99 protein-coding genes and 2 pseudogenes (2 of these 101 only partly in view) are annotated in these 115343 nt (G+C 63.6%); 45 read left to right on the plus strand and 56 right to left on the minus strand.

Going from position 1 to position 115343, the window contains the following annotated elements; genetic code table 11:
• Window positions 1-2783, minus strand: partial view of a [protein-PII] uridylyltransferase gene (locus tag EJ076_RS07660; protein ID WP_109666040.1) — the 5' portion only. The gene continues 22 nt to the left of window position 1, outside the view; 2783 of the gene's 2805 nt are visible here — the first part of the coding sequence; its start codon is at window positions 2781-2783; its stop codon lies off the left edge, out of view.
• A 90-nt stretch (window positions 2784-2873) separates the two neighbouring features.
• Window positions 2874-3677: a glycosyltransferase family 25 protein gene (locus EJ076_RS07665; RefSeq protein WP_126067475.1), complete on the minus strand. Its 804-nt coding sequence runs from the start codon at window positions 3675-3677 to the stop codon at window positions 2874-2876.
• Between the two features lie 190 nt (window positions 3678-3867).
• Here EJ076_RS07665 and EJ076_RS07670 point away from each other — a divergent pair, with 190 nt between their 5' ends.
• The 4 genes from EJ076_RS07670 (at window position 3868) to EJ076_RS07685 (ending at window position 8598) form a co-directional block, all read left to right on the plus strand.
• Window positions 3868-6369 (plus strand): heavy metal translocating P-type ATPase, encoded by a 2502-nt coding sequence (locus EJ076_RS07670; protein ID WP_109666044.1) that lies wholly within the window; start codon window positions 3868-3870, stop codon window positions 6367-6369.
• A gap of 43 nt (window positions 6370-6412) precedes the next feature.
• A complete protein-coding gene (locus tag EJ076_RS07675) occupies window positions 6413-6805 on the plus strand; it encodes a DUF305 domain-containing protein (protein WP_126067476.1) in 393 nt (130 codons plus the stop codon).
• 86 nt (window positions 6806-6891) lie between these two features.
• Window positions 6892-7737, plus strand: a complete 846-nt coding sequence (locus EJ076_RS07680; protein WP_126067477.1) for an aldo/keto reductase — start codon at window positions 6892-6894, stop codon at window positions 7735-7737.
• Between the two features lie 102 nt (window positions 7738-7839).
• Window positions 7840-8598: an MBL fold metallo-hydrolase gene (locus tag EJ076_RS07685; protein WP_245462972.1), complete on the plus strand. Its 759-nt coding sequence runs from the start codon at window positions 7840-7842 to the stop codon at window positions 8596-8598.
• 22 nt (window positions 8599-8620) lie between these two features.
• Here the strand turns inward: EJ076_RS07685 and EJ076_RS07690 are convergent, their stop codons facing one another.
• From EJ076_RS07690 to mutS, 3 genes and pseudogenes are all read right to left on the minus strand, one after another.
• Window positions 8621-9175, minus strand: a complete 555-nt coding sequence (locus EJ076_RS07690) for a TetR/AcrR family transcriptional regulator (RefSeq protein ID WP_126067479.1) — start codon at window positions 9173-9175, stop codon at window positions 8621-8623.
• A 69-nt stretch (window positions 9176-9244) separates the two neighbouring features.
• Window positions 9245-9710: pseudogene (locus EJ076_RS07695) on the minus strand (nuclear transport factor 2 family protein).
• Window positions 9711-9793: 83 nt separating this feature from the next.
• Window positions 9794-12526, minus strand: a complete 2733-nt coding sequence (mutS, locus tag EJ076_RS07700) for a DNA mismatch repair protein MutS (protein ID WP_126067480.1) — start codon at window positions 12524-12526, stop codon at window positions 9794-9796.
• 213 nt (window positions 12527-12739) lie between these two features.
• Here mutS and EJ076_RS07705 point away from each other — a divergent pair, with 213 nt between their 5' ends.
• The gene (locus EJ076_RS07705; RefSeq protein ID WP_126067481.1) at window positions 12740-15019 is read left to right on the plus strand and encodes an NADP-dependent malic enzyme; all 2280 of its coding nucleotides are present in this window, start codon (window positions 12740-12742) and stop codon (window positions 15017-15019) included.
• A gap of 266 nt (window positions 15020-15285) precedes the next feature.
• On the plus strand, window positions 15286-16377 hold the full coding sequence (locus tag EJ076_RS07710) for a sensor domain-containing diguanylate cyclase (protein WP_126067482.1): 1092 nt from the start codon (window positions 15286-15288) through the stop codon (window positions 16375-16377).
• Window positions 16378-16408: 31 nt separating this feature from the next.
• Here the strand turns inward: EJ076_RS07710 and EJ076_RS07715 are convergent, their stop codons facing one another.
• Together EJ076_RS07715 and EJ076_RS07720 are read right to left on the minus strand one after the other, a co-directional pair.
• Window positions 16409-17110, minus strand: coding sequence for an antitoxin Xre/MbcA/ParS toxin-binding domain-containing protein (locus tag EJ076_RS07715; RefSeq protein ID WP_126067483.1), 702 nt, complete (start codon window positions 17108-17110; stop codon window positions 16409-16411).
• 411 nt (window positions 17111-17521) lie between these two features.
• Window positions 17522-18514 (minus strand): adenosine kinase, encoded by a 993-nt coding sequence (locus EJ076_RS07720; protein WP_126067484.1) that lies wholly within the window; start codon window positions 18512-18514, stop codon window positions 17522-17524.
• 281 nt (window positions 18515-18795) lie between these two features.
• Here EJ076_RS07720 and EJ076_RS07725 point away from each other — a divergent pair, with 281 nt between their 5' ends.
• Window positions 18796-19680 carry an EamA family transporter gene (locus tag EJ076_RS07725; RefSeq protein WP_164548566.1) on the plus strand — a complete coding sequence of 295 codons (885 nt, stop codon included), beginning with the start codon at window positions 18796-18798 and terminating at the stop codon, window positions 19678-19680.
• Between the two features lie 88 nt (window positions 19681-19768).
• Window positions 19769-20467, plus strand: a complete 699-nt coding sequence (locus EJ076_RS07730; protein WP_126067486.1) for a sulfate transporter family protein — start codon at window positions 19769-19771, stop codon at window positions 20465-20467.
• A gap of 9 nt (window positions 20468-20476) precedes the next feature.
• Here EJ076_RS07730 and EJ076_RS07735 read toward each other — a convergent pair whose 3' ends face one another.
• The 5 genes from EJ076_RS07735 to EJ076_RS07755 form a co-directional block, all read right to left on the minus strand.
• A complete protein-coding gene (locus EJ076_RS07735) occupies window positions 20477-21280 on the minus strand; it encodes an oxaloacetate decarboxylase (protein ID WP_126067487.1) in 804 nt (267 codons plus the stop codon).
• 80 nt (window positions 21281-21360) lie between these two features.
• The gene (locus EJ076_RS07740; RefSeq protein WP_126067488.1) at window positions 21361-22215 is read right to left on the minus strand and encodes a hypothetical protein; all 855 of its coding nucleotides are present in this window, start codon (window positions 22213-22215) and stop codon (window positions 21361-21363) included.
• Between the two features lie 72 nt (window positions 22216-22287).
• On the minus strand, window positions 22288-22950 hold the full coding sequence (locus tag EJ076_RS07745) for an HAD family phosphatase (RefSeq protein ID WP_126067489.1): 663 nt from the start codon (window positions 22948-22950) through the stop codon (window positions 22288-22290).
• Window positions 22950-23435: a dUTP diphosphatase gene (gene dut, locus EJ076_RS07750; RefSeq protein ID WP_056588233.1), complete on the minus strand. Its 486-nt coding sequence runs from the start codon at window positions 23433-23435 to the stop codon at window positions 22950-22952. The genes EJ076_RS07745 and dut overlap by 1 nt, the downstream gene beginning before the upstream one ends.
• Before the next feature lie 228 nt (window positions 23436-23663).
• Complete coding sequence (locus EJ076_RS07755) at window positions 23664-24134, minus strand: Lrp/AsnC family transcriptional regulator (protein ID WP_126067490.1); 471 nt, start codon at window positions 24132-24134, stop codon at window positions 23664-23666.
• Window positions 24135-24248: 114 nt separating this feature from the next.
• Between EJ076_RS07755 and EJ076_RS07760 the strand changes: the two genes are divergently transcribed.
• From EJ076_RS07760 to EJ076_RS07770, 3 genes are all read left to right on the plus strand, one after another.
• Window positions 24249-24497, plus strand: coding sequence for a DUF6356 family protein (locus EJ076_RS07760; RefSeq protein WP_109666078.1), 249 nt, complete (start codon window positions 24249-24251; stop codon window positions 24495-24497).
• Between the two features lie 15 nt (window positions 24498-24512).
• Window positions 24513-25313, plus strand: coding sequence for a class II glutamine amidotransferase (locus tag EJ076_RS07765; protein ID WP_126067491.1), 801 nt, complete (start codon window positions 24513-24515; stop codon window positions 25311-25313).
• Window positions 25314-25476: 163 nt separating this feature from the next.
• A complete protein-coding gene (locus tag EJ076_RS07770) occupies window positions 25477-26850 on the plus strand; it encodes an amidase (protein WP_126067492.1) in 1374 nt (457 codons plus the stop codon).
• Here EJ076_RS07770 and EJ076_RS07775 read toward each other — a convergent pair.
• Entirely contained in the window at window positions 26844-27917 is a 1074-nt protein-coding gene (locus tag EJ076_RS07775) for an FAD-binding oxidoreductase (RefSeq protein WP_126067493.1), read from the minus strand. The two genes, EJ076_RS07770 and EJ076_RS07775, sit on opposite strands and share 7 nt — an antisense overlap.
• A gap of 239 nt (window positions 27918-28156) precedes the next feature.
• On the opposite strand from EJ076_RS07775, the gene EJ076_RS07780 reads away from it, so the two are divergent.
• Window positions 28157-29749, plus strand: a complete 1593-nt coding sequence (locus EJ076_RS07780) for a peptide chain release factor 3 (RefSeq protein WP_126067494.1) — start codon at window positions 28157-28159, stop codon at window positions 29747-29749.
• Between the two features lie 130 nt (window positions 29750-29879).
• Here the strand turns inward: EJ076_RS07780 and EJ076_RS07785 are convergent, their stop codons facing one another.
• On the minus strand, window positions 29880-30350 hold the full coding sequence (locus tag EJ076_RS07785; protein WP_126067495.1) for a VOC family protein: 471 nt from the start codon (window positions 30348-30350) through the stop codon (window positions 29880-29882).
• Between the two features lie 273 nt (window positions 30351-30623).
• On the opposite strand from EJ076_RS07785, the gene ilvD reads away from it, so the two are divergent.
• Window positions 30624-32468 (plus strand): dihydroxy-acid dehydratase, encoded by a 1845-nt coding sequence (gene ilvD / locus EJ076_RS07790; RefSeq protein ID WP_126067496.1) that lies wholly within the window; start codon window positions 30624-30626, stop codon window positions 32466-32468.
• Between the two features lie 157 nt (window positions 32469-32625).
• Here the strand turns inward: ilvD and EJ076_RS07800 are convergent, their stop codons facing one another.
• Window positions 32626-34380 (minus strand): ABC transporter ATP-binding protein, encoded by a 1755-nt coding sequence (locus EJ076_RS07800; protein WP_126067498.1) that lies wholly within the window; start codon window positions 34378-34380, stop codon window positions 32626-32628.
• Between the two features lie 170 nt (window positions 34381-34550).
• On the opposite strand from EJ076_RS07800, the gene EJ076_RS07805 reads away from it, so the two are divergent.
• Both EJ076_RS07805 and EJ076_RS07810 read left to right on the plus strand, forming a co-directional pair.
• Complete coding sequence (locus EJ076_RS07805; RefSeq protein WP_109666097.1) at window positions 34551-35831, plus strand: amidohydrolase family protein; 1281 nt, start codon at window positions 34551-34553, stop codon at window positions 35829-35831.
• Window positions 35832-36066: 235 nt separating this feature from the next.
• Window positions 36067-36990, plus strand: coding sequence for a DMT family transporter (locus tag EJ076_RS07810; protein ID WP_126067499.1), 924 nt, complete (start codon window positions 36067-36069; stop codon window positions 36988-36990).
• A 7-nt stretch (window positions 36991-36997) separates the two neighbouring features.
• Here EJ076_RS07810 and EJ076_RS07815 read toward each other — a convergent pair whose 3' ends face one another.
• Window positions 36998-37900: a phosphotransferase family protein gene (locus EJ076_RS07815; RefSeq protein WP_126067500.1), complete on the minus strand. Its 903-nt coding sequence runs from the start codon at window positions 37898-37900 to the stop codon at window positions 36998-37000.
• A 103-nt stretch (window positions 37901-38003) separates the two neighbouring features.
• Here EJ076_RS07815 and EJ076_RS07820 point away from each other — a divergent pair, with 103 nt between their 5' ends.
• Entirely contained in the window at window positions 38004-38636 is a 633-nt protein-coding gene (locus tag EJ076_RS07820) for a class I SAM-dependent methyltransferase (RefSeq protein WP_164548567.1), read from the plus strand.
• Here the strand turns inward: EJ076_RS07820 and EJ076_RS07825 are convergent.
• Together EJ076_RS07825 and EJ076_RS07830 are read right to left on the minus strand one after the other, a co-directional pair.
• A complete protein-coding gene (locus EJ076_RS07825; RefSeq protein ID WP_126067502.1) occupies window positions 38633-41074 on the minus strand; it encodes an FAD-dependent oxidoreductase in 2442 nt (813 codons plus the stop codon). The genes EJ076_RS07820 and EJ076_RS07825 overlap by 4 nt on opposite strands.
• Complete coding sequence (locus EJ076_RS07830; protein ID WP_109666734.1) at window positions 41071-41958, minus strand: phosphotransferase family protein; 888 nt, start codon at window positions 41956-41958, stop codon at window positions 41071-41073. Before EJ076_RS07830 ends, EJ076_RS07825 begins: the two co-directional genes overlap by 4 nt.
• Window positions 41959-42369: 411 nt before the next feature.
• On the opposite strand from EJ076_RS07830, the gene EJ076_RS07835 reads away from it, so the two are divergent.
• Window positions 42370-43146: a DeoR/GlpR family DNA-binding transcription regulator gene (locus EJ076_RS07835; RefSeq protein WP_126067503.1), complete on the plus strand. Its 777-nt coding sequence runs from the start codon at window positions 42370-42372 to the stop codon at window positions 43144-43146.
• Here the strand turns inward: EJ076_RS07835 and EJ076_RS07840 are convergent.
• Genes EJ076_RS07840 through EJ076_RS07855 form a run of 4 tightly spaced genes read right to left on the minus strand, consistent with a single transcriptional unit; the run spans window position 43143 to window position 46538 of the window.
• Entirely contained in the window at window positions 43143-44042 is a 900-nt protein-coding gene (locus tag EJ076_RS07840) for an NAD(P)/FAD-dependent oxidoreductase (protein ID WP_126067504.1), read from the minus strand. The two genes, EJ076_RS07835 and EJ076_RS07840, sit on opposite strands and share 4 nt — an antisense overlap.
• A complete protein-coding gene (locus EJ076_RS07845; RefSeq protein WP_126067505.1) occupies window positions 44032-44481 on the minus strand; it encodes an Rrf2 family transcriptional regulator in 450 nt (149 codons plus the stop codon). The genes EJ076_RS07840 and EJ076_RS07845 overlap by 11 nt, the downstream gene beginning before the upstream one ends.
• A gap of 9 nt (window positions 44482-44490) precedes the next feature.
• On the minus strand, window positions 44491-45867 hold the full coding sequence (locus tag EJ076_RS07850; RefSeq protein WP_126067506.1) for a HAMP domain-containing sensor histidine kinase: 1377 nt from the start codon (window positions 45865-45867) through the stop codon (window positions 44491-44493).
• Entirely contained in the window at window positions 45864-46538 is a 675-nt protein-coding gene (locus EJ076_RS07855; protein WP_126067507.1) for a response regulator transcription factor, read from the minus strand. Before EJ076_RS07855 ends, EJ076_RS07850 begins: the two co-directional genes overlap by 4 nt.
• Before the next feature lie 202 nt (window positions 46539-46740).
• On the opposite strand from EJ076_RS07855, the gene EJ076_RS07860 reads away from it, so the two are divergent.
• From EJ076_RS07860 to EJ076_RS07895, 8 genes and pseudogenes are all read left to right on the plus strand, one after another.
• A complete protein-coding gene (locus tag EJ076_RS07860) occupies window positions 46741-47340 on the plus strand; it encodes a methyltransferase domain-containing protein (RefSeq protein WP_126070984.1) in 600 nt (199 codons plus the stop codon).
• Complete coding sequence (locus EJ076_RS07865; RefSeq protein ID WP_164548568.1) at window positions 47337-47954, plus strand: DedA family protein; 618 nt, start codon at window positions 47337-47339, stop codon at window positions 47952-47954. The genes EJ076_RS07860 and EJ076_RS07865 overlap by 4 nt, the downstream gene beginning before the upstream one ends.
• Before the next feature lie 82 nt (window positions 47955-48036).
• Complete coding sequence (locus EJ076_RS07870) at window positions 48037-48948, plus strand: LysR substrate-binding domain-containing protein (protein ID WP_056588166.1); 912 nt, start codon at window positions 48037-48039, stop codon at window positions 48946-48948.
• A 220-nt stretch (window positions 48949-49168) separates the two neighbouring features.
• Window positions 49169-50323: an ABC transporter substrate-binding protein gene (locus tag EJ076_RS07875; protein ID WP_126067509.1), complete on the plus strand. Its 1155-nt coding sequence runs from the start codon at window positions 49169-49171 to the stop codon at window positions 50321-50323.
• 213 nt (window positions 50324-50536) lie between these two features.
• Window positions 50537-51535 (plus strand): ABC transporter ATP-binding protein, encoded by a 999-nt coding sequence (locus EJ076_RS07880; protein ID WP_126067510.1) that lies wholly within the window; start codon window positions 50537-50539, stop codon window positions 51533-51535.
• Window positions 51536-51549: 14 nt separating this feature from the next.
• The gene (locus tag EJ076_RS07885; RefSeq protein WP_196815398.1) at window positions 51550-52500 is read left to right on the plus strand and encodes an ABC transporter permease; all 951 of its coding nucleotides are present in this window, start codon (window positions 51550-51552) and stop codon (window positions 52498-52500) included.
• The gene (locus EJ076_RS07890) at window positions 52490-53305 is read left to right on the plus strand and encodes an ABC transporter permease (RefSeq protein WP_126067511.1); all 816 of its coding nucleotides are present in this window, start codon (window positions 52490-52492) and stop codon (window positions 53303-53305) included. Before EJ076_RS07885 ends, EJ076_RS07890 begins: the two co-directional genes overlap by 11 nt.
• Before the next feature lie 29 nt (window positions 53306-53334).
• Window positions 53335-54761: pseudogene (locus tag EJ076_RS07895) on the plus strand (gamma-aminobutyraldehyde dehydrogenase).
• A gap of 143 nt (window positions 54762-54904) precedes the next feature.
• On the opposite strand, the gene EJ076_RS07900 reads toward EJ076_RS07895, so the two are convergent.
• From EJ076_RS07900 to EJ076_RS07950, 11 genes are all read right to left on the minus strand, one after another.
• Window positions 54905-55219, minus strand: a complete 315-nt coding sequence (locus EJ076_RS07900; protein ID WP_109666126.1) for a hypothetical protein — start codon at window positions 55217-55219, stop codon at window positions 54905-54907.
• A 196-nt stretch (window positions 55220-55415) separates the two neighbouring features.
• On the minus strand, window positions 55416-55778 hold the full coding sequence (locus EJ076_RS07905) for a nuclear transport factor 2 family protein (RefSeq protein ID WP_109666739.1): 363 nt from the start codon (window positions 55776-55778) through the stop codon (window positions 55416-55418).
• 81 nt (window positions 55779-55859) lie between these two features.
• Window positions 55860-56339 carry a carboxymuconolactone decarboxylase family protein gene (locus EJ076_RS07910; RefSeq protein WP_126067512.1) on the minus strand — a complete coding sequence of 160 codons (480 nt, stop codon included), beginning with the start codon at window positions 56337-56339 and terminating at the stop codon, window positions 55860-55862.
• 108 nt (window positions 56340-56447) lie between these two features.
• Complete coding sequence (locus tag EJ076_RS07915) at window positions 56448-58001, minus strand: alpha/beta fold hydrolase (protein WP_126067513.1); 1554 nt, start codon at window positions 57999-58001, stop codon at window positions 56448-56450.
• A 111-nt stretch (window positions 58002-58112) separates the two neighbouring features.
• Entirely contained in the window at window positions 58113-58424 is a 312-nt protein-coding gene (locus tag EJ076_RS07920) for a formate dehydrogenase subunit delta (protein ID WP_126067514.1), read from the minus strand.
• Window positions 58414-59244: a formate dehydrogenase accessory sulfurtransferase FdhD gene (gene fdhD / locus EJ076_RS07925; RefSeq protein ID WP_126067515.1), complete on the minus strand. Its 831-nt coding sequence runs from the start codon at window positions 59242-59244 to the stop codon at window positions 58414-58416. Before fdhD ends, EJ076_RS07920 begins: the two co-directional genes overlap by 11 nt.
• A gap of 2 nt (window positions 59245-59246) precedes the next feature.
• Window positions 59247-62159, minus strand: coding sequence for a formate dehydrogenase subunit alpha (fdhF, locus tag EJ076_RS07930; RefSeq protein ID WP_126067516.1), 2913 nt, complete (start codon window positions 62157-62159; stop codon window positions 59247-59249).
• Window positions 62160-62169: 10 nt separating this feature from the next.
• Complete coding sequence (locus EJ076_RS07935) at window positions 62170-63726, minus strand: NADH-quinone oxidoreductase subunit NuoF (RefSeq protein ID WP_126067517.1); 1557 nt, start codon at window positions 63724-63726, stop codon at window positions 62170-62172.
• The gene (locus EJ076_RS07940; protein ID WP_109666139.1) at window positions 63723-64202 is read right to left on the minus strand and encodes a formate dehydrogenase subunit gamma; all 480 of its coding nucleotides are present in this window, start codon (window positions 64200-64202) and stop codon (window positions 63723-63725) included. Before EJ076_RS07940 ends, EJ076_RS07935 begins: the two co-directional genes overlap by 4 nt.
• A gap of 192 nt (window positions 64203-64394) precedes the next feature.
• Window positions 64395-65294 (minus strand): LysR family transcriptional regulator, encoded by a 900-nt coding sequence (locus tag EJ076_RS07945; protein ID WP_109666141.1) that lies wholly within the window; start codon window positions 65292-65294, stop codon window positions 64395-64397.
• A 139-nt stretch (window positions 65295-65433) separates the two neighbouring features.
• Window positions 65434-65811 (minus strand): VOC family protein, encoded by a 378-nt coding sequence (locus tag EJ076_RS07950; RefSeq protein WP_126067518.1) that lies wholly within the window; start codon window positions 65809-65811, stop codon window positions 65434-65436.
• A 251-nt stretch (window positions 65812-66062) separates the two neighbouring features.
• Here EJ076_RS07950 and EJ076_RS07955 point away from each other — a divergent pair, with 251 nt between their 5' ends.
• Window positions 66063-67232: an Mrp/NBP35 family ATP-binding protein gene (locus EJ076_RS07955; RefSeq protein WP_109666142.1), complete on the plus strand. Its 1170-nt coding sequence runs from the start codon at window positions 66063-66065 to the stop codon at window positions 67230-67232.
• A 33-nt stretch (window positions 67233-67265) separates the two neighbouring features.
• Here the strand turns inward: EJ076_RS07955 and EJ076_RS07960 are convergent, their stop codons facing one another.
• Complete coding sequence (locus EJ076_RS07960) at window positions 67266-67718, minus strand: carbon monoxide dehydrogenase subunit G (RefSeq protein WP_109666144.1); 453 nt, start codon at window positions 67716-67718, stop codon at window positions 67266-67268.
• A gap of 146 nt (window positions 67719-67864) precedes the next feature.
• Here EJ076_RS07960 and EJ076_RS07965 point away from each other — a divergent pair, with 146 nt between their 5' ends.
• The 5 genes from EJ076_RS07965 to EJ076_RS07985 all read left to right on the plus strand — a co-directional run bounded on the left by EJ076_RS07965 (window position 67865) and on the right by EJ076_RS07985 (window position 72978).
• Window positions 67865-69670, plus strand: coding sequence for an IlvD/Edd family dehydratase (locus tag EJ076_RS07965; protein WP_126067519.1), 1806 nt, complete (start codon window positions 67865-67867; stop codon window positions 69668-69670).
• A 211-nt stretch (window positions 69671-69881) separates the two neighbouring features.
• Window positions 69882-70700, plus strand: a complete 819-nt coding sequence (locus EJ076_RS07970; RefSeq protein WP_126067520.1) for a chromate resistance protein ChrB domain-containing protein — start codon at window positions 69882-69884, stop codon at window positions 70698-70700.
• Entirely contained in the window at window positions 70697-72088 is a 1392-nt protein-coding gene (gene chrA, locus EJ076_RS07975; protein ID WP_126067521.1) for a chromate transporter, read from the plus strand. The genes EJ076_RS07970 and chrA overlap by 4 nt, the downstream gene beginning before the upstream one ends.
• Window positions 72089-72115: 27 nt before the next feature.
• Window positions 72116-72499, plus strand: coding sequence for a VOC family protein (locus EJ076_RS07980; protein ID WP_109666151.1), 384 nt, complete (start codon window positions 72116-72118; stop codon window positions 72497-72499).
• Window positions 72500-72579: 80 nt separating this feature from the next.
• Window positions 72580-72978 (plus strand): hypothetical protein, encoded by a 399-nt coding sequence (locus EJ076_RS07985; protein WP_126067522.1) that lies wholly within the window; start codon window positions 72580-72582, stop codon window positions 72976-72978.
• Between the two features lie 18 nt (window positions 72979-72996).
• Here the strand turns inward: EJ076_RS07985 and EJ076_RS07990 are convergent, their stop codons facing one another.
• Together EJ076_RS07990 and EJ076_RS07995 are read right to left on the minus strand one after the other, a co-directional pair.
• Window positions 72997-74583: a trimethylamine methyltransferase family protein gene (locus EJ076_RS07990; protein ID WP_109666155.1), complete on the minus strand. Its 1587-nt coding sequence runs from the start codon at window positions 74581-74583 to the stop codon at window positions 72997-72999.
• A 191-nt stretch (window positions 74584-74774) separates the two neighbouring features.
• Entirely contained in the window at window positions 74775-76268 is a 1494-nt protein-coding gene (locus EJ076_RS07995) for a PLP-dependent aminotransferase family protein (protein ID WP_109666156.1), read from the minus strand.
• A gap of 323 nt (window positions 76269-76591) precedes the next feature.
• On the opposite strand from EJ076_RS07995, the gene pgi reads away from it, so the two are divergent.
• Complete coding sequence (gene pgi, locus EJ076_RS08000; RefSeq protein ID WP_126067523.1) at window positions 76592-78235, plus strand: glucose-6-phosphate isomerase; 1644 nt, start codon at window positions 76592-76594, stop codon at window positions 78233-78235.
• Window positions 78236-78240: 5 nt separating this feature from the next.
• Window positions 78241-78963: an HAD family hydrolase gene (locus EJ076_RS08005; RefSeq protein ID WP_126067524.1), complete on the plus strand. Its 723-nt coding sequence runs from the start codon at window positions 78241-78243 to the stop codon at window positions 78961-78963.
• Between the two features lie 381 nt (window positions 78964-79344).
• Here the strand turns inward: EJ076_RS08005 and EJ076_RS08010 are convergent, their stop codons facing one another.
• Together EJ076_RS08010 and EJ076_RS08015 are read right to left on the minus strand one after the other, a co-directional pair.
• On the minus strand, window positions 79345-80055 hold the full coding sequence (locus EJ076_RS08010) for a methyltransferase (protein WP_245462973.1): 711 nt from the start codon (window positions 80053-80055) through the stop codon (window positions 79345-79347).
• Entirely contained in the window at window positions 80055-82055 is a 2001-nt protein-coding gene (locus EJ076_RS08015) for a long-chain fatty acid--CoA ligase (protein WP_126067525.1), read from the minus strand. Before EJ076_RS08015 ends, EJ076_RS08010 begins: the two co-directional genes overlap by 1 nt.
• A 467-nt stretch (window positions 82056-82522) precedes the next feature.
• Between EJ076_RS08015 and EJ076_RS08020 the strand changes: the two genes are divergently transcribed.
• The 5 genes from EJ076_RS08020 (at window position 82523) to EJ076_RS08040 (ending at window position 87785) form a co-directional block, all read left to right on the plus strand.
• On the plus strand, window positions 82523-84115 hold the full coding sequence (locus EJ076_RS08020) for an ABC transporter substrate-binding protein (protein ID WP_126067526.1): 1593 nt from the start codon (window positions 82523-82525) through the stop codon (window positions 84113-84115).
• Window positions 84116-84165: 50 nt separating this feature from the next.
• Window positions 84166-85173, plus strand: a complete 1008-nt coding sequence (locus EJ076_RS08025; RefSeq protein ID WP_109666178.1) for an ABC transporter permease subunit — start codon at window positions 84166-84168, stop codon at window positions 85171-85173.
• A gap of 70 nt (window positions 85174-85243) precedes the next feature.
• Entirely contained in the window at window positions 85244-86098 is an 855-nt protein-coding gene (locus EJ076_RS08030; protein ID WP_244482870.1) for an ABC transporter permease subunit, read from the plus strand.
• Between the two features lie 2 nt (window positions 86099-86100).
• The gene (locus tag EJ076_RS08035) at window positions 86101-86958 is read left to right on the plus strand and encodes an ABC transporter ATP-binding protein (RefSeq protein ID WP_126070986.1); all 858 of its coding nucleotides are present in this window, start codon (window positions 86101-86103) and stop codon (window positions 86956-86958) included.
• Window positions 86955-87785: a dipeptide ABC transporter ATP-binding protein gene (locus tag EJ076_RS08040; protein ID WP_126067527.1), complete on the plus strand. Its 831-nt coding sequence runs from the start codon at window positions 86955-86957 to the stop codon at window positions 87783-87785. Before EJ076_RS08035 ends, EJ076_RS08040 begins: the two co-directional genes overlap by 4 nt.
• A gap of 43 nt (window positions 87786-87828) precedes the next feature.
• Here the strand turns inward: EJ076_RS08040 and EJ076_RS08045 are convergent, their stop codons facing one another.
• The 5 genes from EJ076_RS08045 to EJ076_RS08065 all read right to left on the minus strand — a co-directional run bounded on the left by EJ076_RS08045 (window position 87829) and on the right by EJ076_RS08065 (window position 93007).
• Entirely contained in the window at window positions 87829-89109 is a 1281-nt protein-coding gene (locus EJ076_RS08045; protein WP_126067528.1) for a cysteine desulfurase-like protein, read from the minus strand.
• Between the two features lie 48 nt (window positions 89110-89157).
• Entirely contained in the window at window positions 89158-89832 is a 675-nt protein-coding gene (locus EJ076_RS08050) for an amino acid ABC transporter permease (protein ID WP_126067529.1), read from the minus strand.
• 152 nt (window positions 89833-89984) lie between these two features.
• Window positions 89985-90782: an ABC transporter substrate-binding protein gene (locus EJ076_RS08055; protein WP_109666189.1), complete on the minus strand. Its 798-nt coding sequence runs from the start codon at window positions 90780-90782 to the stop codon at window positions 89985-89987.
• Window positions 90783-90855: 73 nt separating this feature from the next.
• A complete protein-coding gene (locus EJ076_RS08060; RefSeq protein ID WP_164548569.1) occupies window positions 90856-92055 on the minus strand; it encodes a pyridoxal phosphate-dependent aminotransferase in 1200 nt (399 codons plus the stop codon).
• Between the two features lie 190 nt (window positions 92056-92245).
• Entirely contained in the window at window positions 92246-93007 is a 762-nt protein-coding gene (locus tag EJ076_RS08065) for an HpcH/HpaI aldolase/citrate lyase family protein (protein ID WP_126067531.1), read from the minus strand.
• A 122-nt stretch (window positions 93008-93129) separates the two neighbouring features.
• Between EJ076_RS08065 and EJ076_RS08070 the strand changes: the two genes are divergently transcribed.
• The gene (locus tag EJ076_RS08070) at window positions 93130-94221 is read left to right on the plus strand and encodes an LLM class flavin-dependent oxidoreductase (RefSeq protein WP_126067532.1); all 1092 of its coding nucleotides are present in this window, start codon (window positions 93130-93132) and stop codon (window positions 94219-94221) included.
• Between the two features lie 24 nt (window positions 94222-94245).
• Here EJ076_RS08070 and EJ076_RS08075 read toward each other — a convergent pair whose 3' ends face one another.
• From EJ076_RS08075 to EJ076_RS08135, 13 genes are all read right to left on the minus strand, one after another.
• A complete protein-coding gene (locus EJ076_RS08075) occupies window positions 94246-94641 on the minus strand; it encodes a RidA family protein (RefSeq protein WP_109666196.1) in 396 nt (131 codons plus the stop codon).
• Between the two features lie 52 nt (window positions 94642-94693).
• Complete coding sequence (locus EJ076_RS08080; RefSeq protein WP_126067533.1) at window positions 94694-95842, minus strand: acyl-CoA dehydrogenase family protein; 1149 nt, start codon at window positions 95840-95842, stop codon at window positions 94694-94696.
• Window positions 95842-96654 (minus strand): enoyl-CoA hydratase family protein, encoded by an 813-nt coding sequence (locus tag EJ076_RS08085; protein ID WP_126067534.1) that lies wholly within the window; start codon window positions 96652-96654, stop codon window positions 95842-95844. The genes EJ076_RS08080 and EJ076_RS08085 overlap by 1 nt, the downstream gene beginning before the upstream one ends.
• Window positions 96651-97121 carry a MarR family transcriptional regulator gene (locus EJ076_RS08090; protein WP_126067535.1) on the minus strand — a complete coding sequence of 157 codons (471 nt, stop codon included), beginning with the start codon at window positions 97119-97121 and terminating at the stop codon, window positions 96651-96653. The genes EJ076_RS08085 and EJ076_RS08090 overlap by 4 nt, the downstream gene beginning before the upstream one ends.
• The gene (locus EJ076_RS08095) at window positions 97115-97888 is read right to left on the minus strand and encodes an SDR family NAD(P)-dependent oxidoreductase (RefSeq protein WP_126067536.1); all 774 of its coding nucleotides are present in this window, start codon (window positions 97886-97888) and stop codon (window positions 97115-97117) included. The genes EJ076_RS08090 and EJ076_RS08095 overlap by 7 nt, the downstream gene beginning before the upstream one ends.
• Complete coding sequence (locus tag EJ076_RS08100) at window positions 97885-100179, minus strand: bifunctional salicylyl-CoA 5-hydroxylase/oxidoreductase (RefSeq protein ID WP_126067537.1); 2295 nt, start codon at window positions 100177-100179, stop codon at window positions 97885-97887. The genes EJ076_RS08095 and EJ076_RS08100 overlap by 4 nt, the downstream gene beginning before the upstream one ends.
• Window positions 100180-100320: 141 nt before the next feature.
• The gene (locus EJ076_RS08105; protein ID WP_126070987.1) at window positions 100321-100863 is read right to left on the minus strand and encodes a VOC family protein; all 543 of its coding nucleotides are present in this window, start codon (window positions 100861-100863) and stop codon (window positions 100321-100323) included.
• 136 nt (window positions 100864-100999) lie between these two features.
• Complete coding sequence (locus EJ076_RS08110; protein WP_126067538.1) at window positions 101000-101836, minus strand: ATP-binding cassette domain-containing protein; 837 nt, start codon at window positions 101834-101836, stop codon at window positions 101000-101002.
• Entirely contained in the window at window positions 101829-102710 is an 882-nt protein-coding gene (locus EJ076_RS08115) for an ABC transporter ATP-binding protein (protein ID WP_126067539.1), read from the minus strand. The genes EJ076_RS08110 and EJ076_RS08115 overlap by 8 nt, the downstream gene beginning before the upstream one ends.
• The gene (locus tag EJ076_RS08120) at window positions 102707-103555 is read right to left on the minus strand and encodes an ABC transporter permease (RefSeq protein ID WP_126067540.1); all 849 of its coding nucleotides are present in this window, start codon (window positions 103553-103555) and stop codon (window positions 102707-102709) included. The genes EJ076_RS08115 and EJ076_RS08120 overlap by 4 nt, the downstream gene beginning before the upstream one ends.
• The gene (locus EJ076_RS08125; protein WP_126067541.1) at window positions 103548-104555 is read right to left on the minus strand and encodes an ABC transporter permease; all 1008 of its coding nucleotides are present in this window, start codon (window positions 104553-104555) and stop codon (window positions 103548-103550) included. The genes EJ076_RS08120 and EJ076_RS08125 overlap by 8 nt, the downstream gene beginning before the upstream one ends.
• Before the next feature lie 221 nt (window positions 104556-104776).
• Window positions 104777-106306, minus strand: a complete 1530-nt coding sequence (locus EJ076_RS08130) for an ABC transporter substrate-binding protein (RefSeq protein ID WP_126067542.1) — start codon at window positions 106304-106306, stop codon at window positions 104777-104779.
• A 56-nt stretch (window positions 106307-106362) separates the two neighbouring features.
• On the minus strand, window positions 106363-107994 hold the full coding sequence (locus EJ076_RS08135; RefSeq protein WP_126067543.1) for an NAD(P)/FAD-dependent oxidoreductase: 1632 nt from the start codon (window positions 107992-107994) through the stop codon (window positions 106363-106365).
• Window positions 107995-108113: 119 nt separating this feature from the next.
• Between EJ076_RS08135 and EJ076_RS08140 the strand changes: the two genes are divergently transcribed.
• The 6 genes from EJ076_RS08140 to EJ076_RS08165 form a co-directional block, all read left to right on the plus strand.
• Complete coding sequence (locus EJ076_RS08140; protein WP_109666754.1) at window positions 108114-108905, plus strand: cyclase family protein; 792 nt, start codon at window positions 108114-108116, stop codon at window positions 108903-108905.
• Between the two features lie 15 nt (window positions 108906-108920).
• Window positions 108921-110492, plus strand: a complete 1572-nt coding sequence (locus EJ076_RS08145) for an NAD(P)/FAD-dependent oxidoreductase (protein ID WP_126067544.1) — start codon at window positions 108921-108923, stop codon at window positions 110490-110492.
• A complete protein-coding gene (locus tag EJ076_RS08150) occupies window positions 110492-110974 on the plus strand; it encodes a MarR family transcriptional regulator (protein WP_126067545.1) in 483 nt (160 codons plus the stop codon). Before EJ076_RS08145 ends, EJ076_RS08150 begins: the two co-directional genes overlap by 1 nt.
• Before the next feature lie 100 nt (window positions 110975-111074).
• Complete coding sequence (locus EJ076_RS08155) at window positions 111075-113228, plus strand: indolepyruvate ferredoxin oxidoreductase subunit alpha (RefSeq protein WP_126067546.1); 2154 nt, start codon at window positions 111075-111077, stop codon at window positions 113226-113228.
• The gene (locus tag EJ076_RS08160; RefSeq protein ID WP_126067547.1) at window positions 113221-114801 is read left to right on the plus strand and encodes an indolepyruvate oxidoreductase subunit beta family protein; all 1581 of its coding nucleotides are present in this window, start codon (window positions 113221-113223) and stop codon (window positions 114799-114801) included. Before EJ076_RS08155 ends, EJ076_RS08160 begins: the two co-directional genes overlap by 8 nt.
• Window positions 114802-114861: 60 nt before the next feature.
• Window positions 114862-115343 carry the 5' portion of a hypothetical protein gene (locus tag EJ076_RS08165; RefSeq protein ID WP_126067548.1) on the plus strand. 112 nt of this gene lie beyond the right edge of the window, so 482 of the gene's 594 nt are visible here — the first part of the coding sequence; the start codon lies at window positions 114862-114864; its stop codon lies off the right edge, out of view.

Genomic DNA, 115343 nt, shown 5'->3' on the forward strand with positions numbered 1-115343 from the left:
GCTTTGCCGCCGCGTTCGGGCACGATGCCTTCGAGCGTCGCCATCAGCCGGTTGCGAATGGTCGCGATGCGGGCCGGGCTGTCGATCTTCTGGCCGGTTAGATCGGTGACATAGAAGGTGTCGATGACCTTTTCGCCGAAGGTGGTGATGTGGGCCGATGCGATGTCGAGCGACAGGTCGGAAAGCGTTCCGGTGATCTCCGACAGCAGCCCCGGCCGGTCCAGGCCTTCGACCTCGACGACCGAAAAACGGTTGGACAGCGTGTTGCGGATTTCGGCGCGTGGCGGGATCTTGAACACCTTGGCGCCACGCCGCGGCTTGGTGCGCTTCTCGATCATCTCCGGCAGCCAGCTCTTGCCCGACAGCACGTCCTCGATCAACCGGCCGACACGCTCGGCGCGCCGGCGCTCGTCCTCGTCACGGTCGAATTCCCGCGAGATCAGGATGGTGTCGAGTGCGCGGCCGTCCGATGTCGTGAAGATCTGCGCGTCGACGATGTTGCCGCCGGCTCCGGCGCAAGCCCCGGCGATGACCGACAGCAGGCGGGGATGGTCCTGCGCCAGCACGGTGATTTCGGTCACCGCCTCGAACTGGTGGGTCTTGACCATGGTGGCGAGCTTGTTGCCCGCCACATCCGCCTCGCGGATGAACTCGGCATGGCGCAGCTGGTCGGCGAGATCGACGGTCAAAAGGTAATTCTCGTAGTGCTGGCCGACATAGCGCTTGCGGGCCTTGTCCGGCCAGTCGCCAAGCGCCTCGGCCAGACGCTCGCGCGCCGCCGCCGTGCGCTGGGCGCGCGACACTTCTGAAAAACCGCCGGTCAAAAGCAATTCGGTCTCGTAGTAGAGCGTGCGCAGCAACTGGCCCTTCCAGCCGTTCCAGACACCGGGTCCAACGCCCCTGATATCGCAGACGGTGAGGATCAAAAGCAGCTTCAGCCGCTCGACCGACTGCACGATCGCGGCGAAATCCTCGATGGTCTTGCGGTCGTTGAGGTCGCGGGTCTGCGCCGTCATCGACATCACAAGGTGGTTCTCGACCAGCCAGGCCACGGTTTCGGTGTCGGCCGGCGACAGCCCCATATGCGGGCAGATGCGACGTGCGATCCTGGCGCCGGCCTCGGAATGATCCTCCGGCCTGCCCTTGGCGATGTCATGCAGAAGCACGGCGACATAGAGCGCCTCGCGGCTCTTCTTCAGTCCCGGCATCAGCGTGTGCGAGAGGGGATGGATCTTTTCGCCGTCGCCGCGCTCGATCTCGGCCAGCACGCCGATGCAGCGGATCAGGTGCTCGTCCACCGTGTAGTGGTGGTACATCGAGAACTGCATCATGGCGACGATCTTGCCGAAATCGGGGATCAGCCTGCCGAGCAGCCCGGCCTCGTTCATGCGCCGCAGATTGAGTTCGGCATTGCGGTCTGACGTCAGGATGTCGAGGAACAGCCGATTGGCCTCCTCGTCGCGCCGCAGCGACTTGTTGACTAGGCTAAGCGAGCGGGTCAGCAGCTTCAGCGCGTCGGGATGGAATTCCAGGCCGTGCTTGTCGGCGAACCAGAACAATCTCAAAAGATTGACCGGATCGCGCTCGAACACCTGGTCGTCGGCGATGTTGATGCGGTGGTTGTCGACAATGAAGTCGGAGGTGCCGGCCAGCTTGCGCTTGCGCCTGGAGAAAGTCAGGAAGATGCGGTTGAAGCCCGGCACGTGCTTGGCCTGCTCTTCCTCGAGCGCGGCACAGAAGATGCGGGTCAGGTCCCCGACATCCTTGGCAACCAGGAAGTAGTGCTTCATGAAGCGCTCGACCGCCGACAGGCCGGGGTGCGTGGTGTAGCCCAGCCGTTCGGCGATCTCGCGCTGGATGTCGAAATGCAGCCGTTCTTCAGCTTTTCCGGTGAGGAAATGCATGTGGCAGCGTACCGCCCACAGGAAATCCTCGGCCTTCTGGAACTCCCGGTATTCGCCCTCGGTGAAGACGCCCTTGTCGACCAGCTCCTCACCGGTGCGCACCCGGTAGAAATATTTGCCGATCCAGAACAGCGTCTGCAGATCGCGCAGGCCGCCCTTGCCGTCCTTGACGTTGGGCTCGACGAGATAGCGGCTTTCGCCGGCCTTGGCATGGCGGTCGTCGCGCTCGGCAAGCTTGGCCTGGACGTATTCGGGGCCGGTCGTGCGCACCACCTCATGGTCGAAGCGCAGCATCAGTTCGTCATAGAGTTTTTCGTCGCCCCACAGGAAACGCGCTTCGAGGATCGAGGTGCGGATGGTGACATCGGTGCGCGACAGGCGCAGGCATTCGTCGATATTGCGGGTGGCGTGGCCAACCTTCAGCCCGAGATCCCACAGCATGTAGAGCATGTATTCGACGGTCTGTTCGCCCCACGGCGTCTGCTTGTAGGGCAGCAGGAACAGAAGATCGATGTCGGACCCGGGCGCCAGCGTGCCGCGGCCGTAGCCGCCGACAGCGACGACGGCCATGCGCTCCGCCGAAGACGGGTTCTTGACCCGGTAGACATGGGTGACGGCGAAATCGTAAAGCGCCCGGATGATCTCGTCCATGAGATGCGACAGCCGCGCCGCGCAGGCGCTGCCACCGCCATCGTCCCGCAGCATGCGCTCGGCAACGGTGCGCCCCTCGGCCAACCGTCCCTTGAGCAGCTGGAGCACACCGCTGCGCGCGGCCTGTCCGGAACCGTCGCCTGCCGTGGCCGCGGTCAGCGCGGTCATCTCGCGGCGCAAGGCTTCGCCGTCGATCAGTTCGTCGAGCTTCAGGGAGATTCTTGCCATATGTCCAAGTCGGCCTTGCCTTTTCGGCGGCGTCTATAGCGCGTTTTCGCGGCGCTGGGTATGGGGCGGGAGGCCAGCCCCGAAAGCGGCCTAGTCGTTTGCCTCGATCCGGTCGAGAGGGACGACAATATGTTGCCGAAATCTGCAGAAATCGATGATCCAGCGTAGAATTCGCCCGGCCTCTTTCCTGATTCTCTGGGCGGTCGGTTTCCTGCGTTTTACGGCAAGCCCGCTTGCGACCCGTGCGGCTTCCCGTTCCTGCTCAAGCAGGCTTGGCAGTCTGTCGCCGACGAACTGGTCCTGCGCGCACACAGCGGGAACGAGCTGGTAGATCGTCTTGCGCGCCGATCTCGGGAGAGCCAGATCGAAGATGAGTTCATCGACAGCCACGTTGACCTGTGCGGTTGCATCGAGAAGATGGCGCGCCATCTGCCTCGAGAGCAGGTAACCGCCAGCCCCGACATGGCTCTTGCTCAGCCTGAATACGGAAAAACCGCGGCCAACGGAGATCCTTCTGCGCTGGATCATGGTTTTGGCAAAGAAGGTCTCGAGCTTGACGACATCGGCATCGGCCGGAATCCAACTCGTATCGGCAAGCAGCGCGCCGGCCTTCGCGGAAAGCACCATGTCGTCCTCGAACACGGCGCCGTACGGGGCCTCGTCTTGCGCAATGATCGTCCAGCAGGTGCGATGGCTGTGCAAGCAGGCGATCTCGCTCCCCGACAGGGGGCGGATGGCATGCATGGCGTGCTGCGGTTGCAACACCAGGTCCGGGTGTTCCCTGGCATCGATTGCGGCCACCCGCTCGAACGCAACGCCAATGCGGGCAAACTCCGCCGTCATATGGGCAAGCCTCTCAGGAGACCGATCGAGATTGATGACCAGACGCTTCATTACCGACGAACTCTTCACCTTCCGGGACCACCGGGGCTCTCTAGCAGCGGCGATGTTGCCGCGTAAGGACTTTTTATGGGAGAATCGCGCGCACCGGGCCGGTGATGCAAAAAGTCGAAACAGGCCTTGACCTTCCAGTTACTGGAAGCACTACCTGACCCTCGAAGCAGAAACATCGAGGCATTTCGCAATGACACATTCAGACCACGGCCACCATGCGCATGGCAGCTGCTGCGCGGCGAAAGCTGCGGCCGAGGATCCGGCCCTGCTGCGCGACCCGGTCTGCGGCATGATCGTCGACCCGGCCGCCGGCAAACCGACGGCCGAGCATGATGGCCATCTCTATCATTTCTGCAGCCAGGGCTGCCGCACGAAATTCGTCGCCGAGCCGGAAAAATTCCTGACGGCCACTGATCCGGTCTGCGGCATGAGTGTCGATCGCGCGACAGCCAGGCACTTTGCCCGCCACGAAGGTCAGGGTTTCTATTTCTGCTCCGCCGCTTGCCAGGCGAAATTCGAGGCGGAGCCGCAAAAATATCTCGGCGACAAGCCGGCGCCGCAGCCGATGCCCAAGGGCACGCAATACACCTGCCCGATGCATCCCGAAATCATCCGCGACAAGCCTGGGTCCTGCCCGATCTGTGGCATGGCCCTGGAGCCGATGGGCGTGCCGACGGGCGATGAAGGGCCAAATCCCGAGCTGGTCGACTTCACCAGGCGGTTCTGGGTGAGCGCCGTCCTGTCGGTCCCCCTTCTGATCATCGCCATGGCGCCCATGATCGGCCTGACGTTTGAAGGCCTGGTCGAGGATCGGACAAAGGTCTGGATCGAGCTGGTCCTGGCAAGTCCGGTGGTGCTTTGGGCCGCCTTTCCCTTCTTCCACCGCGGCTGGGACTCGCTGGTCAACCGCAGCCCCAACATGTGGACGCTGATCTCGCTCGGCGTTGGTGCCGCCTATCTCTACAGCGTCGTCGCCACACTGTTTCCGGACATTTTTCCGCATCAGTTCCGCGGCCATGGCGGTGCCGTGCCGGTGTATTTCGAGGCTGCCGCCGTCATCGTCGCGCTGGTCTTCCTAGGCCAGGTGCTGGAGTTGCGCGCCCGTGAAAAGACCGGGTCGGCAATCCGCGCCTTGCTCGATCTCGCGCCGAAGACCGCGCGGCTGATCGCCGCCGACGGTTCCGAAAGCGATGTGCCGCTCGACGCGGTCAAGGCCGGCGATCGCCTGCGCCTCCGCCCCGGTGATGCCGTGCCGGTCGACGGCACGGTGCTGGAAGGCCGCTCCTCGATCGACGAATCGATGATCACGGGCGAACCGTTGCCGGTCGAGAAGACCGAGGGCGATGCGCTGACCGGCGGCACGCTCAACAGACAAGGTTCGCTGATCATGCGCGCCGAGCGGATCGGCGCCGAGACGACGCTGGCGCGCATTGTCGAGCTCGTCGCCAAGGCGCAGCGCTCCCGCGCCCCGATTCAAGGGTTGGCCGATCGCGTTTCTTTCTACTTTGTCCCGGCTGTCGTCCTTGTCGCGATTGCCGCTTTCATCGCCTGGGCCGTGTTTGGACCCGAGCCCAGCCTGATCTTTGCCATCGTCTCGGCGGTGTCGGTGCTCATCATCGCTTGCCCCTGTGCGCTCGGCCTCGCCACGCCGATGTCGATCATGACCGCCACCGGGCGCGGGGCGCATGCCGGCGTGCTGATCAAGGAGGCCGCGGCGCTCGAGCGCTTCGCCTCCGTCGACACGCTGATCGTCGACAAGACGGGTACGCTGACCGAAGGCCGGCCGAAACTGACCGATGTCGTTGCGGCAAACGGTTTTTCCGACGACGAATTGCTGGCGCTCGCCGCGGGTCTGGAGAAGGGCTCGGAGCATCCGTTGGCTGAGGCCATCGTTGACGGCGCTGGGACGCGCGGACTGAAGATCAATGAGGCCTCCGGCTTCGAGGCAGTCACCGGCAAGGGCGTTTCCGGTTCGATCTCGGGAAAGAAAATCGCGCTCGGCAATGCCGCCATGATGGCTGATCTCGGCATCGACACCACACCCATCTCAGCCAAGGCCGAGGCGCTGCAGGTCGAAGGCAAGACGGCGATGTTCGTCGTCGTGGACAAGAAACTGGCCGGCCTCGTCGCCGTCGCCGACCCGGTCAAGGCGACCACCGCCGAGGCGATTAGGGCGCTGCACGACAGCGGCTTGCGGATCATCATGGCGACCGGCGACAACGAACGCACGGCAAGGGCGATCGCCAGAAGCCTAGGCATCGACGAGGTTCGCGCCGGCCTGTTGCCGGAGCAGAAGGCCGCCCTCGTCGACGAGCTGCGCGCCACGGGCAAAGGCGTCGCCATGGCCGGCGACGGCGTCAACGATGCACCCGCCCTTGCCGCCGCCGATGTCGGCATCGCCATGGGCACCGGCGCCGATGTCGCCGTCGAAAGCGCCGGCATCACCTTGGTCAAGGGCGACCTCAACGGCATCGTGCGGGCGCGCACGCTGGCGCAGGCGACGATCCGCAACATCCGCCAGAACCTGTTCTTTGCCTTCCTCTACAACGTGCTTGGCGTGCCGGTCGCCGCCGGTGTGCTCTATCCGCTCACCGGCACGCTGTTGTCGCCGATGCTGGCGGCGGCGGCGATGAGCCTGTCCTCGGTGTCGGTGATCGCAAACGCATTGCGGCTGAGAACATTGAAACTCTGAGCCAAGCCCCCAGATACGAAACCCACCCAACAGGAGACCATGAATGACCTTGGCTAAAAAACTCGTGCTTTTGCTGATGGCGGCCGGAATGCTGCTTGCTGTCTTCCTCGAAAGCGTCCCGGCACAGAGCGAGGAGATGAAACACGACATGGGCGCCATGGCGACGGACGCGACCAGCCCTTCGACCGAAGGCTACAAAGCCGCGATGGACAAGATGCATGCCGACATGATGGCATCTGAATACACCGGCAATGCCGATGTCGATTTCGTCAAGGGCATGATCCCGCACCATCAGGGTGCCATCGACATGGCCAAGGTCGAGCTCGCCAATGGCAAGGACCCGGAAATCCGCAAGCTCGCCGAAGGCGTCATCGCCGCGCAGGAAGCCGAGATCAAGCAGATGCAGGCCTGGCTCGCCGCCCATCCGGTGAAGTAGACTTTCGGCAATCGCCTAGGCGGCGAGAACGCCTCTGGATTTCTCGCCCAGCCTGTGATGCGATCCGGCCCCAACTGGAGCCCGCCATGCCGTCGACCATCAGAACCACCAAACTGCCCTCTGGCGAAGCCGTTCAGGTGCTTGGTCAGGGGACATGGAAGATGGGCGAGGATATCAGCCGCCGTACCGATGAGGTGAATGCTCTCAAGCTCGGCCTCGACCTCGGCATCACACTGACCGACACCGCCGAAATGTATGCCAGCGGCGGCGCCGAGGAGGTGGTGGCCGAGGCCATTGCCGGGCGCCGCGACGAGACCTTCCTGGTCTCGAAAGTGCTGCCGTCAAACGCTTCGCGCGCGGGCGTGCAGCGCGCCTGCGAAAACAGCCTGAAACGCCTGCGCACCGACCGCATCGACCTCTATCTGCTGCATTGGCCCGGTAGCGTGCCTCTGACTGAGACGGTCGCGGCCTTCGAGGCCCTGAAAAAGGCCGGCAAGATCCGCTATTGGGGCGTCAGCAATTTCGACACCGACGAGATGGAAGAGCTGATCGGCTTGTCCGATGGCGGCAATGTCCAGACCAACCAGGTGCTCTACAATCTGGTCCGGCGTGGCCTCGAATTCGACCTGGCGCCGTGGAGCCGGCAGCGCGGCATCCCCTTGATGGCCTATTCGCCGGTCGAGCAGGGCGCGCTGGCGCGCAATGCCAGGCTCGACGCCGTCGCCGCCCGCCACAATGCGACCCCGGCACAGATCGCCCTGGCCTGGGTGATGCATCAGGAGGGCGTCATCGCCATCCCGAAGGCAAGCAGCCAGGAACATGTCCGCCAGAATGTCGCCGCGCTCGACATCAAGCTTACGCCACAGGACATCGCCGATCTCGACCGCGCCTTCCCGCCGCCGGCGCACAAACGTGGGTTGGAGATGATCTAGAGAGGCATGATCCCGAAGCGGGAACCAGTTTTCGGAAATAGTGAGCAAGCATTGGAACGAATTTCAGCCGGGCATCGGCACACGGCGTACAGAATCGGAGCCATGACGGTCACGTCGCTGCGCGACGGTTATGTCGACATGCCAATAAGGCGGCTGCGCCAGCCCGGAAACATTGTATTCGGCGATAAGCTGCCATCGCAGGTAGCGCTCGTTGACGGCGCGCTCAGGCTATCCGTCAACGCCTTTGCCATCGATGACGGCGACGACATCACGCTGATCGACACAGGGGCTTCGAACGCCTGGCACCCGACGATGGGGCATTTGCCCGAGGCGCTGCGCGAGGCGAAGATCGCCATCGACCGGGTACGCACAATTGCCTTCACCCACACCCATCTCGACCATATCCACGGGCTCATCCTTGCCGATGGTCGGGATGGCTTCCCGCAACTTACGCGCCTGCTTGTCCCGCGACTCGAGCTCGGCATGTTCCGGGCAGAGGCGAGGCTGGAACGCTTCCACAGCCGGGCCCAGCCTTTCGACGCCGGACAGCGCGTCAGCGCTCATATCGAGACGATCGCCGCCGCTGGCCATGAAGTCGGTCACACCTGCTTCCGCGTCATGAGCGAGAACGAAACGCTGTTGATCTGGGGCGACATCGTGCATGTGCCGTCGCTTCAATTCGATCGACCGGAGATCACGTGGGAATTCGACGCCGACCAGGAGCAGGCGAGGACAAGCCGGCTGCAGATACTGGGCCTTGCGGCTAGCAACGGCTGCTACGTCGCAGGTGCGCATCTCGATTCACCGGGTGTCGGTAGGGTTTCCCGTACCGAAACAGCCTTCCGCTTCGAGCCCTTGTAAATTCGAGCCCTCGTAAAAAACTTTAGCCGAGCGCCGCCCGCGCCCGTTGCAGCGCGCGCGAAAACACCGCTGTGTCGTCGAAAGCGCGCGCCAGCGTCAGTGCACCCTGGATGGCGCCGACCGTCTCTTCGGCGAGTTCGTCTGCCTTGGCCGGGCTGTGTCCGCTGCGGGTCAGTGCTTCGGCAAGATGCGCCACCCAGCGGCTGAAATAGCTTTTGATCGCCTTGGCAAAAAGGTCGCGGGACTCGTCGAGCGCGAAGGCGCCGATCAGGCAGACCCGGCGGCCGGAGCGAAAATAGCTGTCGGTTGCCTCCAGCATGCGCTCGATGCCGGCATGCGGGTCAGCTGTGTCCTGCAACGGCAGGAAGACGTTCTCTTCGAACCAGCCGTCTATATGGGCGATGACGGCCGCCGCCATCTCTTCCTTGCCGCCAGGAAAGAAATGATAAAGGCTGCCCTTGCCCAGCCCCGTCGCCGCGCCGATCAGCGCCAGGCTCGCCCCTTCATAGCCGTGCTCGCGGAAGACCTCGCCGACGATGGCCAGCAGATCGGCGCGATCGGGTGCGATCCTGCGCATGCGCGCTTAATCCTTACGCTTGAGCATGATCTTTTCCGAAAACCGCGACACACTTTTCGGGATCATGCTCTAGAGCCCGAGTTCGGTCAGGCCGGGGTGGTCGTCGGGCCGGCGGCCAAGCGGCCAGTGATATTTGCGCTCGCTTTCTTCTATCGGCAGGTCGTTGATGCTGGCGACGCGCCTGCGCATCAGGCCGGCCGCGTCGAATTCCCAGTTCTCGTTGCCGTAGGAGCGAAACCAGTGGCCGCTGTCGTCGCGCCATTCATAGGCAAAGCGCACCGCGATGCGGTTTTCGTTCCAGGTCCACACTTCCTTGATCAGGCGGTAATCGAGCTCGCGCGCCCATTTGCGCTTGAGGAAGCCGACAATCTCGCTTCTGCCGGCGACGAATTCGGCGCGGTTGCGCCAGGTGCTGTCCTCGGTATAGGCAAGCGAAACCCGTTCGGGTTCGCGGCATGTTCCATGCGTCCTCGGCCAGCCGCGCCTTTTGCGCGGCGGTCTCGGCGGTGAAGGGCGGCAGCGGCGGACGGCTCATCATATTCTCCCATCGGCGAGGCGATGGCATTGTACCGTTTGGTACAGTCGGGTCAAGACCAAAGGTCAAAGGCGAGAATTAGGCTAGGGCTTTCCCGCCAACCCTTTCAGCCGGTAGAGCGCTTCCAGCGCCTCCCGTGGCGTCATCTCGTCGGGATTGATATCGCCGAGTGCCGCGCCCAGCGCGTCGCTCTTGACCGGCTTCGGCGCTTCCCGCTTCACCGCCACCGAAAACAGCGGCAGGTCGTCCACCAGCCGGTTGGTCTTGCCGGAAACCTCGCCTTCCTCAAGCTGGTGCAGCACTTCCTTGGCCCGGTCGACCACCGCCTCCGGCAGGCCAGCCAGCCGTGCCACCTGCACGCCGTAGGAGCGGTCGGCGGCACCCTTGCCGACTTCGTGCAGGAAGACGACGTCGTTTTCCCATTCCTTGACCCGCATGGTCACATTGTGGAGCCGCGCCAGCTTGCCGGCCAGCGAGGTCATCTCGTGGAAATGGGTGGCGAAGATCGCCCGGCAGCGGTTCTTCTCATGCAGATATTCGACCGCCGCCCAGGCGATCGACAGGCCGTCGAAAGTGGCTGTGCCGCGGCCGATCTCGTCGAGGATCACCAGTGCGCGCTCACCGGCCTGGTTGAGGATCGCCGCCGTTTCGACCATCTCGACCATGAAGGTCGAGCGGCCGCGCGCCAGATCGTCCGAGGCGCCGACACGCGAGAACAGCCGGTCGACGACACCGATATGGGCCGATGTCGCCGGCACGAACGAGCCGGTCTGGGCCAGGATGGCGATCAGCGCGTTTTGCCGCAGGAACGTCGACTTACCGCCCATGTTGGGGCCGGTCAGAAGCCAGATCGCGCCGTTCTTGGCGCTGCCCTCCGGCGACAGGTCGCAATCATTGGCGACGAATGGGCCTTCGCCGGAGCGGCGCAACGCCTGTTCGACCACCGGATGCCGCCCGCCCGTAATCTCGAAGGCGAGGCTGGAATCCACCACTGGCCTGCACCAGGCCTCGCTTTCGGACAAAAGCGCGAGGGCGGCCGAGACATCGAGCACGGCCAGCGCATCCGCACCGGCGCGGATCTTCTCCGCTTCGCCGACCGCTTCCGCCGTCAACGCGTCGAAGGCGGCAAGCTCGATGCTGAGCGCCCGGTCGGCGGCATTGGCGATCTTGGTCTCGAGTTCGGCAAGCTCGGTCGTGGTGAAGCGCATGGCATTGGCCATGGTCTGGCGGTGGATGAAGCGCGCCTTGGCGCCATCGCTGCCGGTCATCGCCGCGTGGTGGTTGGCGGTCACCTCGATGTAGTAGCCGAGCACATTGTTGTGCCGGATCTTCAGCGAGCGGATGCCGGTCTCGTCGATCAGCGAGCGTTCCAGCCCGGCGATCACTTTTCGCGATTCGTCGCGCAGCGCCCGCATCTCGTCGAGATCGGCATGGTAACCGCCGCGCACGAAGCCGCCGTCGCGCTTGAGCAGCGGCAGTTCGTCGCCAAGCGCCTGCGTCAGATGCTGGGCCAGCGCCTGGGGCAGCGCATGGATGGCAGCGAGTGCGGCCGTCAATTCCTGGGGCAGGGCGGTCGCGGCAAAGATTTCAGCGATCGCGCCTGCCGCTTCGAAACCGGCGCGCAGCGCGCCGAGGTCGCGCGGACCGCCCCGGTTGAGCGCCAGCCTGGACAGCGCGCGCGGCATGTCGGCGACGCTCTTCAGGCTCGACCGCACCGCCTGGCAGAGCCGCGTCTCGGAGCGGAAGAACGACACCGAGTCCAGCCTGGCGCCGATCGCGGCCGGGTCGGTCAGCGGCGCCATCAGCCGGTCGGCGAGCAGTCTTGCGCCGCCGCCGGTCACCGTGCGGTCGATCGCCTTGAACAGCGAGCCTTCGCGGCTGCCCGACAGTGTGCGCAGCAGTTCGAGATTGCCGCGTGTTGCCGGGTCGATGAACAGGGTCGAGCCCTGCTCCTCGCGCTCCGGCCGCGACAGCGGCGGGCGCTCGGCCTTCTGCGTCTTCTCGACATAGGCGATGGCGCCCGAGATCGCCGACAGTTCTGCGCGCGAAAAGGCGCCAAAGCTATCCGGCGTCGCCACATCGAAGAAACGGGCGATGCGTCCGGTGGCCGAGGCCGAATCGAACAGTGACGGCGGCTGCGGGCTGGCGACGCGGCCGAGCACGTCGAACACTGGCTTTAGTTCGGGATCGTGGAACACCGGCTCGGCGACGATCAATTCGCGCGGATCGACACGGAAGATGTCGGCCAGCAGCCGGTCGGCGGTGGTGTCCGTGACGCGAAAGGCGCCGGTCGAGATGTCGATCCAGGCCAGCGCGAAACTCTGGTCAGCTCCGCCCTTCACCCGTCCCAGCGCCATCAGGAAACTCGATTCCGAGGGCGCCAGCAATTTGTCCTCGGTGATGGTGCCAGGGGTTACCAGCCGCACCACGTCGCGGCGCACCACCGATTTGCCGCCGCGTTTCTTCGCCTCTGCCGGGTCCTCGATCTGCTCGCAGACGGCGACGCGGAATCCCTGGCCGATCAGCTTCTGCAGATAATCGTCGGCCGCATGCACCGGCACGCCGCACATCGGAATGTCGAGCCCTTGGTACTTGCCGCGCTTGGTCAGCACGATGCCCAGCGCCCGGCTCGCCTTCTCGGCATCGTCGAAGAACAGCTCGTAGAAATCGCCCATGCGGTAGAACAGCAACGAATCCGGGTTCGCCGCCTTGATCTCGATGAACTGCTCTATCATCGGCGTGGCGCCAGCGTGGGCGCTGGGCACCGGCGTCATCGCCTCGGGGGCGTCTGGCTCGTTTGGAATGTGCATGTTCATGCGCGGCACGCTAGCAGATGTGATCGCGCGGTTTAATGCCGAGGCTTCGAAAAACGGGGGACGACCGACACGGCCGATTGCCCGCAATTGCCGATCCGATCCGCGATTCCCGCGCGCTGGCGGTTTACACGCGGCGGCGCGTGGTCTTAATTCGGACCGAAACAAAGCACCCGCTCAAGGAGGTGCTGTACCGGCGAGGAAATCAAAAGCATCATGGCCAGGAAAACCGAGAACACCGGTCCGTCCGTCAGCGCGCAGGAAGCGCTCGAATTCCACGCCATGGGCCGCCCCGGCAAGCTGGAGGTCGTCGCCACCAAGCCGATGGCAACGCAACGTGACCTCAGCCTCGCCTATTCGCCTGGTGTCGCGGTTCCGGTTCTGGCCATCGCCGAAGACCCCAGCCGCGCCTTCGACTACACGACGCGCGGCAACATGGTCGCCGTCATCTCCAACGGCACCGCCATCCTCGGCCTGGGCAACCTCGGCGCGCTGGCTTCGAAACCGGTGATGGAAGGCAAGGCGGTGCTGTTCAAGCGCTTCGCCGATGTCGATTCCATCGATCTCGAGGTCGACACCGAGGACGCCGACGAGTTCATCAACTGCGTGCGTTTCCTTGGGCCCTCCTTCGGCGGCATCAATCTCGAGGACATCAAGGCGCCGGAATGCTTCATCATCGAGCAGCGCCTGCGCGAGTTGATGGATATTCCGGTCTTCCATGACGACCAGCACGGCACCGCGATCATATCCTCTGCCGGCCTGATCAACGCGCTGGAGATCACCGGGCGCGACATGAAGACCACGAAAATGGTCTGCAACGGCGCCGGTGCCGCCGGCATCGCTTGCATCGAGCTGATGAAGGCGATGGGCTTTGCGCCCGAAAACATCACTTTGTGCGACACCAAGGGCGTGGTCTTCCAGGGCCGCACCGAAGGCATGAACCAGTGGAAGTCGGCGCATGCGGTGAAGACAGAGGCGCGCAGCCTCGCCGAGGCGCTCGAGGGCGCCGACGTCTTCCTCGGCCTTTCCGCCAAGGGCGCGCTGACCACCGCCATGGTGCAGTCGATGGCCAAGAACCCGATCATCTTCGCCATGGCCAATCCCGATCCGGAGATCACGCCGGAGGAAGTGGCCGAGATCCGCACCGACGCCATCATGGCAACAGGGCGTTCCGACTATCCGAACCAGGTCAACAATGTGCTCGGCTTTCCCTACATCTTCCGCGGCGCGCTGGATGTGCGGGCGACCACCATCAATGACGACATGAAGATCGCCGCCGCCCGCGCGCTGGCGGCACTTGCGCGCCAGGACGTGCCCGATGATGTCGCCGCCGCCTACCAGGGCAACCGGCCGAAATTCGGCCCCAACTACATCATCCCGGTGCCGTTCGACCCGCGCCTGATCTCGGCCATCCCGATCGCGGTGGCCAAGGCGGCTATGGACTCGGGCGTCGCCCGCAAGCCGATCCTCGACCTCGACCGCTATGCGCAGGAGCTGTCCGCCCGCCGCGACCCGATCGCCTCGACCCTGCAGCGCATCTACGACCGCGTGCGCCGCCAGCCCAAGCGCATCGTCTTCGCCGAGGGCGAGGAGGAACAGGTCATGCGCGCCGCCGTCTCTTATGTGAACCAGCGGCTCGGCACCGCCATCCTGCTTGGCCGCGACGACGTCATCAAGGAAAACGCCAAGCACGCCGGCATCGATCTCAACAAGCAAGGCATCGAGATCATCAATGCAAGGCTGTCGCGCCGCAACGGCATCTACACCGACTATCTCTACGAGCGCATGCAGCGCAAAGGCTTCCTGTTCCGCGACTGCCAGCGCCTGATCAACAACGACCGCAACCACTTCGCCGCCTGCATGGTGGCACTGGGCGACGCCGACGGCATCGTCACCGGCGTCACCCGCAACTATTCGACAGCGCTCGACGATATCCGCCGCGTCATCGACGCCAAGCCCGGCCACCGCGTCATCGGCGTCTCGATCGTGCTGGCGCGAGGCAAAACCGTGCTCGTCGCCGACACCGCCGTGCACGACATGCCGAACGCCGAGCAGATCGCCGACATCGCCGAGGAGGCCGCAGGCTTCGCCCGCCGCATGGGCTACGAGCCACGGCTCGCCATGCTCGCCTACTCGACCTTCGGCCATCCGCAGGGCGAACGCTCCGAACGCGTCCAGGAAGCCGTGCGTATCCTCGACAAGCGCCGCGTCGATTTCGAGTATGACGGCGAAATGGCCGCCGACGTCGCCCTCAACGCCCGCGCCATGGCGCAGTATCCTTTCATCCGGCTCACCGGCCCGGCCAATGTGCTGATCATGCCGGCGTTCCACTCAGCCTCGATCTCGACCAAGATGTTGCAGGAACTCGGCGGCTCGACCGTGATCGGCCCGCTGCTGGTCGGGCTGAACAAGCCGGTTCAGATCGTGTCGCTGAATGCCAAGGATTCAGACATCGTGAATATGGCGGCGATTGCGGCTTACACGGCGGGGACGTGACGAACGGTCCGCGTTGCGGGCGGCAAAGTCGCGAACGTTTTTCGAGCGAGGCAAGGCCTTGCGCGGCATGAACGGAATCGGCCGCGCCATTCCGCCTGAACATGTGCAATCGCAGGAATCCTGCGATTCAAGCCGAATTTGCGGGTAAATCACCGCGATCCATAAGAGATTGATAATATCCGGTTGTTATACCAGGGAGCTGTCGTCGATGTGCCAGAGCGGCATTTGGGACAGACTGGGGTGGTGACCGTCATGGATTTGCAGTCGTGAAGCACGATACGAGACCTGCATCCGTGGTCGGCCAGGGAGCCTATCACGACGAGCGCCTGGACGCGCTTCTCAGCATCACCGGCCGGATGGACGGCTACCTTTACCGCTGCCGCAACGATGCGTCCTACACCATGCTCTATATCAGCGACGGCGTTTTCACAGTCAGCGGCTATCCGCCCTCGGATTTCGTGCACAACGCCGTGCGCGACTATGTCTCGGCCATCCATCCGGATGACCTGCCCTCGGTCTATGCGGCCGTCGATGCCGCGCTCGAAGCGCGCTGCAACTGGAACGTCGACTACCGCATCGTGCCGCGGGTCGGCGAACCGCTCTGGGTCCGCGAGATCGGCGGCGGTGTCTGGGACGATGCCGGCGAACTCGAATTCCTCGAAGGCTTCGTCGTCGACATCAGCGACCGCAAGGTTGTCGAAGACCTCAACGCCCAGCTGCTGCTGGATCTGAAGACGGCCAACGAAGAGCTCTCGGCGCAAAAGCGCGAGATCGAACTGGCGAAGCAGCAGAGCGACCATTCGGCCAACCACGATGCATTGACCGACTTGCCCAACAGGCGCGCCTTCCACGACGAACTCAAATCGGTGGTGGCCCGCTGCGGCGCCACCGGCGAGGCGGCCGGCCTTCTGTTCATCGACCTCGACCGGTTCAAGGAAGTCAACGACACGCTCGGCCACGAGGCCGGCGATGCGCTGCTGCAGCGCGTCTCGAGCCAGCTTCGCTCGATCCTGCGCAGCGCCGATTTCGTCGCCCGGCTTGGTGGCGACGAGTTCGCCTTCCTGTTCTCGGGCGACGCCGATCTGGCACAGCAGAAGGCCGTGCGCGTCGCCGAACGCATCCTGGAAAGGTTGCGGATCAAGGTTCCCACGCCGACTGGCGCCATCCAGGTCGGCTGCACCGTTGGCGTGGCCATGTATCCGGCGGAGGCCGCCGATTCCGAAGCGCTGATCGCGCTCGCCGACCGGCTGATGTACATCGGAAAAAAGAGCGGCCGCAACCGGTTGGTCACCGCCAGGGAAATGGCGCCGCAACAGCCATCGTCCAGGCCCCGCCAGCCGATTCGCAAGACTGCTTAGGCGCGCCTATCAATGGTGTCACCAAAGCCCATCAAGCCGGCGCGAACACGCATGCGGCCTCGATGACCTCGTCGACCTGATCCTGCCTGAGCAGGTCGATGGGAACGCGGCCGTCGAGCTGCGCCGAGGGGCGCGTCAGCCACAGCCACGCCAGTCTGGGGTTGCTGATCAGGGACAGCACGTCGCGAATGCCCGTGACCGGCCTGCCGTCGACGAACTGCGCCAGCGGGAAGACATGTTTGCGGCCGCCCTTGCGCAAGGCGATGACCTCGCCCCGCCGTTGCCAGCGATGCAGCGTCGAGCGGGCGATACGCAAATTCTCTTCCAGATAGGTCGAGCCGGCGACGCGGCCCGCCCAGTCCTCGATCAGCATCGATTCGAGATCGTCGGACTTTGGCAGCGAAGAGGGCTCGACATCGGCCAACAGGGTCGTCGGCGGATTTGTCTCGCCAGCAATACCGGCTTCGCTGCGGCGCGCGGCCTCGGCCGCCAGTGCGCGCACGAATTTCGATGCCAGGCCGGGAAGGTCGGCATGGATGGTGTCGATGGCGCGCTGGTGCTTCGGCGACAGCAAGGTGACGGCGGACGCTATGCTGCCGGCGATCTTGCCGACCGAGACCATGGTGGGCTTGTTGATGGCCTCGTCATAATGGGCAAGCGCGCGTTCGACCTCCTCCGCGACCATATCCGCGAAGTCGTCCTGCTTGAGACCCTGGATCTGAAATCTGTTCATGCATCTGTCTTCCGGGCCGCGCGCTCCTCCCCGCGGCCGGTTGTTGAACTTCTAGAGCGGAAAGCGGAAATCGCAGCGGCAACAGATGCAGCGGCCCGACAGCTTGCTGTCTCGCATTTCTTGACACCCCAACCTGACTATCGGCGCCCCGAAAGGTCAGTCGCGGGGCGCCTAGATTGCGTGTAGGTGCGGTGTGTGACAGCCGCGCGACGGTGAGAAGCGGTCCGCGCAGCGGACGAAAAGCCAATTGCTTGGCTTTTCGAGCTTCGAACGGTGAGGGGCCGGTCCGCCTTCGGGCGGATTAAAAGGTCCAGTGGACCTTTTAAAGGAGCCGAACGCCCGAAGGGCTGGGAGCCTGCGAAGGGCTGGAGCGCGATCCTGCTACTACCCCAGCAAGCGCCCGCCTTTGAGCTAAAGCAACCCCGCCTGCTCAGCCTCGCGGCGTAAATTTTGCCGTGGCCTGGGGCCGATCTGCTGGATCACCAATCCGGCAGCCAGTGAGCCAAGGTCGCCGCAGGTCTGCAGGTCGCGGCCTTGCGTGTAGCCATGCAGGAAGCCGGCGGCATAGAGGTCGCCGGCGCCCGTCGTGTCGACCAGTTCCTTGATGGCGGTCGCCTTGATCACCACGGTCTCGTCGCCGCGCACGATCACCGAGCCTTTTTCCGAGCGGGTCACGGCGGCGATCCTGCAATCCTTGCGGATCTGCGCCAGCGCCTCGTCGAACGACGATGTCTGGTAGAGCGACTTGATCTCATGGCTGTTGGCAAAGACGATGTCGACCGTGCCCGAACGCATCAGGTCGAGGAATTCGTCGCGGTAGCGGTCGACGCAGAACGAATCCGACAGGGTCATCGACACTTCGCGGCCTGCCGCGTGCGCGAGCTTCGCCGTCTGGCGGATCGCTTCCTTGGCGCGTGGCGGGTCCCACAGATAGCCTTCGAAATAGGTGACTTTGGCGCCAGACGCCTTGTCGGCCTCGACATCCTCAGGGCCAAGCTCGACACAGGCGCCGAGATAGGTGTTCATCGAGCGCTCGCCATCAGGAGTGACGAAGATCATCGAGCGCGCCGTCGGCGGCTCGCCCTTGAGCGGCCTGGTGTCGAAGGCGACACCCTGCGCATGGATATCGTGGGCGTAGATTTCGCCCAGCGCATCGCTGGAGACCTTGCCGAAGAAGGCGGCACGGCCGCCGAAGCTGGCGACGCCGGCCGCCGTGTTGCCGGCGCTGCCGCCGGAGGCTTCGATCGCCGGGCCCATGCGGCTGTAGAGCAGTTCGGCGCGCTTTGTGTCGATGAGGTTCATCGCGCCCTTGATGATGCCGTTGGTCTCGAGGAATTCCTCGTCGCACTGGGCGATGATGTCGACAATGGCATTGCCGATGCAAAGCACGTCATATTTCGGCATCAATGTCTCCGCCAAAAACCCGAGCCGGCTTCTTGCCACGCCCGGGCGGGTCTACAGCATGACCCCCGAAAATTGGCAACCGATTTTCTGCCGCCGCCGGCGGGGGGCGGTGCGCCAGATGCTCATCCGCAACGAGGCGCTATGACAATTCGACCGTGGCCGAAGCATTTCATCGCCGCACCACCTACAAGCCTGGCTCAGACGATCCCGTTTCCAAAGCGAGCCAGCCCCCAATGTCTACAAAGAGCATGTCGACAAAGAACGAGCCTGCAAGAAACGACATGACCACCGACCTGGCGCTGCTCGTCGTGCTGGCGGTGCTCTGGGGCGCCTCCTACACCTTCATCAAGATCGGGGTCGAAACGATCCCGCCGGTCACCTTCATTGCCGCCCGCACTCTGATCGCCGGCGGCATCCTGTTCGCCATCATCCGCTGGCGTGGGCTTGCCATGCCGGGCGATGCGGCAAGCTGGCGCCGGTTCGCCTTTCAGGCCTGCCTCAACAGCGTCATACCGTTCACCCTGATCGCCGCCGCCGAACGTTCCGTCGACGCCGGCCTCGCCACCATCCTGAACGCGACCTCGCCGATCTTCACCTTCCTTTTGACCGCGCTCATCACCCGCCATGAGCCGGTCACGTTGCGCAAACTGATTGGCGTCGGCGCCGGCATTGCCGGCATCTGCCTCATCATCGGCACGCAGGCGCTGGGTGGTCTCGGTCACGAGTTGTGGGCGCAGTTGGCAATCGTCGCGGCAACAATTTGCTATGCCGGTGCGGCCATTTTCGGCCGTGGTTTCAAGGGCCTCGATCCGATGCTGCCGGCCGCCGGCTCGATGCTGTGCGGCGCCGTCATCCTCGTGCCGCTCAGCCTGGTGTTCGACCAGCCATGGACGCTGGCGCCGTCGACGGCATCGATCCTGGCTCTGCTCGGCCTGTCGGTGTTTTCCACCGCACTGGCCTTCGTCATCTATTTCCGCCTCATCCACACGCTGGGCTCGGTCGGCACCACCTCGCAAGCCTATCTGCGCGTGCCGATCGGCGTCGGCATCGGCGCGCTCTTCCTCGGCGAGAGCCTCGGCTCGACGGCATGGCTGGGCATGGCGTTTGTCGTGGCTGGGGTCGCGGCGATGACCATCCCGGTTCGCAAGCCGGCGTTTGCACCGTAGACGCCAACCCGCTTGTGCTCATGGCCTGCGCTGCCTATCTCGGAAGCGTCCGCCTTTTCGGCGGGGTCCGCTAACGGGGGGTGACAAGGTGATTTTCGACGCTGCCCGCACTGCGGCCCTTGAGCTGCTCTCACCTCCATTTCGGGCCGTGTTCATCAAGACGCTGGGCTTGACCGTGTTGGCGCTGGTCGCTCTGTGGTTCGGCCTGACCAGCCTCGTCGAGTGGCTGGCGCTGCCTTGGCTGCAGACGCTGTTGCCCGGCATGCCGTCCTGGGCCGGGTGGCTCGGCGGCATCATCGCGGCAATAGCGCTTGCCTTCGGCATGGCATTGCTCATCGCACCGGTGACAGCTGTCGTCGCGGGCCTGTTCCTCGACGATATCGCCGACGTGGTCGAGCGCACCGACTATCCCGGCGATCCATCCGGCCACGCCATGCCGGCGCTGCGCTCGCTGGTGCTGTCGATACGATTTCTCGGCGTCGTCATTCTTGGCAACATCGTCGCCCTGCTGCTTCTCTTGGTGCCGGGTGTCAACATCGCCGCCTTCTTCATCGTCAACGGCTATCTGCTTGGGCGCGAGTTCTTCGAATTCGCCGCCATGCGCTTTCGCGGCGAAGAAGAGGCCAGGGCCTTGCGCAGGCATTATGCCGGCACGGTGTTTCTCGCCGGGCTGCTCATCGCTGCCTTCCTTGCCGTGCCGCTGCTCAACCTGGTGACGCCGTTGTTCGCCGCCGCCATGATGGTGCATCTGCACAAGGCGATTTCGGTGCGGGAAAGACGCCGGTGACGGCACGTGTCAAGCTGAAGGTTTGGCGAACAGCGCCTGCAATTTGCCGAACGGCATGGCGGCGCGGGTGAAGCCGAACGTGCCGTCCTGCTGGATCTCGCGTGCCGCCGTTTCCAGCATGCCATAGGCGAAATTGGTCAGCCACGGCCCGAGCGAGATACGCTTGACGCCGGCCATGGCGAGATCCGCGATGGTGAAGCCGGGCCTCGCCATGACGTTGACCGGCTTGCTGACCGCCGAGCAGAGCGTGCGGATCATCTCGACGTCGCCGATGCCTGGCGCATAGAGCACGTCGGCGCCGGCCTTCTCGAAGGCCTGCAGCCGCTTGATGGTGTCGTCGAGGTCGGACTTGCCCCACAGAAAATTCTCGGCGCGCGCGGTGAAGACGAAATCGCGCTTCAGCGCCCGCGCCGCCTCTACTGCCGCCGCAACGCGTTCGACCGCGTGCGTAAAATCATAGATTGGCTTGTCCGGGTCGCCGGTGTGGTCTTCGATCGAGCAGCCGGCAAGGCCGGCCGCCTCCGCCGCGAAGATGGTTTCGGCGGCCTGCTCGGCGCTGTCGCCCTTGCCTTTCTCGAGATCGGCGGAGACCGGCAGGCTGGTCGCCGCCGTCACCTCGCGGCAATGGTGGATCATCGCCTCGAAGGTCACGGCGCCGTCCGGCAGGCCGCGCGAAAAGGCAAAGCCGGCGCTGGTCGTCGCCAGTGCCGTGAAGCCGAAGGAACCCAGCAGCTTCGTCGTGCCGATATCCCAGGGATTGGGCATGACGAAGGTCGAGGCATGCAGGTCGCGAAAGATCTTGCCCTTGTCCATGGTAATTCCCCCATCATGTGCTGTGTCGCTAAGCGGATTTTATCCTGCCCCCTTTGGTCGGGCAAATGAATGCGGTTGGTTCAGAAGCGTTTGGCGTTCTCTCCTGCCAATTTGTCCAGCGCGTCGGAATCCTTGGCGTAGCGCGATGTCTTGTTGTCCCAGCGATAGGTGACGGAAATCGCGTGGGACTCTGATCTGGGCGGGGTGTCGTCGCAGCTTTCGCCATTCAGCACGGTAGAGTCGGTCACCGTCACCTTGATGGCGGCATAGGGCTGGTCGTCGGCGATGGTCTCGAACGCCACGTCCTGCTTGCGGCTGTAGGCACACAGGTTTTCATCGAACGTATAGATCATGTCGATCGGTTCGAACTTGTCGTCGCGGATCATGATCAGCGGCGTGATCACATAGTTCTGGCTCGAATTGAAATGCGCGCTCATGGTGATGAGGATGTCGTCGCTGGCGCCGACGGAAAGCTTGCCCGGTTCACGGAAATAGGTACCGCGGTCGAGCGCAACATTGACGGCATCGAGCAATTTCGGCTTGGCCGTGATGTCGTAGAGCGCCAGCACCGCATAGCCTTCGGCGCTGTCGGGAGAATCGCCAAGGTCGAACAGCATGGTCAGCCGGTCCTTGCCGCCAGCCTTGATGGCAAGCACCGCCGCATTGGAAAAGCCCGACGTCTCGGGCGGCGAACCGCCGCTGTCCGGCCCCTCGATGTGACGCATCTCGATCGGCAACCCGCCTCGGTAGAAGCCGTCCTTGTCCGCGGTCAGATCGGGGATGACCTTCCTGGCCAGATCGAGATAGGTGATATCCGTGCGGCCGGGCAAAGCGCTGCCGAGTTCCGGGAAGCTGACGGCTTGCGCGCCAGCCGCGGTCCACAAAAATGGCAGCAGCATCAAAGCGAGGATGAAGCGGAGCAGCGCGGGTTTCATGCGTGGCCTCGAGTTGGCGGCGCCAAGCTAGCACGGACAATCGAGGCGTACAGCCACGGGCTGAAGATCAGGTCAGTGGATCGGAACCAGCCCGGCCAGTGCGCGCATGTCGTCGAACAGGATGCCGCCGGCCTGGATCAGGCCGTCGCGATCGGAATAGGGATCGGCATGGTAGGAAAACACCCGCATGCCGGCGGCGATGCCGGCCTGCGTGCCGGCGACGCTGTCCTCGATGACGATGCAGTCGGCGGGCGCGAAGCCCATGGTTTTCGCCGCATGCAGGAACAGGTCCGGGAACGGCTTGCCGCGCCCGACCATGGTCGAGCTGAACATCGCGTGCGCGAACAGTGGTAACAGCCCTGTCTGGCCAAGCGTGATGTGCATCTTCGACACCCTGGCCGAGGTGGCGACGCAATAGGCGATACCGGCTGAACGCACGGCTTCGACGAACTCGCGGACGTAAGGGATCGCCTCGACGCCATGGGCAAACAGATCCGGCAGGCCGGCATTCCAGCGATCGACGAAATCGGCGCCGAGCCTGACGCTGGTCTCTTCCTCGATCTCTTTCTGCACCGACGCCATGCTGCGGCCTGAGAAATTCTTGCGGCAATATTCGAAGTTTGTCGGATAGCCGGCAGCGGTCAGCCATTCAGCGAGGCGCCGATTGGCCAGATTCTCTGTATCGACCAGGATGCCGTCGCAGTCGAAGATGACAAGTTTAGGCAGTTCAGACATCAGGCGGTGCCGGTCGAGCCGAACCCGCCCGCGCCACGCGCCGTGCCGCCTGCCAATGTGCGCTCTTCCACGGCCGCCTGCGTCACCGCCGCGAAGACGATCTGGGCGATGCGCATGCCGCGCGTCACCGCGAAATCTTCGTCGCCCAGATTGATCAGCAACACCTTGACCTCGCCGCGATAGTCGCTGTCGATGGTGCCGGGCGTGTTGAGGACGGTAAGGCCATGTTTGAAAGCAAGGCCCGAGCGTGGCCGGACCTGACCCTCCATGCCCTCCGGAATTTCCAGGATCAGCCCGGTCGGCACCAAGGCGCGTTTTCCCGGCAGGATCAGCAGCGGCCGGTCGTCCGGCACCGCGGCGCGCAGATCCATGCCGGCCGCGCCAGTGCTTTCATAGGCGGGAAGGGGAAGTCCTTCACCGTGCGGCAACCTAACGAAGCCGACGGTCGGACCGATGACGGAGGGAGTTTGAAGGGCTGCGCGCATAAAATCGATCCTATCGGCGCGAACGGCGATTCGGTCAACTCGACTACACTGCTATCAACGGCTTTCTTTTGGGCGGCACTGTGACCTGAGGTGTGTTGAGACTCAGGTCAGGCCGAGCCGAAAACGATGGGTTTCGAGAACCGGAGCAGAGCGTACTTAAGTACGTGAGCACCGGAAGCGCAGAAACCCGTCGTTTGCAGGTCGGCATCACCTGCATATCAACATGCCTTAACGCAGTTCCATCGGAACGACGGTCGTTTCCTTGATCTCCTCCATCACGAAGGAGGCGGAGACGTCCGATAGCGCCACCTTGGCAATCAGCCGCTGGTAGAGCCGGTCATAGGCCTTCACGTCGGCGACGCGGGCGCGCAATACATAATCGAGGTCGCCGGACATGCGGTAGACGCCAGTGATCTCGGGAAAGCCGGTCACCGCCGCCCTGAATTTCTGCAGCCACTCCGGATCGTGGTTGGACGTGCGGATCAGGATGAAGACGGAAAGGCCAAGCCCGAGCTTCTCGGCATCGACCAGCGCCACCCGGCCGGTGATAATGCCATCCTCCTCCAGCCGCTTCACCCGGCGCCAGCATGCATTGCGCGACAAGGCCACCCGTTCCGACAGCTGGTCGACCGACAGGGTGCCGTCGCGTTGCAGCTCGGTGAGCAATTTTCGATCGATTTCATCGATATCTGACGCCATGTGGGATGTTTGTCCCAATAATGACCTGATTACAAGGACAATTTGAGACCGATGAACCGTCGAAGCGTGTCAGGATACTCATATCAGGAACTCAGACGCTGAAGGGGAACCAGCATGTCGGTCGCAAGGATTTTCACCTCTCATCCAGCCAAGGTTGGCGAGACCTATCTCAGTCATATGGCTTTTGCCGCCTGGTTCTCGTCGCGGCTGCTGCTGGCGGCGGGCGCCGCGCTCGTTCATGCTTTCTTGCCATTTCTGTTTGAGACTACCGCCAGCCGAATCGTTCGCGAGCTTTACGAGCGGACGCACAACAGAGGCACGCACGCGACCAAGGAGCCCGCGGCTCTTATGGATCGCGCCTAGAGGACGACAGAAGCGATGTGCCGATGGGCGGCCTATCTCGGTGAAGCGGTCTTTCTCGAAGACATCCTCACCGCGCCCTGTCACTCGCTGATTGCCCAGAGCCATTGCGCCCAGGAAGCGAAATCGCCGACCAATGGCGACGGCTTCGGCCTTGCCTGGTATGGCGACCGCCCGGAGCCGGGTCTCTACCGCGATATCCTGCCGGCCTGGTCCGATCCCAATCTGAAGAGCCTGTGCCGGCAGATCAAATCCGGCCTGTTCCTGGCCCATGTACGGGCCTCGACCGGCGGCGCCACCAGCCGCATGAACTGCCATCCATTCATCGCAGGTCCCTGGTCGTTCATGCACAATGGCCAGATCGGCGGCTTCGAAAAGATCCGCCGCGCGCTGGAGAACTCGCTGTCCGACGCGGTCTTCGACCAGCGCGAAGGCACCACTGATTCCGAATTGTTTTTCCTGCTGATGATCGACGAGGGATTGGCCACCGATCCGCAAGGCGCCGTCTCCCGCGCCACCAGCCGCGTGCTCGAAGCCTCGCGCCGCGCCGGCCTAGAACCGGCGCTGAAGCTCACCGCCGCCTTCTCGGACGGGCAGGCGCTGCATGCGGTGCGCTATGCCACCGACGCCCACGCTCCGACGCTCTACACTTCTGTCCTGCGCAAGGGTAGCGGCCGCTGCATCGTCTCTGAACCCTTCGACCGCGAGGGCGGCGACTGGCAGGCGATCCCGCCATCGAGTTTTGTCACCATCACCGGCGATGACATGGCCATTCGGCCATTTGCTCCGATTGCGGCGAAGCTGGCGCTGGTCGGGTAGGTTTCTTCGCCAACTGGTAGCGTCGCGGGCCAGCGCCGACCTCAACAGACTATCGGCACAATTCCGATCAAACGCGGCCAATCCTCGAATGCTCAACTCCGCTTGAAATCGCGCCGCTATCCGCCATTTGATCAGGCACGCGCCGCCAAGCCGGAGCATTCGCATGGACCTCGTCGTCTCCTCGACAACCGATCTCGCCGCCGCCATCGCCACGCGGAAAATCTCCGCCGTGGAAGCACTCGACGCGCATCTGGCGCAGATCGATGCGCACAACCAGGCCGTCAACGCCGTCATCTCGCTCGACAGGGAAGGCGCTCGCAGCCAAGCCAAAAAGGCCGACGCAGCCCTGGCGCGCGGCGAGGCCGTCGGACCTCTGCATGGCGTACCGTTCACGCTGAAGGACATGCACGAAACGGCAGGCATGAAGACCACGGTCGGCTTCCCGGCCTTTGCCGATTACGTCGCCAGACAGGACAGCCCGGTCGTTATCAGGTTGAGGGCAGCCGGCGGCGTGCTGATGGCCAAGACCAATGTCGCCACGATGCTGTCCGACTGGCAGTCGAACAATCCGCTGTTCGGCCGCACCAGCAATCCCTGGAATCTCCAGCGCACGGCAGGCGGTTCCAGCGGCGGCGCGGCGGCGGCACTTTGCTCGGGGATGACGCCGTTCGATGTCGGCACCGACATGCAGGATTCGATCCGGCTGCCGGCCGCCTTTTGCGGCGTCTATGGCCTCAAACCGACCGAGCATCGTGTCTCGCTGGCCGGCGCCTTCCCCGATCCTGAAGGTGCTGCGCGCAGCGTGCGGCTGATGTCCTGCCTCGGGCCGTTGGCGCGCAGCGTGGAAGATTTGGCGCTGATCCATCAAATCGTCGCCGGCCCGGACGGAAGCGACACCGATCTTGCGCCGGTGCCGGTCGAGGACATGCCGAAGCTCGACCTCAAGACATTGCGCATCGCCTTCGCGCCGTCCTTTCCTGGCTTCCCGGTGGCCGGCGACATAAGCACCGCGGTCGAAAACCTCGCAAGGCAGCTGCAAGACGCCGGCGCCGCCGTCGAAGAAGCAAAACTGCCGAAACTCGATCTGCACGACGATCTGGAACAGGGCGGCAGGCTGATCGGCATGATGATGGAGGCCGCGCAGCCGGAGCCGCCCGAGGAACCGACACCGGTGTCACGCTGGTTCGAGGCGCTCGCCCGGCGCGACAGGTCCATTCTCGTCTGGGACCGGTTTTTCGAAAACTGGGATGCGCTGCTCTGCCCGGTCGCCATGACCACCGCCTTCCCGCATTGCGAGCCGGGCACGCCGATCAAGGTCGACGGCAAGGAGCAGAGCTATTGGATGCTACCGGCCTATGGCGCCGTGTTCAACTACAGCGGCCATCCAGCGCTTTCCATACCGTGCGGACTGGACAGCGCCGGCCTGCCGATCGGCCTGCAGCTGGTCGGCAGACGCTGGTCGGAGGAGCGGCTGCTCGGCATAGCCAAGGCAATCGAATCTTTGGCCGGCGGGTTTCGCCGTCCGCGGGGCTATTGAGCGAAGCGCGACAATCCATAAGGCGCAAGCAGCGGGTCGCGCTCGCCGTCGAGGATTTCCCGGGCGGCGAACAGGCCGACGGCCGGCGCCAGCGTGATGCCGGAATGCATGACCGCGACATAGACACCGTCCACGCCCTCGGCGCGGCCGATGATCGGAAAGCCGTCGATCGGCGTTGGCCGGTAGCCGACCGTGTGGAAATCGAGTTCCAACCCGTCGCTGTCGCGCAGCATGGCTTTCATGGCCGCAAACAGCGCGTGGGCGGTGGCTTCGGCATTCATGCCCGGGTCGGCGCCGCCAAAATCCGAACCGGCGATGATGCGGCCCTCCGCAGTCTGGCGCATGTGCAGTCGCTCGGCCATCACCAGCCCATTGAGCAGCTTTTCTGTGGGTCGCGAATGGACGATCAGGCCGGGCGGCGTTTCGATCGGCAGGTTGATCCCGGCTGTCGCGGCGATCTCCGGCGAGCCGACGCCGGCCGCGATCACCACCTCGTCTGATGCAATCAGGCCATGCGATGTGTCGACACCGGTGATCTTGCCGTCGGTCTGGACCAGCGCCGTCACCGTGCTGGAGATAATACGTGCGCCAAGTCGCTCGGCGTCGGCCAGCAGCGCTTTCGTGGCTGCGACGGGCTCGGCTACCCCCTCTTCAGCCACATACAGGGCAAAATCCGGCAGCTCGGTGAGATTGGGTTCGATGCGCGCAGCACCGGCGCGGTCGATGCGCTCGATGCCGTAACCCCACGCAGAATGCTCGCTGGCATAGGTTTCCATGTCGGCCGCCGACAAATCCCAGCACAGGCCGCCGCACCAGCTGAGCGGAATTTCGGGCAGGTCCCGCGCCAGCCGCGTCCACTCGGCCATCGCGCGGGTGCGCAGCCGGAAATATGGCTCCGGATTGCCCCAGCTGGCGTTGATCCAGGCAAACGAGTTCGGCGTCGCCACCCCGCCGGCAGCGCTGTCGGCAATGACCGTCACTTGCGCGCCGGCCTTGCTCAGGTGCCAGGCGATGGAGGCGCCGATGATGCCGGCGCCGATGACGATCACTTGTTTTGCGGCGCTCATGTTCGCTCCTCTTCCCTAGCGACTTCTGACGGGCGTTCATCCAAGTGCCATCCTGGCAGCCGCTTGCCAACATCGCGCAGTGCGAAATATGCGGCAATGCGCTGGCCCGAGCCATAGCACGACTGAGCTGCGTGCTCTGACTGTGAGGCGGCAACCAGCAGCGTTCGAGCCGCCGGACCGGTCGACAGCCCGGCACTGCGCTGCTAGAAGCCCGGCCTGTCACACGGAAATCCCAGAGAATGCCCGAAGCAATAGAAGAAGAAGTGGCGCGCCGCCGCACCTTCGCGATCATCGCGCACCCGGACGCCGGCAAGACCACGCTCACCGAAAAGCTGCTGCTGTTCGGCGGCGCCATCCAGCTTGCCGGCGAGGTCAAGGCCAAGAAGGACAAGATCCAGACGCGGTCGGACTGGATGAAGATCGAGCGCGAGCGCGGCATTTCGGTCGTCACTTCGGTGATGACCTTCGAGTATGAGGACAATGTCTTCAACCTGCTCGACACGCCCGGGCACGAGGATTTCGCCGACGACACCTACCGCACGCTATCGGCGGTCGACTCGGCCGTCATGGTCATCGATGCCGCCAAGGGCATCGAGCCGCGCACGCTGAAACTGTTCGAGGTCTGCCGGCTGCGCGACATCCCGATCATCACCTTCGTCAACAAGATGGACCGCGAAAGTCGCGACCCATTCGAGATACTCGACGAAATCGAGCAGAAGCTGGCGCTGGACACCGCGCCGATCACCTGGCCGATCGGCCGCGGCAAGACGTTCTCTGGCACCTACCATCTGGCGCTGAACGCCGTGCGCAAGGGCGACGATGAGAAGGAACGCACGCCGGTCAACGGTCCCGATTCCAACCGCGTTGCCGGCCTGCTGCCGGAAAACGAGCGCGAGGCCTTCATCGAGGAACTGGAGCTCGCGCGAGAAGCGTGCAGACCCCTTGATATAGAGGCCTTCCGCGAAGGCCACCTGACGCCGGTCTATTTCGGCTCGGCGCTACGCAATTATGGCGTCCGCGACCTGATCGAGGCGCTCGGCGCCTTTGGCCCGCCGCCGCGTGCGCAAGAGGCCGATACCCGCAAGGTCGAGGCGACCGAGGAGAAGATGACGTCCTTCGTCTTCAAGATCCAGGCCAACATGGACCCCAACCACCGCGACCGTATCGCCTTCGTCCGTGTCTGCTCAGGCAAGCTCGAGCGCGGCATGAAGGCCAAGCTGGTGCGCACGGGAAAGCCGATGTCGCTGTCGGCGCCGCAGTTCTTCTTTGCCCGCACCCGCGTCACCGCCGACGAGGCCTTTGCCGGCGATGTCGTCGGGATCCCCAACCACGGCACGCTGCGCATCGGCGACACGCTGACCGAAGGCGAGGAGATACTGTTCCGCGGCGTGCCGAATTTCGCGCCGGAAATCCTGCGCCGCGTCCGCCTCGGCGACGCGATGAAGGCCAAGAAGCTCAAGGAAGCGCTGCACCAGATGGCCGAGGAGGGCGTCGTGCAGCTGTTCTCGCCCGAGGACGGCTCGCCGGCCATCGTCGGCGTCGTCGGCGCGCTGCAGCTCGACGTGTTGAAGGAGCGGCTGAACTTCGAATACACGCTGCCGGTCGAATTCGAGATGTCGCGCTTTTCCGTCTGCCGCTGGATATCGGCCGACGACAAGGCCGAGGTGCTGCGTTTCATCGAGGCGCATCGCGGCGACATCGCCCGCGATCTCGACAATGATCCTGTGTTCTTGGCGCAGCACGCCTTTTCGCTGAATTACGAAGCGGAACGCTGGAAGGCGATCAAGTTTGCCACCATCAAGGACTATCAGGTCCGCGACAAGGCGGCGTAAGTCGCGCTTTTTCCTTCTCCCCGTTCACAGGGAGGTGAGGAGTGGTCCGCGCAGCGGGCGAAAAGCCAATTGCTTGGCTTTTCGAACGAGGAACGCCCGAAGGGCGGATGAGGGGCGGCGCGACCCTCGACTATCCTCTAGCAGCCGCTTCGATCTTGGCGATGTCGATCTTGCTCATCTGCATCATCGCTGACATCACCCGGCCGGCCTTGGCCGGGTCCGGATCCAGAAGCAGGCGCGGCAGCTGCTCCGGCACGACTTGCCAGGAAACGCCGAATTTGTCCTTCAGCCAGCTGCATTGCGACGGTTCGCCGCCGCCTTCGATGAGCCTGTCCCAGAAATAATCGACCTCTTCCTGCGTCTTGCAGTCGATCGACTGCGACATCGCTTCGGTGTGCTTGAATTGCGGTCCGCCATTGAGCGCCTGGAACTGCACCCCGTCGAGTTCGAACGTGGTCACCAGCACTTTGCCTTCATCAGCGTGGCCTTTGGGCCAGCGCATCACGCTCAGCACCTTCGAATTCTTGAAGATGGAGACGTAGAAATTCATAGCCTCTTCGGCCTGGCCGTCGAACCACAGGCAGGTGGTGATCTTTTGCATGTCGTGCTCCTCGGGGCGTTCTGGTTGCAGTTGCGGATGAAACGGCTGACTGAGAAAATGGTGCCATTCCCTTGCCGTTGATCTAAGGACGGGCGTCCGGCAGGCGATCCGACACCGGCCCGCAGATTTTTTCGCACGCGCCGATTTTCTGCGAGACTCTGGCGCATTGCAAAAATGTGGCCAGACCATACTTGGCGGTCTATAAACCCTGCGATCCAAATTCAGCGCCGCCACGCTCCGCAATGGGCGCAGCCGGCTAGCTAAGGAATATCCATGCCTGCCTATCGCTCCCGCACCACCACCCATGGCCGCAACATGGCCGGCGCTCGCGGCCTCTGGCGCGCCACCGGCATGAAGGACAGCGATTTCGGCAAGCCGATCATCGCGGTGGTCAATTCCTTCACACAGTTCGTGCCGGGCCATGTCCATCTCAAGGATCTCGGCCAGCTGGTCGCGCGCGAGATCGAGAAGGCCGGCGGCGTTGCCAAGGAATTCAACACCATCGCCGTCGATGACGGCATCGCCATGGGTCATGACGGCATGCTGTATTCGCTGCCGTCGCGCGAGCTGATCGCCGATTCGGTCGAATACATGGTCAACGCGCACTGCGCCGACGCCATGGTCTGCATTTCCAATTGCGACAAGATCACGCCCGGCATGCTGATGGCATCGTTGCGCCTCAACATCCCGACCGTCTTTGTTTCCGGCGGTCCGATGGAAGCCGGCAAGGTGGTGCTTGCCGGCAAGACGCAGGCGCTCGACCTGGTCGACGCCATGGTCGCGGCCGCCGACGACAAGATCTCCGACGAGGACGTCAAGGTCATCGAGCGCTCGGCCTGCCCGACCTGCGGCTCCTGCTCGGGCATGTTCACCGCTAATTCGATGAATTGCCTGACCGAGGCGCTGGGGCTTTCGCTGCCCGGCAACGGCTCGACGCTGGCCACGCATGCCGACCGCAAGCGGCTGTTTGTCGAGGCCGGCCATCTGATCGTCGATCTCGCCCAGCGCTATTACGAGCAGGATGACGAGACGGCGCTGCCGCGCAACATCGCCTCGAAGGGCGCCTTCGAGAACGCCATGACACTCGACATCGCCATGGGCGGGTCGACCAACACCGTGCTGCATATTCTGGCCGCCGCGCATGAGGGCGAGATCGACTTCGATCAGGACGACATCGACGCGCTGTCGCGCAAGGTGCCGGTGCTGTGCAAGGTTGCTCCAGCCAAGTCCGACGTTCACATGGAAGACGTTCACCGCGCCGGCGGCATCATGGCGATCCTCGGCCAGCTCGACAATGCCGGCCTGATCAATCGCGATTTGCCGACCGTGCACACGCGAACGCTGGGTGACGCGCTCGACCATTGGGATATTTCCCGCTCGACCAGCCAGAGCGTGCGCGATTTCTTCCTGGCGGCTCCTGGCGGCGTGCCGACACAGGTCGCCTTCAGCCAGGACCGCCGCTGGGACGAACTCGATCTCGACCGCGAGAAAGGCGTTATCCGCTCGGCCGAACATCCCTTTTCCAAGGATGGCGGCCTTGCCGTGCTGAAAGGCAATCTGGCGCTCGACGGCTGCATCGTGAAGACGGCCGGCGTCGATGAATCGATCCTGAAGTTCACCGGCCCGGCCCGCGTATTCGAAAGCCAGGATTCGAGCGTCAAGGCGATCCTGTCGAACGAGATCAAGGCCGGTGATGTCGTGGTCATCCGCTATGAGGGGCCGCGCGGCGGCCCCGGCATGCAGGAAATGCTCTACCCGACCAGCTATCTGAAGTCGAAAGGCCTCGGCAAGGCCTGCGCGCTGGTCACCGACGGCCGCTTCTCCGGCGGCACGTCAGGCCTGTCGATCGGCCATGCGTCGCCGGAAGCCGCCGAGGGCGGCCTGATAGGATTGGTGCAAGAGGGCGACACGATCGAGATCGATATCCCGAACCGCAGTATCCGCCTTGCTGTCGATGACGCAGAACTCGCTGCCCGCCGGGCGGCGATGGAGGCAAAGGGCACCCTGGCCTGGAAGCCCGAGGAAAAGCGCAAGCGCAAGGTGACGACAGCCTTGCGCGCCTATGCCGCCATGGCGACCAGCGCGGCCAAGGGCGCGGTGAGGTTCGTACCGGAGTAGGGGTTGCGCAGAGGCTCCCTCATCTGGCTGCTTCGCGGCCACCTTCTCCCTGCTGGGGAGAAGAGGCAGGCGCCGGCGTTGACGATCTCTTCTCCCCTCGGGGAGAAGGTGGCCCGAAGGGCCGGATCAGGGCATGGCGCCCACATCCGGAACACCATCACGGCATCAACTGATACTCATAAAGCTTCTGATAGAGCCCGCCCTGCTTGAGCAAGCTCTTGTGCGGGCCGCTTTCCATCACCTTGCCGGCTTCGAGCACCACGATGGTGTCGGCCTGGTGCACGGTCGACAGACGGTGCGCGATGACGATCGTCGTGCGCCCTTCCGTCAATTGCTGCAGCGCATCGCGAAACAGCGCTTCCGATTCGGCGTCGAGTGCGCTGGTCGCTTCATCCAAGAGCAGGATCTCGGCATTGCGCAGCATGGCGCGTGCGATCGAGATCCGTTGGCGCTGTCCGCCGGACAGCAGCGCGCCGTTCTCACCCACTTCGGTGTCGTAGCCCTTCGCCTGCGCGCGGATGAAATCGTGCGCGTTGGCCGCCTTGGCGGCGGCGATCACTTCATCGTCGGTCGCGTCCTGACGCCCAAGCCGGATGTTGTGCATGATCGTGCCGGCAAACAGAAACGTGTCCTGGCTGACATAGGCGATCTTTTCCCGCAGCGACGCCAGCGTCGCATGGGAAATGTCCTGGCCGTCGAACAGCACCTTGCCGCTCTGCGGGTCGTACATGCGCATGATCAGGTTCAGAACAGTCGACTTGCCGCCGCCGGAAGGCCCGACCAGCGCCGTCATCTTGCCGGGCGCAAGAGTCAGGTCGAACCGGTTCAACACCGGCGGGCCATTCTGGTAGGCGAAGCTGACGGCGTCGAACCGGATCTCGCCCGGTCCGGCCAGAAGCGGCTTTGCATCCGGCTTCTCGGCCAGCGTCAGCGGCTCGTCGGCCAGCTGGAACATCATGCGCACGCCGACAATGCCGCTCTCCAGTGAGATGCGCACGCGGGCAAGGCGCTTTGCCGGTTCGTAGGCGAGCAGCAGCGCCGCGATGAAGGCCATGATGCCGCCCGGTGTCTGGCCGCCCTCCAGCACCAGAAGGCCGCTGACCAGCACGGCGCCCGCGATTGCCAGCCCGGCGAGCGTCTCCATCACCGGACTGGTGATCGCTTCCAGCGAAGCGATGTTGTTGGCCCTGTCCTCGACGTCCGACACGGCCTTGAACATGCGCTTGCGCATCATGCCTTCGAGGTTGAAGGATTTGACCACGCGCACGCCGATTGCGGTTTCCTGCATCACCTGCACGATCTGACCGACCGAGCGGAACTCCATTGCGGCGAACTTGCGAACACGCTTCAGGATGCGGTTGACCCCGTAGATAGCCAAGGGGCCGACGATGAAGCAAATCAGGGACAGCGACGGCTCCTGCACGATCATGACCAGCACCAGGGCAATCAAGGTCACCAGATCCCGCACATAGGAGGTGACGATGAGGTCGAGCACGTTGCGCGCCGCCTGGGCATTGTTGGTCATGCGGGTGATCAGGTCGGATGACGAGGTCGAATGATAGAACTCGATGCCTTGCGCCAGGACGCGATCGTAGATCTTGCGCTGCCGCTCGGCGATGATGGCGTTGCCAACCCGGCTCATGCAGTAGGCCTGGACGAAATTGGCGATGCCCTTGACGATGAAGATCACGGCGACCGCCACGGCAATCATGTTGACGCGTTCGATCCTTTTATCGATCACGAATTCATTGGTGATTTCGCGCAGGATCCAGGCGCTGGCAGCCGTCGTGCCGGCCACCACCAGCATCGACAGTATGGCGGCGCCGTATCCAAACATATGTTGGCGGAAGGATTCCCGAAGCAACCTCGCAACGAGGCGCTGGTTTTCCGTCGAGCGGAAGAAACGAAACAAACGGCGGATCCTTGAAACCGGGACAATGAAGGCGGCTTATAGAGGGAGTTGCGGCCGGATGGAACCATCCGCGGCCGCCGCGGACAAACCGCTGTTGCAAGCGGCATCGACGGGATGCGATTTTCAGCCTCGGCTACATCGGATGATTCTTTTGACGGGGATGACGACAGATGGATTTCGACCTTATCGTTCGCGGCGGCACACTGCCTGATGGCAGGGTTGCCGACATCGGCATCAGCGGCGAGACGATCGCGGCGATCGAGCCTGCTCTGCAAGGCTCTGCGCGGACCGAGGTTGACGTCCGTGGCAATCTGGTCTCGCCGCCCTTCGTCGATCCGCATTTCCACATGGACGCGACGCTCTCCTACGGCATTCCGCGCATCAACGCGTCGGGCACGCTGCTCGAAGGCATTTCGCTGTGGGGCGAATTGAAGCCGCTTTTGACGCATGAGGCGGTGCGCGACCGCGCGCTTGCCTACTGCGACTGGGCGGTGTCGATGGGCCTGCTCGCCATCCGCACCCATGTCGATGTCTGCGACGACCGCCTGCTGGCGGTCGAGGCGCTGCTCGAGGTCAAGAAGACGGTCGCCCCCTACATCGATCTGCAACTGGTCGCTTTCCCGCAGGACGGGTTTTATCGCTCGCCGACGGCACGGGAGAACACCATCCGCGCCTTGGACATGGGCGTCGATATTGTCGGCGGCATCCCGCATTTTGAGCGCACCATGGCCGACGGCACGCGCTCGGTAACGGAGTTGTGCGAGATCGCGGCCAGGCGTGGCCTGATGGTCGACCTGCATTGCGACGAGACCGATGATCCGCTGTCGCGTCACATCGAACAGCTTGCCTATGAGACGCAGCGCCTTGGTCTGCACGGCAAGGTCGCCGGCTCGCACCTCACTTCGATGCATTCGATGGACAATTACTATGTTTCGAAGCTGCTGCCGTTGATTGCCGAGGCGGGCGTCTCGGTCATTCCCAATCCGCTGATCAACATCATGCTGCAGGGCCGCCACGACACCTTCCCGAAGCGCCGCGGCCTGACCCGGGTCAAGGAGATGCTGGCGCTTGGCATTCGCGTCGGCTGGGGCCAGGATTGCGTGCTCGATCCCTGGTATTCGCTGGGCACCGCCGACATGCTCGACGTTGCCTTCATGGGCCTGCATGTAGCGCAAATGTCGAGCCCGGCCGACATGGCGCGCTGCTTCGACATGGTCACAAACGTCAATGCCGCGATCATGGGCCTCGATCATCTTGGCCTGGCGGTCGGCAAGCGCGCCAGCCTTGTCGTCCTCGACGCCGGCAATCCGATCGAGGCCTTGCGCCTGCGCGCCGAACGCCTGTGTGTCATCGCCAGTGGCAAGGTGGTGGCGGAGCGGACGAAGCAGGAGACCAGGCTGTCCATCGGTGGAAGGCCGGGAATGGTGAACCGGCGGCACGTATCCAGCTAGAGTGGTTCACCGTTTCGCGGAAACGGTGAACCACTCCTAGCTCTTTGTTTTGACGCAATTCCTAAGGGAAAGCGCTATGCGCTTTTCCCGGGAAAACCGTTTCACACTTTCCTGGTATTGCTCTAGATACAGCCGATTCCCGGCGCTGGTCTTACCCATTGCCCGAATTCTCCTCGTCAAAGCCGCCGCTTCCGTCTACGACGCGGCTTATATTGGGGGAGGAATCGGGATCGGCATGACGCAGCCCGTGGCGCAGAATTCGACGATCAGGAACGTGCTTTTGGCCGGCATTCTGCTGATGCTGGCCGGCGACTTCCTGTTTGCGCTGAATGACGCGATGGGCAAGTGGCTGGTCGCCAGTTTCTCCGTCGGCCAGGTCGTGCTGATCCGCTCCATCGGCGCCTTCTTCGTGCTTGGCCCGATGATCGCCCATCAGGGCACGGCCAAGCTGTTTCGCATGGAACGCCTGGAGCTGCAGCTGCTGCGCGTGGTGATGACCACTCTCGACACCGCGCTCTTCTATGCCGCCGTCGTCTATCTGCCGCTTGCCGATGTGATGAGTTTCTACATGGCCGGGCCGATCTACGTTGCGGCACTCTCGCATCTCTTGCTTGGCGAAAAGGTCGGTTGGCGCCGCTGGATGGCCATCCTGCTCGGCTTCTGCGGTGTGCTGATCATGCTGAAACCGTCCTCGGCGGCGTTCTCGCTGTCATCGGGCTTTGCGCTGGTGGGCAGCATCTCCTTCGCCTTCGCCATCATCCTCAACCGCCGGCTGCGCGGCACCAGCGACACAAATCTGGTGACATGGCAGACCATCGGCACGCTGCTGGTCGGCGGGGTGCTGACCATCGGCGCCTGGCAGACGCCATCGGCACTCGATCTCGGCGCCATGCTGCTGCTCGGCATCGTCTCCTGCGGCGCCCATCTGATGATCACCAGGGCGCTCAAGCTGGCGCCGGCCTCGACGCTGGCGCCGCTGCACTACACGCTGCTCCTGTGGGCGGTGGTCTTCGGGCTGGTGTTCTTCGGCGACGTTCCAGGCCCGCGCATCCTGATCGGCTCGGGCTTCATCGTTCTGGCCGGCATGTTCATCTTCCACCGCCAGAAAGTGGTCGAAACCGCGGTGCCGCCGGAGAACGTGCCGAAGGGCGTGAATTAGTCCAGGCTCAGCCCTGACGTATCGCCGCCAGGTGCCGTGAGAATTCAGGCGTCTCCATCAGCGCTTTGCAGCGCGCAAATCGCCCATCGGCATAGGCGCGGAAATCGTCGACCGGGTTGTTGTTGGCGAGCTGGATCAGCCCCCACAGCGTCCACAACAGATCGCACATCGCCTTGTGGATGACGATGCGGCCGCGCTCCGCCGGCCTGGCCTCGCCGCCGAAATAGGCGCGCATCATCTCTTCATCCTGCGTCGTGTCGAATTTGCCTTCTACGCTGAGGTCGCCAAGGTCCCAGAGCGGGTCATTCATGCCCGAATATTCCCAGTCGACGATCCACATCCGCTCACCCGTATCGAGAAAGTTTTCGCACAGCGGATCGCAGTGGCAGGCGACGAGCGGCAGCGGATGGGCGGCCAGCGCCGACCGCACTGTCTCGGCCTCGCGCACGACGTCGTGATAGCCGGCGGGCAGGGCGACATCCTTGGTCGACAGCACCTTGAGGTAGTCGTCGATCATCGCAAACAGTTCGAAGCGGAAGGGAAACACCGCGCCTGAAGCGTGCAGCTTGCGGAAGGCCTCGCCGGCGCGGGCCGGGCTGCCAGGCCGAACCTTGAATTTTTCCGGCGACATCGTCTCGGCGCCGGCGATGAAACGCGTCACCATGATGCCGGTGCCGGGGTCGACATGCAACACTTCGGGGCTGACCCCTGCTTTTGCCGCTTCGCGCGCGGCCACCGCTTCGTTGGCCCGGTTGATGTATTCTTCGGTGCCCTTGCCGGGAATGCGCAGGCAGAATTCGCCGGCCTTGAAAACCAGGTTGGTGAGGCCGCCGAGCCGTTCCAGCGGCCCGTTGTATCCGGCCAGCATCGGAATGGCGGCCAATGCCGCACGCGCCTCGTCTGTCACCATGCCTGCGCCCCCACGCTGTTATTTGTCGCAGCGACGGTTCCACAATTTTCGTGCTTTGGCTATCATCCGATTGAGGGTTCACAGATTGGCGGATAGGATAAAAGTGGCGGACAGCAAACATCAGGGCGCACTCGCCGAGGCCTACGCGGCGAAGCGGCCGGAGGAAGTCGCCGCACTCTACGACCGCTGGTCGCAAACCTATGATGCCGACATGTCGGCCGCCGGCTATCGCCATCCAACGATCTGCCTCGCGTTGCTGGCGCGCCATTTGCCGCGCGGTGCCGCACCGCTGCTCGATGCGGGAGCTGGCACCGGGCTGATCGGCGAATGGTTGAACATTGCCGGCTACCCCCAGGTCGAGGCACTCGACATTTCGGAAGGCATGCTGGCCCAGGCCGCACGCAAGGGCGTCTATTCGGCGCTTCATTGCCTGGCGCTGGGCGGACAACTGCCATTCCCGGACGACGCCTATGCCGGGATCATCTCGGCTGGTGTCTTCACCTCCGGCCATGTCGGCGTCGAGGGGCTGGACGAACTGATCCGCATTTGCCGGCCGGGCGGAGTGATCGTGCTGACGGTCAAGAACACACTGTGGGAAGTGGGCTTTGCCGCGCGCATCGCCGAGCTCGAGGCGCAAGGCCTCGTCACCCGTGTTGAGGAAACGCGTCCTTACGTCTCGATGCCGGGCGAGGCCGACACCGTGCCCAGCCGCGGTCTCGCGCTGCGCGTGAACTAGGCTTTCACTCTCTCCGCTGCCGGATCGTACATCGGCTCGAGATGGATCTTGGCCGGCGTCCGCTCCATTGCGACCACCAGTTCATAGTCGCCCGAGGCGAGAAAATCGTCGCTCACCCCATCGGCGTTGCGCACATAGCCGTAGCCGATGTTCATGCCCAGCGTGTAGCCATAGCCGCCGCTGGTGAGATAACCGACCGGCTCGCCATCGCGCAGGATCGTCTCGCGGCCGAGCAGCACGATCTCCGGATAATCGACCGTGAAGCCGGCAAAGCGCTTCTTCAACGCCGTGCCGCTGGCCGTCTCAAGCGCGCGCCGTCCGATGAAATCCGTGTTCTTGCGCAGCTTGACCGCCCAGCCGAGCCCGGCTTCCTGCGGCGTGTCGTTGGGCGTGATGTCGGAGCCCCAGGCGCGATAGCCCTTTTCCAGCCGCAGCGATTCCAAGGCACGATAGCCGACCGGGCGGATGTCGTGCTTTTTGCCTGCCGCCATAAGCGCGTCGAAGACTTCGCCGGTGGCCGCGATCGGCACATGCAGTTCCCAGCCGAGCTCGCCGACATAGGTGACGCGCAGCGCCCGAATGGTGTGGCCGGCGATGGCAATCTCACGCACGTGGCCGAATGGGAATGCGGCGTTCGACACGTCCGTGTCGGTCACTGCCGCAAGCACATCGCGTGCCCGAGGACCCATCAGCGACAGCGTGCCGAAGTCTTCGGTGACATCGACAAGCGTGGCCTTGAGCCCTTCGCCGATATGGTCGCCGATCCACGAGGAATCATGCGTGCGGAAGCCTGTGCCGGTGACGATGTAGAACGTCTCTTCGGCCAGCCGCGCCACTGTCAGATCAGCCTCGATGCCGCCGCGTGTGTTGAGAAGCTGGGTGTAGGTCAGTCGGCCGACCGGCCTGCTGACGTCGTTGGCGCAGATCCAGTCCAGCGCCTTCAGCGCGTCGGGCCCGCTCAGCTCGTATTTGGCGAAGGACGATTGATCGAAGATGCCGACCTTTTCGCGCACATGGCGGTGTTCGTCGCCGACCGCCGCGAACCAGTTCTGCCGCCCCATCGAATAGATGTCCTGCGGCTCGACGCCTTGCGGTGCGAACCAGTTCGGCCGCTCCCATCCGAGCTTCGAGCCGAACACGGCATTTTGCTGCTTCAGCCTGTCGTAGAGCGGCGAGACGATGCGGGGTCGCCCGCTGGCATACTCCTCATGCGGGAAGCCGATCGTATAGTGCTTGCCATAGGCCTCCAGCGTGCGATCGCAGACCCACTGCCGGTCGCGGTGCAGGTTGGAAAAGCGCCTGATGTCCACCACCCACAGGTCAAGCGGCGCCTCGCCATCGACCACCCATTGCGCCAGCACCCATCCGGCACCGCCGCCCGAAGCGATGCCGAAGGCGTTGAAGCCGGCGCCGACGAACATGTTGGTGCATTCGGGCGCTGTGCCGAGAATGAAATTGCCGTCCGGCGTAAAACTCTCCGGCCCGTTGATCATCTGTTTGACGCCGACGGTTTCCAGCGCCGGCACACGCGCGATCGCTTGCATCATATGTTGTTCGAAATGGTCGTAATCGTCGTCGAACAGCCGGAACTCCCAATCGTTGGGGACGTCCCCGGTCGTCCAGGCCTGCGGGTTCGGCTCATAGCCGCCCATCACCAGCCCGCCGACCTCCTCCTTGAAATAGGTGCGCCGGTCCGGGTCGCGGATGGTCGGCGCGTCGGTCGCCAGTCCGTCGATCTTCTCGGTGATGATGTACTGGTGCTTCACCGGTTGCAGCGGCACGTTGATGCCGGCCATTGCCCCCACTTGCCGCGCCCATTGTCCGGCGCAGTTGACCACCTTGTCACAGGCGATGTCGCCCTTGTTGGTCTTCACCACCGTGATGCGGCCGTCTTTCATCTCGAAGCCGGTGACGCGGACATCCTCGAACAGCTTGGCGCCATGCATGCGCGCGCCCTTGGCCAATGACTGCGTGATATCGGAGGGGCTCGCCTGACCATCGGTCGGCAGCCAGGAGGCGCCGACGAGATCGCCGGTTTCCATGAGCGGCCACATGGCCTTGACTTCCGCCGGTGACAGCAATTGCATGTCCATGCCGAAGCTTTTCGCTGTCGTCGCCAGCCTTTTGTACTCGGTCCAGCGGTCGGCATTGGTGGCGAGCCTGAGGCACCCGGTCATCTTCCAGCCGGTGGCAAGGCCGGTCTCGGCCTCCAGCCCCTTGTAGAGGTCGACGGAGTACTTCAGCACGCGGGTGATCGAAGCTGACGAGCGCAGCTGGCCGACAAGGCCGGCGGCATGCCAGGTCGAGCCCGAGGTCAGCTTGCCCTGCTCCAGCAGCACCACGTCGGCCTTGTGGTCGCGTGCCAGATGATAGGCCGTCGAACAGCCGATAATGCCGCCGCCGATGACGACGATGGCGGCCTGGCTCGGCAATGTCATGATTTCTGTATCCCATACTTCGTTCTGTAGTTTTCCAGCGCGCCTTCGAGCCGCGTCAGGTTTTCCTCGGTGTAGGCGACGTAGTCGATGCCGGGCGCGTCGAGATAGAGCTCGGACACCATGCTCCACATGGCCTCGCGCAGCAGCGAAGCGCATTGCATGGCCGCGTGCGAACGGCGGATCGCTTCGTCCGGTTCCTTCATGAAATAGGCGGTCAGGAAGGCGAAGGATTCCTCGTCGCTCATGCCGGCGTTGGAGGCCACGCCGGCGAGGTCGAACATCGCCGTGTTGAAGCCGGCATATTCGAAGTCGATCAGCCACAACCTGTTGCCGTCGTCGAGAATGTTGGCCGGCAAAAGATCATTGTGGCCAAAAACGATCGGCAGCAGTTTCTGCGCGCGCTCCAGTTCGTCGGCCAGCGTCAGCAGGCGCGGCAAGTCGCTGCGCTTGCGGCTGCCACCTTCTTCAAGCGTGCGCGCATAGTCGCGAATGACGTGGAACACCCAGAACATGAAGCCGGCGCCCGAGATGTGATTGGGCATCTCCCGGTGGAAGCCGCGCATCAGGGCCGCGACGCGGCCGAGATTGGCCCGCACGTCCTCGGCGAGATAGGTCTTGGCGCCGAGAAACTCCGTCACCAAGATGCCCGGTTCGGCATGGCGGACGGCTGGCGCGAAACCGGCGGCATGCGCCGCCCGCGCCGTCATCACCTCGCGCTCGCGAAAGACATGGTGGAACGGATAGTCCTTGCCGAAGCGCACGACATGTTTGCCCGCCGCGTCCGTGACGACATAATTGGCATTGCTCAGGCCGCCCGGCAGCGGCGCAATCTCAATGCTGCCGGTCCAGCAAGGCAGGGCGCGGATGCGGTCTTCGGCAATCACGGAATCATTCCTGGTTTGCTGGGCTTCGACAAGGCGCCACGGACAGCGCGACGGCAGCAGGGAGAAACACAAAAAATCTCGTCGGTGCGGGATGCCAGGATCGGTATCCCGCACCGCACCGACGAGCCCCTTGGCTAGGTTTTGAACCCCGCCATCCGCCCCCGCGGATCTGAAAATTCCTTGCACCAGACACGTTGCAGGCTGCCTGGTCAGTGAGTTGCGGCTCTGCCATCACCCTCCCGTCGCAGCTCCGAAACCCCTGTTGAGATTTGGATTTCACGCCAAGGTTGCCTTGCTGTCAATAAAAAGGTGTGACTTTTTTTGGGTATTTTGCCCGAAAGCGCAGGCATTTCCTTTAAAAGCACTTGAATTACCTTAGAATCGGTCAAAAGGCTAAGTCGGGGAAACCAAATGACCCATTCGAAACGGCATGGCGAGATCCTGCGGCTGCTGCAGGAAGAGGGCACCGTCACCATTGCCAGTCTGGCCGACCGGCTGGGCGTGTCGCTCGAGACCGTGCGCCGCGACGTCAAGCCGCTCACCGGTGACGGTTCCGTCCTTAAGATGCATGGCGCCATCGGCCTGCCGTCGATGATTGGCGAAGCGCCGTTCGAGCGGCGGATGCGCGAGAACGCCGACGCCAAGCGCGTCATTGCCCGCATGGTCGCCGCCACCATCCGCGACGGGGAATCGATCATGCTCGACACCGGCACGACGACTTCGTTCCTTGCCCGCGAACTGCTTGGCCACCGGCGCCTGACGGTCGTCACCAACTCGTCGGACATCGCCCGCACGCTGGCCACCATCAACGGCAACAAGGTCTACATGGCTGGCGGCGAACTGCGCAGCGATTCCGGCGCTGCCTTCGGCGCCTCGGCCATCGACTTCGTCAGCCGCTTCTCGGTCAGCCACGCCATCATTTCCACCGGCGCCATCGATGCGGTGATGGGCGTCATGGACTATGATCTGGAAGAGGCCGAGTTCGCCCGCATGGTGCTGTCGCGCGGCCAGCGTTCGCTCGTCATCACCGATCACTCGAAGTTCGGCCGCCTTGGTCTGGTCCAGGTCTGCGGCTTCGACAGCTTTTCCGAACTCGCCAGCGACCGCTCGCCGCCGCGCGACATAGCTGCCGCCCTGACGCAGGCCGGCGCGCGGCTCAGCATCGCTGGCGAGGAAGCCGGGTTTTAGCCGAAGACCAGCGACTGGTGGGCGCACACGCCCGCAAAGGTACCAGCGGATACCGCAAAGGCGATGTTGTGCATCGAGCGTGCCGCGTCGCCGGCGGCGTAGACGCCGGGCACGGTCGTCTGTTGCCTGTCATCGACTGATATCACCGGACCGAGAAGGCCTTCGGTGAAGCCGCAGCCGAGCTGTTCGGCCAGCGGGCTAGCCATGGTGTTGCGCGGTGCCGTGAACATCGCCCTGACGCCGGCCTTTCTGCCGTCGCCGAGGTGGACGCTCAAACCGCCCGAGCCGTCTTCCCGCAACTCGGCAACGCTGGTGGGCTCAAACCGCACCTTTCGGCTCTCCAGGGCACGCATCTGCTCGGAGTCGGGTTCGAACAGGCCGTTGCCGAACAAAGTGACATCGCCCCAGTCGGCAATCAGCTGTGCCTGATGCAGGGACATCGGACCGGTCGCGAGCACGCCGAGCGGCCCGCCGGAGACCTCATAGCCGTGGCAATAGGGGCAGTGCAGCACGCTCTTTCCCCAGAACTCGGCTAGCCCGGGAACCTCCGGCAAGATATCGCGCACCCCGGTGGCCAAAACCAGCCGTGCGGCGCCGAATGTCTCGCCGCCATCGATGGCGATTTCGAAATCGCTGCTGCCGGCGGCAACGGCCTTGTCCGCGCGCCCGTCGACAACCCTTGCTGTCGGATAGGCCAGCAGCTGCCGCCTTGCGTCACCCAGGATTGCGCCGGGCGGGCGCCCGTCCTGTCCGAGGAAGCCGTGCGAATGCTCGGCAAAGCGGTTGCGCGGCTGGCCGGCGTCGATCACCAGCACCTTGCGTCCTGCCCGCGCCATCTGGATGGCGGCGGACAGGCCGGCAAAGCTGCCGCCGACGACGGCAAGATCATACTGCATGGCTGGAGACTCCAATGAGATCAAAACGGCGGCGGAAATCGGCGGTCAGGTCGGCCAGCGTGATGCGGTTGAGCTTTTCCGCCAGCAGCCTTTCGGCCGCGACGCGAAAATCGTCGAGCACGGCGATCACCGCTTGCTCGACGAGGCAGCCGGGGCTTTCCGGCTCGGTGCTGAACGGCAGCAGCGTCTCGCCAAGGGCGACGCTGATCTCGGCCAGGGATATATTTTCGGGCGCCCGCCCGAGCAGCCAGCCGCCGCCGTGCCCGCGCGACGAGGTGACGATGCCGGCATCGCGCAAGCCTGCGATGGTGCGGCGGACCACCACTGGATTGGTGTGGATGAAGGTGGCAAGCTGCTCGGAGGTCAGCGCCTGTTCGGGCTTCTCGGCCATGTGGACGAGAATGTGCAGGGTCGAGGACAGTCTGCTGTTGCGTTTCATGTAACTTAATTAGTTACGATTCGCATCGATGTCAAACGCGCGAAAACTCATCCTGAAGCAGGCGCCATTCGGCTTGCCGTCGAGGATCTCGATACGCCCGCCATGCAATTGCATGATCTCCTGCACCAGGTTGAGGCCGAGCCCGGCGCCGTGATCCTGCGGGCGCAGCCGGTAGAACGGTTCGAACACGCGTTCCCGCTCGCTCAGTGGCACGCCGCCGCCTTCGTCACGCACCTCGATGACGGCGGGAGCTGCAATGCTGACGGTGATCTTGCCCGAGCGGCCGCCATGTTCGATGGCGTTCTGGACGAGATTGGTCACAGCGCGTTCGATCGCGGTGCGGTCACCGGAGGCGAAAACTGTTTCTCTTTCGGGTTCGAACGACATTTCGTATCCGGCCGAAAACGCCATCGGCGCGAGGTCGACAATGACGCTGCGCGCAATCGCCACAAGGTCGACCTTTTCAAAAGCCGCGGCCTGCCGGTCGAGACGCTGCAGGTCGAGCAGCTGGTCGGTCAGCGTCGAAAGCCGCGCCGCGTCCTGCAGCAGCCGCGCCCGTTCCGGTGTCGCCGGTAGCGAGGCGAGGCGTGTATTGAGGATGGCGACCGGTGTTCGCAGTTCATGCGCCGCGTCGGTCAGGAAACGCTTGTGGCGCTCATAGCCCTTGTCGAGGCGCGATAACGCCGCATTCACCGCCTTCACCAGCGGTGTCACCTCCAAGGGCACGTCCTTCAGCGGCAGCTGCACGCCGCGCTGGTCGACGTCGATGCGCCCGGCCTCGGCCGCCGCATGGCCAAGACCCGAAAGCGCGCCGCGCACCACCCAGGGCGTCGCGAACAGCGTGGCCAGCGCCATCAGCCCGGCGAGCGGCAATATCCCTTGCAGGAAAAATTGCGGCGCCTGCCCGAGCAGGCGCATGAGCGAAAGCCCGCCCTTGGTGCCGCTGAAGATCTGGACGTTGCCGGCTGCCGTATCGGTCCAGCGTATCTTTCCTCCAGGTGGCGCGGCTTGCCCGAGCGTCGGGTCGATACGGGCATCGCTGATGGTGTCCAGCAGTCCGACAAAGGGCTGGAAGACGGTCGGTACGGTTCCCTCCTGCAGCCGCTGCCCTTGCTTGTCGCGAATGATGAACCAGAGGTCCGGAACTCCAGATCGCAGCTTCGCCATATCCGGCGTCTCGTTGAGGGCCAGCTTGCCGCCGGCATCGCGTGCCACCGCATCCGCCAGCACGTCCATCGTGCCGTCCTCATAGTCGTGCGGAATGAGACCCGTGGCCAGCATGGCGCCGAGAATGCCGACGATGATCAGTGTCAGCATCGCGCATTGCAGCAACGCGATGCGCATCACCAGGCTCCATTTCAGCGAACGCGGGCGCTTGATCGTCATGTCGTCTCGCGCAGGAGATAGCCGACGCCGCGAATGCCGTTGATCGTCACGCCGCCGTCGGCGTCGGCGAGCTTGCGGCGCAGGCGCGAGACGTGGGTGTCGAGCGCGTTGGACTGAATCTCGTCGTCGAGGCCGAACACCGCTTCCATCAGCGCTTCGCGCTGCACCATGCGGCCGGTCCGCCGCATCAGCGTTTCCAGCACCAGGAGTTCGCGGCGCGGCAGGCTGAGCGGCTCGCCACGGATCGACACCTCGCGATGCCCGACATCGAGCACCAGATGGCCGGCGCGGATGAATTGCGACTGCATCGGCACAGGGCGCCTGAGCAGCGCGCGCAACCGGGCCAGCAATTCCTCGAAGGCGAACGGCTTCGCCAGATAATCGTCCGCACCCATGTTCAGCCCATCGACCTTGTCCGACGTGTCGCCCTTTGCCGTCAGCATCAGCACGGGCGTGGTGTTCTTCGCTGCGCGCAGTCTGGGAACCAGCGACAGCCCGTCGCCATCCGGCAATTGGCGGTCGAGCAGGATGGCGTCGTAGCTGTCGGCGGCAACGAAGCCCTCCGCTTCGAGCAGCGAGCCGGCGTGGTCGACCACCATGTCGTGGCGCTTCAGCGCGGCACGCAAGGCCGAGACCATTTCAGGCTCGTCTTCGACCAGCAAGATACGCATCCACCATCCTCTTACAAAGATCACTGCTGCGGGCGCTACAGCGCCAATATTGCGCAAGCATGGCGAGGTTGAAACCTGGCGGCGGACAGAGCCTTCTTTCGCAAAGCCCGGAATTTCGCAATGTCTATGCAATTCAGCCGCGGCAAACAGCGCCCATCGAATGCCGGCGAGCGATTCGCTGGCATCAGAATCGAGGTTGGATATGCCTGCAAGTGATGCTTTGTCCTTTCTCCTGGCATGGGTCGCTGCGCCGCTGCGCGTTGCGTCTGTCACACCGTCCAGCGCCAGCCTGGCGGCGCTAATGACGCGCGACATTGGCCCCGACACCGGTCCCGTGCTTGAGCTTGGCCCCGGCACCGGACCGTTCACTCGAGCGCTGCTGGCGCGTGGTGTCAAGGAAGAGGATTTGACGCTGATCGAGTTCGGTGCCGATTTTGCCGCCTTGCTCAAACGACGCTTTCCGAAGGCCCGCACGTTCGAAATGGATGCGACGGGCCTGCGCCACCTACGGCCTTTCGAGGACCCGGTCGTCGGCGCCGCGGTTAGCGGCCTGCCCTTCTTGTCGATGCCGCCGCGCAAGACCCAGGCTATTCTCGAAGGCGTCTTTGCCAATCTTCGGCCCGGCGGCGCGCTGTATCAGTTCACCTATGGCAGGCGCTGCCCGATCAACCAATCCCTGCTTGACAGGCTGGATTTGGAAGCCACGCGGGTCGGCCATACCCTTCGCAATCTTCCGCCTGCTACCGTCTATCGTATCGCCAGCATCAAGGCTGCCGAGAGCTACGACTGGCGCTTCGCGTGACGGGGCCGCTGGCCGCCATTCTCGGCTTCGGTCTGTTCGGCGTCTTCTGCCTCGCCTTCACCGAAAAGATCCTGCCAATCCCGCCGTCGCATGCGATGCTGCTGTTCCTCGGTATGACGGCGGCGCCTGATGGTTCGACGCTGGCGATCCTGCTGCTGGTGACGACGCTTGCCTCCACCTGCGGCTGCCTTGTCTGGTATGCGGTCGGCCGCCGGATCGGGCCTGATCGTGCCGACTGGCTGGTCGAGCGTTTCGGCAGATACGTCTTCCTGCGCCACGCAACCTACCGCAGGCTCGGCCAGGCCTATCGGCGCTATCACGTCCGGATCTCCCTGCTGGCGCAGTTCATCCCGACGGTGCGCAATTACCTGCCGATCGCGGCCGGCGCGCTCTGTCTGCCGGCCTTGCCCTTCGCAGCCGCGACGCTGCTCGGCGCCACGCTCTGGAACGCGGGCTTTCTCACCACCGGCTATCTGCTGCGCGGCAGCGGCCGGGATTCCTTCACGGTGGGTCTGCGCATCATTGTCATCGTCGTGGCACTGGAGACGGCATTCATGCTTGCGCTGCGCTATGGCCCCGCATGCCGGCGGCGCATCAAGTTGGCGCTCGGTTGACTACGCAGCGCCGGATCTCCGGTCACGGGATAAGCTCTGCCGTCGGCTTTCCTTCGCTCGGCTGCCGGTGTTTAGTCCGGCCATGGCTTTCACCATCCGTCAGCTGCAGTTCTTCATCGCCGTTGCCGAGCAAGGCACGGTCTCGGGCGCAGCACAAAACCTCTCGATCTCGCAATCGTCGGTCACCGAAGCGATCAAGGAGCTCGAAAGCGATCTCGGCGTCGAACTGTTCGAACGCCATCCGCGCGGCCTGAACATCACCCACAAGGGTCACCAGTTCCTGCGCCACGCCACCAAGATACTCGCCGACGTTTCCGACGCGCGCCGCTCTTTCTCCGGCGAGCAGGCGGTGGCGGGCGGTCGGCTGCAGCTCGGCGTCACCTCGCTGGTCGCCGGTTATGTGCTGTCGGATCTGCTCGCCCGCTACCGCCGCGCCTATCCCGGCGTCGAGGTCTCGGCCATCGAGGACAATGGCGACTACCTCGAGCATCTCTTGATCGGCGGCAAGCTCGACATTGCCGTCATGGTCACCTCCAATTTGCGCGACCGCACCGCGTTGCAGTCGGAAATCCTCGAAGTCTCGGCCTACCGGCTGTGGCTGCCGCTCGGCCATCCGCTTGCCAGCGCCGACATCATCAGCATCGGCGACATTGCCTCCGAAACGCTGATCATGCTGACCGTCGACGAGATCGAGGAAAACACCGGCAAGCTGCTGACGGCGATCGGCGCCAAGCCGCATGTCGCCTTCCGCACCCGTTCCGTGGAAGCCGTGCGCAGTCTCGTCGCCACCGGCGCCGGCGTGGCGCTGCTGCCCGACCTCGTCTACCGGCCCTGGTCGCTGGAAGGCGACCGCATCGAATCGCGCGATATTTCGGGCTCCTTGCCGGTGGTCCAGGTCGGCATGGTCTGGCGGCGTGGCTCCGGCTTGCCGCAGGCGGCGCGCGATTTCATCGGCCTTGCGCAATCGCAGCGAACGGTCCGTCAGCGTCCCTGAGGCATCGGCTGCCGACCTATCGGAAAAACCGATATCGCCTTTCTGATAAATGAATTTGCGAAACCGGAATTTTCAAAGCACCTTCGGTCCAGGGACCAAAGCCTCCATCAGAGCGGCATCAAGCCCAACGGACGAACTGACAGTTTTCAGTCCGCGCGTGACCCCTAGCGAAGACCGGAAGCGGCTTTTCGGGGTCAGGCGCCTAAATGGGAGATCGACAATGAATTCATTCCTGAAGTCATGCACTGCACTGACGGTTGCGCTGACCTTTTCCGGTCAGGCCGTCGCCCAGGTCAAGGAACTTGGCAAGGGCGAAGGCCAGGTCAACATCGTTGCCTGGCCGGGCTACATCGAGCGCGGCGAAACCGACAAGGGCTATGACTGGGTGACCTCCTTTGAGAAGGAGACCGGCTGCAAGGTCAACGTCAAGACGGCCAACACGTCAGACGAGATGGTCTCGCTGATGAATGAGGGCGGCTTCGACCTCGTCACCGCTTCGGGCGATGCCTCGCTGCGCCTCGTTGCCGGCAAGCGCGTGCAGCCGATCAACACCGATCTCATCCCGAGCTGGAAGACGGTCGACGAGCGCCTCAAGGACGCGCCGTGGTTCACCGTCGGCGGCGCCCACTACGGCGTTCCCTACCAGTGGGGCCCCAACGTCCTGATGTACAACACCGACGTGTTCAAGGAGGCCCCCAAGAGCTGGAATATCGTCTTCGAGGAAATGAAGCTGCCGGACGGCAAGTCCAACAAGGGCCGCGTCCAGGCCTATGACGGGCCGATCCACATTGCCGACGCCGCCAACTATCTGATGTTCCACAAGCCGGAACTCGGCATCAAGGATCCCTACGAACTGAACGAGGACCAGTACAAGGCGGCGCTCGGCCTGCTGCGCGTCCAGCGCACGCTGGTCGGCCGCTACTGGCATGACGCCGCCATCCAGGTCGACGATTTCCAGAACGAAGGCGTCGTCGCTTCCGGCTCGTGGCCGTATCAGGTCAACACGCTGGTCGCCGCCAAGAAGCCGATCGCGTCCACCATCCCGGAGGAGGGCGCGACCGGTTGGGCCGACACTACCATGATGGAAGCCGATTCGGCCAATCCCAACTGCGCCTATATGTGGATGGAGCATTCGCTGTCGCCCAAGGTGCAGGGCGATGTCTCGGCCTGGTTCGGTTCGCTGCCGGTCGTCCCCGCCGCCTGCAAGGGCAATGAGCTTTTGACCGACGAGGGCTGCAAGACCAACGGTTACGAGAATTTCGACAAGATCAAGTTCTGGAAGACGCCGGTGTCGAAATGCACCACCCAGAACGATCAGTGCGTGCCCTATTACCGCTGGGTGTCTGACTATATCGGTGTCATCGGCGGGCGGTAATTCCGCTTCGCTGAGAGCATAGCGCTGTCCCTCACCTCACCTCTCCCGTGAAGAACGGGGAGAGGGGCGTCAGCGCTGGAGCGCTTCCCTTCTCCCCGTCACTATACGGGGAGAAGGTGCTGGCAGGCGGATGATGGGCAGCGCAAACGCCCGAGCTAGAAGAACGCTGCACTGCAGCCCGAATTGATTTTGCCTGACAGATCAGGACAGCCCATGACCTCCGCCGTCTCTTTCCAGAAAGCCTCGCGCCATTTCGGCAGCGTGCGAGCCGTCGACGCGGTCGATCTCGACATCGCGCCGGGCGAATTCTTCGCCATGCTCGGGCCGTCCGGTTCCGGCAAGACCACCTGCCTGCGCCTCATCGCCGGCTTCGAGCAGCCGACATCGGGCTCGATCTCGATCTTTGGCGAACGCGCCGAGGGCGTTCCGCCCTATCGCCGCAACGTCAACACCGTGTTCCAGGACTATGCGCTGTTCCCGCATCTGAACGTGCTCGACAACGTCGCCTACGGGCTGATGGTCAAGGGCGTCGGCAAGGCTGAACGGCACAAGGCAGCGGAAGAGGCGCTGTCACTGGTGCGGTTGCCCGGCTATGGCGCCCGCCGCCCCGGCCAGCTTTCCGGCGGCCAGCGCCAGCGCGTGGCACTCGCCCGTGCGCTGGTGAACCAGCCAAAGGTGCTGTTGCTCGACGAGCCGCTCGGCGCGCTCGACCTCAAATTGCGTGAGAACATGCAGGAGGAGCTGAAGTCGCTGCAGAAGGCGCTTGGCATCACCTTCGTCTTCGTCACCCACGACCAGGGCGAAGCGCTGTCGATGGCCGACCGCGTCGCCGTCTTCAACGACGGCAAGATCATGCAGATCGGCACGCCGGAGGATATCTACCAGCGGCCGAGGACCCGCTTCGTTGCCGATTTCGTCGGCTCCTCCAACGTGCTGCCGCCGGATTTCGTCCAGCGCTATTCCGGCCAGCATCGCTGGGGGAGTCTCCGCCCTGAATCCATTCGCGTCGGCCGCGCGGCCAGTGGCGAAGGCGTATCCGCCCGCCTCGTCTCGACCAATTATCTCGGTGCCACGACAAAGCTGGCGCTCGATGCCGACGGGCTGCGGCTGCACGCCATCGTGCCGGCCGGCACGGCCTTGCCCGGGGAAGGCGAGGCGGTCGTGCTCACCTTCAACCGCGAGCACCTGCATCTGATGGAAGAACCGGCATGAGCCTCGACGCCGCCATGGTGCGTGCAACGGCGCCCGCCATCCTGCCGGGCAGCGGCGGTCTGCGCGGCGCGCTGTCGGACCTTTTCTGGCGCAAGCCGAAGGTCCTGCTGCTGCTCATGCTGCTGCCGCCCGTGCTTTGGCTCGGCATCGTCTATATCGGCTCGCTGTTTGCGCTGCTGGCGCAGAGCTTTTTCTCCATCGACGAGTTTTCCGGCCTCATCAACCGTGAGTTCACGCTCAAGACCTATGGCGACCTGTTCCAGGCCGCCAATCTCGACATCATCTTGCGCACGGTGACGATGGCGGCTCTGGTCACGCTGGCCTCGGCCGTCATCGCTTTCCCCATCGCCTACTACGCGGCGCGTTATGCGCGCGGCCGCTGGAAGGCGCTGTTCTACCTCGGCATCATGCTGCCGCTGTGGTCGAGCTATCTGGTCAAGATCTACGCCTGGAAGCTGATCCTGGCCAAGGAGGGCATCCTCACCTGGCTGCTCGCCAAGCTGCATCTTTTGTGGGTGCTCGACGCATGGCTGTCGCTGCCGATCGTCGGCGGTAACTCGCTGTCGGTGTCGTTTACCGGCACCTTCATCGTCTTCGTCTATGTCTGGTTGCCGTTCATGATCCTGCCGGTGCAGGCGGCGCTCGAGCGCGTGCCGGGCAATCTGGTCGAGGCCTCGTCCGATCTCGGCGCTTCGCCCGGCCAGACCTTTCGCAACGTGCTGTTCCCGCTGGCGCTACCGGGTATCGTCGCCGGTTCGATCTTCACCTTCTCGCTGACGCTCGGCGACTACATCATCCCGCAGATCATCGGTACTTCGCGGCTGTTCATCGGCCAGGCTGTCTATTCGCAGCAAGGCACCGCCGGCAACATCCCGCTCGCCGCCGCGTTCACCGTGGTGCCGATCGTCATCATGGGCTTCTACCTCTGGGGTGCCAAGCGCATGGGAGCCTTCGATGCGCTCTGATGGTTCCCAGTCGGCCCCGCTCGGCCTGAAGATCGCCGCCGCCTGCGGCCTGCTGTTCCTGCATCTGCCGATCCTGCTGATCTTCGTCTATGCCTTCACCACCGAGGAAAAAAGCTTCGTCTGGCCGCCGCCCGGCCTGACGACGCAGTGGTTCGCCGTCACCTGGAACCGGCCGGATGTCTGGCAGGCGCTATCGCTGTCGGTCAGGGTCGCGGCCATCTCGACGGCGATTGCGCTCGTCCTCGGTACGCTTTGTTCGGCGGCGGTGTCGCGGACCAAATTCTTCGGCCGCGAAACCATCTCGCTGCTGGTCATCCTGCCGATCGCGCTGCCCGGCATCATCACCGGCATCGCGCTGCGCTCGGCCTTTGCGCTGGCCGATATCCCGTTCTCGTTCTGGACGATCGTGCTTGGCCACGCCACCTTCTGCGTGGTGGTCGTCTACAACAACGCCGTCGCCCGCTTCCGCCGCACCTCCGGCTCGATGATCGAGGCGTCGATGGATCTCGGCGCCGACGGTTTTCAGACCTTCCGCCATGTCGTGCTGCCCAACATCGCGACGGCGCTGCTTGCCGGCGGCATGCTGGCCTTCGCGCTGTCGTTCGACGAGGTCATCGTCACAACCTTCACGGCCGGCCAGCAGCAGACGCTGCCGATCTGGATGCTGGAAGAGCTGATCCGTCCGCGCCAGCGCCCGGTCACCAATGTCGTGGCCATGGTCGTGGTGCTGGTGACGCTGCTGCCGATCCTTGCCGCCTATTACCTCACCCGCGACGGCGACCAGATCGCCGGTTCGGGCAAATAGATCAAAGAGTTCACAAGGGAGAGATGTCCATGGACACCCAGATGCTGATCGGCTCGAAATTCGAGAAGGGCACCGAGACCGAGGAACCGATCCTCAATCCAAAGACCGGGGCGACCATCCTCAACCTGCCCGAGGCCAGCCAGGTACAGATCGAGGCGGCGGTCACTGCCGCCGAAAAAGCGTTCGTCACGTGGTCGCGCACCACGCCGGCACAGCGCTCCGGCTATTTGCTGAAGATCGCCGACCGCATCGAGGCCGCGGCACAAGAGTTCGCCACGCTCGAGGCGCTCAACTGCGGCAAGCCGATCAACGCCGTGCTCAATGACGAGATCCCGGCCATCGTCGACTGCTACCGCTTCTTCGCTGGCGCCGTCCGTTCGATGCCGGGCGTCGTCGCAGGCGAATACATTCCCGGCCACCCTCGATGGTGCGCCGCGACGCCATCGGCATCGTCGCCTCCATCGCGCCGTGGAACTACCCGCTGATGATGATGGCCTGGAAGCTGGCGCCGGCCATCGCCGGCGGCAACACTGTCGTCTTCAAACCGTCTGAGCAGACACCGCTGACGGCGCTGAAGCTTGCCAGGATCCTTGCCGAAATCCTGCCCGAGGGCGTGGTCAATGTCGTGCTCGGCCGCGGCGACAGCGTTGGCAACACGCTGATCAACCATCCCAAGATCAACATGATCTCGATCACCGGCGATGTCGCCACCGGCAAGAAGGTGCTGCAGGCGGCCGCCAAGTCGGTCAAGCGCACGCATCTCGAGCTCGGCGGCAAGGCGCCGGTCATCGTCTTCGACGATGCCGATCTCAGCGCCGTGGTCAACGGCCTGCGCGCCTTCGGCTATTACAATGCCGGCCAGGACTGCACCGCCGCCTGCCGCATCTACGCCGGCAAGAAGATCTACGACAAGCTCGTCGCCGATCTGTCGTCGGCCGTCTCGACCATCAAGTACAACCGTCCCGACGACACCGAAAACGACATCGGCCCGCTGATTTCGCGCCGCCAGCGCGACCGCGTGTCGAGCTTCGTCGAGCGCGCCTCGGAACTAAAACACATCGAGATCACCACCGGCGGCAAGCCGGGCGAGGGCTCCGGCTTCTACTACCAGCCGACCGTCGTCGCCGGCGCGCTGCAGGAAGACGAGATCGTGCGCCGCGAAGTGTTCGGGCCGGTCGTCTCGGTCACCCGTTTTTCCGAGGTCGACGAGGCTGTGAACTGGGCCAACGACAGCGATTACGGCCTGGCGTCATCTGTGTGGACCAAGGACGTTTCGCGCGCCATGGCGACGGCCGCCCGCCTGCAATATGGCTGCACCTGGATCAACACGCATTTCATGCTGACCAACGAGATGCCGCATGGCGGGTTGAAGCAGTCCGGCTACGGCAAGGACATGTCGCTCTACGCGCTGGAAGACTACACCGCCGTCCGGCATGTGATGGTGGCGCACAGTTAGCGCCTTCCCTTCTCCCCGGTTTACGGGGAGAAGGTGGCCCGAAGGGCCGGATGAGGGGCAGCCGTCCCTGGCAAAGCCGGCTCAGCCCCTCATCTGCCTGCCGGCATCTCCTCCCCGTGAAACGGGGAGAAGAACGCAGACCACTACTCGACGATGCGATAGATGTTCCACAGGCTGGTGCCAGACACGACAAAGGGCTCCATTTCCTTGCCCCATTTGGCATGCGCGTCGATCTTGCCGATCTTGGCGAAGAACGCCTCCAACTGGGCCAGGCTTTCGACCTGGTGATGCGATTCGACCGTCGCCTCCCGCGCGCCGATCGAACCGGTCATGATCTGGAATTCCAACTCGTCGATGCCGACCTGCGAGCCGATCTCGCGTTCCCATTTCTTCAACAGGTCGAGCACGGTCTGCTTGTGCCCGAACTTGGCGTCGATCTGCCATCTGGCGCTGAACATTGTCTTCTCCTCCAGGGTTGCGGCCGGAGCATGATCCCGAAAAGTGGAATCCGGTTTTCGGAACAGATCATGCTCCAGCACTGAAACGGAGCATGATCCCGAAAAGTGGAATCCGGTTTTCGGAACAGATCATGCTCCAGCACTAAAAACAGAGTCCCATCCCTTACAATCGGGATGGACAGGCCCCGCGGTTGACCTACTCGTCCCAGGCCTGCACGACGGTCTGCCGTGCGATCCGCCCGTTCTTCAGCTCCAGCATCGCCGCGGCGAACACCTTGGTGCCGTCCGGATAGGCGCAGGCCTGGGTGAAGGCGAGGCTGTCGCCGTCGGCGATGGTGGTGTCGACCTTGTGGGTCATCGCGCGGCTGCAGATGTCGTCCCAGAATGTGCTGATCGCCGCGCGTCCGCGGATCTCGCGCGGCTTGCTCGGCGGGTTGTTGCGGTCGATCACTCGCACCAGCGCGTCGTCGGCATAGAAGCTTGACAGCATCTTGCCGTCACGGCCTTCGATAGCCTTCTTGATCGCCGCGCCATCCACTGTTTGGGTCTTGGTCAGCATTTCATCCTCCATTGGCCCGTCTTCCGACCGGGCGGTTGATGGTCGAAGTGCTGCCCGGCGCTCATCGCCGGGCAGTCGTTTTTACTGCGACTTCGCCTTGACGGCCGCGAACACGTCGTCGGTCTGCTTCTTGAAGGTCTTCAGATCGACCTGGCTGCCGTTGAGCATCGTCGACCAGTGGCGCACGATCGCGGCCATCGCCACTGCCTCCTTGATCTCCTCGTCGCTGGCGCCATTGAGCTTGGCCGCCTCGGTGTGGAAATAGATGCAGTACTGGCATGGGATCTGCGCCGCGACGGCGAGGCCCAACAGTTCCTTGGTCTTGCCGTCAAGCGCGGTCTTTGGATTGAGCTGCACGCCCTTGATCTCGGCCCAGGCGCCGGCGACGGCAACATCCGGCAGCGTCTTGAACATGTCCGGCACCGAGCCGAGCGTCGCCTCGATGTCCTTGTAGGCAGCCGCCGCAGACGCGTCCTCGGCCTTTGCGGGAGTGATGGCGAACAACGCTCCCACGCCTGCCGCCATCACCAGCGATTTGAGTGTCAGATTTGACTTCAGCATTTCCTCCTCCGTTCACAGCGCCTTTCCCGGCGACATCCGCCTGGCCTGCATGGGAGAATTGATAGCGCTTGCGTACCCTGGCCGCTTCGCCCGAAAGCGCCATGGCTCTCATGGCCCGTCCGGGCCAGTGTGCCTGGCCGAGAAAGCCGCCGCCGCCGCCCGCGACGGCAGGTCCAACTTGAGCAATATGTTGGCGACATGGCGCTTGACAGTGTGTTCGCTCAGCCTCAATTCGGCGGCAATCGCGGCATTGCTCTTACCGTCGGCAACGAGGCTAACCACCTCGCTTTCGCGCGCCGTCAATGCAGCCGGCTCGGTCGCCTTGGGCTTGGGCCGGCAGGCGGGTTCCAGATGCTGCTCGGACATCGCCAGGACCAGCGCCAGAGGCTCGTCCAGTTCGTCGATGCTGATACGGCCGGCATCGGCGAAATGAAGCCCTGAGCCGGCCGCAAGGTCTGCGACCAGCCGCGACGCCAGGATGTCGCCGCGCCCGGCATGCGCAGCGAGTTGCATCGTCACGCGACCTGTCATTCCTGCTGGCGGTCCCCGCAACTCGATCTCGCCAACATGCGCCCCCTGTGCGCTCGCCACGCCGATTTCCTGCGCCGCCTCGCGCAGCGCCGCCGCGCAGCGCAAAGCACGCCCTGGTCCGTCGAAACGCGAAATCATCACTTCGCCATGTGTATCCACGCAACGCCCGCCATGGCGTCCGACCAGCTGCCGCCAGGTTTCCTGGAAGCGCTGGCCGCGTTCGCTCCACATGCGGTCGCCAAGCCGCGCCGTGTCGTAGATGCGTGTCACCAAAAGTGCCGCCAGCACGCGCTCCGCTTCCGCCACGGCGCGCTCGCCGGTCAGGAATTCCTCGATCAGGTCGGCCACCCGGTCGACATCGCCGGTCCAGATCGGGTGGTCGCGTCCGGGGATCTCGATCAGTCGCGAATTGGGGATCTTCCGGACCAGGAAGCGGCTGGCGTCAGGATCGACCCGCACATCATTGCGGCGATGGATCAGCAGCGTTGGCGCGCTGATTGCAGCCAGCACGCCACGCACGTCGATTTCCGCGTTCATGCGCGCCAGTGCCGCCGCAGCGGTCGGGCTCGCCGACAAGCGCTCGAAGCGCGCCCACCACTGGGTGAAATGTGCGTCGTCGACCCGGCCCGGCGCGAAGTTGGGCAAGGTAGCACCCGTGCCCCATGACGTTTCCGCCGTCTCGATGAAGGCGTCGAGGCGTTCGGGCGACATCACCCATTTGTGGAAATGCGCATAGCCGCCATAGAGCGCCAGCGCCCGCGTCCGCTCCGGATAGGTGGCGGCGAACAGCATCGCCATCGGAGCGCCTTCCGAAGCGCCGAGCAGTGCCGCACGGCCGCTGCCGGCGGCGTCCATCACTGCACGCACATCGTCCATCCGGGTTTCGAGACTGGGCAGGTGGTGGGCGTCGACGCGGTCGGAAAGACCGGTACCGCGCTTGTCGAACAGGATCAGCCGCGAGAATGCCGAGAGCCGCTTCAGCAGCCTGGTATAGCCTTCGTCTTCCCAGTGTAGGTCGAGATTGGAAATGAAACCCGGCACGAAGACAAGATCGAACGACCCCTGGCCGACCACCTGATAGGCGATCCGCACATCGCCGCTATGGGCGTATCGGGTCTCGATCGGCCTCACGAGGTTTCCGCCCGGCCTGACGATTTCTGATCGTCGACCATAGCAGAACAGCGCCGATTGCGGCAGCTTAAACTTTAGCGGTATCGAATATAGGTCGGCGCGGTTTGGCGGCTATTTTTGCGAGGCGGCGACGTCGGCAGGGGAGGGCTTGAGTCCGAGTTTGAGGTCGGCCTCAGCCGGCGTGATCGGCCGTCTGATCCTGGCGGAGGCGGCCACCACCAACTCGTTGAAGTTCTCGGTGCCGTCATCCAGCATCTCGAACAGCTGCCGCCGCATCCTCGGTTCCCAGAACTTGTTGATGTGCTCGGCCACGCCGGTAATGCCTTCCTCGCGCGGCTTGGAATGGAAGAAATCAGCGATCTGGTTTGCCATGCGCACCAGCTTCTCGCCGGTGCTCATGATGTGTTCTTCGTCATGAGACATGCTTGGCAACTCCGCAAACCACCCGGTCGGGGTGGGTGAAAATATCAAAATCGTCGCCGCGCACCAGCGCCACCAGCGTCATGCCAGCCTCTTGCGCCGTTCGGATGGCAAGTGCGGTCGGCGCCGAGACGGCGATGATGAAGGCCGAGCCGATAGAAGCCGTCTTCTGCACCATCTCGACCGAAACCCTGGATGTCACCACGACAGCACCGGATGCGCCATCGATGCCGGCTTTTGCCAGCGCACCGGCCAGCTTATCGAGCGCATTGTGACGGCCGACATCTTCGCGCGCCATGACGATCCCCTTGCCAGGCACATAGAAGCCGGCGGCGTGGACGGCTCCGGTCTCGGTGTGCAGCGGCTGCACCTTGGAGAGGAGCTTGACCGAGCGGACGATGTTGTCGGCATCAAGCGTAAGTCTTGACGCACCAACCGCATCGACCGAGCGCATCGCTTCCTCGATCGATTCAATGCCGCAGAGCCCACAGCCGACCGGGCCGGCCAGTCGTCTACGCCGTGCTTCAAAGCGCGTGTTGGCCCGGTCCTTCAGCCGGATCTGGATGTCGATGCCGGCGCCATGATCTTCGACCTCGATGGCTTCGATCTCCTCCGGCGTAGCAATGATGCCCTCGGTCAGCGAGAAGCCAAGCGCGAAATCCTCGAAATCGGCCGGGCTTGCCATCATCACCGCATGCGTGGTGCCGGCAAAGGAGAACGCCACCGGCGTCTCTTCCGGCACCATGCGGTCGGCAGCCGTCGTCCCGCCCGCGCGGCGCGCCAGCCGCGATACCTGCGTCGTGGCTTTGCGGCGCGCGCTCAAGACTACTCCGCCGCTTCCAGCTTCGCGATACGACGGCTGTTGCGTGCCTGCTCGTCATAGTCGCGCTGCCATTCCGACGGCCCGTTGGAGGCGCCGACCTGCACCGCCGTCACCTTGTATTCCGGACAATTGGTCGCCCAGTCGGAGAAGTCGGTGGTGATCACGTTGGCCTGCGTGTCCGGATGGTGGAACGTCGTGTAGACCACGCCGGGCGACACCCGGTCGGTGATCAGCGCGCGCAGCGTCGTCTCGCCCGAGCGGCTGGTCAGCCGGACCCAGTCGCCGTCGCGCAAGCCCCGGTTCTCGGCATCGTGCGGATGGATCTCCAGCCGGTCCTCCGAGTGCCACATGCTGTTGTCGGTGCGCCTTGTCTGCGCGCCGACATTGTACTGGCTGAGGATGCGGCCGGTGGTGAGCAGCAGCGGGAAGCGCGGCCCCGTCCTTTCGTCGGTCGCCACATATTCGGTGCGGATGAACTTGCCCTTGCCGCGCACGAACCCATCGATGTGCATGATCGGGGTGCCGAGCGGCGCCTTCTCGTTGCAGGGCCATTGCACGGATCCGACACGGTCGAGCAACTCGAAGGAGACGCCAGCGAAGCTCGGCGTCGTCATCGCGATCTCGTCCATGATCTCAGAGGGGTGCTGGTAGTTCCAGTCCAGCCCGATCGCGCGGGCAAGCTCCTGCGTCGCCTCCCAATCGGCGTAGCGCGCCTTCGGCTCCAGGACCTTGCGCACCATGTTGATGCGGCGCTCGGCGTTGGTGAAGGTGCCGTCCTTTTCCAGGAACGTCGAGCCCGGCAGGAAGACATGCGCGTAGTTTGCCGTCTCGTTGAGGAAGAGGTCGTGCACGACGACGCATTCCATCGCGGCAAGGCCGGCGGCGACATGCTTGGTGTCGGGATCCGACTGCAGAATGTCCTCGCCCTGGATGTAGATGCCCTTGAAGCTGCCGTCGACGGCGGCGTCCAGCATGTTGGGGATGCGCAGGCCGGGTTCGTCGTCCAGCTTCACACCCCACAAGGTCTCATAGATGTCGCGCACGGCTTCGCCGGAGATGTGGCGATAGCCCGGCAGTTCATGCGGGAAGGAGCCCATGTCGCACGAGCCCTGCACATTGTTCTGGCCGCGCAGCGGGTTCACGCCGACGCCGGGCCGGCCGATATTGCCGGTGGCCATGGCGAGATTGGCGATCGCCATCACCGTGGTCGAGCCCTGGCTGTGTTCCGTCACGCCCAGGCCGTAATAGATCGCGCCGTTGCCGCCGGTGGCGTAGAGGCGGGCCGCGCCGCGGATCAGCTCGGGATCGACGCCGGACAATTTGCCGACAGTTTCCGGGCTGTTCTCAGGCAAGGCGACGAACGATGCCCAATCCTGGAACTCCGTCCAGTCGCAGCGCTCACGGATGAAGGCCTCGTTGAAAAGACCTTCGGTGACGATCACATGCGCCAGCGCCGTCAGCACAGCCACATTGGTGCCGGGCTTCAGCGGCAGGTGATAATCCGCTTCAACATGTGCCGACTTGACCATCTCGGTGCGACGCGGATCGAGCACGATCAGCTTGGCGCCCTGGCGCAGCCGCTTCTTCAGCCGCGAGGCGAACACAGGGTGGGCCGAAGCGGGATTGGCACCGATGATGACGGCGACGTCGGTGAAGTCGACGGAATCGAAATCCTGCGTACCGGCAGAGGTGCCATAGGTCTGGCCGAGCCCGTAGCCCGTCGGCGAGTGGCAGACGCGCGCACAGGTGTCGACATTGTTGTTGCGGAAGCCCTGCCGCACCATCTTCTGGACGAGGTAGGTTTCCTCATTGGTGCAGCGCGACGAGGTGATGCCGCCGATCGCGGTGCGTCCGTACTGGTACTGGATACGGCGGAATTCCTTGGCCGTGTGGGCGATAGCCTCTTCCCAGGTCACCTCGCGCCAGGGATCGGTGACTTTTTCCCGGATCATCGGCGACAGGATGCGGTCCTTGTGGGTGGCGTAGCCATAGGCGAAACGGCCCTTCACGCAGGAATGGCCATGGTTCGCCTTGCCCTCCTTGTAGGGCATCATGCGAATGACCTCGTCACCCTTCACTTCGGCCTTGAACGAGCAGCCGACACCGCAATAAGCGCAGGTAGTGACGGCCGAACGCTCCGGCAGGCCCTTGGCAAGCACTGTTTTCTCGCGCAGCGCATCGGTCGGACAGGCCTGTACGCAGGCGCCGCAGGACACGCATTCCGAATCGATGAACGCCTCGTGCATTCCCGCCGAAACCCGGGATTCGAAACCACGTCCCTCGATGGTCAGCGCGAAGGTGCCCTGAACCTCTTCGCAGGCTCTCACGCAGCGCGAGCAGACGATGCATTGCGATGCATCATAGGTGAAATAGGGGTTGGATTCGTCGCGGGCGATGTAATCGACCGCCAGCGAGCCATGGCCGGGCGCCACGCCACCTTCCGGCTTGACGTGGTTGCGGCCCTCAATGCCGTAGCGGTTTTCGGTCAAGCCGATCGACTTCGCCACCGCATCGAACTCGCTGGCCCCGGTTCCGGCCTGTTCGTTCCAGCCGGTCGGATGGTCGGAGACGTAGAGTTCCATGACGCCGCGGCGAATGGCGTCGAGCCGCTCGGTCTGCGTGCGCACGATCATGCCTTCGCCGACAGGCGTCGTGCAGGACGCCGGCGTGCCGCCGCGCCCTTCGATCTCGACAAGGCAGACACGGCACGAACCGAAGGAGTCCAGCATGTCGGTGGCGCAAAGCTTCGGGATTTCGACCCCGCCTTCCATCGCGGCGCGCATGATCGAGGTGCCTTCCGGCACGGTGATGCTGCGCCCGTCGACGTTCAGCGTGACCTGCTTCTGCGCCTTCGATTGCGGGGTTCCGTAGTCGATCTCTTCGACGAGGGATGGGAAGTCGGCCTTGATGTTCATCTGCCAGCTCCTATTCGGCAGCCACGCGCACGGGCGCTGGCTTGAAGTCGTCGGGGAAATGGGTGATCGAGCTCATGACAGGGTAGGGCGTGAAGCCGCCCAGCGCACAGAGCGAGCCGAATTTCATCGTGTTGCAGAGGTCGGTGACCAGAGCGAGGTTCTTCTCTGGCTCAATGCCAGCGGCTATTCTGTCGATGGTTTCGACACCGCGCGTCGAGCCGATGCGGCAGGGCGTGCACTTGCCGCAACTTTCGATGGCGCAGAATTCCATGGCGAAGCGTGCCTGTTTCAGCATGTCGGCGGTGTCGTCGAACACGACGATGCCGGCATGGCCGATCAGCCCGTCCTTGGCCGCGAAGGCTTCATAATCGAATGGCGTGTCGAACAGCGCGCGCGGGAAATAGGCGCCGAGCGGTCCACCGACCTGCACGGCCTTGACGGGACGCCCCGTTGCCGTGCCGCCGCCGATCTCGTCGACGATCTCGCCCAGCGTCATGCCGAAAGCGGCTTCGAACAGGCCGGCATATTTGACGTTGCCGGCGATCTGGATCGGGATCGTGCCGCGCGAGCGGCCCATGCCGAAATCCTTGTAGAAGGCCGCACCCTTGTCCATGATGACAGGCACCGAGGCCAGTGAGATGACGTTGTTGATCACCGTCGGCTTGCCGAACAGCCCCTTGTGCGCCGGCAGCGGCGGCTTTGCCCGGACCATGCCGCGCTTGCCTTCGAGCGAGTCGAGCAGCGCCGTCTCCTCGCCGCAGACATAGGCGCCTGCGCCAACCCGGATCTCCATGTCGAAAGCGTTGGGTGAACCCAGCACGCTGGCGCCAAGAACGCCGGCCTTGCGAGCGATCTCGACGGCCTTGTTCATCACCGCCACCGCATGCGGATATTCCGAGCGGATATAGACAAAGCCCTTGGTCGCACCCGTGGCGATACCGGCGATCGTCATGCCTTCGATCAGCACGAAGGGATCGCCCTCCATGATCATGCGGTCGGCGAAGGTGCCTGAATCGCCTTCGTCGGCGTTGCAGACGATGTATTTGCGATCGCCAACGGTATCGAGCACCGTTTTCCACTTGATGCCGGTCGGGAAGCCCGCGCCACCGCGCCCGCGCAGCCCGGATTCGGTCACCTGGGCGATAATGGCGGCGGGCGTCAGTCCCAACGCGTTCGTCAGGCCGTTCAACCCGCCATGTTTCTTGTAGGATTCGAGCGACAGCGGATCCGTGACGCCGCAGCGCGCGAAGGTCAGCCGCGTCTGCTTGGCCAGGAAGGGGATTTTGTCCGGCGCGCCCAGCCAGCGCTTGTGATGGCCGCCGGTGAGGAAGCCGCTGTCGAACAGGCTTTTGACGTCGGAGGTTTTCACCGGCCCGTAGGCGACGCGGCCGTTGGCTGTCGCAACTTCGACCATCGGTTCGAGGAAATAGGCGCCGCGCGAACCGTTGCGCACGATCTTGGCCTCGATGCCGCGCTCGGCGAGTTCACTGGCAATCGCCTTGGCGACCTTTTCGGCGCCAAGCGCCAGTGCGCCGGAATCGCCAGGAATGTAGATACGCGGGATCATGAGCGCACCTCGGCAACGATCTCATCGAGCTTTTCATCATCGAGCCGCCCGATCACTTGGCCATCGAGCATTGCGGCGGGCGAACAGGCGCACAGGCCGAGACAATAGACTGGCTCCAGCGTGACCGAACCGTCGCGGGTCGTCTCATGGAAGCCGATGCCCAGCAACTGTTTCAGTTTGGCGGCGACGGCGTCCGAACCCATCGACTGGCAGGATTCCGCCTGACAAAGCTTCAGCACATGCCGGCCTGCCGGATGGCTGCGGTAATCATGGTAGAAGGTGACGACGCCGTGCACCTCGGCCCTGGAAATGTTCAATGCTTCGGCGATGACAGGCAGCGCATCGTGCGGCACATGGCCGAACTCTTCCTGGATGCCGTGAAGGATCGGCAGCAGCGGGCCTTCAAGGCCCTTCAGCTCCTGGATGATCGCGGCCGTGCGCGACGTGATCTCGGTACTTGCAGGCTGCATTGGCATGCAGCGCCCTCCCTATCGTAGCGGTTCATGCGTATCGCCCAAAAACATTTAGTGGTTTTGGAGCAACGACATGCCTGTGCCGCTTTATCGCTAAGTGCTTAAGAAATCGAAGAAAACCTCCGAAATCAATAAAGCGGTTTCGTTGGACGATAGAAACCTTCTATCGACTGTCATCAGCCAACCTTGTCTAACTCAACGGTTGGCGTGGAAATCGTCCGCCAGCGCCATCGCCTCGTCTAGCAGCGCCGAGACCAGCGGCGTGTGCGGTTCGCGCGGTGTCGCCACCAGGCCGACCGTGTGGCTGGCGTCGGGTTCGACGATCGGAATGGCTCGTATCGGCTCGGAAAAACCGAATGTTTCCGCGAGGTTGAGCGGCATGATCGACGACCATTTGCCAGTGCGGATGTGGGAAAACAGCACGATCATCGAATTGGATTCCAGCGTTGGTCGCACCTGCACGCCGGCTTCGGCCAGATGCTGGTCGATGATGCGGCGGTTCTGCATGTCCGGCGTCAAAAGGCACAGCGGCAGGCTTGAGAGCTCCGCCCATGTCACTTTGTCGCGGTCGGAATAGGGATTTCCCATCGCGGTGATCAGTTGATAGCGCTCGTCATAGAGCGGCACGCTGGTCACCCGCCCCAGCGGCTCGTTGTCGAGATAGGTGATGCCGGCGTCGATGTCGAAATTGCCGAGCAGCGACAGCACCTCGATCGACGTGCGCGACAGCACCGAGAAGGTGACGCCCGGGTGTTTTGCCCGAAACGGTGTCGTCAGCCGTGCGACCATGGCCAGTGCGGTCGGAATGGCGGCGATGCGGATGCGTCCGGAAAGTCCGTGGCGCGCCGCCCGCATTTCCTCGCGCATCGTGCGGGTGTCGCCGACGATGCGGCGCGCCCACACCAGCACCTGTTTGCCCTCCGGCGTCAGTCCCTGGAAGCGCGAGCCGCGCAGAACCAGCATGACACCAAGCTGGCCCTCCAACTGCTTGATTCCGGCCGACAGCGTCGGCTGGGTGACGCCGCACACTTCCGCCGCCCGGCCGAAATGCTCTTCCCTGGCCAGCGCGATGAAGAATTCCAGCTTGTCGATCATGGGCGGAAGCTAGAGCATTTTGGCGCCCGCATAAATGCGGTAAAACAAACGGTTGGCGCGAGTCACCGGTTCCAGGAAAACAAGCGAGGAGTGCCCGCGCAGATCATGCGTGCACCGCCTCCCCGAAATACGAAACAACCTATTTGTCCACAAGGTTCAGGATGTTGCCGTCCGGATCCTTGAACCAGGCGACCTTCATGCCGTAGCCGACATGGACGTCGCCCTCCAGCGTCAGGCCGGGCATCTCATAGTGCTCGAAGGTGACGCCCTTCGACTTCAGTTCCTTGATAACGTTGCCGATCTCGTCGCCAACCATCCATGTCACCGCCGTTGCCTTGTTGGTTCCGGCAAATTGGGAATGATAGACGTTGAGGGTGGTATCGCCGCTTTTGTACACGATCAGTTCGCCGCCCTGATCGTGCACCTGTTTCAGGCCAAGTGTTCCCTCATAGAAAGCCTTGGCCCTTGCCAGGTCCTTTACCGCCAGATTGGCCGTTGCGTTGCTGTTTGCGAGCATGGTCGCCTCCTTCTCTTGATTGTCGGTCCCGTGCTGGTCGTTGAAATAGGTCTCTTCGACTGTTTGACGACTGTCGGCTGGCCTGATTGACGGCCGCACCGGCACTCGATCATCTGGAAGACGTTTGATGCTGATGAATCCGACGGACCCCATCGTTTTTCCGGGCACGCCAAGGCAGCCATTGCTCCACGGCTTGGTTCTGTCCGGAAACTGCATTATCTCAGGCGCAAGCTGCGTAAGGAAAAACTGCCATGTCCGTCACCAAGGAAATCGTCACCGAGCGTCTGAAGACGGTCAACGGGCCGGATTTCACCGGCAACATTGTCGACCTCGGCATGGTTTCGGAGATTTTCATCGCCGACGGGAAGGTCTTCTTCTCGATTACCGTTCCCGCCGCCCGTGCCCAGGAAATGGAACCGTTGCGTGCCGCCGCCGAACGCGTCGTCAAGGCGATCCCCGGCGTCGCCGGCGCCGTCGTCGCGCTGACGGCCGAGAAGAAGGGCGGCGGCATGGAGGCGCCGGTTCCGTCGCGCCCCGCTCCCAGGCCCGCTCCGCCCGCGGCCGCGCCACGTGCCGCTCCCCATGCTCCCGCTTCACACAGCTCGGGCAAACGTGGCGTGCCCGGCATCGAGGCAATCATCGCGGTCGCCTCCGGCAAGGGTGGCGTCGGCAAGTCGACCACCGCCGTCAACATCGCGCTTGGCCTCGTCGCCAATGGCCTGCGCGTGGGCGTGCTCGATGCCGATATTTACGGTCCGTCGATGCCACGGCTGCTCAACATCCACGGCCGGCCGCAGACCGTCGACGGCAAGATCCTGAAACCGATGGAGAATTACGGCCTGAAGGTGATGTCGATGGGCTTCCTCGTCGATGAGGAAACGCCGATGATCTGGCGCGGACCGATGGTGATGTCGGCGCTGACGCAGATGCTGCGCGAGGTCGAGTGGGGCCGGCTCGACGTGCTCGTCGTCGACATGCCGCCCGGCACCGGCGACGCGCAGCTGACCATGGCCCAGCAGGTGCCGCTGGCTGGCGCCGTCATCGTCTCGACGCCGCAGGATCTGGCCCTGATCGACGCGCGAAAAGGCCTCAACATGTTCAAGAAGGTCGACGTGCCGTTGCTCGGCATCGTCGAAAACATGAGCTATTTCATCGCCCCGGATACCGGCAAGCGCTACGATATCTTCGGTCATGGCGGCGCGCGCCGCGAGGCCGAGCGTCTCGGCGTCACCTTCCTTGGCGAAGTGCCGCTCGAGATGGGCATTCGCGAAAGCTCGGACGCCGGCACGCCGGTTGTCGTCTCGAAGCCCGACGGCGCCGAGGCGAAAATCTACCGCGACATCGCTTCGAAGGTCTGGGACCGGGTCAACGAAGAGCGTGGTGCGGCTGCCGCCGCCGTGCCGAGCATTGTGTTCGAATAGCTTTTTGTTCGGTAGGCACCGCCGCTCTGCAGCCTAGGCCGCGCCTACCTTCTCGCCGAAGCTGGAAAAAAACTGCCCGGCCAGTTTCTTCGAGGTCGATTCGATCAGCCGGCTGCCAAGCTGGGCGATCTTGCCGCCGACGTCGGCCTTGGCGGCGTATTTCAACACCGTGGTATCCGGTCCATCTTCGGTCAGCGTCACGTCGGCGCCGCCCTTGGCGAAGCCGGCAATGCCGCCCTTGCCTTCGCCCTGGATGGTGTAGGAGTGCGGCGGCTTCAGATTCTTCAGCGTCACCTCGCCATTGAACGTCGCCTTGATCGGCCCGATCTTCACCACCACGGTCGCCGCCATTTCGGTCGGCGACTTCATCTCAAGGCTCTGGCAGCCGGGAATGGTCGCCCTCAAGACCTCGGGATCGTTCAGCGCTTCCCACACTTTTTGCAGGGGTGCGGCAATGCGTTCCTCGCCTTCGATCACCAAAGCCATGAAAACCTCCCGGACAAGACTGCCTGAAGCCCTAGCGCACGGCAGGGTGCGTGTCTATCACACCAAAGTCCGGTTGCGACCGCACGCCCTCTTGCCTGCTTACGCGCGTTGCCATATCGATTTGTCTTACAAATACGGAGACCACGATGGCAGGCGCCCCCACCACCAAGAAAAAATTTCGCTCGCAGGAGTGGTTCGACAATCCCGACAATCCGGGCATGACGGCGCTCTATCTGGAGCGCTACCTGAATTACGGCCTGACGCGCGCTGAACTGATGTCCGGCAAGCCGCTGATCGGCATCGCCCAGACCGGCTCCGATCTTTCGCCGTGTAACCGCCACCATATCGAACTCGCCAAGCGCGTGCGCGAAGGCATCGTCTCGATGGGCGGCATTCCGTTCGAATTCCCCTGCCATCCGATCCAGGAGACCGGCAAGCGCCCGACCGCAGCACTCGACCGCAACCTTGCCTATCTCAGCCTGGTCGAGGTGCTCTACGGCTATCCGCTCGACGGCGTCGTGTTGACCATCGGTTGCGACAAGACCACGCCGGCGCTGCTGATGGCGGCGGCCACCGTCAACATTCCGGCCATCGCGCTGTCGGTCGGCCCGATGCTCAATGGTTGGCACAAGGGCAAGCGCACCGGCTCCGGCACCATCGTCTGGGAATCGCGCCAGCGACTTTCGGCCGGCGAGATCGGCTACGACGAGTTCATGGACATCGTCGCGTCCTCGGCGCCGTCCACCGGCTATTGCAACACCATGGGCACCGCCACCACGATGAACTCGCTGGCCGAGGCGCTTGGCATGCAGTTGCCGGGCTCGGCCGCCATTCCCGCCCCCTACCGCGAGCGCGGCCAGATTTCCTATGAGACCGGAAAACGCATCGTCGAGATGGTGCATGAGGATCTGAAGCCGTCCGATATCATGACGAGAGAGGCTTTCGAGAACGCCATCGTCGTCAATTCGGCCATTGGCGGCTCGACCAACGCGCCTATCCATCTCAACGCCATCGCCCGACACCTTGGAGTCAAGCTCGACAATGACGACTGGCAGACGGTCGGCCTCAATGTGCCGCTGCTGGTCAATTTGCAGCCGACGGGCGAATACCTCGGCGAGGACTACCATCATGCCGGCGGCGTGCCGGCGGTCATCGCCGAACTGATGAAGGGCGGGCTGTTGCCGCATCCCGGCGCACGCACCGTCAACGGCAAGTCGATCGGTGAGAATAGCGAGGGCGTCGCCAACGAAAACCCCGACGTCATCCGCTCTGTCGCCAAGCCGCTGAAGGCCAATGCCGGCTTCATCAACCTCAGGGGCAATCTGTTCGATTCGGCGATCATGAAGACCAGCGGCATATCGCCGGAATTCCGCGAACGCTATTTGTCCAATCCCAAGGATCCAGAGGCTTTCGAAGGCAACGCCATGGTTTTCGATGGGCCGGAGGATTACCACGCTCGCATCGACGACCCGGCGCAAGGCATCGACGAGCATACGATCCTGTTTATGCGCGGCGCTGGCCCGGTCGGCTATCCCGGCGGTGCCGAGGTCGTCAACATGCAGCCGCCGGCCTACCTCATCAAGAAAGGTATCCACGCGCTTGCCTGCATCGGTGACGGCCGCCAGTCGGGCACGTCGGGCTCGCCGTCGATCCTCAACGCCTCGCCGGAAGCCGCGATCGGCGGCGGACTGGCGCTGCTCAAGACGGGCGACCGCGTCCGCATCGACCTGCGCAAGGGCACTGCCGATATCCTCGTCACCGACGACGAGATCACCCGGCGCCGCGCCGAACTGCAGAACAATGGCGGCTATCACTATCCCAAGCACCAGACGCCCTGGCAGGAGATCCAGCGCGGCATGGTCGCGCAGTTCTCAGAAGGAATGGTGCTGAAACCGGCGGTGAAATACCAGGATGTCGCGCACACCAGCGGTGTCCCCAGGGATAATCACTGATTCTGGATCGATGGCTGGCGGCTTGATCAATCAGGCCGCCAGCCGTTTTTCCGTTCAGCGCGGCGCGTCCGGTCGCAGGTCGAGAACGCTCGTCATCCTTGACAAGCGCGCCCAACAAATCCACGATCATGACAGGGGGTGCATCGCGACGACCCCGTGAGGCGTCAGCCCAACGTTCGCGTCCAAGCTTCTCTTCCAGGAGGTGGACGCCATGCCGTCAACAACCGCTATCACTGTATCGCAACTGTCCCGGCTCATCGGTCTGCCGGGCGCGCCTGTCATTATCGATGTTCGCATCGATGACGATTTCGACGCCGACCCGCGCCTGTTGCCGGCCTCGTGCCGGCGCGATTTCAAAACCGTTTCGACCTGGGCCGCCGCATTCGCCGGCAAGCCGGTGGCCGTCGTCTGCCAGAGGGGGCAAAAGCTCTCGCAAGGCGTCGTCGCATGGATGCGCCATGAGGGGATTGCCGCCGAATCCCTTGAAGGCGGGTTTGAGGCCTGGCGCGATGCCGGGGGCCTTTTGATCCGCACCGCCAAGGTGCCGCCACGCAATGAAAAGGGCGCCACCGTCTGGGTGACGCGATCACGCCCAAAGGTCGACCGCATCGCTTGCCCATGGCTGATCCGGCGTTTCCTCGACCCCGACGCGGTGTTCCTGTTTGTCGAGCCCGCTGAAGTATTGGCTGTTGCCGACCGCTTTCAGGCCGTGCCGTTCGACATCGACAATGTGTTTTGGAGCCATCGCGGCGAACGCTGCACCTTCGACACGATGGTCGAGGAGTTCGGGCTGGAATCCGAGGCGCTCGATCGCCTTGCCGCAATCGTGCGCGCGGCCGACACCGCAAGCCTCGACCTCGTGCCCCAGGCGGCCGGCTTTCTGGCTGCCTCGCTTGGTCTGTCGCGTATGTTCCGTGACGATCTGGAACAACTGGAAGCAGGCATGCTGCTCTACGACGCATTCTTCCGCTGGTGTCGCGACGCCACGGAAGAAACGCACAATTGGCCGGCAGCGGGTAAACCGACATGAGCGCTCTTGCCCCGGCAGATAAGGTGACGAGCGTCGAGGTGCCGGCTGTACCGACCTTCACCGAAGCCATGAAGGTCTGGGCGAAGATCGGACTGCTCAGCTTCGGCGGGCCGGCCGGGCAGATCGCATTGATGCACAAGGAACTGGTAGAGGAGCGGCGCTGGATCGGTGAGCAGCGTTTCCTGCATGCACTGAACTACTGCATGCTGCTGCCTGGCCCGGAAGCCCAGCAACTCGCCATCTACATCGGTTGGCTGCTGCACAGGACGATCGGCGGCCTTGTCGCCGGCATCCTGTTCGTCGTGCCGGGCGCGCTCGTCATGCTCGCCTTGAGCAGCTTCTACGTCCTCTATGGCGACATGCCCCTCGTCGCGGCGCTGTTTTTCGGGGTGAAGGCGGCGGTGCTTGCCATTGTCATCGAGGCGGTGATCCGGATCGGACGGCGCGCCCTCAAGAACCGGGTCATGGTGTCGATCGCGGTCGGAGCGTTCATCGCCATCTATGCGTTGAATGTGCCGTTCCCGCTCATCGTCCTGCTCGCCGGCCTGACCGGATGGCTGGGGGACCGCGTTGCTCCCGGCCTGTTTTCCGGCTCGGCACATGGCAAGGACGATGTTGCCGGTATCAAGGGAGCGGTCGACCTGATGTTCGAGCGCGGCGAGCTCGCCCATGTCAAACCGACGAAATGGCATGCACCGCGCACCGTCGCCATCTGGCTGCCGCTCTGGCTCGGGCCTGTGCTCGCGATCTGGTGGTTCACCGGTTCTGCAAGCGTCTGGACCGAGATAGGGCGGTTCTTCAGTCTCATGGCGGTCGTCACTTTCGGTGGCGCCTATGCGGTCCTCGCCTATGTCGCACAGGCGGCCGTCCAGTCCTTCGGCTGGCTGGCGCCTGGCGAAATGGTCGATGGTCTTGGGCTTGCCGAAACGACGCCAGGTCCGCTCATCCTGGTGCTGCAGTTCGTCGGCTTCATCGCCGCGTTCCGCCACGCCGGGTCGCTGGACCCGTTGCTTGCCGGATCGCTGGGGGCGTTGCTCACTCTGTGGGTGACCTTCACGCCCTGCTTTTTCTGGATATTCCTCGGCGCGCCCTATATCGAGGCCCTGCGCGGCAACAAGGCATTGTCGGCCGCACTGGGCGCGATCACCGCCGCCGTTGTCGGCGTCATCATGAATCTCGCTTTGTGGTTCGCCTTGCATGTCATTTTCCACGAGGTCCGCAACCTAGGCCTCGGCATGAACGTGCCGGTGTTTTCGTCGATCGACTGGCGCGCGGCGTTGCTTTCCGGCGCCGCCATGATCGCCATCCTGAAGCTGAAAATCGGCATGCTGCCGACGCTTGCCGCATCTGCCCTGGCCGGTGTCTTGCTGTTGGCGGTAAGTTGGTAGTGGCGTGGGACAGTATGGGAGGAGACAATGGAAACTGTAAGTGTCCGCTACATCGTGAATGACGTCGACGAGGCCATAGCTTTCTACGGCGAACATCTCGGCTTTGCCGTCGCGCTGCATCCGGCGCCGTCCTTTGCCATGCTGGCGAAGGGCAATCTGCGGCTTTTGCTCAACGCGGCGGGGGGGCCGGGCGGCGCATCGCAACCCATGCCCGATGGGAGCCTGCCTGAGCCCGGCGGCTGGAACCGCATCCAGATCGAGGTCGAGGATCTGGAAGCTCTCGTTGCCGCCCTGAGGCATGCGGGTCAAAGTTTCAGGAACGATATCGTCAAGGGCATGGGCGGCAGCCAGATCCTGTTGCAGGATCCTTCCGGCAATCTGGTGGAGTTGTTCGAGCCGGCGCGCAGGTAGGTCTTATTGCATGTCGTGGCCCCGAAACCGGTGCCGCTTTTGAGCGATATGCACCAATTGGGTCGAACGCAAGGAACATCATGGCGGGACGGCGCTCTTCCCTCGGCTTCCTCGGAATGTTCGGCCGTTCGGGCGACTTGAGACAGCTTGATGCCGCATTGCGTGGCGCCGACCTTCATCCCGCCCTCGTGCCGGAGGGGGTAAAACTCACCATCGTCAATTTGATGAAGGATCACTGGCCCGACGAGCCGCCCAGCCAGGCCTATCCAGAAGTGGCGCGGCTGTTCAGCTATTGCGTTGCCGGGCCTGAAACCTTCGAAAGCTCACATGGCTTGCAGCAGCGGCAAGAGGTGGAACGTCGGGTCGAGGCCGCAGTGCAGGCCGGCGACAGCTTCGATGCGCAAATCGTGCTGATGGCGCTGCACGCCAAACTGATCAATGCCGAGGTCGTGGAGCGCTACGGGCTGAGCGCCGACTAACTGTTCCGGCGTGCGTTCTTACCCGCCCATGCTGCCGCGCGGCAGCTTGATCATCTCGCCAAAGCGGGCGCGCAGTTTGTCGTCGATCAGCTTCGGCACATGGCGCGGAAAGCGCTCGGCAAGCACGCGTTTCTTCTCGATGATCGCTCGCTGCAAGATGTCGGGCCGGCCCTTTTCGTTCCATTCCTTGGGCGAAAAGCGGTCGCCGACGGCCGGATAGAAATACTCGGTCTGCATCAGCCGCAGCGTCTGTTCGTTACCGAGATAGTGACCCGGACCTTTCAGGCAGACGTCGGCGATCGTGTCGATCGACAGCGCCTCGTCCGTCACCTCGATGCCGCGCACGCAGCGCAGGCAGTGGCCGATCATGTCATTGTCGATGATCAGGCTTTCCAGGCAGAAGCCAAGCAGCGAGGCGTGCATGCCGGCCGACTCATAGACCAGGTTGAGCCCGGCAAGGCCGGCCATCACATCGGTGATGCCCTTTTCATAGCCGGACTGGATGTCGGGCAGTTTCGAATCCGTCATGCCCGCGGCCGAGCCGCCCGGCAGGTCGTAGAATTGCGCCATCTGCGCGCAGGCTGCTGTCAGCACCGCCTGCTCGGCCGAACCGCCGGACATGGCGCCGGTGCGCAGATCCGAAACGAAAGGCCAGGTGCCGAAGATCGCCGGATGCCCCGGCTTGATGGCGTTGACGTAGACGAGACCGGCCAGCACTTCGGCCACCGCTTGAACCACGGCACCGGCAATCGCCGCCGGCGCCGTGGCGCCTGCCTGACCAGCCGAGAGCAGGAGGATCGGAATACCGCCCTCGACACAGGCCTCGAGCACGCCGCAGGCGTCCTCGGCGAACTTCATCGGCGGCACGACGAAGCAGTTGGAATTCGACACGAACGGCCGGGCGCGGAAATTCTCCTCGCCGCCGGCAATGGCATAGAGCATTTCGAGGGCCGGCTGCACGTTCTCGCGTACCGTAAACGAGGTGCCGACATGCTTGGACGTGCCCATCACGCAGGCATAGAGCGTGTTGAAGTCCATTTCGAGCGGATCGGGAATGTCGCGCGGCACCATCGGCCGCTGGAAGAAATGGATGTTGTCGAGCCCTTCGACGAGGCGGGCGGCGTCATAGATGTCCTGCAGCAGCGATTCGCGGTATTCGCGCTTCTCGACATCGACCAGATGCACGGCGGCGCCCGCCGTGCCGTAATGCACGCGCTTGCCCTTGATCAGCATGTCGTGCTTGGGGTCCTGGCCATGCAGGGTGAAATGCCGTGCCGCTTTCTTGATCGTGTCGAGCACGAGCGCGCGGGGGAAACGGATGCGGCCATCGTCGCCATAGCTGGCACCGGCCTCGGTCAAGGCTTCGATGCAGGAGGGAATGGCATTGGCGAAACCAACCGTTTCCAAGAGCGTCAGCACCGCTTCGTGGATGCGTTCCTGGTCGTTCCGGGTCAGCGGTCCATAGCTGCCGCCTTCGAGGCCGGCGCGCACCGGCTTGATGTCGTCGGCCAACGGAGCTGCCCGCATAGCGCGACGCGCTTCGCGCCCGCCGGAGCGGCGCGAACGTTGATCCGCCGCCGCTTCCTGCTTTTCAAGAACTGACATGGAGACACTCCACCTTTCTGAGAAGCAGGGCGCGGCGGTTGGTCCACCATCGGCTGCTTCTTCCCCTTATGCTCCCGACTATGCCGCCGGCATTGGCACAGCCTATGGGCCAGCCGGTCCGGTTACATATGCCAGAGGGCTAAAGGACGGAGCCACGCTTGCGCGGCTCCGTCCAAGGGTCAGGTGATGGATCAGGCGGCCGCGGGCCTGCGTCCGGCGGCGGTGGCCAGTTCGCGGATGCCTGGCTCGATGTGCTGCAGCGCGATCGACGAGATGCCCAGCCGCATGAAACGCGAAGGTTTTTCAGTGCGATCGAAGAAACGGTCACCCGGTTCGATGATGACGCTGCGCGAGGCTGCTGCCTCGGCCAACCCGCGCGCATCGGTGCCGCGCGGTCCCTCGAGCCACAGCGATGTGCCGCCGGCCGAATCGGTCGAACGCCACTCCGGCAGAAAGGCGGAAATCGCATGGACCAGCCGCTTGCGCCGCTCGTCGAAGGCCGACGACAGCCGCCGCACCAGTGCCTCGTGATGGCCAAGCGACAGGAACAGCGCGACGGCGCGCTGGTTGTTGGCCGGCGGATGACGCAGCATGAAGCGGCGCAGTGCCCTGAGTTCGGAGATCAGGCCAGCCGAAGCGACGATATAGCCGAGCCGCAGGCCGGGAGCCAGCGTCTTCGACATCGAGCCGACATAGACGACGCGGCCGGAACGATCGAGGCTCTTCAACGCCTGCTGCGGTGCTTCGTCGAGAAGCTGGCTGTCATAGCCGTCCTCGATGATGATCTGGTTGTAGCGGTTGGCTCGCGCCAGAAGATCCTGCCGCCGTTCCGCCGACAGTGGCACCATGGTTGGGCAATGGTGGCTGGGCGTGACGAAGACGAAACCGGAATCATTGGCAATAGAAGCGGTTACGATGCCGGACTGGTCGACCGGCACCGGCTGTATCTCGGCCCCCGCAAGGCGGAAGATCGAACGGGCGTCGGGGTAGCCGGGGTCCTCCATCGCCACCTTCGAGCCCTTGGCCATCAGCAGCGTCGCCAGCATATAGAGCGCGTTCTGGGCGCCCAGCGTGACGATGATCTCGTCGGGATTGGCGAAGATGCCGCGCCGCGGCAGGAGCCGCGCCTGGATCTGCTCGATCAGCAGCGGATCGTCGCGGTCGACCATGTCGGACGCCCAGTTGCGGATCTCGAGCACGGCAAGCGCCATGCGGTTGCACTCGCGCCACTCGGCAGTCGGGAACAGCGCCGGATCGAACTGGCCGTAGACGAAGGGGTAGGACGACTTGATCCAGTTCTCATGCTTTGCCGGCGGCGGCATGTCGCTGGCGGCGATCTTGCGGCGTGCCTTCCAGTCGATCTCATTGGCCTGGTCGGGTGCCTTCTGGTGCGGCTTGGCCGGCGTCGCCAGCACATCGGGATTGACGAAATGGCCACGCCGCTCGCGTGCCACCAGGAAGCCCTGGTCGACGAGCTGCTGGAAGGCCAGCACGACGGTTCCGCGCGCAACGCCGAGTTTTTCGGCCAGGATCCGGCAGGAAGGAAGCGGCATCGAAGCGGCGATCTGGCGGTCGAGAATGGCGGCCACGATGGCTTGGCGGATTTGCGCCTGCAGGGTCTGGCCGGATTCAGCCGAAATCCGGAACAGGCCGGACCATATCGCCGTATCGTTTCGCTGTGGCATGGAAGATGTTCCTCGATGGCCAGCCTTTTTTGCTTGGCTGGACCAGCCGAACGTAACCGTGGCACAAGGGGTTGCGCCAATCAATTTTTCTGATCGTTGGGATTTATGCCAGTGATCCTTCACGCCATTTTGATGCTGCGCTGCGGCATGCCAGGGTGACGCGGCGCGTCATCCCGGCGATGACTCCGTGCGTCATCGCTGCGTGACGTCTGCGTCATCGCTGCGCATTGAAACGAGTGGAATTCGGCTCAATAGATTGTCGCGACGACACGCGCCGGAAACATCCGGTCCGTAATGATGGCTCGAGGTTTCGGAGTTTGGCAGTGGATCAATCGTCCTTTCAAAAACAGCTCGCTGCGTTGCGCGATCATCGCGCCGCGGCGCCCGCCAGCATGCGCCAGGCTTTCGCCGTCGATCCCAAGCGCTTCGAGACCTTCTCCGCCACCGATGGCGACCTTCTGCTCGACTGGTCGAAATGCGCGGTCGACGTAACCACCATGGACCTGCTGGAAAAGCTCGCCAAGGCGGCCGATCTCGAAGGCCGCCGCGCCGCGATGTTTGCCGGCAAGAAGATCAATGTCACCGAGGACCGCGCCGTGCTGCACACGGCGCTGCGCAACCTGACCGGCAAGGGCGTCATTGTCGATGGCCAGGACGTCAAGGCGGATGTCATCGCCGTGCTCGACGCCATGGGCGCCTTTGCCGATGCCGTGCGTTCGGGCAAGGCGGCCGGCGCCACTGGCAAGAAGATCACGGACATCGTCAACATCGGCATCGGCGGCTCCGATCTCGGCCCGGCCATGGCGACGCTGGCGCTGGCGCCCTATCACGACGGGCCGCGCGCGCATTACGTCTCCAACATCGACGGCGCCCATATCCACGACACGCTGAAGGGGCTGTCCGCCGAAACCACGCTTTTCATCATCGCCTCCAAGACCTTCACCACCGTCGAGACGATGACCAATGCCCAGACGGCGCGCGACTGGGTGCAGAAGGCGCTCGGCAAGGAAGCGGTCGGCAAGCATTTCGCCGCTGTCTCGACCGCGCTCGACCTGGTGGCCAAGTTCGGCATCGCGCCGGATCGCGTCTTCGGCTTCTGGGACTGGGTCGGCGGCCGCTATTCGCTCTGGGGCGCCATCGGCCTGCCGGTGATGATCGCTATCGGCCCGAGGAATTTTCGTGCCTTTCTCGATGGCGCGCATGAGATGGACGAGCATTTCCGCACCGCGCCCGTGCAGGAGAACCTGCCGGCGCTGCTGGGGCTGGTCGGCTGGTGGCATCGCGTGATCTGCGGCTACCCGGCTCGCGCCGTCATCCCTTATGACCAGCGCCTGTCCAGGCTGCCTGCCTATCTGCAGCAGCTCGACATGGAATCGAACGGCAAGAGCGTCACCCTCGAAGGCACGGCTGCGGCGACGCCGACCGGACCGCTGGTCTGGGGCGAGCCCGGCACCAACGGCCAGCATGCCTTCTTCCAGCTGCTGCACCAGGGCACCGATTTCATTCCGGTCGAATTCCTCGCCGCGGCCATCGGTCACGAGCCCGATCTCAAGCATCAGCATGATCTGCTGCTCGCCAACTGCCTGGCGCAGTCGGAAGCGCTGATGAAGGGCCGCACGCTTGAGGAGGCCCGCGCCCAGATGCTGGCCAAGGGCATGAAGCCGGCCGAGGTCGACAAGATAGCCCCGCACCGCGTCTTCTCCGGCAACCGGCCCTCGGTGACCATCCTCTACCGCAAACTCGACCCGCGCACCTTCGGCCGGCTGATCGCGCTCTACGAGCACCGCGTCTTCGTCGAGGGTACGCTGTTCAACATCAACTCCTTCGACCAGTGGGGCGTCGAGCTTGGCAAGGAACTGGCCACCGGCCTTTTGCCTGTCGTGGAGGGCAAGGAAAGTGCCGCGAAGCGAGACGCATCGACCGCTGGCCTTGTGGGATTCATCCACCATTTGCGTGGCTCGGAGTGAAAAGTTTGGCAGACATCAAGGGAATATTGTTCGACAAGGACGGGACACTTGTCGACTTCAATGCGACCTGGCTCAGCGTCGCCGACTTCATGGCCATGGATGCGTCGGAAGGCGATCGCTGGAAAGCCGACAGGCTGCTGGCCGCCGCCGGCTTCGATTTCGCCAACAAGCGTTTCAAACCGGACTCGATCTTTGCGTCCGGCACCAATCTCGACGTCGTCGAATTGTGGTTCCCGCGCCTGTCCAACGAGGACCAGATGCTTGCGGTCGCCCGCTTCAACGAGATCACCTCGGTGCAGGGCTCGGCAATGGCTGTGGCGCTGCCCGGCATCGTCGACACGCTGACGGCACTGCACAGGAAGTCCTACCGGCTTGGCGTTGCCACCAACGATTCGACCAGCGGTGCGGAAAAGACGCTGGTCACGCTTGGCGTCGCCCAATTGTTCGACGCGGCCTATGGCTACGACGCGGTGGCCAATCCGAAGCCGGCGCCCGACACCATCCTGGCCTTCAGCGATCTCACCGGCCTAAGGCCGGCGGAGATCGCCATGGTCGGCGATAACAGGCATGACCTCGAAATGGCGCGTGCCGGCGGCTGCGGGCTGGCGGTTGGCGTGCTCTCCGGCACCGGCACCCGCGAATCGCTGTCCGGCATTGCCGACGTTGTTCTTGATTCGGTTGCCGATCTGCCGGATTTCCTTTCGGCACGGGTCAAGGAGACGATCTGACGGCCCAAGGCCGCGGTCAAAACTCAATTCAACTCGGGATTTCCCGCCAATGGCCGAGATGGGGGAAGCAGTCCATGGAAACTATGGAGCTTCTGGTTTGTTTTCGGACACAGTGGGCCACTCATCAGCAGAGCAAACGTATCCGCATTTGCCGCACCTGATCTTGGCGCTTGCGTTATCGATGTCTTCGCCCGGCTGAAGGTCGAAGCCGCGATTTTCGCACTTTGGGCAAACTGTGAAACCGATACGTTGAACAACTTTAATCCACGCCATTCGACTTCTCCGATCAACGGCTAATCGAATCTATCTTCTGCCCCTTGAGGTTTGTCCACAATGAGTAGAATCCGGCCATTCAGAGCGATTGGGCCTTGTCCCGTCGCGCTAGCAATCTTCCTGCTCGAAGGAAAAGACACCGCTCGGCTTGGTCGCGGCACCCTTCGCATCGCCGAAATCCGGCACCCGGTATTCGGCGAGTAACCGTAGCCGCGACAGCGGCAGGTCGGTGCGGCGGGGATCGCCGACCAGCACTTCGATGCCGGCTGCCAGGCAGCGATCGAGGAACGGGATGACGCGCAGAGCGACCTCGCGGCCGTAGAACACGTCCCCTGCAAGCACGAGGTCGACGGCCGGCGGACGACCCGTGGTGATGTCCTTGTCGACAATGGTGATCTCGACGCCGTTGGCTGCGGCATTGAGGCCGATCGCGGCTACGCCGTTGCGGTCGATCTCGGCGGCGATTACTTCGCGTGCCCCAGCTTTCGCGGCGGCGATGCCGACAAGGCCGGAACCGGCACCGAGGTCGAGCACGCGGCGACCCGCCACGGTCATCGGATGGTCGAGGACATAGCGCGCGAGCACGGCGCCGCCGGCCCATATATAGGCCCAGTAGGGCGGTTGTGGCTCCGGCACGTCTTCCGCATCGTCTTCGGGCTCGACGAGCCGCCTCAATCCGCTGCCGGGGTGAGCCGTGTAAAACTGGATTTCTGGGAGCGCAGGCACAGGGACAAGGCGCATGTTCGCCTTGATGAACGTCGCCGGGTCGAGGCGCGAGCACCGATCCGGTGCGTCGTTGTCGGCAAGATCGTCATCCACTATTCACGCAGCGCTCGCCGCAGGATCTTGCCGACCGGTGTCTTCGGCAGTTCGGTGCGGAATTCGATGTATTTGGGCCGCTTGTAGCCAGTCAGGTTCTCGCGGCAAAAAGCGGTGAGCGCCTCTGCGGTGAGCGCGGGATCCTTCTTGACGACGAACAGTTTCGGCACCTCGCCCGAGTGCTCATCCGGCACGCCGATCGCCGCCACTTCGAGCACGCCCGGATGCATCGCCACGACTTCCTCGAGCTCGTTCGGATAGACGTTGAAGCCCGAGACCAGGATCATGTCCTTCTTGCGGTCGACGATCTTGGTGTAGCCGCGCTCGTCCATGAAGCCCATGTCGCCGGATTTGAAGTAGCCGTCCTTGGTCATCACCTTAGCGGTCTCATCCGGCCGGTTCCAGTAGCCCGCCATCACTTGCGGTCCCCGGATGCAGATTTCGCCGACCTCGCCGAGCGGCAGGTTGTTGCCGTCATCGTCGCGGATGGCGATCTCCGTCGAGGGCAGCGGCAGGCCGATCGTGCCGGTGAAGTCGCCGGCGCTGAATTTGTTGGCGGTGGCCACCGGCGAGGTTTCCGAGAGGCCATAGCCTTCGGTGACCGGACAGCCGGTCAGCGCCTTCCAACGTTCGGCGACGCCTCTCTGCACTGCCATGCCGCCGCCCAGCGTCAGCACCAGCGGCTTGAAGTCGAGCTTGCGGAAATCCTCATTGTTGAGCAACGCGTTGAACAGCGTGTTGAGGCCCGGAAAGATGTGCACCGGATATTTCTGCAGTTCCTTGACGAAGCCGGGAATGTCGCGCGGGTTGGGAATGAGCACATTGCGGGCGCCCTGCTGCATGCCCATCAGCGCGTTCACCGTCAGCGCGAAGATATGATAGAGCGGCAGTGCGCAGATGAAGTTGGGGTGCGCCGGTTTCGGCTTGATCGTATAGGCGTCCTCCATCCACTGCGCGTTCTGCGCGACATTGGCGAGAACGTTGCTGTGCAACAGCGTGGCACCCTTCGAGACGCCCGTCGTGCCGCCCGTATATTGCAGGAAGGCGACATCGCCGGCTGCCGTTTTGGCCGGCTTGAAAGTCGCGCCGGCGCCGGCCTTCAAGGCCGCGTTGAACTTGACATGGCCGGGCAGAGACCAGGCCGGCACCATCTTCTTCACGCGGCGCACGACGAAATTGACGATGGTGCCTTTCAGGCCGCCGAGCATGTCGCCCATCGCGGCGACCACCACATGCTTGACCGCCGTCCTGGCGATCACCGCCTGCAAGGTATTGGCAAAGTTCTCCAGGATGACGATGGCTTGCGCACCGGAGTCCTTCAACTGATGTTCGAGCTCGCGCGGCGTGTAGAGCGGATTGATGTTCACCACGACATAACCGGCGCGCAGGACGGCCATCATGGCTACCGGATATTGCAGCACATTCGGCATCATCAGCGCGACGCGCGCACCGTTCTGAAGGCCTTTCGATTGCAGGTAGGCGCCGAAGGCCGCCGACAGCCGCTCGACATCGGTGTAGCTGATGGACTTGTCCATGCAGGTAAAGGCCGGTTGCGCGGAAAATTGCTTGCAGGCGCCAACCAGGAAATCGCCGATCGAACTGTAGGGCAAGGGACCAATTTCGGCCGCTACGTTTTTCGGATAGCTCTTGAGCCACGGCTTTTCCGGCAGTCCCGCGGCCAGCGCCGTCAGTGCTTTCGGCAATCGCTTCGCGGCAGCCTCGGCAGGCTTGGCTGCCGGTGGAGCCTTTGTCGCCGCTGCCGCCTTCGCCGCCGGCTTGACGGCGGCGGGCTTTGCCGCGGACGCTGTCTTTCCAGCAGCAGTCTTGGCCGGGGCTTTGGCCGCCGGCTTTGCGCTTGCCTTTGCTGGCACGCTGGCCGCCTTCAGCTTGGTCGCGGCAGCTTCGGCAACTGGCGCTTTCGGCTTGACCTTGCCGGCTGCCTTTGGAGCCGCCTTGGCCCCCGCTTTCGCCGGCGCCGTCGTCCTTGATGCTTTTGCCACCCGTTACCTCCCTCGACAATTCTTGTTCGTCTGCGTTGCGCTCGCCCCTGAATTGACAGAGACGTCCTCCGCTGCTGCCGCTATATCATCTATGTATTGCCTCCATTGGTGACCGTGCAAGTCTTGCCCTTGCGGCAAGGCGGCGAAAGATTTGCCGTCCAAAATCTTTCCAGCTGCCGACACTCTCCCCTATGTCCCGGCCTGTGTCCCGGTGCATCCTCGGCTGCTCGGAAGAGCGCGCGGCATCGATATCGTCAAATCGGCGATCAATAAAAAAATGCGGTCGTTAATAATAGCGTGAATGGAAAAAACTGCTAATTTTTTCTGCCATTTAGCAAAATCGCGGATTTTTTTCCTGCTTCCCGCGGGGTAAGCAAACGGGGTGTTCCAAAGCCGGAAAAACGGTGCTTATATGCGCGCTTCGCGAGCCTGATAGAGGGGCTTGGAAGAACATCAGGGAGTGCTCAATGAAGAAGAAACTGACTTTTGCAGCCGCGTTGCTGGCTGCAAGCGTCCTGGGCGGCGTGGCCAACGCGAAAACTCTGGTCTATTGCGCGGAAGCTTCGCCTGAGGGTTTCGACCCGGCGCCGTATACCGCAGGCCAGACATTCGACGCGTCGTCGCGCACCGTCTTCAACCGCCTTGTCGAATTCGATCACGGCAAAACAACGACCTCGCCGGGCCTGGCTGAAAGCTGGACGATCTCCGACGATGGCAAGGAATACGTCTTCAAGCTGCGCAAGGGCGTCAAGTTCGCCGCCACCGACTATTTCACCCCGACGCGCGACTTCAACGCCGACGACGTGGTGTTCTCTTTCGAGCGTCAGGTCGACAAGGCTGGCCCGTGGTTCCAGTACATCCCGGGCATTGCCTACCAGTACTACAATGACCAGTTCGGCGACAACATCACCAAGGTTGAGAAGGTCGATGACCTGACGGTGAAGTTCACCCTCAAGGAGCCGGCAATCACCTTCATTCCGACGCTGGGCATGGACTTCGCCTCGGTCGTCTCCAAGGAATATGCCGACAAGCTGCAAGCCGACAAGACACCTGAACTCTTCAACCAGAAGCCGATCGGCACCGGCCCGTTCATCTTCGTCGACTACCAGACCGACGCGGCCATCCGCTACAAGGCCAACCCGGACTATTGGGGCGGCAAGCAGAAGATCGACGATCTGGTCTTCGCCATCACCACCGATCCGGCGGTGCGTGCGCAGAAGCTCAAGGCTGGCGAATGCAACATCATGTCATACCCGGCACCGGCCGACATCGCCGGCCTGCAGGCTGAAGCCAGCCTGAAGGTCGACGAGCAGGAAGGCCTCAATGTCGGTGCGCTGATGTACAACACCCAGCAGAAGCCGTTCGACGACGTGCGCGTCCGCAAGGCGCTCAACATGGCCATCAACAAGAAGGCTATCATCGACGCCGTCTTCCAGGGTGCCGGCCAGGTGGCGGTCAATCCGATCCCGCCGACCATGTGGTCCTACAACAAGGAAGTGAAGGACGATCCGTACGATCCGGATGCATCCAAGAAGCTGCTCGAAGAAGCCGGCGTCAAGGACCTCAAGATGAACGTCTGGGCCATGCCGGTGTCGCGCCCGTACATGCCGAACGCGCGCCGCACCGCCGAACTGATCCAGTCGGACTTCGCCAAGGTCGGCGTCACCGTCAACATCGTCAGCTACGATTGGGGTGAATACCTCAAGCGCGCTTCCGCGGTCGATCACGATGGCGCCGTCATCGTCGGCTGGACCGGCGACAATGGCGATCCGGACAACTTCCTCGGCGTGCTCCTGAGCTGCGCTTCCGTCGGTTCGAACAACCGCGCGGAATGGTGCAACAAGGACTTCGACGCGCTCATCAATAAGGCCAAGACCGTTTCGGATCAGGCCGAGCGCACCAAGCTCTATGAACAGGCGCAGGTCATCTTCAAGGAACAGGCACCCTGGGCGACGCTCGCTCACTCCAAGGTGTTCATGCCGATGCAGAAGACCGTCACCGGCTTTGCGATGGATCCGCTCGGTATCCATCGCTTCGACGGCGTCGATATCGCCGAATAAGGTTGCGAAACGGGGGCGTCGCCATGTGGTGACGTCCCCACTCGCCCGCCATGCTGCGCTATATCCTCGGCAAGCTCGCCCTCATCATCCCGACCTTCATCGGGATAACCATCCTCGCCTTTGGCTTCGTGCGCATCCTGCCCGGTGATCCGGTGCTGGTGCTTGCGGGCGAACGCGGCCTGTCGCCCGAACGTCACACGGCGCTGATGCACCAGTTCGGTTTCGACCTGCCGATATGGCAACAATACCTGACCTATCTGACGAACATCCTCAGCGGTGATTTCGGCACCTCGTTTTCCACCAAGACGCCGGTGCTCAAGGACTTCCTGGTGCGCTTCCCGGCAACGGTCGAGCTCGCCATCTTTGCCATGATCTTTGCCGTCCTCCTGGGTGTCGCCGCCGGCATCTTCGCCGCCATTCGCCGCGGCTCCTGGTTCGATCAGCTGACCATGGGCACGGCGCTGGCAGGCTATTCCATGCCGATCTTCTGGTGGGGTCTGCTGCTGATCATCGTGTTCTCCGGCACGCTGCACTGGACACCGGTTTCCGGCCGCATCGACCTTCTCTACTTCTTCAAGCCGGTGACCGGCTTCATGACCATCGATTCCCTGATCTCCGGACAGAAGGGCGCCTTCCGTTCGGCACTGTCGCACCTTGTTCTTCCAACCATCGTGCTCGGCACCATCCCGCTCGCGGTCATCGCCAGGCAGACGCGATCGGCCATGCTCGAGGTGCTTGGCGAAGACTATGTGCGCACCGCGCGCGCCAAGGGCCTGACCCCGTTCCGGGTCGTCGGCCTGCATGCCTTCCGCAACGCGCTGATCCCGGTCGTCACCACCATTGGCCTGCAGGTCGGCACGCTTTTGACCGGCGCCATCCTGACCGAGAGCATCTTCTCCTGGCCCGGTATCGGCAAATGGATGATCGACGCCATTTCCAAGCGCGACTATTTCACCGTGCAGGGCGGGTTGCTTTTGATCGCATTGATCGTCATGTCGGTGAACCTGATCGTCGACGTGCTCTACGCCGTCATCAACCCACGCATCCGGGCCAACTGACATGAGCAACGAAGGCCCAGCCACCATCGAAGCCGCGACCGTCGTCAAGCAGCAGGACGCAAGGCTGCAGATGTTCGGCGAGTTCTGGCACTACTTCTCCGTCAACAAGGGCGCGGTGATCGGGCTCTTCGTCTTTGCGCTGCTGATCCTGATCGCCATCTTCGCGCCGTTGCTGGCGCCGCATTCACCGGACGATCAGTTCCGCGACTTCTTCCTGACGCCGCCGGCCTGGCAGGAGGGCGGCAACGCGCAGTTCCTGCTCGGCACCGACGCCGTCGGTCGCGATATGCTGTCGCGGCTGATCTACGGCTCGCGTTTCTCGCTCGCCATCGGCTTCGTCGTCGTTACCACCGCGCTGATCTCCGGCGTTATCCTCGGCCTGCTCGCCGGCTACTGCCGCGGCTGGGTCGACACGCTGATCATGCGCATCATGGACATCATCCTGGCGTTCCCGTCGCTGCTCTTGGCCTTGGTGCTGGTGGCGGTGCTTGGCCCCGGCCTCGTCAACGCCATGATCGCCATCGCCTTCGTGCTGCAGCCGCATTTCGCCCGGCTCACCCGCGCCGCCGTAATGGCCGAGAAGACCCGCGAATACGTCGTCTCCGCCAAGGTCGCCGGCGCCAGCCATCTCAGGCTGATGCTGGTCACCATCCTGCCCAACTGCATCGCGCCGCTGATCGTGCAGGCGACGCTGTCCTTCTCCAACGCCATTCTCGAGGCCGCCGCCCTTGGCTTCCTCGGCATGGGCGCGCAGCCGCCGACGCCGGAATGGGGCACCATGCTGGCCGAAGCGCGCGAGTTCATCCTGCGCGCCTGGTGGGTCGTGACCTTCCCCGGCCTCGCCATCCTGATCACCGTCTTCGCCATCAACCTGATCGGCGACGGCCTGCGCGACGCGCTCGACCCCAAACTGAAGAGGTCGTGAGCATGCCTCTGCTCGAGATCAAGAACCTCACCGTCTCCTTCGACACCGCGGCCGGACCGTTCATGGCCGTGCAAGGCATCGACCTGTCGATCGAGCCGCGCGAAGTGCTGGCGATCGTCGGCGAGTCCGGTTCCGGCAAGTCGGTGGCGATGCTGGCGGTGATGGGCCTGTTGCCCAACACGGCAACGGTCAAGGCAGACCGCATGGCCTTCGACGGCGTCGATCTCCTGGAGCTCAGCCCGTCCGAACGGCGCAAGATCGTCGGCAAGGACATCTCGATGATCTTCCAGGAGCCGGTCGCCAGCCTCAACCCATGCTTCAACGTCGGCTTCCAGATCGAGGAGGTGCTGCGCTTCCATATGGGCATGGATCGCGCCCAGCGCCGGGCGCGGGCCATCGAATTGATGAAGCTGGTCGGCATCGCCGATCCGGAAGAACGCTTGAGCTCGTTTCCGCACCAGATGTCGGGCGGCCAGTGCCAGCGCGTCATGATCGCCATCGCCATCGCCTGCAATCCGAAACTGCTGATCGCCGACGAGCCGACGACGGCGCTCGACGTCACCATCCAGAAGCAGATCCTCGATCTCCTGGTTTCGCTGCAGGCCAAATACGGCATGGGCCTGATCATGATCACCCACAATATGGGCGTGGTGGCCGAGACCGCCGACCGCGTCATCGTCCAGTACAAGGGCCGCAAGATGGAAGAGGCCGACGTGCTGTCGCTGTTTGAATCGCCGAAGAGCAACTATACGCGCGCGCTTTTGTCGGCGCTGCCGGAGAACGCCATCGGCGACCGGTTGCCGACCGTGTCCGACATGATGTTCGAGCCGGCCCCTTCGGCTGCTGGAGCCGCCTCATGAGCACCACGGTTCTCGAAGGCAAGAACATCGTCCGCGACTACCACATCGGCGGCGGCCTGTTCACGGGACCGCGCACCGTGCATGCGGTCAAGGGCGTCTCCTTCAAGGTCGACAAGGGCAAGACGCTGGCCATCGTCGGCGAAAGCGGCTGCGGCAAGTCAACGCTTGCCCGCATCATCACGCTGATCGATCCGGCGACGGCGGGTGACCTGTTCATCGACGGCAACAAGGTCGACATCGCCAGGAATCCCTTGACGAAGGAGATGCGCCGCAAGGTGCAGATCGTCTTCCAGAATCCCTATGGGTCGCTCAATCCGCGCCAGAAGATCGGCGACGTGCTGGGCGAGCCGCTTTTGATCAACACCGACAAGTCGGCCGCCGAGCGGCGTGACCTGGCGATGAAGATGCTGAAGAAGGTCGGCCTCGGTCACGAGCACTACAATCGCTATCCGCACATGTTCTCTGGCGGCCAGCGTCAGCGCATCGCCATTGCCCGCGCACTGATGCTCAATCCAAGCCTGCTGGTGTTGGACGAGCCGGTCTCGGCGCTCGATCTGTCGGTGCAGGCGCAGGTGCTCAACCTGCTCGCCGACCTGCAGGACGAGTTCCAGCTGACCTACGTCTTCATCAGCCACGATTTGTCCGTGGTGCGCTACATCGCCGACGACGTGATGGTGATGTATTTCGGCGAAGCGGTCGAATACGGCTCGCGCGACGAGGTCTTTGCCGACCCCAAGCACAGCTACACCAGGACGCTGTTCGCCGCGACGCCGCGTGCCGACGTCGCCTCGATCAAGGCCAGACTGGCGAAGAAGAAGGCGGCTTAACGTCTCTTCGTCATCCTAGGGCGGAGCTCCGCGAAGCGTCGTTTCACGACAACTTCGCGATGATGGCGCGCAACGCCTCGCCGAAGCGCCGGACTTCCTCGACCGTGTTGTAGTGGACCAGCGAGGCGCGGATGGCGCCGCTGTCCATCGAGAGGTTGAGACGCTTCATCAGCCGCGGCGCGTACATGTGGCCGTCGCGGATGCCGATCTGCATCTCGGCCATTTCCTCGACGATCCGCTGCGGCGAGAGCTTGCCGATGTTGAAGCAGAAGGTCGGCACGCGCTCGGTGATGCGGGCCTCGTCGGCAACGCCGTAGATGGTCGCGCCACAGTCCTTGAGCACGGCGAGCATTTCGCGCGCCAGCACCAGCTCATAGTCGCGGATGGCGCCCATGCCGGCGACGATGTTGTCGCGCCGAGAGCGGTTGTTGGAGGGCGCCAGATTGCGGCCGATCAGTTCCAGATACTGCACGGCGGCATCCATGCCGGAGACGTTCTCGTAGATGAAGGTGCCGGCCTCGACCTTGTAGGGCGGTTCGTCGGGGATGAAATCCTCGCGGAAGGTCGGCAGCCGCTTCAGCGTTTCAAAGCGGCCCCACAGGAAGCCCATATGCGGCGAGAAATTCTTGTAGCCGGAGCAGACGAGATAGTCGCAATCCCAGGCCTGCACGTCGATCAGTCCATGCGGCCCGTAGTGGACGCAGTCGAGGAAGACTTCGGCGCCGGCCGCGTGTGCGATCCCAGCCACCGATGCGACATCGACGATCGAGCCGATCGAATGCGCCGTCACAGTGCAGGCGACGAGGCGGGTGCGGTCGGAAACCAGCGGGCGCAGATCGTCGACATGCAGATTGCCGTCCTCGCGCATGCGCCACCATTTGAACTTTGCGCCGGCGGACTCCAGCGCCAGCCATGTCGCGATGTTGGCGTCGTGGTCCATGTCGGTGACGACGATCTCGTCACGCTCTTGCAGCATCTGGCCGATGCCGAGGCTGACCAGGCGAATGAACGAGGTGGCGTTCATGCCGAAGCAGATTTCCGCCGGGCTGTAGGCATTGATCAGCAGCGCGACGCTTGTCCGAGCGTCGGCGACCGACTGGTCGACGGTGACGCTGCGGCCATAACGGCCGCCACGCTGCACATTGTGCGAAACCAGATGATTGGTAACCGCGTCGAGCACGCTTTGCGGGATCTGCGCGCCGGCGGCATTGTCCAAAAAGATGAAGTCGCCGGCCCGCTGCAAGGCTGGAAACATGGCGCGGATGGTGTCGACGGGGAACGCGCCGGAGGCGCTGTTCGCGTTGTCGGTTTGATGCTTGTTCACGGGCAGGCTCCTGCGAAGGACTTGGGCGGGGTGGATCAGGTGGCGAGGTCAGCGCTTCTTTTCGGTCTTGAAGCGCTCTTCAAGCAGGCTGACGAGGCGGACCATCGGCCAGAGGAAGATGAGATAGACGAGTGCTGCGCCGATCAGCGGCGAGGGGTTGGCGTAGAGCGACTGCGCGTTGGTCGCTTCCTTCAAGAGTTCCGGCAGCGCCACGGTGGAGGCGAGTGAGGTGTCCTTGAACATCGAGACGCAGTTGCTGGTCATCGGCGGAATGACGACGCGGATCGCTTGCGGCAGCACCACCTTGCGCAAGGTCAGGAGGAACGGCAGGCCGAGCGCCTGCGACGCCTCGAACTGGCCGCGCGGAATGCTTTCGATGCCGGAGCGGAACACCTCGGCCGAGTAGGCCGACATGATGAAGGCGAAGGCAGTCACCGCTGATGCCCAGGACGACAGGCGGATGCCGAGGAAGGGCAGCGCGTAGTAGATCAGGATCAGCACGACCAGCACCGGCAGGGCACGGAAGATGTCGGTGTAGCCGACCGCCAGCCACCGCAGCGGCTTCGGCGCATAGAGCCGCACCAGGCTGATCACCAGGCCGATGGGGATGCCGATGCCGATGCTCAAAATGCCGAGCAGCAGCGTGTTCAGGAAGCCGCGCAGCAGCGCCGGCAGGCTGGACATGATGACATCGGGGTTGAAGAAGGTATCCAGCAGCGACATGGGAGCGTTCCCGAACCCGAGAGCAAGGATGCTCAGGTTAAAACCAATCGATCTCGCCAATGGCGAGACGGTCTGCGCGGAAGCCGGCGCTGGAGCATGAAATGAATCGTGCCGGCCTGGAAAGCCGGCACGATGTCAGCGCAGCTTTCAGCTCAGGCCTTCGGCAGCGGCATTTCCTTCATGGTCGAAGAGTCGGCAGGCGCGTCGCTGCCGAACCACTTCTTATGGATGGCGGCCAGCGTGCCGTCCTTCTTCATCGCGCTCAGCGCGTCGTTCAGCTTGCCGAGCAGCGGGTGGTCCTTGGTCATCATCAGGCCGTATTGTTCGCCGGTCTTGATGCGTTCCTTGACGACCAGATCCTTCATCTTGGTGAAGGAATATTCCATGCCCGGAATGTCGCTGACGGCGGCATCGACGCGGCCGGCGCTGAGGTCGAGCAGCAGGTTCTGCTGCGTGTCATAACCCTTCACGTCGCTGAAGCCGTCGGCTTCCTGATGCGCCTTGACCCAGGTCTCGCCGGTCGAGCCGGACAGCACGCCGACGATCTTGCCCTTGAGGTCGGCTTCGGCCTTGATCGGGCTGTCGGTCTTGGTGGCGATGCCCATGTCGGAATCATAATAGGGCTGCGTGAACGACTGCGACTTCAGCCGCTCCGCCGTGATGGTGATCGACGAGATGGCGACATCGATGCGCTTCGACGTGGTGGCGGCGAACAGCGCCTGGAAGCCGAGATCGGCGATGTCGGTGGTCATGCCGATGCGTTTGGCTGCTTCGTTGACGATGTCGACTTCGAAGCCCTCGAAGGTGCCGCTCTCGTTCTTGTATTCGAACGGCGGATTGGTCGGGTACGCGCCGACATTGAGCACGTCCGCGGCATAGGCGGTGGCGGGGCCGGCGGCGATGCCGATGGCGGCGGCGAGAAGTAGCAGTTTGCGGCGAGTGAAGCTCATTTGTGTTCCCTCTGTTGTTGATCGGGCGGGTTGCTCCCGCACGGTTTTTTGCCGCCCCGCTTCAGGCAGGGCGTCAATTCATGGCAGCGACCATGCGGTCGAGCGCGGTAGCTATGTCCTTGCGTTCACGGCACACGCACATGCGCAGGAAGGCCGTTGCCGAACTTCCGAAGAGATGGCCGGGCGCCAGGCCGACGCGCGCCGTCTCAAGGATTTTGGCGCAGGCAAGACGTGCGTCGCTTTCGCCTTCCATGGCAAAGAAGGCATACATGCCGCCGCGCGGTTTCGCAGGCAGGATGATGCCTGGAATCTCCGCCAGCCGGTCATAGGCAAGGTCGAGGCCGGTCTGGATACGTTGCCGGATCTCTTCGACCAGCGGCTCGCCCTGGCGGATGGCTGCAACCGCACCAGCCTGGATGGGGGCAGCGGTGCCGCTGTTGATATATTGTGTCATGGCGCCGAGCTGGTCGGCCACCCCTGATGGATGCGTCAGCCAGCCGATGCGCCAGCCGGTCATCGCCCAGGCTTTGGAGAAGCTGTTGACCGACAGCACCCGGTCCCCGTCCTCGGCGATCTGCAGGATGGAGGGGGCAACATCGCCGTCGAAATAGAGCCGGCCATAGACCTCGTCGGAGATGATCCAGATGCCGGTGCGCCGGCTGAAATCGAGCAGCGCCTGCATCTCCTCGCGCGATGCGGTCCAGCCGGTCGGGTTGGATGGCGTCGACAGGAAGATCGCCCGCGTGCGTGCGTCGCAGGTGGCGAACAGCCGGTCGAGATCCAGATGCCAGTCGCCTCTGAAATCGAGCGAAAACGGCCGTGGCTCACCGCCGATCAAATGGATGGCGTTGTGGATGTTGGGCCATTGCGGCGCGACATAGACGACGTTGCTGCCGGTATCGACCAGCAGTTCCAGCGCCAGGTACAGCGCCTGCATGCCGCCAGGCGTGACGGTGGTGCGCGCGATCGGGATCGGCCGGCCATGGATGCGCGTCTGGTACTCCGACAGCGCCTCGTTCAACGGGGCGTGGCCGCGCATGTTGGGAACGTAGAAGGTCAGGCCTTCATCGAAGGCGGCCTTGGCGGCGTCGCGGATGAAAGCCGGCGTCACCATGTCGCCTTCGCCGTACCACAGCGCGATCACATCGCCCAGTTCACGCGCCCGCACGGCAAGGTTGGCGATGTTTTCTGTGTGAAGATCGCGAATCTGGGCGCGCACGCCGTCAAAGGCATAGCGCGCGCTGGACGATGACTGGGGCAGTACGAACGACAAGGACTGAAACCCCTCCCACCCGGAGCACAACGATGGACTGGCCGGGAAGCCCGTCCGGTACGGCCGTCGCCATCGATCCTGGAATGCTTATCCAAAGTGCGGCACTTTTCAAGGCGAAAGTTTTAAGCTTAAAAAGTTTGACCGTCCTGTTGCCGTGCCGATACGCCTTTTTGCGCCAGCTGCGCCCGTCTCATGCCAATTCGTCGCGTGTGGCGGCACAGTTGGCCGCAGCGCCGGCGCCGAGAAACATGGTGTCGCTGGCCAGGATGAAGAAGCTGGCGCCGATGGCTGCCCATTGCCCGACAGGTTGTGGGCTGGCGCAAAATATGCCGGCGGCCTTGCCGTGCGCGATCGTCGCGCCGACGATCGTCCGGATCGCCGCATTGAGCCTGTCTACGCCTTGCGGTCCCAGCGCATCGATCGACACCGAAAGATCGCCGGGGCCGACGAAGATCACGTCGATGCCGTCGACGGCCGCGATCGCTTCGATGTTGGCCAGCCCTTCTGATGTCTCGACCTGGATCGCGACGACGATCCTGTCATTGGCGCCGGCCAGATATTCCGGAATGCGATAGCCATAGCCGGCGGCCCGGCCGGGACCGACACCGCGCTCCCCTTTTGGCGGATAGCGCGAGGCTTTGACGGCCATCGCGGCCTGGGCAGCGGTCGATATGCGCGGCACCAGCACGCCTTGGGCGCCGCTATCCAAGGCCGCCTGGATGGCTTCGGGTGCATGGCCGGGAACGCGCACCATGGCCGGCACGCGATGCACGTCGGCCGCGCGCACCATGGTCTCGATCATGTCGCGCGAGATCTGGGCATGTTCCCAGTCGATGCAGAGGAAATCGAGACCGGACTGCGCCATCACTTCGACCGCGACGGGATGGGGAATGGCTGCAAAGGAGCCGACAAGGTTCGTCTTGCCGATGCATTTCTGGCGGAACTCGCTCATGCCGATCCCCTTTTTCGTCCTGCCCAAATCCATATCCGCAAACCATCGCCAGGCGAAGCTATTTCATGCTTGAAATATTTTTGCGGAGCCGTAGCGTGCGATCTTCGCCGGGAGGTCGCGACATGAACAAACCACACCCCTTGCACGGCCCGAACAGACTGAAGCTCGGTGTCTTTTCGACCAATGCCGATGGCGGCCTTGCCATCACCGACGTTCCGGAACGCTGGACAGCGAGCTGGCAGGACAATCTGACCGCGGCGCAGATCGCCGACCGGGCAGGGCTGGAGTTCATGCTGCCGATCGCGCGCTGGCGCGGCTTTGGCGGCCGCAACAAGGTGCGCGAATGGTCGTTCGAGACCTTCACCTGGGCGGCAGCACTTGCCATGGCCACCGAGCAGATCGGCCTGTTCATGACCGTGCATGTGCCGCTGGTGCATCCGCTCTACGCAGCCAAGGCGCTGGCGACGGTCGACCACATCAGCCAGGGCCGCGCCGGCCTCAACATCGTCTGCGGCTGGAACCCGAAGGAATTCGGCATGTTCGGCACGCCCCTGGTCGAGAAGGGCTACGACCAGGCAGCGGAATGGATCGAAATCCTCGAAAAGCTTTATGCCTCGCCCGAGCCGCTCGACTATGAGGGCACCTACTATCGCCTCAAGGAAGCCGTCAGCCGGCCGGCTAGCCTGCAGGTTCCGCGCCCCGTGACAATGAACGCTGCTTTCGGCGGGCCGGGTCGCGATTTCGCCGCCGCCAGATGCGATTATCTGTTCACGACCTTTTCCGAGATGAGCGATGCCGGCAAGCACGTCGCCGACATCAGCGAGCGCGCCGACAAGGCAGGCCGCGACGTCGGCGTCTACACGGTGGCGCATGTCGTCTGCCGCCCGACGATGGAAGAGGCGCAGGCCTACTACACCCGCTACGCCGTCGATATGGCCGACCACGACGCGGTCGATGCCCATATGGCGGGCAAGAAGGAATTCTCGCAATCGCACGACCCGCATGCCTATGACCGCTACCGGCAGCGTTTCGCCGGCGGCGCCGGCACCTACCCGCTGATCGGAACGCCGGAAACGATTGCCGCCGACATGGCCGCCATTGCCGGGCACGGCTATCAGGGCATCGCGCTGTCCTTCGTCAACTACACGCAGGAACTGCCCTATTTCTGCGATCACGTGCTGCCGATTTTGCGGAAGGCGGGACTGCGCGAATAATTTATTCCTGGGACAATCGATAGTTTATTCCGGGATGACGGCGGTAGCTTGGATCTCCACCTTGGCCCGGTCCTCGACCAGCGCCACCACCTGCATGGCGGCCATCGCCGGAAAGTGCCGGCCGATCACCTCGCGATAGGCCTCGCCGATGCCCCTGAGGTTGGCGAGGTATTCGGCCTTGTCGGTGAAATACCAGGTCATCGAGGTGATGTGCTGCGGCCCCGCACCGGCCTCGGCCAGCACCGCGACGATGTTCTCGAGCGTCTGCCGCACCTGGCCAACAAAATCGTCGGTCTCGAACTGGCATTGACCGTTCCAGCCGACCTGTCCGCCAACGAAGACGAGCTGCCCGCGTGCCGCGACGCCATTGGCGTAGCCGACAGGTTTTGCCCAGCCTTCCGGCTGCAGAATCGTGTGCATTCAAAACCTCCCGGTATTCCAAAGTCTCAAAATCGCCGTCAATTTCTCGCCGTCAGGCCGCGCCCAGCACTTGTCGCGCAATCACCACTTTCTGCACGTCGGAGGCACCCTCATAGATGCGCAGCGCACGGATCTCGCGATACAGGCTTTCGACGATATGGCCTTTGCGGACACCGTCGCCGCCATGCAGCTGCACGGCCTTGTCGATCACCTCTTGCGCCCTGTCGGTGGCAAACAGCTTGGCCATCGCCGCCTCGCGGGTGACGCGGGGCGCGCCCATGTCCTTGGTCCAGGCGGCGCGGTAGACCAGCAGCGCCGCCGCGTCGACGTCGAGTGCCATGTCGGCGATATGCCCCTGCACCATCTGCAGCTCCGCCATCGGCGCGCCGAACAGTTTGCGCTCGGCCACCCGTTTGATGCTCTCGTCCAGCGCGCGGCGGGCAAAGCCAAGTGCCGCCGCGCCGACAGTCGAGCGGAACACATCGAGCACCGACATGGCGATGCGGAAGCCATCGCCTGGTTTGCCGATCAGTGCCGAGGCTGGCAGGCGGACCTGGTCGAAAGACAGCCGCGCCAGCGGATGCGGCGCGATCACTTCGAGCCGCTCGGCGATGCCGAGGCCCTTGGTGTTATCAGGCACGAGGAAGGCCGAGAGCCCCTTGGCGCCGGGCGCCTCACCGGTGCGGGCAAAGACGACATAGAGGTCGGCGATGCCGCCATTGGAGATCCACGTCTTCTCGCCGGACAGGACATAGCTATCGCCGTCGCGGATCGCCGTCATTTCCGTGTTGGCGACATCCGATCCCGAGCGCGGCTCCGACAGAGCAAAGGCAGAAATCGCCTTGCCGGCGCGCGTCTTTGCCAGCCATTGCTGCTGCGACGGCGTGCCGAACAGGCTGAGCGCACCGGTGCCGAGCCCCTGCATGGCGAAGGCAAAATCGGCCAGCCCGTCATGGCGGGCAAGCGTCTCGCGTGTGATGCACAGGGTGCGGACGTCGAGTGGTCCCGGATTGTCCGTGTCGAGCGCCGTCGGCTTCAACCAGCCATCCCGGCCAAGCTTGCCCACCAGCTCGCGGCAGGCGGCATCGACATCATGATGATCGACCGGCAGGTTTTTCGCGCACCACGCCTCCAGCCGCTCGGCCAGTTCGCGATGGTGATCCTCGAAAAACGGCCAGTTGAGAAAACTCTTGTCAGCCATCAATTGCCCTCGAACACCGGCTTTTCCTTGGCCACGAACGCCTTGTAGGCGCGCTCGAAGTCGCGGGTCTGCATGCAGATTGCTTGCGCCTGTGCTTCCGCTTCGATCGCCTGGTCGAGACCCATCGACCATTCCTGGTTGAGCTGCGTCTTGGTGATGCCGTGGGCGAAGGTCGGGCCGGAGACGATGCGCGCGGCCATGTCGAGCGCATCGGCCTCCAGCGATGCGGCATCGACCAGCCTGTTGTAGAACCCCCAGCGCTCGCCTTCTGCCGCCGTCATGGTACGGCCGGTGTAGAGCAGTTCGGCGGCGCGGCCCTGGCCGATGATGCGCGGCAGGATCGCGCAGGCGCCCATGTCGCAACCGGCGAGACCGACTCGGGTGAACAGGAATGCGGTCTTTGCTTCCGGCGTGGCGATCCGGATATCGGAGCTCATGGCAATGATGGCGCCGGCGCCGACCGCGACGCCATCGACCGCCGCAATAATCGGCTTGCCGCAATTCAGCATCGCCTTGACGAAATCGCCGGTCATCCGGGTGAAGGCGAGAAGCTGCTTCATGTCCATCTTGACCAGCGGGCCGATGATGTCGTGGACATCGCCGCCGGAGCAGAAATTGCCGCCATTGGAGAGAAACACCACGGCGTCGACGTCGTCGGCATAGACGAGGTCGCGGAACGTGTCGCGCAGCTCGGCATAGCTGTCGAAGGTCAGCGGGTTCTTGCGCTCCGGCCGGTCGAGCCGGACCTTCGCGATCCCGCCCTCGACCTCCCACAGGAAATGCTTCGGCTTGCGTCCGGCCATCCCGGTCATTCGCGTCCCTCCCAGTTGCTGCGGAACGAGGTCAGCATGCCTGTCAGCCGGCGCGCATCGTCCTCGCTGACCTTGCCCAGCAATTCACCGATCCAGCCTTCATGCGCGGCGGCGATGGTGGCAAAGGCCTGCGTGCCTTCCTCGGTCAGCCGCACCATCGAGGTGCGGCGGTCGCCATTGCGCCTCGCGCGGGCGACAAGTCCTTCCGAAACCAGCCGGTCGACGATCCCCGTGACATTGCCGTTCGACACCAAGAGGAAGCGCGACAGGTCGCTCATCAGCATGCCTTCCGGCACCCGATAAAGGGCTGCCATCACATCGAAGCGCGGCAGCGTCGTGTTGAAGTCCTTCTTCAGGCGCTCGCGCAGCTCGGCCTCGACCGTGCGCGAGGCACGCAGCAGCCTGATCCACAGACGCAAGCGATCCTTGCCGGGTCCCGACGGCGCGGGCAGGGGGCCGGCTACCATGTTTCGCCTCCTGAGATGGAAATCGCCTGTCCGGTGATCGATTGGGCGGCGTCGCCACACAGCCACAGCACGGCTGCGGCAACCTCTTGCGGCTGGATGAATCGGCCTTGCGGATTGGTCGAGGCAAGGCTCGACCGTGCCTGCTCGACCGAGCGGCCGGTCTTCTCGATGATGCGCTGGATGGACTCTTCCAGCATTTCGGTTTCGACAAAGCCCGGGCATACGGCGTTGACGGTGACGCCCGATTTGACCGTTTCGGCGGCAAGAGCCCGCATCAGGCCAACGACGCCATGCTTGGCGGCGACGTAAGGCGCGACATAGGCGTAGCCTTTCAGCCCTGCCGTCGAAGCGATGAAGACGATCCGCCCCGTCTTGCGAACGGCCATGCCGGCCAACGCCGGCTTCACCGTCAGGAAAGCTCCGGTCAAATTGACGTCGAGCGTCCGCTGCCAGTCGCTGAGCGCGGTTTTGTGCGTGGGCGCGCTGCCGGACATGCCGGCATTGGCGACGACGATGTCGAAGGGTCCGCGCGCGGCTTGCGCCCTTTCGTAAAGCGACGCCATCGCCGCCTCATCGGTGACGTCGGCGGCGATGCCGAAAATGCCTTTGCTTTCGCCGGCCACTTTGACGAGTTCTGCTTCTCGGCGGCCGCAGATGGTGACGTCGATGCCGGCACCCGCCAGCGCCAGCGCGATGGCCCGGCCGACACCGGAGCCACCGCCTGTGACCAGCGCATGCTTGCCGGGGATCGTCGAGCCGGCACTCATACTTTCAGCCCCGCTGCCGCGTCGCGCTCGGCCAGCCGGTAGAGCTGGTCGCGTCCGGGCAGATAGGGATCCGGCCATTTGACACCACGGTCGCCGAGCGTCACCGCCGCATGCAGCGTCCAGTAGGGGTCGGCGAGATGCGGCCGTGCCAGCGCCACCAGATCGGCGCGGCCGGCCATCAGGATCGAATTAACATGGTCCGGCTCGTAGATGTTGCCGACCGCCATCGTCGCCATGCCGACCTCGTTGCGGATGCGGTCGGAAAACGGCGTCTGGAACATGCGGCCATAGACCGGCTTTGCCAATGCCGAGGTCTGGCCGGCCGAGACGTCGCAGATATCGACACCTGCCTCGTGCAGCAGCCGTGCGATCTCGACCGCATCAGCCGGCGTTACACCTTCGATGCCGACCCAGTCATTGGCCGAAATGCGCATCGAGATCGGCTTCTCCGCCGGCCAGGCGGCGCGCACCGCACGGAAGATTTCCAGGGGATAGCGCATGCGGTTTTCCAGCGAACCGCCATAGGCATCGGTGCGCCGGTTGGTGACCGGCGTGATGAAGGACGACAGCAGATAGCCGTGCGCGGCGTGGATCTCGAGCATGTCGAAGCCGCAACGATCTGCCATCTCGGCCGAAGCCACGAATTCGTCGCGCACCTTGTCCATGTCGGTGCGGTTCATCGCCTTCGGCACCTGATTCTGCGTCGACCACGCGACGGCCGAGGCTGCCATGACCGGCCAGTTGCCTGAGACCAACGGCACGTCGGTGCCCTCCCAGCCGAGCCGGGTCGAACCCTTGGCGCCTGAATGGCCGATCTGGGCGCAGATCTTCGCCTCGGTCTCGGTGTGGACGAAGTCGACCAGCCGCTTCCACGCCACCGCATGTTCGGGCGCGTAGAACCCCGGACAGCCGGGCGTGATGCGCCCTTCGGGGCTGACGCAGGTCATTTCGATATAGAGGAGGCCGGCGCCGCCCTTGGCGCGCTCGGCATAGTGGGTGAAATGCCAGTCGGTCGGGCAGCCGTCGACGGCCTTGTACTGCGCCATCGGCGAGACGACGACGCGGTTCTGCAGCTTCATGTCGCGCAGCTTGAATGGCGCGAACATCGGCGCGCGGCGCAGGCTGTTGCCGCCGGCGCCCGCCTGGCGCTGGAACCATTCTTCGGCGCCGCCCAGCCATTCGGCGTCGCGCAGCCGCAAGTTCTCGTGGCTGATGCGCTGCGAGCGGGTCAAAAGCGAATAATTGAACTGCACCGGATCGAGACCGAGATAGCGCTCGACCTCCTCGAACCATTCGAGCGAATTGCGCGCCGCCGATTGCAGCTTCAGCACCTCGGTGCGGCGGGCATCCTCATATCTACGGAACGCGGCGTCGAGGTCGGGTTCGGACTCGACATACTCGGCCAGCGCCACCGCACTTTCCAGCGCCAGCTTGGTGCCGGAGCCTATCGAGAAATGGGCCGATGCCGCCGCATCGCCCATCAGCGCAAGGTTCTTGTAGGACCAGCGCTCGCACAGCACGCGCGGGAAATTGATCCAGGCCGAGCCACGGATGTGGTTGGCATTGGTCATCAGCGCGTGGCCGCCGAGATGTTTTTCGAAGATACGCTCGCAGACGGCGATCGATTCCTGCTGCGACATCGCGCCGAAGCCGAAAGCAGCCCAGGTCTGTTCGCTGCACTCGACGATGAACGTCGCGGTGTCGCTGTCGAACTGGTAGGCGTGCGCCCACACCCAGCCATGCTCGGTCTTCTCGAAGATGAAGGTGAAGGCGTCGTCGAACTTCTGGTTGGTGCCCAGCCAGACGAACTTGCATTTGCGGGTGTCGATGTCGGGCTTGAAGACGTCGACGAAAGTGTTGCGCGCCCTGGAGTTCAGGCCGTCGGCAGCGACGACCAGATCATGCGTCTCCATGTAGGGCTTGGGATCGGCGATATCGGTCTCGAACATCAGCTTGACGCCGAGTTCTCGCGCGCGGCGCTGCAGCAGGACCAGCAGCCGCTTGCGGCCGATGCCGCAGAAACCGTGCCCGGTCGAGACCGTGCGCACGCCATCGTGGATGACGGCGATGTCGTCCCAATAAGCAAAGTGCTTCTTGATCCAGACGGCGCTGACCGGATCGTTTTTCGACAGGTTTTCAAGCGTCTCGGCCGACAGCACGACGCCCCAGCCGAACGTGTCGTCGGCGCGGTTGCGCTCGAACACCGTCACATCGTGCGCGGCGTCCCTGAGTTTCATCGAAATGGCAAAGTAGAGGCCGGCTGGTCCGCCGCCGAGAACCGCAACCTTCATGTCTGCGATCTCCTCTTCGCTTGCTGGTTTCGAGTATCGCGCCGGAGGTAAATTATTTCAAGCTTAAAGTTTCATATCGAAATGATTCAACGTCGCATTTGTGTGGCGTGCCTGCGGAACATCCGCAAGCACGCGTTCCCATCACTTTTCCGGGCTCTTCGGGCTCCATAGAACAGTCTCGGCGCCCTTCTCGTAGGCCATGCCATCGGGATAGCTGATCGCTTCCAGCTGCAGCCCCCATGGCGCCTGGAAGTAGAGGATGGTCTGGCCGGCGGCCGGCCCTTCCTTGACCGGCAACGGGCCCATGCGCGTCTTGACGCCCTTGCCGTCGAGATAGGCTTTGGCGGCGGCGACATCGTCGACATAGAAGGCAATGTGGAAGCCGCCTATGTCGCTGTTCTTCGGCGTCAGGTCCTTCTGGTCCGGTGCTGTGTATTTGAACAGCTCGATGTTCGAGCCATAGCCGCAGCGAACCATGGTGACCTGCTCAATGACCGCCTTGGGATCGACGCCTAGAAGGTCCTGCATGAAGGTGCCCTTGTCGTCGGCAAAAGGGCCGAACGACATCGCCTTCTTGCAGCCGACCACCTCGGTGAAGAAGTCGACCGCCTGCTTCATGTCGGGAACCGTGATGCCGGTGTGGTCGTGGCCGCGCATGCCTGGGATCGAATCCGCCGAGGCCATGCCGGCGCTGCCAAGGATCGCGGTGGCGAGCGTTGCGTTTCGAAATATCTCTTTCACGTCAGTCCTCCTCCATTGGCGGGACTTGGGTCTTTGCCGGTCGCACGTCCGAGGCCCGCTTTTCGGCGTGCGTGTGTATTCATGTCGGGGCCTTGATGGCGGCAGGGATGTCCAGCCAGCCCGCATCGATCTCGGGCAGCGGAATGGCTGCGATCAGATCGCGCGTGTAGGCTTGCCGCGGCTTGTCGAACAAGGCGTCGGTGGCGCTGGACTCGACGATCACGCCTTCGCGCATGACGATGACTTGCCGGCACAGCCGCCGAATGACAGACAGATCGTGGCTGATGAAGGCGACGGTCAGGCCCATCTCCGCCGCCAGCTTTTCCAGCAGGGTGAGGATTTGCGCCTGCGTCGAGACGTCGAGGCCGGAAACGATCTCGTCGGCCAATACGAATTTCGGCGACAGCGCCAGCGCCCGCGCAATGCCGACGCGCTGCCGCTGGCCGCCCGACAGTTCGTGCCGATAGCGGCTGGCGAAACTTTGCGGCAGGCCGACGCGCTGCAGCGCCTCAGCCACGCGCGCCTTGAGATTGTCGCCGAGGCCATTCTGCTTCAGCGGCGCGGCGATGATGCTGGCAATGGTGCGGCGCGGGTTGAGCGACGACATCGGATCCTGGAAGATCATCTGCAGATTGCGCCGCAATGGCCGCAGTTTCGCTTCCGGCAGATGGGTGATGTCGCGGCCCTCGAAGCTGACACTGCCGGCGCTGGGCTCCAGCAGGCGCACCAGGGCGCGGCCGAGCGTCGACTTCCCCGACCCGGATTCGCCGACGATGCCGGTCACCGAGCCCTTGGGCAGGTCGAAGTCGAGGCCTTTCAGGATCTCGGCCAACGGCGCGCGGCCGATCAGCGGCTTGCGCGTCATGTCGGGCAGCGCGACCTTCAGCCCGCGAACGGAAAACAGCAGCTCAGCCATGTGGCCGCCTCCAGGTCTGATCGGCCGCAGCGATCTCTGAAGCAAGCCCGGCCAGCACCGCCTCGTCCACCGGCTTCAACGAGGCGAAGGGATCGGTGTAGCGCGGCGTGGCCGCCATCAGCGCCCGCGTATAGGGGTGCTGCGGCGCGGCGAAGAGAGCAGCCGTCTCGGCCTCTTCCACCACCTTGCCGGCATAGAGCACCGAGACCTTTTGGCTGATCTTGGCGACGACGCCGAGATCATGAGTGACGAACAGGATCGCTGTGCCGTGCTCGCGCTGCAATTGCACGATCAGCCGCAGGATCTGCTTCTGCACGGTGACGTCGAGCGCCGTCGTCGGCTCGTCGGCGACGATCAGCCGTGGTTCGGCGGCGAAGGCGGCGGCGATCAGCACGCGCTGTCGCATGCCGCCGGAAAGCTCGTGCGGATAGCTTTTGAGCACGCGGTCGGGGTCGCGGATCTGCACCTCGTCGAGCAACTGGCGAATGCGGGTATCGGCCCTCTCGCCACTCCAGCCGAGAATGCGCACCAGCCGGTCGGTCATCTGCGAGCCGATGCGGCGCGACGGGTTGAGCGCGGTCAGCGGATCCTGCGGGATCAACGCCGTGCGTGCGCCGATCAGCGTGCGCCGTGCCTTCGGCTGCAATTTGCCGAGGTCTTCACCCTCAAGCAGCATGTCGCCTTCGACAATGCGCACGCTCGACGGCAATACGCCGAGCACCGCCTTGCCTATCATCGTCTTGCCGGCGCCGCTCTCGCCGACCAGCGCGCGGACCTCGCCGGGCTGAACGGCAAGCGACACCGAGCGCAGCACGCGCTGGCCGTTCGGCAGCACGGCGCTCAGATCCCTGATGTCGAGGCAGACCGCGCTCATCGCAGCACCGGGTCGAAACGCGTCTTCAGCGCCTCGCCGAACTGGCTGAACGACAGCACGGTGAGGATCAGGGTGACCAGCGGGAATACCAGCACCCACCAGGCCTGATGGATCGACAGCCGGCCCTCGGCGATGATGCCGCCCCAGGTCGGGTCGTCGGTCGAGATCGACAGATTGACGAAGGACAGGATCGCCTCGACGATGACGGCGATACCCATTTCCAGCGACAGCAGCGCCACGATCGACGGCACCACATTGGGCAGCACTTCGCGCAGCATGATGCCGATGCGGCCATAACCGGCGATGCGGGCATTCTCGACATAGTCCATGCGTGACTGGCCCATGGTTTCGGCGCGGATCACCCGGCAGAAACGCGTCCAGTCGATGATGGCGATGGCGAGGATGACGGAGCTGAGGCCGGTGCCGAGCACGGCGACCAGCAGGATGGCGAACAGCACCGGCGGAAACGCCATCCAGACATCGACGATGCGCGAGATGATGCGATCGGCCCAGCCGCCGAAATAGCCTGCGATCAGGCCTAGCGTCGAGCCGACCAGGCAGGCGGTGATGGCTGCGGCGAAAGCGACGATGAAGGCGATACGGCCGCCGAAGATCAACCGGGAGAGCAGGTCGCGGCCGAGGCTGTCGGTGCCGAGCCAATAGCCGGGTTCGGCTCCATCAATCCAGAACGGCGGCAGCCGCTCAAGCATCAAATCCTGCGCCAGCGGATCCTGAGGTGCAACCAGCGGCGCGAAGATCGCGGCCAGAAGCGCCAGCAGCAGCCAGCCGCCGGCAAGCCACAAGCGCGGCGACACACCTCGCCTTTGAGCGCGACCCTCATCCATGGCGCAGCCTCGGATTGAGTAGCGCATACATCATGTCGACGGTGAGGTTGATCAGCACGAACAGCAGCGCGAAGACCAGCACGATGCCTTGAATCAAAGGCAAGTCGCGGTTGATGACGGCATCGATCGCCATATTGCCAAGGCCTTCATAGGAAAACAGCCGTTCGACGATGACGGTGCCGCCAATGAGGAAGGTGAACTGCACGCCGACCAGCGTCAGCGTCGGCAGGGCGGCGTTTTTTAGCGCCTCGCGCAGGATGACCTGCGTTTCGGAGAAACCCTTGACCCGCGCCAGCACGACATAGTCGAGGTCGAGCACTTCCTTAAGCGACTGTTTCAGCAGCTGCGAGATGATCGCCGCCAGCGGCAGCGCCAGCGCCACCGCCGGCATCAGCATGTGCTTCAGGAGATCCCAGGTGAGGTCGAGGCGCAGGCGCAACAGGCTTTCGAACAGATAGAACTGGGTGACGAAAGGCAGGTCGAGTTGCGGCGACACCCGGCCGGAAATGTCGAAGATCGGCACCAGCACGCCGAACAGAAGGATCAGCACCAGACCCCACAGGAAATCGGGAATGGAAAGCGCCGCGCCGCTGGCGATGTCGATGCCGGCCTCGACCGCCGTGCCGCGTTCGCGCGCGCCGATCACCGCCGTCGTACCCCCAATCGTCACCGCCATCACAAGCGCGACGATGGCGAGTTCCAGTGTCGCTGGCAGCCGGTTGAAGACAAGGCCGAGCACGTCTTGCCTGAGCGAAATCGAGGTTCCGAAATCGCCCCTGGCCACGCCGGACAGCCAGATGAAGAACTGCTGCACGATGGTCTTGTCGAGGCCGTAGAGCGCCCGCAGCCTGGCAATGTCGGCATCCGTCGCGCCGGGCGGCAGCATCATGGCGATCGGATCGCCGGGCGCGACACGGATCACGACAAAGACGACGACGGCCACGCCGAACAGCGTAATCAACATCGTCAGCAGACGGATCAGGAATCTTTGCAGGAGCATTCTGGCGTAGGCCTAATGCGTTTCAGTGACTGATGGAACGAACCCCCTCATCCGGCCGCTTCGCGGCCACCTTCTCCCCGAGGGGAGAAGAGGTCGCAGACGGCTGAGCCGGTCTCTTCTCCCCAGCGGGGAGAAGGTGGCCCGAAGGGCCGGATGAGGGGGCCTGCGCAAGTTGGGAGAAGACACGCCGTCTTTGCGACAGCGCGCCTTTCTCGATTGTCTCAGGCCGGGGTCATCAGGGCCGGCAGCAGCGCGCCGGACACATGCTGCACCACATTGACGCCCTTGGCATGCACGATCGGCTGCGCATACTGCATCAGCGGCAGCACATAGGCCTGCTCGGCGATGTATTTGTCGACGGCCTTCCAGCCGGCGATGCGCTTGGCCTCGTCCTTTTCGCCCCACAGCGGGTTGATCATGTCGATCAGGTCCTGGCTGTCCCACACCGAATGCGGGCTCGGGCCATACATGGCAAAGCCGGTCGAGGTGGTCGGGTCGCCGATGGCGTTGCCCCAATTGTAGAAGGCCGCCGGCGCCAGCTTGTCGGCGGCGCGAAGCTCGTAGTGCTTGGCGATCTCGTAGACTTCGATCGTCGCCTCGATGCCGACCTTGCGCCACATGCCGACGATCGCCTGGATCATCTCATAGTCCTTGGGCTTGAAGCCCTTGGTCGTCTGGATGGTGAACTTGACCGGCTTTTCCGGCGAGTAGCCCGAGGCTGCGAGTAGTTCCTTGGCCTTTTCCGGATTGTGCTCGACCTTGATCGACGCATCGTAGGCCGCGTATTCCGGCGTCTCCAGCGTGTCGATCGGCTGGCCATAGCCGCGCAGCAGGCGGTCGACCAGCAGCTTCTTGTCGATCGACATGACGGCTGCCTGGCGGACGTTCTTGTCCAGCATCGCCTCGATGTCGTTGAAGAAGATCATGCCGATGTCGGAGACGTTCTTGCACGAGCCGGCAAGCCCGTCCTTGGCGATCAGCCGGTCATACTCCTCATAGGGAATTTCGAGCGTCACCTGCGAGGAGCCGGATTCGATCTCGGCGACGCGGCTTGCCGCATCGGCGACGAACTTGATCGTCACATTCTCGAAGGCCGGCTTGCCGCCCCAGTAGTTCGGATTGGCCTTCAGCCGCAGGAAGGCGTTGCGCTCGAATTTTTCGACCATGTAGGGGCCGGTGCCGATCGGCGCCTTCTCGAAACCTTCGGCGCCGACCTTCTCGTAATAGGCCTTCGGCATGATGTAGCCGGTCAGGAACGACATCCACTTGAAATAAACCGGGTCGAACTGCACGACGTCACCGGTGATCTTGTTGCCGTCGATCTTGAAGTTGTTGACGTTCTTCCAGACGAACTGGATCGGGTTGCCGGTCTTTTCGTCACCCGCCCGCTGCAGCGACCAGACCACGTCCTCGGGCGTGAACGGCGAACCGTCATGCCAGGTCACGCCTTCGCGCACCGTCATCATGATCTTGGTGCGGTCGTCGTTCCAGCCCCATTCGGTGAGCAGGCCCGGCGCGAAGGACAGGTCGGGCTTTTGCGGGATGAACTGGTCGAACACCGACTGGTAGAGCCCCTGGATGGTCGGGTTGACGGCCGAGGGGCCGGTGGTCGGATCCCAGGACGGCAGGTTGACGTTGTAGGCGATGGTCAGTTCGCCGGCGGCTGCCTTGGCGATCTGCGGCAGGCCGACGGCGGCCACCCCGAGTGCCGCGGCACTGTATCCCAGCAATTCGCGTCTGTTGATTGTCATGGTCGTTCCCCTTGTTGGTTTTCTGTTTCGTCGCGCGGCAGTGTCTGGGCATTGGTTCAGGCTTCGTGGGCAGCAGCGCCTTGCCCTCTTTCGCCTGTGTGAAATCTTCGGCTCCACCTCCCGCCAAGCTGTTGCGCGAGCATGTATCCGGAAGCCGCACCGGTGCCGGCGCCAGGCCACGTTGCAGCTCCGGTAAGATGCAGATTGCCGACCGGCGTGTTCCAGCCGGCGTATCCGCGTGCCGGGCGGAACAGAAAGTTCTGTGCCAAATGATGGCTGCCGCAGACCTGGTCGCCGCCGACGAGGTTCGGGTTCTCGCGCTCGAGGTCGATGGGCGAGAACACCGCTTGGCCGAGGGTCTTGTTTCGCAGGCCGGGCGCATAGGTCTCGATGATGTCGAGGACGCGGTCGGCGTAGACCTCCTTCACCTTGTCCCAATGCGCTGGCGCGATCTTGCCGGCGGCATCGCCTGTGATTTCGGCAGGCAGCATGCGCACCTGCACCCACAGCACATGCTTTCCCTCAGGCGCCCGCGACGGATCGATCGCGGTCGGCTGGCCGACGACCAGAACCGGCTCGTCCGGCAGCATGCCCGCCACCGCCTGCTGATAGGTGCGCGACATGGCATCGAGCGACGGCGACAGATGCACATAGGCGAACTGCCGCAGCTCCGCTCCGGCGCGCCAGTCCGGCAGATCGTCGAGCGCCAGATGGATCATCATCGTGCCCGGCGCATGGCGGAACTTCTTCATCGCCGTGTCGAAGCCGACGTCGCCCGAACCATTGGGCAGCAATTTGCCGGTCAGCGCCTTGGGCGCGACGCCGGCGATCACAGCCCTGGTGGCGGTATGGGTCTCACCGGAAGCGAGCCGCACGCCGGTCGCCTTGCCGGCGGAAACGGTGATCTCGGCCACTTCGGCGCCGGTGACGATCTTGCCGCCGGCAGCCGTAACCATGCCCGACAGGGCGCCGATAATGGTGTCGGCGCCACCCTTGCCCAGCACCATGCCGAAACTCTGGTTGGCCATCGATTCCAGATAGGGGAACACGGCACCGCCGGCGATATCGGGGGCGAAGTCGAGATGCATGCCCCAGGTGGCGAGCGTTGCCCTGATATGAGGCGACTCGAAGTTCTCCTCCAGCCAGGCGCGGGGTGAGGACAACAGCAGCCGGCCGGTATCGAGCGCGCCGGCAATGCCCTTCTTGCGCCACAGGTTCCACGCCGTGCCGGCAAGCGCGCGGGCGCTCATCGGTGATCCCAGCAGCCGGAACAGATGCTCGGCCTCCGCCGGGAAGGCGGCGACCAGTCTGCGCCAAGTCGCTGCATCGGCGACGGAGAAGGCGGCCATCCGCGCTGCGGTCTTTTCCAGATCGTTGCTGACGCCGAACCAGCGTCCGTCCGGAAAGGCGCTGGCGAAACAATCGGCGACCGGGGCGAACTCCAGCCCCTGTGCTTTCAATTCATTTGCATATTTCCGGTGGAAGGCCGAGCCGGCAAACAGACTCAGATTCATCGCGCCGAAATCGTGGCGGAAGCCGGGAAGGGTGAATTCGCGCGTCTGGACGGCGCCGCCGATTGTCGGACTGCGCTCGAAAATCCCGGTTTTCCAGCCTTTGAGCGCCAAATGCGCGGCGCATGCCAGACTGTTGTGGCCCGCCCCGACAAAGATGGCGTCGAACTCGCTCACGCCCCGTTCCCATTTCCTTTATGCTTAAAGATAATTGCAGATGCATATGTTTTCGTCTAGTAGGATATTAAGGGCCGAGACGAGCCTTGATCATCATCACGAAAGAGGGAACAGAGACCATGGACACGCAAAAACTCCTCGGCGAAGTCGCCGGCCAGCTTCTTTCAGGCGCCATCAAGGTGGTCGACCTGACAGCACCGCTCGGGCCCGACACCCCGCTGATCAAGCTTCCACCGGAACTCGCCGTCGACACGCCGAAGGTCGAGATCCACTCGATCTCCCGCTATGACAAGAACGGTCCCTGGTGGGCCTGGAACTGGCTGAAGCTTGGCGAACATTCGGGCACGCATTTCGATGCGCCGCAACACTGGATCTCCGGCAAGGACTATGCCGACGGCGCCACCGACACCATTCCGGCGCAGAACTTCGTCGGCCCGGTCAATGTCATCGACTGCTCGAAGGAAGCCGCCGCCGATCCCGATTTCCTGCTCACCGTCGACCACATCAAGGCATGGGAAGCCAAGCATGGCGCGATCAATGCCGGCGAATGGGTGGTGATGCGCACCGACTGGTACAAGCGCAACGGCTCGGAAGCCGAATTCCTCAACGCCAACGAGACCGGCCCGCACACGCCGGGCCCGACGGCCGAAGCGATCCAGTTCCTGATCAGCAAGGACATCAAGGGCTGGGGCAGCGAGACGATCGGCACCGATGCCGGCAAGGCAGGGGGAATGGAACCGCCATTCCCGGCGCACACGCTGATGCACAAGGCCAACCGCTACGGCCTCGCCAGCCTTTGCAACCTCGACCAACTGCCGCCGAAGGGAGCCATCCTGATCGCGGCGCCGCTCAAGATCGAGCACGGCACCGGCAGCCCGATCCGCGCGCTGGCGCTTGTTTCGAAGGGCTAAGCGAAAGCGTTTGCCGTGAGCCAGCCGGATCACATCATCGTAGGCAGCGGCATCAACGCGCTGGTCTGCGCGGCGATGCTTGGCGGCAAAGGCGCCAAGGTGCTCGTCCTCGAGCGCAACGACCGCATTGGCGGCTGCATGCGCACCGAGGAGATCACCGCGCCCGGCTTCATCCATGATGTGATGGCGACGACCTTCGTGCTGTTCATCACCTCGCCAGCCTTTGCGGCACTGGGCGCCGACCTCGCGCGGCACGGGCTGGAGTTCTGCCACACCGGCACGCCGACCGGCGTGCTGCGGCCGGACGGCAGCCATGCCGTGCTCAGCACCGACCGCGCCGCCAATGTCGCCGCGCTCAACGCGATCGCGGCGGGCGATGGCGACCGGCACGCAGATGATGTCGGCGGCATCGAACGCAATGCCGGGCTGCTGTTCGGCCTGCTCGGCGGCAGCCTGTGGTCCTATCCGACGGCGAAGCTGCTGGCCGGCGACGCCTGGCGGCGTGGCTCACGCGGTCTTGCCGCCTTTCTCGGCGAGGCACTAATGCCGGCGCGCAACTGGCTCGAAAGCACTTACCGGTCCGAAACCACCCGCGCGCTGTGGGCGCCCTGGGTGCTGCATGCCGGGCTTGGGCCGGAAGATGCATTCTCGGGCCAGATCGCCAAGGTCATCGCCTTTGCGCTGGAAGCCGCCGGCGCACCGATCGTCAAGGGCGGGGCGCAGAACCTGCTGGCCGCATTCGAGGCATTGATCATCGAGCGTGGCGGCGTCATCTCCACCGAAGCGGACGTTGCCTCCATCATCCTGGCTGGAGGTCGCGCCACCGGCGTGCGGCTGGCCTCGGGCGAAACGGTCCATGCGAAGAAGAGCATCATCTGCTCGGTCACCCCGACGCAGCTTTATGGTCGGCTGCTCGGCGCGGATGCTCCCAGGGATGACGTCGAAGCGACGCAGAAATACCGCTACGGCAAAGGCAATTTCCAGATTCACTACGCCTTGGACAAGCCGCCGGCATGGCGCGGCGAAGGCCTGGACAAGGTCGCGCTGCTCCATCTGACACCGGGGCTCGATGGCGTGTCAAAGGCCTGCAACGAAGCGGCGCGCGGCATGCTGCCGGAGGTGCCGACCATCTGTGTCGGCCAGCCGCATGCGCTCGACCCGTCGCGCTGTCCGGAGGGCAAGGCGATCCTGTGGCTGCAACTGCCCGAGGCACCTCGCCATATCAAGGGCGACGCCGCCGGCAAGCTGCAGGCGCCGGCTGACGGGCAATGGACCGACGCTTTGCGCGAAGCCTATGCCGATCGTGCAGAAGCCATCCTCGCCAGCCACATCGATGGCTTCAAGGACAGCGTCATCGCACGCCGCGCCTATTCCCCGGCCGATCTGGAGGCGATGAACATCAATCTGGTCGGCGGCGATCCCTATGGCGGTTCCTCGACCATCGACCAGTCTTTCCTGTGGCGGCCATTCAAGACCAGCCGCAACCATCAGACTGGTATCAAGAACCTCTACCATATCGGCGCCTCGACCCATCCCGGTGCCGGCCTCGGCGGCGGCTCCGGCTTTCTCCTGGCGGGGAGGCTGTGATGGAACAGAAGGTTGCGGAAAAGCGCCAGCGCATTTCGACCCTGGGGCAGATCGGGCTGCAGCAATTCGCGCCCTATCTGATGAACCGCATCATGGGCCGTTACAACGCTACCTTGCGCGACGATTTCCGCAAGCAGGGCCTGACCATTCCGCAGGTGCGCACGCTGGCCGTGCTGTCGGTCACCGACGGCATCACCGTCAACGACCTCTCGGTCTACACTGTCATCGAGCAGTCGACCTTGAGCCGCACGCTCGACTCGCTGGAGAGCCAGGGCCTGGTGCGGCGCGAGCAGGGTGTCACCGACAGCCGCATCCGCCATGTGTTCCTGACCGATGAGGGCCGCGCCGAGTTCACCCGCGCCTGGCCGGCCATGCATGATGCCTTCGAGGCGATGTTCGACGACATCGACGACGCCGAATATTCCGCGCTCATCGCCACGCTTTTGAAGATGCTGAAGAACATTCGCAAGCACGACATCTAGCATGACCCCGAAAAGTGGAAGCCGGTTTTCGGAAGAGGTCATGCGCAAACAAATAGACCTACGCGCCGCCAGCCTCAGGCGGTAACGGAAGGGAGAAAAAATGGCCGAACGGTCTTTTGCCAAGGAAGTCGAGAAGCTTCGGCTCGGTGCCGGCGAGGAATTTGCCGGCGAAGGCATCCTCGCCATCACCAAGGCGCTGCTGCAATGCGGCGTCGGCTATGTCGGCGGCTACCAGGGCGCGCCGATCAGCCATCTGATGGACGTGCTGGCCGACGCGCAGGACATTCTGGGCGAGCTCGGCGTGCATTTCGAGGCCAGTGCCTCGGAAGCCACCGCCACCGCCATGCTGGCCGCGTCGGTGCATTACCCGATCCGTGGTGCAGCGACCTTCAAGTCGACGGTCGGCACCAATGTCGCCTCCGACGCGCTGGCCAATCTCGCGTCCGGCGGCGTCACCGGCGGCGCGCTGATCATTGTCGGCGAGGATTATGGCGAGGGCTCCTCGATCATGCAGGAGCGCAGCCATGCCTTCGCCATGAAAAGCCAGGTCTGGCTGCTCGATCCGCGCCCCAACCTGCCGTCGATCGTCAAGGCAGTGGAGGACGGTTTCGAACTGTCCGAGATTTCCAACACGCCGGTCATGCTGCAGGTCCGCATCCGCTGCTGCCACGTCCACGGCCATTTCATCGCCAAGGACAACAAGCGGCCACCGATGACGGTCGCCGATGCGCTCGACGCACCGCGCCGCGACACCGGCCGTATCGTGCTGCCGCCCGCTTCCTTCCTACACGAAAAGGAAAAGGTGCAGAAACGCTGGCCGGCGGCGGTCGACTTCATCCGCAAGAACAAGATCAACGAATTCTTCGGATCGGATCATGGTTCGGTCGGCATCGTCATGCAGGGCGGCATGTACAATTCGGTCATCCGCGCGCTGCAGCGGCTCGGACTTGCCGACATTTATGGCGACACCGACGTGCCGCTCTATGTGCTCAATGCCGTCTATCCGCTGATCGACGACGAGTTCCTGTCCTTCTGCGAGGGCAAGCAATCGGTGCTGGTCGTCGAGGAAGGCCAGCCCAACTACATCGAACAGGCCTTCGCCGCGATGCTGCACAAGGCCGGGCGCGGCACCAGGCTGGTCGGCAAGGAGCATCTGCCGATGGCCGGCGAATACACCGGCCAGGTCATGCTCGATGGCATCGGCGCCTTCCTGCGCGCCGAGGCGCCGCATCTGCTGCCTGGCGAAGTGCGTGCCCCCAACAAGGTCGGCGACGGCGTCGATGCAGCCGACCTGATCAATGTCGTTCCAGGACGACCGCCCGGTTTCTGCATCGGCTGCCCAGAGCGGCCGATCTTTGCCGCCACAAAACTGGTCGAACAGGAACTTGGCAAGCACCACATCGCCTCCGACATAGGCTGCCACCTGTTCTCGATCATGCCGCCTTTCGAGCTCGGCGCCACCACCATGGGCTATGGGCTCGGTCCGGCTTCCGCCTCGGCGTTCAACTCGCCCGATGCCAAGCGCCGTTCCATCTCCTTCGTCGGCGATGGCGGCTTCTGGCACAACGGCCTGACCTCCTCGATCGGCAATGCGGTGTTCAACAAGAACGACGGCGTTATCGTCATTGTCGACAATTTCTATTCGGCCGCGACCGGTGGGCAGGACATCCTGTCGTCGCGCGCGGGCAACAAGACCAAGTCGACGAAGCATCCGATCACCGAGGCGGTGAAGGGCATGGGCGTCAAATGGCTGCGCCATGTCGACCGCACCTATGACGTGACCAAGATGCAGGACACGCTGCGCGAGGCGCTGACGACCGACGAGAAGGGGCCGAAGGTTATCGTCGCCTCGTCCGAATGCATGCTCAACCGGCAGCGCCGCGAAAAGCCGCTGGTCGACAAGGCGATCAAGGGCGGCGAGCGAGTGGTGAAACCGAAATTCGGCGTCGACGAGGATATCTGCACCGGCGACCATGCCTGCATGCGGCTGTCCGGCTGCCCGTCGCTGTCGGTCAAGTCGCTCGACGATCCCCTGCGCGACGATCCGGTGGCGCATATCGACCAGAGCTGCGTCGGCTGCGGCAATTGCGGCGAGGTCGCCGATGCGGCGGTGCTGTGCCCATCCTTCTACCGCGCCGATGTCGTCCATAATCCGAGCCATTGGGACCGTTTCCTGGAAGCCGCGCGCCGCGCCACCATCGGCCTTTTGCAGCGTCGCCGCGAAAGCCGGCGCCTGACCTTCGCCGATGCTTGACGCTGTCCCCCCACTTCGCGCCCACGTCGGCGCTCAGGATGACGAGCGTGTCATCAAGCTTGCCGTACTCGCGGTCGGCGGCCAGGGCGGTGGCGTGCTGGCCGATTGGATCACCGATGTCGCCGAGCGCAACGGTTATGTCGCGCAATCGACCTCGGTCGCCGGCGTCGCCCAGCGCACCGGCGCCACCATCTACTATGTCGAGATGGCCCGCGACACCGGCCGGCTGCCGGTCTTTGCATTGTCGCCGTCGCAGGGCGATGTGGATATCCTGATCGCCGCTGAACTGATGGAAGCCGGCCGCGCCATCATCCGCGGCTTTGTCACGCCCGAGCGCACGACGCTGATCGCCTCGTCGCACCGCATCGCCGCCGTGTCGGAAAAAATCGAACCCGGCGACGGCCGAGCCTCGTCTTCCAGGGTGCACGCAACGGCGGAGGCCGCATCGAAGCGCTTCATCGCTTTCGACATGGAAAAGATCGCCGCCGACAATGGTTCGATGATCTCGGCCAGCCTGCTCGGCGCGCTGGCGGGGTCCGACGCGCTGCCCTTCACCCGCGAGAGCTACGAACAGGCAATCGGTGCCGGCGGCCGGGGCGTCAAGGCCAGCCTCGCCGCCTTCGGTGCCGCGTTTGACCGCGCGCGCGGTACGGCAGCGCCGGCGTTGAAGCCGGCTGAGCCCGCGATTGTCGAATCTGCCCTGGGCGCCGGACAGGTGAGTGGTCCGCAAAACCTCATGCAAGGCTGGCAGGCTTTGGCCGCCCGCATCGATCTGTTGCCGGTGGCCGTGCGCGACATGGCGCTCAGGGGCCTGAGAAAGGTCGTCGACTATCAGGACATCGCCTACGGGCGCGAGTATCTCGACCAGCTGGACAAGGCCGTCGCGCTGGACGGGCCGGACCGCGGCTATGGCCTGTCCATCGCTGCTGCAAAGCATCTGGCCAACGCGCTATGCTACGACGACATGATCCGCGTCGCCGATCTCAAAACGCGCTCGACGCGTGACCGGCGCGTGCGCCGCGAGGTCGGCGTCAAGGACGGCTCGATCCTTCAGGTCACCGAGTATTTCCATCCGCGCATCGAGGAGTTCTGCGGCACGCTGCCGGCGGGTCTTGGCAGCTACATCGAAAGCCGGCCGAAGCTCGCCGCCTTTCTCGACCGCCGCATCAACCATGGCCGCCGTATCCGCACCGACAGCTTCGCCGGCTTTGCAGCACTCTGGTTCATCGGCGGCCTGCGCCGCTGGCGCCGCAGCCTGCTGCGTCACAAGGTCGAGATCGCGCATCTCGACCGCTGGTACGCTCTGGCGCTCGACCATGTGCCTCAGGATTATGCGCTGGCTGTCGAGATCCTCAACTGCCGCCGGCTGATCAAGGGCTACAGCGACACCCATGTCCGGGCGCAATCGAAATTTGACCGGGTGCTGTCCGCGCTCGATCTGCTCAAGGGCCGAGCGGACGCCGCCGACTGGATCCGCCGCCTGCGTGAGATGGCGCTGAAGGACGAGAAGGGCGACATGCTCGACGGCGCGCTGAAGACGGTGGCGACGCTGGGTGAAAATTCCGCTTCCTGACGCTATAAATAGCGTGCGAACATAACCCTCAAAACGGCGAACGGGGGACTTATGCCAAAAGTGAGCGGCAAAGAAATTATATCGGAGTCAACCGAGAAGACTCAGAATCGTCTCATGTTTTTCTCCTCCGCAGCCATACTGGCAAAATCCTATGATGTCCCACTGAGCGACATGAAGTTGCTTGGCATCGAGTTCCCGGCATCGGTATTCGATGTGACCATGTTTGTTTTAGTTTCGTGGTACACGTATACGTTCATACTGAAATGGATCGGAGATCTTGCTGGTTTCCGGCTTTGGTATAATGAGAGCTCTATTTGGTCGACATTTGGTACCCATATGAAGCTTGATAAGAGTTTCATATCGGGTGGCCTAGACTTAATGAAGGCCCTCCATCAGCTTGACAAAGACGGTAAGACCCCCTCGGTTTTCGCCGCGCTCGATGAAAAAACGAAACAACTCTACACTGATTTTAACGTGAACGTTGAACTCTATGCTGCCCGCCTAGGGGCGGCAGGAGCAAAATTTTCAACTCTCTCCAAGTA

The organism is Mesorhizobium sp. M7D.F.Ca.US.005.01.1.1 (assembly GCF_003952545.1).
Taxonomy (GTDB): Bacteria; Pseudomonadota; Alphaproteobacteria; order Rhizobiales; family Rhizobiaceae; genus Mesorhizobium; species Mesorhizobium loti.

Excerpts from the sequence above, each read along its gene's own strand:
- EJ076_RS07665 (WP_126067475.1), bottom strand. The coding sequence starts at position 3,677 with ATGAAGCGTCTGGTCATCAATCTCGATCGGTCTCCTGAGAGGCTTGCC.
- EJ076_RS07670 (WP_109666044.1), top strand. The coding sequence starts at position 3,868 with ATGACACATTCAGACCACGGCCACCATGCGCATGGCAGCTGCTGCGCG.
- EJ076_RS07675 (WP_126067476.1), top strand. The coding sequence starts at position 6,413 with ATGACCTTGGCTAAAAAACTCGTGCTTTTGCTGATGGCGGCCGGAATG.
- EJ076_RS07680 (WP_126067477.1), top strand. The coding sequence starts at position 6,892 with ATGCCGTCGACCATCAGAACCACCAAACTGCCCTCTGGCGAAGCCGTT.
- EJ076_RS07685 (WP_245462972.1), top strand. The coding sequence starts at position 7,840 with ATGACGGTCACGTCGCTGCGCGACGGTTATGTCGACATGCCAATAAGG.
- EJ076_RS07690 (WP_126067479.1), bottom strand. The coding sequence starts at position 9,175 with ATGCGCAGGATCGCACCCGATCGCGCCGATCTGCTGGCCATCGTCGGC.
- mutS (WP_126067480.1), bottom strand. The coding sequence starts at position 12,526 with ATGAACATGCACATTCCAAACGAGCCAGACGCCCCCGAGGCGATGACG.
- EJ076_RS07705 (WP_126067481.1), top strand. The coding sequence starts at position 12,740 with ATGGCCAGGAAAACCGAGAACACCGGTCCGTCCGTCAGCGCGCAGGAA.
- EJ076_RS07715 (WP_126067483.1), bottom strand. The coding sequence starts at position 17,110 with ATGAACAGATTTCAGATCCAGGGTCTCAAGCAGGACGACTTCGCGGAT.
- EJ076_RS07720 (WP_126067484.1), bottom strand. The coding sequence starts at position 18,514 with ATGCCGAAATATGACGTGCTTTGCATCGGCAATGCCATTGTCGACATC.
- EJ076_RS07725 (WP_164548566.1), top strand. The coding sequence starts at position 18,796 with ATGACCACCGACCTGGCGCTGCTCGTCGTGCTGGCGGTGCTCTGGGGC.
- EJ076_RS07735 (WP_126067487.1), bottom strand. The coding sequence starts at position 21,280 with ATGGACAAGGGCAAGATCTTTCGCGACCTGCATGCCTCGACCTTCGTC.
- EJ076_RS07740 (WP_126067488.1), bottom strand. The coding sequence starts at position 22,215 with ATGAAACCCGCGCTGCTCCGCTTCATCCTCGCTTTGATGCTGCTGCCA.
- EJ076_RS07745 (WP_126067489.1), bottom strand. The coding sequence starts at position 22,950 with ATGTCTGAACTGCCTAAACTTGTCATCTTCGACTGCGACGGCATCCTG.
- dut (WP_056588233.1), bottom strand. The coding sequence starts at position 23,435 with ATGCGCGCAGCCCTTCAAACTCCCTCCGTCATCGGTCCGACCGTCGGC.
- EJ076_RS07755 (WP_126067490.1), bottom strand. The coding sequence starts at position 24,134 with ATGGCGTCAGATATCGATGAAATCGATCGAAAATTGCTCACCGAGCTG.
- EJ076_RS07760 (WP_109666078.1), top strand. The coding sequence starts at position 24,249 with ATGTCGGTCGCAAGGATTTTCACCTCTCATCCAGCCAAGGTTGGCGAG.
- EJ076_RS07765 (WP_126067491.1), top strand. The coding sequence starts at position 24,513 with ATGTGCCGATGGGCGGCCTATCTCGGTGAAGCGGTCTTTCTCGAAGAC.
- EJ076_RS07770 (WP_126067492.1), top strand. The coding sequence starts at position 25,477 with ATGGACCTCGTCGTCTCCTCGACAACCGATCTCGCCGCCGCCATCGCC.
- EJ076_RS07775 (WP_126067493.1), bottom strand. The coding sequence starts at position 27,917 with ATGAGCGCCGCAAAACAAGTGATCGTCATCGGCGCCGGCATCATCGGC.
- EJ076_RS07780 (WP_126067494.1), top strand. The coding sequence starts at position 28,157 with ATGCCCGAAGCAATAGAAGAAGAAGTGGCGCGCCGCCGCACCTTCGCG.
- EJ076_RS07785 (WP_126067495.1), bottom strand. The coding sequence starts at position 30,350 with ATGCAAAAGATCACCACCTGCCTGTGGTTCGACGGCCAGGCCGAAGAG.
- ilvD (WP_126067496.1), top strand. The coding sequence starts at position 30,624 with ATGCCTGCCTATCGCTCCCGCACCACCACCCATGGCCGCAACATGGCC.
- EJ076_RS07805 (WP_109666097.1), top strand. The coding sequence starts at position 34,551 with ATGGATTTCGACCTTATCGTTCGCGGCGGCACACTGCCTGATGGCAGG.
- EJ076_RS07810 (WP_126067499.1), top strand. The coding sequence starts at position 36,067 with ATGACGCAGCCCGTGGCGCAGAATTCGACGATCAGGAACGTGCTTTTG.
- EJ076_RS07815 (WP_126067500.1), bottom strand. The coding sequence starts at position 37,900 with ATGGTGACAGACGAGGCGCGTGCGGCATTGGCCGCCATTCCGATGCTG.
- EJ076_RS07825 (WP_126067502.1), bottom strand. The coding sequence starts at position 41,074 with ATGACATTGCCGAGCCAGGCCGCCATCGTCGTCATCGGCGGCGGCATT.
- EJ076_RS07835 (WP_126067503.1), top strand. The coding sequence starts at position 42,370 with ATGACCCATTCGAAACGGCATGGCGAGATCCTGCGGCTGCTGCAGGAA.
- EJ076_RS07840 (WP_126067504.1), bottom strand. The coding sequence starts at position 44,042 with ATGCAGTATGATCTTGCCGTCGTCGGCGGCAGCTTTGCCGGCCTGTCC.
- EJ076_RS07845 (WP_126067505.1), bottom strand. The coding sequence starts at position 44,481 with ATGAAACGCAACAGCAGACTGTCCTCGACCCTGCACATTCTCGTCCAC.
- EJ076_RS07850 (WP_126067506.1), bottom strand. The coding sequence starts at position 45,867 with ATGACGATCAAGCGCCCGCGTTCGCTGAAATGGAGCCTGGTGATGCGC.
- EJ076_RS07855 (WP_126067507.1), bottom strand. The coding sequence starts at position 46,538 with ATGCGTATCTTGCTGGTCGAAGACGAGCCTGAAATGGTCTCGGCCTTG.
- EJ076_RS07860 (WP_126070984.1), top strand. The coding sequence starts at position 46,741 with ATGCCTGCAAGTGATGCTTTGTCCTTTCTCCTGGCATGGGTCGCTGCG.
- EJ076_RS07870 (WP_056588166.1), top strand. The coding sequence starts at position 48,037 with ATGGCTTTCACCATCCGTCAGCTGCAGTTCTTCATCGCCGTTGCCGAG.
- EJ076_RS07875 (WP_126067509.1), top strand. The coding sequence starts at position 49,169 with ATGAATTCATTCCTGAAGTCATGCACTGCACTGACGGTTGCGCTGACC.
- EJ076_RS07880 (WP_126067510.1), top strand. The coding sequence starts at position 50,537 with ATGACCTCCGCCGTCTCTTTCCAGAAAGCCTCGCGCCATTTCGGCAGC.
- EJ076_RS07885 (WP_196815398.1), top strand. The coding sequence starts at position 51,550 with ATGGTGCGTGCAACGGCGCCCGCCATCCTGCCGGGCAGCGGCGGTCTG.
- EJ076_RS07890 (WP_126067511.1), top strand. The coding sequence starts at position 52,490 with ATGCGCTCTGATGGTTCCCAGTCGGCCCCGCTCGGCCTGAAGATCGCC.
- EJ076_RS07900 (WP_109666126.1), bottom strand. The coding sequence starts at position 55,219 with ATGTTCAGCGCCAGATGGCAGATCGACGCCAAGTTCGGGCACAAGCAG.
- EJ076_RS07905 (WP_109666739.1), bottom strand. The coding sequence starts at position 55,778 with ATGCTGACCAAGACCCAAACAGTGGATGGCGCGGCGATCAAGAAGGCT.
- EJ076_RS07910 (WP_126067512.1), bottom strand. The coding sequence starts at position 56,339 with ATGCTGAAGTCAAATCTGACACTCAAATCGCTGGTGATGGCGGCAGGC.
- EJ076_RS07920 (WP_126067514.1), bottom strand. The coding sequence starts at position 58,424 with ATGTCTCATGACGAAGAACACATCATGAGCACCGGCGAGAAGCTGGTG.
- fdhF (WP_126067516.1), bottom strand. The coding sequence starts at position 62,159 with ATGAACATCAAGGCCGACTTCCCATCCCTCGTCGAAGAGATCGACTAC.
- EJ076_RS07935 (WP_126067517.1), bottom strand. The coding sequence starts at position 63,726 with ATGATCCCGCGTATCTACATTCCTGGCGATTCCGGCGCACTGGCGCTT.
- EJ076_RS07940 (WP_109666139.1), bottom strand. The coding sequence starts at position 64,202 with ATGCCAATGCAGCCTGCAAGTACCGAGATCACGTCGCGCACGGCCGCG.
- EJ076_RS07945 (WP_109666141.1), bottom strand. The coding sequence starts at position 65,294 with ATGATCGACAAGCTGGAATTCTTCATCGCGCTGGCCAGGGAAGAGCAT.
- EJ076_RS07950 (WP_126067518.1), bottom strand. The coding sequence starts at position 65,811 with ATGCTCGCAAACAGCAACGCAACGGCCAATCTGGCGGTAAAGGACCTG.
- EJ076_RS07955 (WP_109666142.1), top strand. The coding sequence starts at position 66,063 with ATGTCCGTCACCAAGGAAATCGTCACCGAGCGTCTGAAGACGGTCAAC.
- EJ076_RS07960 (WP_109666144.1), bottom strand. The coding sequence starts at position 67,718 with ATGGCTTTGGTGATCGAAGGCGAGGAACGCATTGCCGCACCCCTGCAA.
- EJ076_RS07965 (WP_126067519.1), top strand. The coding sequence starts at position 67,865 with ATGGCAGGCGCCCCCACCACCAAGAAAAAATTTCGCTCGCAGGAGTGG.
- EJ076_RS07970 (WP_126067520.1), top strand. The coding sequence starts at position 69,882 with ATGCCGTCAACAACCGCTATCACTGTATCGCAACTGTCCCGGCTCATC.
- chrA (WP_126067521.1), top strand. The coding sequence starts at position 70,697 with ATGAGCGCTCTTGCCCCGGCAGATAAGGTGACGAGCGTCGAGGTGCCG.
- EJ076_RS07980 (WP_109666151.1), top strand. The coding sequence starts at position 72,116 with ATGGAAACTGTAAGTGTCCGCTACATCGTGAATGACGTCGACGAGGCC.
- EJ076_RS07985 (WP_126067522.1), top strand. The coding sequence starts at position 72,580 with ATGGCGGGACGGCGCTCTTCCCTCGGCTTCCTCGGAATGTTCGGCCGT.
- EJ076_RS07990 (WP_109666155.1), bottom strand. The coding sequence starts at position 74,583 with ATGTCAGTTCTTGAAAAGCAGGAAGCGGCGGCGGATCAACGTTCGCGC.
- EJ076_RS07995 (WP_109666156.1), bottom strand. The coding sequence starts at position 76,268 with ATGCCACAGCGAAACGATACGGCGATATGGTCCGGCCTGTTCCGGATT.
- EJ076_RS08020 (WP_126067526.1), top strand. The coding sequence starts at position 82,523 with ATGAAGAAGAAACTGACTTTTGCAGCCGCGTTGCTGGCTGCAAGCGTC.
- EJ076_RS08025 (WP_109666178.1), top strand. The coding sequence starts at position 84,166 with ATGCTGCGCTATATCCTCGGCAAGCTCGCCCTCATCATCCCGACCTTC.
- EJ076_RS08030 (WP_244482870.1), top strand. The coding sequence starts at position 85,244 with ATGTTCGGCGAGTTCTGGCACTACTTCTCCGTCAACAAGGGCGCGGTG.
- EJ076_RS08035 (WP_126070986.1), top strand. The coding sequence starts at position 86,101 with ATGCCTCTGCTCGAGATCAAGAACCTCACCGTCTCCTTCGACACCGCG.
- EJ076_RS08040 (WP_126067527.1), top strand. The coding sequence starts at position 86,955 with ATGAGCACCACGGTTCTCGAAGGCAAGAACATCGTCCGCGACTACCAC.
- EJ076_RS08050 (WP_126067529.1), bottom strand. The coding sequence starts at position 89,832 with ATGTCGCTGCTGGATACCTTCTTCAACCCCGATGTCATCATGTCCAGC.
- EJ076_RS08055 (WP_109666189.1), bottom strand. The coding sequence starts at position 90,782 with ATGAGCTTCACTCGCCGCAAACTGCTACTTCTCGCCGCCGCCATCGGC.
- EJ076_RS08065 (WP_126067531.1), bottom strand. The coding sequence starts at position 93,007 with ATGAGCGAGTTCCGCCAGAAATGCATCGGCAAGACGAACCTTGTCGGC.
- EJ076_RS08070 (WP_126067532.1), top strand. The coding sequence starts at position 93,130 with ATGAACAAACCACACCCCTTGCACGGCCCGAACAGACTGAAGCTCGGT.
- EJ076_RS08075 (WP_109666196.1), bottom strand. The coding sequence starts at position 94,641 with ATGCACACGATTCTGCAGCCGGAAGGCTGGGCAAAACCTGTCGGCTAC.
- EJ076_RS08080 (WP_126067533.1), bottom strand. The coding sequence starts at position 95,842 with ATGGCTGACAAGAGTTTTCTCAACTGGCCGTTTTTCGAGGATCACCAT.
- EJ076_RS08085 (WP_126067534.1), bottom strand. The coding sequence starts at position 96,654 with ATGACCGGGATGGCCGGACGCAAGCCGAAGCATTTCCTGTGGGAGGTC.
- EJ076_RS08090 (WP_126067535.1), bottom strand. The coding sequence starts at position 97,121 with ATGGTAGCCGGCCCCCTGCCCGCGCCGTCGGGACCCGGCAAGGATCGC.
- EJ076_RS08095 (WP_126067536.1), bottom strand. The coding sequence starts at position 97,888 with ATGAGTGCCGGCTCGACGATCCCCGGCAAGCATGCGCTGGTCACAGGC.
- EJ076_RS08100 (WP_126067537.1), bottom strand. The coding sequence starts at position 100,179 with ATGAAGGTTGCGGTTCTCGGCGGCGGACCAGCCGGCCTCTACTTTGCC.
- EJ076_RS08105 (WP_126070987.1), bottom strand. The coding sequence starts at position 100,863 with ATGGCCTCGGCGGATTCGATCCCAGGCATGCGCGGCCACGACCACACC.
- EJ076_RS08110 (WP_126067538.1), bottom strand. The coding sequence starts at position 101,836 with ATGGCTGAGCTGCTGTTTTCCGTTCGCGGGCTGAAGGTCGCGCTGCCC.
- EJ076_RS08115 (WP_126067539.1), bottom strand. The coding sequence starts at position 102,710 with ATGAGCGCGGTCTGCCTCGACATCAGGGATCTGAGCGCCGTGCTGCCG.
- EJ076_RS08120 (WP_126067540.1), bottom strand. The coding sequence starts at position 103,555 with ATGGATGAGGGTCGCGCTCAAAGGCGAGGTGTGTCGCCGCGCTTGTGG.
- EJ076_RS08125 (WP_126067541.1), bottom strand. The coding sequence starts at position 104,555 with ATGCTCCTGCAAAGATTCCTGATCCGTCTGCTGACGATGTTGATTACG.
- EJ076_RS08130 (WP_126067542.1), bottom strand. The coding sequence starts at position 106,306 with ATGACAATCAACAGACGCGAATTGCTGGGATACAGTGCCGCGGCACTC.
- EJ076_RS08140 (WP_109666754.1), top strand. The coding sequence starts at position 108,114 with ATGGACACGCAAAAACTCCTCGGCGAAGTCGCCGGCCAGCTTCTTTCA.
- EJ076_RS08150 (WP_126067545.1), top strand. The coding sequence starts at position 110,492 with ATGGAACAGAAGGTTGCGGAAAAGCGCCAGCGCATTTCGACCCTGGGG.
- EJ076_RS08155 (WP_126067546.1), top strand. The coding sequence starts at position 111,075 with ATGGCCGAACGGTCTTTTGCCAAGGAAGTCGAGAAGCTTCGGCTCGGT.
- EJ076_RS08160 (WP_126067547.1), top strand. The coding sequence starts at position 113,221 with ATGCTTGACGCTGTCCCCCCACTTCGCGCCCACGTCGGCGCTCAGGAT.